The 115206-nt window shown below is 40.4% G+C and carries 108 protein-coding genes, 3 rRNA genes and 1 pseudogene; 26 read left to right on the top strand and 86 right to left on the bottom strand.

The window, feature by feature from the left end:
• Positions 1-264: 264 nt before the first annotated feature.
• From FO447_RS15910 to FO447_RS15890, 5 genes are all read right to left on the bottom strand, one after another.
• Entirely contained in the window at positions 265-504 is a 240-nt protein-coding gene (locus FO447_RS15910; protein ID WP_118066944.1) for a hypothetical protein, read from the bottom strand.
• A 102-nt stretch (positions 505-606) separates the two neighbouring features.
• Positions 607-1278 carry a transcription termination/antitermination NusG family protein gene (locus tag FO447_RS15905; RefSeq protein ID WP_200758656.1) on the bottom strand — a complete coding sequence of 224 codons (672 nt, stop codon included), beginning with the start codon at positions 1276-1278 and terminating at the stop codon, positions 607-609.
• A 316-nt stretch (positions 1279-1594) separates the two neighbouring features.
• Positions 1595-1707 (bottom strand): 5S ribosomal RNA (gene rrf / locus FO447_RS15900).
• Between the two features lie 127 nt (positions 1708-1834).
• Positions 1835-4732: ribosomal RNA gene (locus FO447_RS15895) — 23S ribosomal RNA — on the bottom strand.
• Between the two features lie 407 nt (positions 4733-5139).
• A 16S ribosomal RNA gene (locus tag FO447_RS15890) occupies positions 5140-6671 on the bottom strand.
• The 16S, 23S and 5S rRNA genes sit together here, the layout of an rRNA operon.
• Before the next feature lie 650 nt (positions 6672-7321).
• Between FO447_RS15890 and FO447_RS15885 the strand changes: the two genes are divergently transcribed.
• Together FO447_RS15885 and FO447_RS15880 are read left to right on the top strand one after the other, a co-directional pair.
• On the top strand, positions 7322-8002 hold the full coding sequence (locus FO447_RS15885; RefSeq protein WP_006848162.1) for an SGNH/GDSL hydrolase family protein: 681 nt from the start codon (positions 7322-7324) through the stop codon (positions 8000-8002).
• Positions 8003-8029: 27 nt separating this feature from the next.
• On the top strand, positions 8030-9472 hold the full coding sequence (locus FO447_RS15880; protein WP_200758655.1) for an alanine/glycine:cation symporter family protein: 1443 nt from the start codon (positions 8030-8032) through the stop codon (positions 9470-9472).
• Between the two features lie 129 nt (positions 9473-9601).
• Here FO447_RS15880 and FO447_RS15875 read toward each other — a convergent pair whose 3' ends face one another.
• The 3 genes from FO447_RS15875 to FO447_RS15865 are packed head-to-tail and all read right to left on the bottom strand — an operon-like array spanning position 9602 to position 13031.
• Complete coding sequence (locus FO447_RS15875) at positions 9602-10771, bottom strand: TlpA disulfide reductase family protein (RefSeq protein WP_200758653.1); 1170 nt, start codon at positions 10769-10771, stop codon at positions 9602-9604.
• A gap of 30 nt (positions 10772-10801) precedes the next feature.
• On the bottom strand, positions 10802-12385 hold the full coding sequence (locus tag FO447_RS15870; protein ID WP_200758652.1) for a RagB/SusD family nutrient uptake outer membrane protein: 1584 nt from the start codon (positions 12383-12385) through the stop codon (positions 10802-10804).
• 22 nt (positions 12386-12407) lie between these two features.
• On the bottom strand, positions 12408-13031 hold the full coding sequence (locus tag FO447_RS15865; RefSeq protein WP_200758650.1) for a hypothetical protein: 624 nt from the start codon (positions 13029-13031) through the stop codon (positions 12408-12410).
• Between the two features lie 144 nt (positions 13032-13175).
• Here FO447_RS15865 and FO447_RS15860 point away from each other — a divergent pair, with 144 nt between their 5' ends.
• Positions 13176-14318 carry an ISAs1 family transposase gene (locus FO447_RS15860; protein WP_118139234.1) on the top strand — a complete coding sequence of 381 codons (1143 nt, stop codon included), beginning with the start codon at positions 13176-13178 and terminating at the stop codon, positions 14316-14318.
• On the opposite strand, the gene FO447_RS15855 is transcribed toward FO447_RS15860, so the two are convergent.
• A complete protein-coding gene (locus FO447_RS15855; RefSeq protein WP_200758648.1) occupies positions 14245-16947 on the bottom strand; it encodes a SusC/RagA family TonB-linked outer membrane protein in 2703 nt (900 codons plus the stop codon). The two genes, FO447_RS15860 and FO447_RS15855, sit on opposite strands and share 74 nt — an antisense overlap.
• 275 nt (positions 16948-17222) lie before the next feature.
• Complete coding sequence (gene ald / locus FO447_RS15850) at positions 17223-18329, bottom strand: alanine dehydrogenase (RefSeq protein ID WP_200758647.1); 1107 nt, start codon at positions 18327-18329, stop codon at positions 17223-17225.
• Positions 18330-19138: 809 nt separating this feature from the next.
• Here ald and FO447_RS15845 point away from each other — a divergent pair.
• The 3 genes from FO447_RS15845 (at position 19139) to FO447_RS15835 (ending at position 22005) form a co-directional block, all read left to right on the top strand.
• The gene (locus tag FO447_RS15845) at positions 19139-19969 is read left to right on the top strand and encodes a ParA family protein (protein ID WP_006848166.1); all 831 of its coding nucleotides are present in this window, start codon (positions 19139-19141) and stop codon (positions 19967-19969) included.
• A gap of 69 nt (positions 19970-20038) precedes the next feature.
• Positions 20039-20338: a hypothetical protein gene (locus FO447_RS15840; RefSeq protein WP_006848167.1), complete on the top strand. Its 300-nt coding sequence runs from the start codon at positions 20039-20041 to the stop codon at positions 20336-20338.
• A 371-nt stretch (positions 20339-20709) separates the two neighbouring features.
• The gene (locus FO447_RS15835) at positions 20710-22005 is read left to right on the top strand and encodes a RepB family plasmid replication initiator protein (RefSeq protein WP_117695614.1); all 1296 of its coding nucleotides are present in this window, start codon (positions 20710-20712) and stop codon (positions 22003-22005) included.
• 1057 nt (positions 22006-23062) lie between these two features.
• Here FO447_RS15835 and FO447_RS15830 read toward each other — a convergent pair.
• Both FO447_RS15830 and FO447_RS15825 read right to left on the bottom strand, forming a co-directional pair.
• Positions 23063-24184: a hypothetical protein gene (locus FO447_RS15830; RefSeq protein ID WP_118141844.1), complete on the bottom strand. Its 1122-nt coding sequence runs from the start codon at positions 24182-24184 to the stop codon at positions 23063-23065.
• Positions 24185-24977: 793 nt separating this feature from the next.
• A complete protein-coding gene (locus tag FO447_RS15825) occupies positions 24978-26033 on the bottom strand; it encodes a CNNM domain-containing protein (protein WP_200758645.1) in 1056 nt (351 codons plus the stop codon).
• Positions 26034-26374: 341 nt separating this feature from the next.
• Here FO447_RS15825 and FO447_RS15820 point away from each other — a divergent pair, with 341 nt between their 5' ends.
• Positions 26375-27139, top strand: a complete 765-nt coding sequence (locus tag FO447_RS15820; protein WP_118066522.1) for an arginase family protein — start codon at positions 26375-26377, stop codon at positions 27137-27139.
• Positions 27140-27144: 5 nt separating this feature from the next.
• Here FO447_RS15820 and FO447_RS15815 read toward each other — a convergent pair whose 3' ends face one another.
• Positions 27145-28182 carry a threonine aldolase family protein gene (locus FO447_RS15815; protein WP_200758643.1) on the bottom strand — a complete coding sequence of 346 codons (1038 nt, stop codon included), beginning with the start codon at positions 28180-28182 and terminating at the stop codon, positions 27145-27147.
• A 777-nt stretch (positions 28183-28959) separates the two neighbouring features.
• Between FO447_RS15815 and FO447_RS15810 the strand changes: the two genes are divergently transcribed.
• The 5 genes from FO447_RS15810 (at position 28960) to FO447_RS15790 (ending at position 33383) form a co-directional block, all read left to right on the top strand.
• Positions 28960-29160, top strand: a complete 201-nt coding sequence (locus FO447_RS15810; RefSeq protein WP_144153492.1) for a helix-turn-helix domain-containing protein — start codon at positions 28960-28962, stop codon at positions 29158-29160.
• Between the two features lie 12 nt (positions 29161-29172).
• Positions 29173-29502 carry a HipA N-terminal domain-containing protein gene (locus FO447_RS15805; RefSeq protein WP_118066526.1) on the top strand — a complete coding sequence of 110 codons (330 nt, stop codon included), beginning with the start codon at positions 29173-29175 and terminating at the stop codon, positions 29500-29502.
• Complete coding sequence (locus FO447_RS15800; RefSeq protein WP_200758641.1) at positions 29499-30503, top strand: type II toxin-antitoxin system HipA family toxin; 1005 nt, start codon at positions 29499-29501, stop codon at positions 30501-30503. Before FO447_RS15805 ends, FO447_RS15800 begins: the two co-directional genes overlap by 4 nt.
• Positions 30504-30568: 65 nt before the next feature.
• Positions 30569-31816 (top strand): MFS transporter, encoded by a 1248-nt coding sequence (locus FO447_RS15795; RefSeq protein WP_200758639.1) that lies wholly within the window; start codon positions 30569-30571, stop codon positions 31814-31816.
• 34 nt (positions 31817-31850) lie between these two features.
• Entirely contained in the window at positions 31851-33383 is a 1533-nt protein-coding gene (locus FO447_RS15790) for a Na+/H+ antiporter NhaC family protein (protein WP_234699134.1), read from the top strand.
• Positions 33384-33449: 66 nt separating this feature from the next.
• On the opposite strand, the gene FO447_RS15785 is transcribed toward FO447_RS15790, so the two are convergent.
• The 6 genes from FO447_RS15785 to FO447_RS15760 form a co-directional block, all read right to left on the bottom strand.
• A complete protein-coding gene (locus tag FO447_RS15785; RefSeq protein WP_117729020.1) occupies positions 33450-33782 on the bottom strand; it encodes a type II toxin-antitoxin system RelE/ParE family toxin in 333 nt (110 codons plus the stop codon).
• A 1-nt stretch (position 33783) separates the two neighbouring features.
• Positions 33784-34035: a hypothetical protein gene (locus FO447_RS15780; protein ID WP_117729022.1), complete on the bottom strand. Its 252-nt coding sequence runs from the start codon at positions 34033-34035 to the stop codon at positions 33784-33786.
• Positions 34036-34520: 485 nt separating this feature from the next.
• Entirely contained in the window at positions 34521-35870 is a 1350-nt protein-coding gene (locus FO447_RS15775; RefSeq protein ID WP_117695622.1) for an ATP-binding protein, read from the bottom strand.
• Positions 35871-36306: 436 nt separating this feature from the next.
• The gene (locus tag FO447_RS15770; RefSeq protein ID WP_118192652.1) at positions 36307-36612 is read right to left on the bottom strand and encodes a type II toxin-antitoxin system RelE family toxin; all 306 of its coding nucleotides are present in this window, start codon (positions 36610-36612) and stop codon (positions 36307-36309) included.
• A complete protein-coding gene (locus tag FO447_RS15765; protein WP_089542550.1) occupies positions 36609-36863 on the bottom strand; it encodes a hypothetical protein in 255 nt (84 codons plus the stop codon). The genes FO447_RS15770 and FO447_RS15765 overlap by 4 nt, the downstream gene beginning before the upstream one ends.
• Positions 36864-37076: 213 nt before the next feature.
• Positions 37077-37232, bottom strand: a complete 156-nt coding sequence (locus FO447_RS15760; RefSeq protein WP_117729810.1) for a protein tyrosine phosphatase — start codon at positions 37230-37232, stop codon at positions 37077-37079.
• Between the two features lie 600 nt (positions 37233-37832).
• Between FO447_RS15760 and FO447_RS15755 the strand changes: the two genes are divergently transcribed.
• From FO447_RS15755 to FO447_RS15730, 6 genes are all read left to right on the top strand, one after another.
• On the top strand, positions 37833-38408 hold the full coding sequence (locus tag FO447_RS15755; RefSeq protein WP_367397182.1) for a DUF3575 domain-containing protein: 576 nt from the start codon (positions 37833-37835) through the stop codon (positions 38406-38408).
• Between the two features lie 86 nt (positions 38409-38494).
• Entirely contained in the window at positions 38495-39832 is a 1338-nt protein-coding gene (locus tag FO447_RS15750) for a DUF3868 domain-containing protein (RefSeq protein ID WP_200758637.1), read from the top strand.
• 49 nt (positions 39833-39881) lie between these two features.
• Positions 39882-41579 (top strand): Mfa1 family fimbria major subunit, encoded by a 1698-nt coding sequence (locus tag FO447_RS15745; RefSeq protein WP_200758635.1) that lies wholly within the window; start codon positions 39882-39884, stop codon positions 41577-41579.
• Between the two features lie 116 nt (positions 41580-41695).
• Complete coding sequence (locus FO447_RS15740) at positions 41696-42778, top strand: FimB/Mfa2 family fimbrial subunit (protein ID WP_200758633.1); 1083 nt, start codon at positions 41696-41698, stop codon at positions 42776-42778.
• A 71-nt stretch (positions 42779-42849) separates the two neighbouring features.
• A complete protein-coding gene (locus FO447_RS15735) occupies positions 42850-45582 on the top strand; it encodes a fimbrial protein (protein WP_200758632.1) in 2733 nt (910 codons plus the stop codon).
• Between the two features lie 16 nt (positions 45583-45598).
• The gene (locus FO447_RS15730) at positions 45599-47986 is read left to right on the top strand and encodes a BACON domain-containing protein (RefSeq protein WP_200758631.1); all 2388 of its coding nucleotides are present in this window, start codon (positions 45599-45601) and stop codon (positions 47984-47986) included.
• 297 nt (positions 47987-48283) lie between these two features.
• Here FO447_RS15730 and FO447_RS15725 read toward each other — a convergent pair whose 3' ends face one another.
• Positions 48284-49114 carry a hypothetical protein gene (locus tag FO447_RS15725; RefSeq protein ID WP_234699133.1) on the bottom strand — a complete coding sequence of 277 codons (831 nt, stop codon included), beginning with the start codon at positions 49112-49114 and terminating at the stop codon, positions 48284-48286.
• A gap of 24 nt (positions 49115-49138) precedes the next feature.
• Complete coding sequence (locus FO447_RS15720; RefSeq protein WP_117729573.1) at positions 49139-49615, bottom strand: Panacea domain-containing protein; 477 nt, start codon at positions 49613-49615, stop codon at positions 49139-49141.
• 598 nt (positions 49616-50213) lie between these two features.
• Here FO447_RS15720 and FO447_RS15715 point away from each other — a divergent pair.
• A complete protein-coding gene (locus FO447_RS15715) occupies positions 50214-51785 on the top strand; it encodes an ATP-binding protein (RefSeq protein ID WP_200758630.1) in 1572 nt (523 codons plus the stop codon).
• 89 nt (positions 51786-51874) lie between these two features.
• Here the strand turns inward: FO447_RS15715 and FO447_RS15710 are convergent, their stop codons facing one another.
• The 4 genes from FO447_RS15710 to FO447_RS15695 all read right to left on the bottom strand — a co-directional run bounded on the left by FO447_RS15710 (position 51875) and on the right by FO447_RS15695 (position 53956).
• Positions 51875-52480, bottom strand: coding sequence for a GNAT family N-acetyltransferase (locus tag FO447_RS15710; RefSeq protein ID WP_117729566.1), 606 nt, complete (start codon positions 52478-52480; stop codon positions 51875-51877).
• Complete coding sequence (locus tag FO447_RS15705; RefSeq protein ID WP_118066820.1) at positions 52452-52646, bottom strand: hypothetical protein; 195 nt, start codon at positions 52644-52646, stop codon at positions 52452-52454. The genes FO447_RS15710 and FO447_RS15705 overlap by 29 nt, the downstream gene beginning before the upstream one ends.
• Before the next feature lie 670 nt (positions 52647-53316).
• Complete coding sequence (locus tag FO447_RS15700) at positions 53317-53730, bottom strand: putative toxin-antitoxin system toxin component, PIN family (RefSeq protein ID WP_117729569.1); 414 nt, start codon at positions 53728-53730, stop codon at positions 53317-53319.
• A 10-nt stretch (positions 53731-53740) separates the two neighbouring features.
• A complete protein-coding gene (locus tag FO447_RS15695; RefSeq protein WP_117729575.1) occupies positions 53741-53956 on the bottom strand; it encodes a dephospho-CoA kinase in 216 nt (71 codons plus the stop codon).
• Positions 53957-54397: 441 nt separating this feature from the next.
• Between FO447_RS15695 and FO447_RS15690 the strand changes: the two genes are divergently transcribed.
• Positions 54398-54877: a DUF4186 domain-containing protein gene (locus tag FO447_RS15690; RefSeq protein ID WP_437181508.1), complete on the top strand. Its 480-nt coding sequence runs from the start codon at positions 54398-54400 to the stop codon at positions 54875-54877.
• 336 nt (positions 54878-55213) lie between these two features.
• Positions 55214-55654 carry an Hsp20/alpha crystallin family protein gene (locus FO447_RS15685; RefSeq protein WP_117729553.1) on the top strand — a complete coding sequence of 147 codons (441 nt, stop codon included), beginning with the start codon at positions 55214-55216 and terminating at the stop codon, positions 55652-55654.
• A 378-nt stretch (positions 55655-56032) separates the two neighbouring features.
• Here the strand turns inward: FO447_RS15685 and FO447_RS15680 are convergent, their stop codons facing one another.
• The 10 genes from FO447_RS15680 to FO447_RS15640 form a co-directional block, all read right to left on the bottom strand.
• Positions 56033-57133: an AAA family ATPase gene (locus FO447_RS15680; RefSeq protein WP_118191825.1), complete on the bottom strand. Its 1101-nt coding sequence runs from the start codon at positions 57131-57133 to the stop codon at positions 56033-56035.
• Between the two features lie 220 nt (positions 57134-57353).
• Positions 57354-57584: a hypothetical protein gene (locus FO447_RS15675; RefSeq protein ID WP_117729526.1), complete on the bottom strand. Its 231-nt coding sequence runs from the start codon at positions 57582-57584 to the stop codon at positions 57354-57356.
• Positions 57581-58288 carry a nitroreductase family protein gene (locus FO447_RS15670; RefSeq protein WP_117729528.1) on the bottom strand — a complete coding sequence of 236 codons (708 nt, stop codon included), beginning with the start codon at positions 58286-58288 and terminating at the stop codon, positions 57581-57583. The genes FO447_RS15675 and FO447_RS15670 overlap by 4 nt, the downstream gene beginning before the upstream one ends.
• Before the next feature lie 158 nt (positions 58289-58446).
• Positions 58447-58740 carry a hypothetical protein gene (locus FO447_RS16150; protein WP_117729529.1) on the bottom strand — a complete coding sequence of 98 codons (294 nt, stop codon included), beginning with the start codon at positions 58738-58740 and terminating at the stop codon, positions 58447-58449.
• A 116-nt stretch (positions 58741-58856) separates the two neighbouring features.
• Complete coding sequence (locus tag FO447_RS15665) at positions 58857-59867, bottom strand: nucleotidyl transferase AbiEii/AbiGii toxin family protein (RefSeq protein ID WP_117729531.1); 1011 nt, start codon at positions 59865-59867, stop codon at positions 58857-58859.
• A complete protein-coding gene (locus FO447_RS15660) occupies positions 59864-60583 on the bottom strand; it encodes a DUF6088 family protein (RefSeq protein WP_117729532.1) in 720 nt (239 codons plus the stop codon). The genes FO447_RS15665 and FO447_RS15660 overlap by 4 nt, the downstream gene beginning before the upstream one ends.
• Positions 60584-60878: 295 nt before the next feature.
• Positions 60879-61199, bottom strand: a complete 321-nt coding sequence (locus FO447_RS15655; protein WP_200758724.1) for a helix-turn-helix domain-containing protein — start codon at positions 61197-61199, stop codon at positions 60879-60881.
• A 169-nt stretch (positions 61200-61368) separates the two neighbouring features.
• A complete protein-coding gene (locus tag FO447_RS15650; RefSeq protein ID WP_117729534.1) occupies positions 61369-61701 on the bottom strand; it encodes a hypothetical protein in 333 nt (110 codons plus the stop codon).
• Positions 61702-62251: 550 nt separating this feature from the next.
• Positions 62252-63007, bottom strand: a complete 756-nt coding sequence (gene thiM, locus FO447_RS15645) for a hydroxyethylthiazole kinase (RefSeq protein WP_234699138.1) — start codon at positions 63005-63007, stop codon at positions 62252-62254.
• Between the two features lie 62 nt (positions 63008-63069).
• Complete coding sequence (locus FO447_RS15640; RefSeq protein ID WP_117695161.1) at positions 63070-63477, bottom strand: tetratricopeptide repeat protein; 408 nt, start codon at positions 63475-63477, stop codon at positions 63070-63072.
• A gap of 366 nt (positions 63478-63843) precedes the next feature.
• Between FO447_RS15640 and FO447_RS15635 the strand changes: the two genes are divergently transcribed.
• Entirely contained in the window at positions 63844-65283 is a 1440-nt protein-coding gene (locus tag FO447_RS15635; protein ID WP_437182710.1) for an IS4 family transposase, read from the top strand.
• A gap of 293 nt (positions 65284-65576) precedes the next feature.
• On the opposite strand, the pseudogene FO447_RS15630 reads toward FO447_RS15635, so the two are convergent.
• The 23 genes and pseudogenes from FO447_RS15630 to FO447_RS15520 all read right to left on the bottom strand — a co-directional run.
• Positions 65577-65822, bottom strand: a pseudogene (locus FO447_RS15630) (GDP-mannose 4,6-dehydratase); the annotation flags it as partial.
• Between the two features lie 32 nt (positions 65823-65854).
• On the bottom strand, positions 65855-66871 hold the full coding sequence (locus FO447_RS15625; RefSeq protein ID WP_200758720.1) for an NAD-dependent epimerase/dehydratase family protein: 1017 nt from the start codon (positions 66869-66871) through the stop codon (positions 65855-65857).
• 10 nt (positions 66872-66881) lie between these two features.
• Positions 66882-69206 carry a toll/interleukin-1 receptor domain-containing protein gene (locus tag FO447_RS15620; protein ID WP_200758718.1) on the bottom strand — a complete coding sequence of 775 codons (2325 nt, stop codon included), beginning with the start codon at positions 69204-69206 and terminating at the stop codon, positions 66882-66884.
• Between the two features lie 31 nt (positions 69207-69237).
• Positions 69238-69882 (bottom strand): haloacid dehalogenase-like hydrolase, encoded by a 645-nt coding sequence (locus FO447_RS15615; protein WP_200758716.1) that lies wholly within the window; start codon positions 69880-69882, stop codon positions 69238-69240.
• A complete protein-coding gene (locus FO447_RS15610) occupies positions 69879-70463 on the bottom strand; it encodes a phosphoribosyltransferase (protein WP_200758714.1) in 585 nt (194 codons plus the stop codon). The genes FO447_RS15615 and FO447_RS15610 overlap by 4 nt, the downstream gene beginning before the upstream one ends.
• Positions 70460-71242 (bottom strand): glycosyltransferase family 2 protein, encoded by a 783-nt coding sequence (locus FO447_RS15605; protein WP_200758712.1) that lies wholly within the window; start codon positions 71240-71242, stop codon positions 70460-70462. The genes FO447_RS15610 and FO447_RS15605 overlap by 4 nt, the downstream gene beginning before the upstream one ends.
• The gene (locus FO447_RS15600; protein ID WP_200758711.1) at positions 71205-72461 is read right to left on the bottom strand and encodes a glycosyltransferase; all 1257 of its coding nucleotides are present in this window, start codon (positions 72459-72461) and stop codon (positions 71205-71207) included. The genes FO447_RS15605 and FO447_RS15600 overlap by 38 nt, the downstream gene beginning before the upstream one ends.
• Complete coding sequence (locus tag FO447_RS15595) at positions 72442-73050, bottom strand: serine O-acetyltransferase (protein WP_200758709.1); 609 nt, start codon at positions 73048-73050, stop codon at positions 72442-72444. Before FO447_RS15595 ends, FO447_RS15600 begins: the two co-directional genes overlap by 20 nt.
• A gap of 12 nt (positions 73051-73062) precedes the next feature.
• Positions 73063-74253 carry a hypothetical protein gene (locus FO447_RS15590; RefSeq protein ID WP_200758707.1) on the bottom strand — a complete coding sequence of 397 codons (1191 nt, stop codon included), beginning with the start codon at positions 74251-74253 and terminating at the stop codon, positions 73063-73065.
• Positions 74250-74981 (bottom strand): glycosyltransferase family 32 protein, encoded by a 732-nt coding sequence (locus FO447_RS15585; RefSeq protein ID WP_200758705.1) that lies wholly within the window; start codon positions 74979-74981, stop codon positions 74250-74252. Before FO447_RS15585 ends, FO447_RS15590 begins: the two co-directional genes overlap by 4 nt.
• Entirely contained in the window at positions 74981-76189 is a 1209-nt protein-coding gene (locus FO447_RS15580) for a hypothetical protein (protein ID WP_200758703.1), read from the bottom strand. Before FO447_RS15580 ends, FO447_RS15585 begins: the two co-directional genes overlap by 1 nt.
• Positions 76182-76892 carry a hypothetical protein gene (locus FO447_RS15575; RefSeq protein ID WP_200758701.1) on the bottom strand — a complete coding sequence of 237 codons (711 nt, stop codon included), beginning with the start codon at positions 76890-76892 and terminating at the stop codon, positions 76182-76184. The genes FO447_RS15580 and FO447_RS15575 overlap by 8 nt, the downstream gene beginning before the upstream one ends.
• Positions 76889-77746 (bottom strand): phosphotransferase, encoded by an 858-nt coding sequence (locus FO447_RS15570; RefSeq protein WP_200758699.1) that lies wholly within the window; start codon positions 77744-77746, stop codon positions 76889-76891. Before FO447_RS15570 ends, FO447_RS15575 begins: the two co-directional genes overlap by 4 nt.
• The gene (locus FO447_RS15565; protein ID WP_200758697.1) at positions 77721-78311 is read right to left on the bottom strand and encodes an HAD family hydrolase; all 591 of its coding nucleotides are present in this window, start codon (positions 78309-78311) and stop codon (positions 77721-77723) included. Before FO447_RS15565 ends, FO447_RS15570 begins: the two co-directional genes overlap by 26 nt.
• The gene (locus FO447_RS15560) at positions 78311-79042 is read right to left on the bottom strand and encodes a glycosyltransferase family 2 protein (RefSeq protein ID WP_200758695.1); all 732 of its coding nucleotides are present in this window, start codon (positions 79040-79042) and stop codon (positions 78311-78313) included. The genes FO447_RS15565 and FO447_RS15560 overlap by 1 nt, the downstream gene beginning before the upstream one ends.
• A gap of 5 nt (positions 79043-79047) precedes the next feature.
• Entirely contained in the window at positions 79048-79881 is an 834-nt protein-coding gene (locus tag FO447_RS15555; RefSeq protein WP_200758693.1) for an SDR family NAD(P)-dependent oxidoreductase, read from the bottom strand.
• A gap of 2 nt (positions 79882-79883) precedes the next feature.
• The gene (locus tag FO447_RS15550; RefSeq protein WP_200758691.1) at positions 79884-80891 is read right to left on the bottom strand and encodes a glycosyltransferase family 2 protein; all 1008 of its coding nucleotides are present in this window, start codon (positions 80889-80891) and stop codon (positions 79884-79886) included.
• Positions 80888-82303, bottom strand: coding sequence for a lipopolysaccharide biosynthesis protein (locus tag FO447_RS15545; RefSeq protein WP_200758689.1), 1416 nt, complete (start codon positions 82301-82303; stop codon positions 80888-80890). Before FO447_RS15545 ends, FO447_RS15550 begins: the two co-directional genes overlap by 4 nt.
• On the bottom strand, positions 82290-83414 hold the full coding sequence (locus FO447_RS15540) for a polysaccharide pyruvyl transferase family protein (protein ID WP_200758687.1): 1125 nt from the start codon (positions 83412-83414) through the stop codon (positions 82290-82292). The genes FO447_RS15545 and FO447_RS15540 overlap by 14 nt, the downstream gene beginning before the upstream one ends.
• An 8-nt stretch (positions 83415-83422) precedes the next feature.
• A complete protein-coding gene (gene rfbC, locus FO447_RS15535) occupies positions 83423-84013 on the bottom strand; it encodes a dTDP-4-dehydrorhamnose 3,5-epimerase (protein WP_200758686.1) in 591 nt (196 codons plus the stop codon).
• Between the two features lie 5 nt (positions 84014-84018).
• On the bottom strand, positions 84019-84927 hold the full coding sequence (gene rfbA, locus FO447_RS15530) for a glucose-1-phosphate thymidylyltransferase RfbA (RefSeq protein ID WP_200758685.1): 909 nt from the start codon (positions 84925-84927) through the stop codon (positions 84019-84021).
• A gap of 221 nt (positions 84928-85148) precedes the next feature.
• A complete protein-coding gene (locus FO447_RS15525) occupies positions 85149-85421 on the bottom strand; it encodes a hypothetical protein (RefSeq protein WP_200758684.1) in 273 nt (90 codons plus the stop codon).
• 294 nt (positions 85422-85715) lie between these two features.
• On the bottom strand, positions 85716-85928 hold the full coding sequence (locus FO447_RS15520) for a hypothetical protein (protein ID WP_200758683.1): 213 nt from the start codon (positions 85926-85928) through the stop codon (positions 85716-85718).
• Positions 85929-86083: 155 nt separating this feature from the next.
• Here FO447_RS15520 and FO447_RS15515 point away from each other — a divergent pair, with 155 nt between their 5' ends.
• Positions 86084-86347 carry an HNH endonuclease signature motif containing protein gene (locus FO447_RS15515; RefSeq protein ID WP_200758682.1) on the top strand — a complete coding sequence of 88 codons (264 nt, stop codon included), beginning with the start codon at positions 86084-86086 and terminating at the stop codon, positions 86345-86347.
• A 173-nt stretch (positions 86348-86520) separates the two neighbouring features.
• On the opposite strand, the gene FO447_RS15510 is transcribed toward FO447_RS15515, so the two are convergent.
• From FO447_RS15510 to FO447_RS15445, 14 genes are all read right to left on the bottom strand, one after another.
• Positions 86521-86913, bottom strand: a complete 393-nt coding sequence (locus tag FO447_RS15510) for a hypothetical protein (RefSeq protein WP_200758681.1) — start codon at positions 86911-86913, stop codon at positions 86521-86523.
• 365 nt (positions 86914-87278) lie between these two features.
• Positions 87279-87800 (bottom strand): hypothetical protein, encoded by a 522-nt coding sequence (locus FO447_RS15505; RefSeq protein WP_151202076.1) that lies wholly within the window; start codon positions 87798-87800, stop codon positions 87279-87281.
• Between the two features lie 85 nt (positions 87801-87885).
• On the bottom strand, positions 87886-88494 hold the full coding sequence (locus FO447_RS15500; RefSeq protein WP_200758680.1) for a hypothetical protein: 609 nt from the start codon (positions 88492-88494) through the stop codon (positions 87886-87888).
• A 3-nt stretch (positions 88495-88497) separates the two neighbouring features.
• A complete protein-coding gene (locus FO447_RS15495) occupies positions 88498-90600 on the bottom strand; it encodes an ATP-binding protein (protein ID WP_200758679.1) in 2103 nt (700 codons plus the stop codon).
• Positions 90590-91684, bottom strand: coding sequence for a DNA cytosine methyltransferase (locus tag FO447_RS15490; protein ID WP_200758677.1), 1095 nt, complete (start codon positions 91682-91684; stop codon positions 90590-90592). The genes FO447_RS15495 and FO447_RS15490 overlap by 11 nt, the downstream gene beginning before the upstream one ends.
• Before the next feature lie 403 nt (positions 91685-92087).
• Positions 92088-92615, bottom strand: a complete 528-nt coding sequence (locus FO447_RS15485; protein ID WP_200758675.1) for a hypothetical protein — start codon at positions 92613-92615, stop codon at positions 92088-92090.
• Positions 92616-93254: 639 nt separating this feature from the next.
• Positions 93255-93725 (bottom strand): hypothetical protein, encoded by a 471-nt coding sequence (locus FO447_RS15480; protein ID WP_153128395.1) that lies wholly within the window; start codon positions 93723-93725, stop codon positions 93255-93257.
• The gene (locus tag FO447_RS15475) at positions 93716-94309 is read right to left on the bottom strand and encodes a Panacea domain-containing protein (protein WP_153092573.1); all 594 of its coding nucleotides are present in this window, start codon (positions 94307-94309) and stop codon (positions 93716-93718) included. Before FO447_RS15475 ends, FO447_RS15480 begins: the two co-directional genes overlap by 10 nt.
• Positions 94310-94378: 69 nt before the next feature.
• The gene (locus tag FO447_RS15470; RefSeq protein WP_200758673.1) at positions 94379-94924 is read right to left on the bottom strand and encodes a hypothetical protein; all 546 of its coding nucleotides are present in this window, start codon (positions 94922-94924) and stop codon (positions 94379-94381) included.
• A 949-nt stretch (positions 94925-95873) separates the two neighbouring features.
• Entirely contained in the window at positions 95874-96374 is a 501-nt protein-coding gene (gene rhuM, locus FO447_RS15465) for a RhuM family protein (protein WP_200758671.1), read from the bottom strand.
• A gap of 50 nt (positions 96375-96424) precedes the next feature.
• Positions 96425-96712 (bottom strand): type II toxin-antitoxin system YafQ family toxin, encoded by a 288-nt coding sequence (locus FO447_RS15460; RefSeq protein WP_117729061.1) that lies wholly within the window; start codon positions 96710-96712, stop codon positions 96425-96427.
• Between the two features lie 5 nt (positions 96713-96717).
• Complete coding sequence (locus FO447_RS15455; RefSeq protein WP_117695786.1) at positions 96718-96957, bottom strand: hypothetical protein; 240 nt, start codon at positions 96955-96957, stop codon at positions 96718-96720.
• Between the two features lie 565 nt (positions 96958-97522).
• Complete coding sequence (locus FO447_RS15450; RefSeq protein WP_200758669.1) at positions 97523-97792, bottom strand: transcription-repair coupling factor; 270 nt, start codon at positions 97790-97792, stop codon at positions 97523-97525.
• Between the two features lie 374 nt (positions 97793-98166).
• A complete protein-coding gene (locus tag FO447_RS15445; protein ID WP_200758667.1) occupies positions 98167-98589 on the bottom strand; it encodes a hypothetical protein in 423 nt (140 codons plus the stop codon).
• A 191-nt stretch (positions 98590-98780) separates the two neighbouring features.
• Here FO447_RS15445 and FO447_RS15440 point away from each other — a divergent pair, with 191 nt between their 5' ends.
• The 3 genes from FO447_RS15440 (at position 98781) to FO447_RS15430 (ending at position 100125) form a co-directional block, all read left to right on the top strand.
• The gene (locus FO447_RS15440) at positions 98781-99338 is read left to right on the top strand and encodes an HU family DNA-binding protein (protein WP_200758665.1); all 558 of its coding nucleotides are present in this window, start codon (positions 98781-98783) and stop codon (positions 99336-99338) included.
• Between the two features lie 88 nt (positions 99339-99426).
• Complete coding sequence (locus tag FO447_RS15435; RefSeq protein ID WP_153079614.1) at positions 99427-99561, top strand: smalltalk protein; 135 nt, start codon at positions 99427-99429, stop codon at positions 99559-99561.
• A 39-nt stretch (positions 99562-99600) separates the two neighbouring features.
• Entirely contained in the window at positions 99601-100125 is a 525-nt protein-coding gene (locus tag FO447_RS15430; protein WP_200758663.1) for an N-acetylmuramoyl-L-alanine amidase, read from the top strand.
• A 32-nt stretch (positions 100126-100157) separates the two neighbouring features.
• Here FO447_RS15430 and FO447_RS16145 read toward each other — a convergent pair whose 3' ends face one another.
• The 14 genes from FO447_RS16145 to FO447_RS15365 form a co-directional block, all read right to left on the bottom strand.
• The gene (locus FO447_RS16145; RefSeq protein ID WP_234699136.1) at positions 100158-100316 is read right to left on the bottom strand and encodes a hypothetical protein; all 159 of its coding nucleotides are present in this window, start codon (positions 100314-100316) and stop codon (positions 100158-100160) included.
• 892 nt (positions 100317-101208) lie between these two features.
• Positions 101209-101700, bottom strand: coding sequence for a hypothetical protein (locus tag FO447_RS15425; protein WP_200758661.1), 492 nt, complete (start codon positions 101698-101700; stop codon positions 101209-101211).
• A 792-nt stretch (positions 101701-102492) separates the two neighbouring features.
• Positions 102493-103338 carry an AbiH family protein gene (locus FO447_RS15420; protein ID WP_118191145.1) on the bottom strand — a complete coding sequence of 282 codons (846 nt, stop codon included), beginning with the start codon at positions 103336-103338 and terminating at the stop codon, positions 102493-102495.
• 49 nt (positions 103339-103387) lie between these two features.
• Positions 103388-104614, bottom strand: coding sequence for a transposase (locus FO447_RS15415; protein ID WP_117664388.1), 1227 nt, complete (start codon positions 104612-104614; stop codon positions 103388-103390).
• Positions 104615-104803: 189 nt separating this feature from the next.
• Positions 104804-105784, bottom strand: a complete 981-nt coding sequence (locus FO447_RS15410) for a DUF262 domain-containing protein (protein ID WP_118191147.1) — start codon at positions 105782-105784, stop codon at positions 104804-104806.
• A gap of 213 nt (positions 105785-105997) precedes the next feature.
• Complete coding sequence (locus FO447_RS15405) at positions 105998-107287, bottom strand: IS1380-like element IS612 family transposase (RefSeq protein ID WP_005814044.1); 1290 nt, start codon at positions 107285-107287, stop codon at positions 105998-106000.
• A 131-nt stretch (positions 107288-107418) separates the two neighbouring features.
• Positions 107419-107964 (bottom strand): hypothetical protein, encoded by a 546-nt coding sequence (locus FO447_RS15400; protein WP_200758660.1) that lies wholly within the window; start codon positions 107962-107964, stop codon positions 107419-107421.
• Positions 107965-109151: 1187 nt separating this feature from the next.
• Positions 109152-109514, bottom strand: a complete 363-nt coding sequence (locus tag FO447_RS15395; RefSeq protein WP_200758725.1) for a DUF4145 domain-containing protein — start codon at positions 109512-109514, stop codon at positions 109152-109154.
• A 35-nt stretch (positions 109515-109549) separates the two neighbouring features.
• On the bottom strand, positions 109550-111247 hold the full coding sequence (locus FO447_RS15390) for an ISL3 family transposase (protein ID WP_118082171.1): 1698 nt from the start codon (positions 111245-111247) through the stop codon (positions 109550-109552).
• 77 nt (positions 111248-111324) lie between these two features.
• The gene (locus tag FO447_RS15385) at positions 111325-111651 is read right to left on the bottom strand and encodes a hypothetical protein (protein ID WP_200758659.1); all 327 of its coding nucleotides are present in this window, start codon (positions 111649-111651) and stop codon (positions 111325-111327) included.
• A gap of 6 nt (positions 111652-111657) precedes the next feature.
• Positions 111658-112704, bottom strand: coding sequence for a reverse transcriptase family protein (locus FO447_RS15380; protein ID WP_118191155.1), 1047 nt, complete (start codon positions 112702-112704; stop codon positions 111658-111660).
• A gap of 199 nt (positions 112705-112903) precedes the next feature.
• Positions 112904-113275, bottom strand: coding sequence for a hypothetical protein (locus tag FO447_RS15375; RefSeq protein ID WP_118191157.1), 372 nt, complete (start codon positions 113273-113275; stop codon positions 112904-112906).
• 2 nt (positions 113276-113277) lie between these two features.
• Entirely contained in the window at positions 113278-113763 is a 486-nt protein-coding gene (locus FO447_RS15370) for a phosphoribosyltransferase-like protein (RefSeq protein WP_200758658.1), read from the bottom strand.
• Positions 113764-114317: 554 nt separating this feature from the next.
• Positions 114318-114548: a hypothetical protein gene (locus FO447_RS15365; protein ID WP_200758657.1), complete on the bottom strand. Its 231-nt coding sequence runs from the start codon at positions 114546-114548 to the stop codon at positions 114318-114320.
• Positions 114549-115206: the final 658 nt, after the last annotated feature.

Genomic DNA, 115206 nt, shown 5'->3' with positions numbered 1-115206 from the left:
AATCTGCTTTTTTTTCTTCTATGGTCATAACTTAAGTTTTGTTTCGACTCCCCTGTCCCCCTCTGGCGAAGAGGGGGTCCTTACCCTATACCCAAGCCCTAAATCCCTACCATAGGGATTAGGGATGTAACCGCCCTCCGGTGCTCGGAACCGCTACGCTATAAGGTTGGCGGGGCATCAAAGCCCTCGCCATGGTTGTGCGGGATGGGACCGCTTTGCTATAACTTACTATAACATTTTACTCAGATAACTCATATTAGTGGGCTACCAGCCAAAAATGTCACTATGTGTACCTGTATCGGTTAAAGCAAGACTCTTCATTAATTCATCCAAATCATTAGTAGCAAAGAGTTTTTCATTCTTTGCTGCTTCTAATGCCTTGTCTAATCTACAAGCCTTAGGGGCTTTTTGCTTTTTGGCAACCCACCCGAATTTCTTAATCAATGATTTGAAAAGAGAAATATCGGTTGCAGGGACATATAATGTATATGTAGCTGTATTCATAATTGTATCTCCTTTTTTAGGTGCAAAGATAAGGGTTTTCCGTGAAACTTCAAGAATGTATACCAACGGTTCCATTTTTATGCAACAAGAGCATTCTACAACTTAATCTTCTTCTACGACTTCGAGTAAATTTCTACTTATCGTAAGCGTTGCACCACTGATATACTTGATTTCGCTGCCGATGACGGCTTTCTTGCCATTATAGCTCTGTACGTATGCTTCCGCACCTTTCATGCTGCCTGCTACCACTCGCACTTTGATTCCTTTCTTCAAAGGAACAGGGGCAGCAGTGACAGGCTCTTCATCATTCTCTACAAAATATCGATAGTTGGCAACAACCTGGTCGGGAATTTGATATATTTTCCTTTGACCTGGCATCGTCAGCATCTTATACACATCCGAACGGAATCGGATTTTGTCAAGTTGTCTCGGAGAAACATTGCAAAAGATAAAGGTGGAAAGAAATAGCTTTTCTTTCACTTTTCGCTTATTGGACCGTTTGTCTATATAAACTACTTTTACCTTGGGAATCCAGTAATCAAACCAAACATGATTGTGATTAAGATTGATTCGTATAGAATCAGCTATTCTCGTTTCACAATTCACTCTCACTACAGCCACATACCATCCTGCATCAGCAGGTTTTTCAAGCCCTTCATTAGGCTTTTCCGGAACCTTTTTCTTAGCGTTTTGTTCACTTTTTGCCACGGCTTCGCCGTCGTCCCCTGCAATAGTGGACGTTACCTGTGAGTGTATATTTGTCTCTTTCATCATGCGAATCAAGTTCGTTATTTGATGTCGTTCATCTGAATCTCTACATAAGAGACACAGAAACTCTTTGCAAATATAAGATAATTGTTGGAAACTAGCAAATTATGCGTGTTAAAAAATTAATATCATTCTACGAAATTCTACATTATTTCAGCATTCTTTTCGTACACAATCTTCTAAGTCGTTGATTGAAAGAATGTTTTCCGGTTTTCTGTATCTCTCATGTAAAGATTTGGGAAAAATCTGTGAGCATCTGTGAAATCTGTGGGAAAAACAAAAAAGCCTCAGAAATCTTTCGAAATCTGAGGCTCTTGATAAAAGGAGGCGGCTACCTACTCTCCCGCATTGCATTGCAGTACCATCGGCGCAAGTGAGCTTAACTTCTCTGTTCGGAATGGGAAGAGGTGGGACCTCACCGCAATAACCACCTGATAATGGGTTATGACGTATTTGCACACAAGCAAACGTATAAGTAATGTTGAATGTTGATTGTTGAATGTTGAATTACAACTTTCAGCACCATTCAGACTGTACATACAGTTGAAACTATGAACTTATTTAAAGAAAGTGTTCGGGCAATTAGTAATGCTCGGCTTTGACATCGCTGTCTTTACACCTGCATCCTATCAACGTCATCGTCTCTGACGACCCTCAATGGAGTTCTCATCTTGCGGCTGGCTTCGCACTTAGATGCTTTCAGCGCTTATCCAATCCAGACTCAGATACCCAGCGGTGCGCCTGGCGGCACAACTGGTAAACCGGAGGTCTGTCCATCACGGTCCTCTCGTACTAGTGACGGCACCACTCAAAACTCCCACGCCCACGATAGATAGAGACCGAACTGTCTCACGACGTTCTGAACCCAGCTCGCGTGCCACTTTAATGGGCGAACAGCCCAACCCTTGGGACCTTCTCCAGCCCCAGGATGTGACGAGCCGACATCGAGGTGCCAAACCACCCCGTCGATATGAGCTCTTGGGGGGGATCAGCCTGTTATCCCCGGAGTACCTTTTATCCTTTGAGCGACGGAGTTTCCATACACATCCGCCGGATCACTATGCCCCAGTTTCCTGCCTGCTCGGCATGTCTGCCTCCCAGTCAAGCGCCCTTATGCCATTGCACTCTTTGAGGTCGGTTACCAATCGACCCGAGGGCACCTTTGGAAGCCTCCGTTACGCTTTTGGAGGCGACCACCCCAGTCAAACTACCCACCAAGCAGTGTCCTCGCACTAGCGAGTTAGACCTCAGACAGCCAAAGGGCCGTATTTCAAGGATGGCTCCACGAAAGCTGGCGCTCCCGCTTCAAAGCCTCCGGCCTATCCTACACATCGGATGACCAAGGTCAATGCTAAGCTGTAGTAAAGGTTCACGGGGTCTTTTCGTCCCATCGCGGGTAATCGGCATCTTCACCGATACTACAATTTCACTGAGCTCATGGTTGAGACAGCGTCCGGATCATTACACCATTCGTGCAGGTCGGAACTTACCCGACAAGGAATTTCGCTACCTTAGGACCGTTATAGTTACGGCCGCCGTTTACCGGGGCTTCAATTCAATGCTTCCCATTGCTGGTGACATCTCCTCTTAACCTTCCGGCACCGGGCAGGTGTCAGGCTGTATACGTCATCTTTCGAGTTTGCACAGCCCTGTGTTTTTGTTAAACAGTTGCCTGGACCTATTCTCTGCGCCTCGCTCATCACGAGGACCCTTTATCCCGAAGTTACAGGGTCAATTTGCCTAGTTCCTTAACCATGAATCTCTCAACGCCTTAGTATGTTCTACCCGACCACGTGTGTCCGTTTGCGGTACGGGTGCCGCATGGGTTAAGCTTAGCGGATTTTCTCGGGAGTATGATTACCCACACTATCAGATTCCTCCGAGGAGGACTCCGTACTGTCAGGTTCAGCTCGGAGAGTGGATTTGCCTGCTCTCCTCAACACCTACACCCTTCAACGGGGACTTCCGTCGCCCCGCGGTGGTTTCACTGCTCCGTCTCCACATCGCCCCATGCGGCAGTGACGGAATATTAACCGTCTCTGCCATCGCCATCGCCGTTCGGCTTAGACTTAGGACCCGACTGACCCCGGGCTGATTGGCATTGCCCGGGAAACCTTGGTCTTACAGCGGGAGGGAATCTAACCCTCCTTATCGTTACTTATTCCTACATTTGCTTTACTCACCGCTCCAGGATAACTTACGTACACCATTCGACGCTGTGAGTATGCTCCCCTACCGATACTTTTATAATTGCTATCCCGCGCCTTCGGTGTCTGCCTTATACCCGATTATTATCCATGCCCGGACCCTCGACTAGTGAGCTGTTACGCACTCTTTGAATGAATGGCTGCTTCCAAGCCAACATCCTAGCTGTCATAGGGACCAGACTTCGTTAGACTAACTCAGGCAGAACTCCGGGACCTTAGACGGCGGTCTGGATTCTTCTCCTCTCGGGGACGGACCTTAGCACCCGCCCCCTTACTGCCGGACTGCAAACCGTGAGCATTCGGAGTTCGTCAGGACTCGATAGGCGGTGAAGCCCTCTTGTCCTATCGGTCGCTCTACCTCTCACGGTGACCATCCGACGCGGCACCTAAATGCCTTTCGGGGAGTACGAGCTATCTCCAAGTTTGATTGGCCTTTCACTCCTACACTCGGCTCATCCAGAAGCTTTTCAACGCTTATTGGTGCGGACCTCCATCCCGTGTTACCGGGACTTCATCCTGGCCAAGTGTAGATCACTTGGTTTCGCGTCTACCCCCACTGACTGTGCGCCCTGTTCAGGCTCGCTTTCACTGCGGCTACGTGTCTCATGACACTCAACCTCGCCAGTGACGGTAACTCGTAGGATCATTATGCAAAAGGCACGCCGTCACATCTTGCGATGCTCCGACCGCTTGTAGGCGTATGGTTTCAGGAACTATTTCACTCCCCTGCTCGGGGTTCTTTTCACCTTTCCTTCACAGTACTCGTTCGCTATCGGTCTCACGGGAGTATTTAGCCTTACCGGATGGTCCCGGCAGATTCGCGCAGGATTCCTCGTGTCCCGCGTTACTCAGGATACCGCTATGCCTGATCTGGCTTCGTGTACAGGATTATCACCTTCTGTGATGTAACTTTCCAGATACTTCCACTCACCATTTCAGTACAATGTCGCGGTCCTACAACCCCAGCCACGCCTTGCGACGCCACTGGTTTGGGCAGTTCCCCGTTCGCTCGCCACTACTGGGGGAATCATTCATTTATTTTCTCTTCCTGCAGGTACTAAGATGTTTCAGTTCCCTGCGTTAGCTCTAACACTTAAGTGCTAGTAACCGTCCTTCAGACGGCTAGGTTGTCCCATTCGGAAATCTTCGGATCAAGGGTTATTTGCACCTACCCGAAGCTTATCGCAGCTTATCACGTCCTTCATCGCCTCCGTGAGCCTAGGCATCCGCCATACGCCCTTTCTTACTTTCTTTACGACTGTATTTGTTATCTCGTTTATCATTGCTGATTACTCGACAACGAATAAGTAGCTCATACTTTCAGCTGTATTCTAACAAAGTGAAATCTCATCTTGCGATTTGATTTACTTTAGTCTGAACTAAAGTTCATTACTTACAGTTTTGCTTGTGTCAATATGTCAAAGATCTTTTAAAGGTAAAAGGGTAAAAAGGTAAAAAAGTAAAATACTTCATACCGGCCTTTTCCTTTGGAGTGGAGATTGTGGAGTTGAACCATTTTGTTTGAGCCATCCCTATATATTATATAATGTATAAGGAATCCCAGTCTCCTGTATTTGATTAAACAGATGGTGCGTACAAGAAGAGAAGCGAACTTTTAAGTCATGTTCCTAAAATCTTCATAGGAAATTCGTCTCTCCAGAAAGGAGGTGTTCCAGCCGCACCTTCCGGTACGGCTACCTTGTTACGACTTAGCCCCAATTACCAGTTTCGCCCTAGGCCGCTCCTTACGGTCACGGACTTTAGGCGCCCCCGGCTTTCATGGCTTGACGGGCGGTGTGTACAAGGCCCGGGAACGTATTCACCGCGCCATGGCTGATGCGCGATTACTAGCGAATCCAGCTTCGTGGGGTCGGGTTGCAGACCCCAGTCCGAACTGAGACAGGCTTTAGGGATTTGATCCATTTTGCAAGGGACCGTCTCTCTGTACCTGCCATTGTAACACGTGTGTAGCCCCGGACGTAAGGGCCGTGCTGATTTGACGTCATCCCCACCTTCCTCACACCTTACGGTGGCAGTGTCCCCAGAGTGCCCAGCTTGACCTGATGGCAACTAAGGAGAGGGGTTGCGCTCGTTATGGCACTTAAGCCGACACCTCACGGCACGAGCTGACGACAACCATGCAGCACCTTCACAGAGGCCCCGAAGGGCGTCATTGTCTCCAAATCCTTCCTCTGCAATTCAAGCCCGGGTAAGGTTCCTCGCGTATCATCGAATTAAACCACATGTTCCTCCGCTTGTGCGGGCCCCCGTCAATTCCTTTGAGTTTCACCGTTGCCGGCGTACTCCCCAGGTGGGATGCTTAATGCTTTCGCTTGGCCGCTGACCTATTCAGACCAACAGCGGGCATCCATCGTTTACCGTGCGGACTACCAGGGTATCTAATCCTGTTCGATACCCGCACTTTCGAGCTTCAGCGTCAGTTGCGCTCCAGTGAGCTGCCTTCGCAATCGGAGTTCTTCGTGATATCTAAGCATTTCACCGCTACACCACGAATTCCGCCCACTTTGTGCGTACTCAAGGAAACCAGTTCGCGCTGCAGTGCAGACGTTGAGCGTCTACATTTCACAACACGCTTAATCTCCGGCCTACGCTCCCTTTAAACCCAATAAATCCGGATAACGCCCGGACCTTCCGTATTACCGCGGCTGCTGGCACGGAATTAGCCGGTCCTTATTCATAAGGTACATGCAAAAAGCCTCACGAGACTCACTTTATTCCCTTATAAAAGCAGTTTACAACCCATAGGGCCGTCATCCTGCACGCTACTTGGCTGGTTCAGGCTCTCGCCCATTGACCAATATTCCTCACTGCTGCCTCCCGTAGGAGTTTGGACCGTGTCTCAGTTCCAATGTGGGGGACCTTCCTCTCAGAACCCCTACTGATCGTCGCCTTGGTGGGCCGTTACCCCGCCAACAAGCTAATCAGACGCATCCCCATCCATCACCGATAAATCTTTAATCTCTTTCAGATGTCTTCTAGAGATATCATTGGGTATTAGTCTTACTTTCGCAAGGTTATCCCCAAGTGGTGGGCAGGTTGGATACGCGTTACTCACCCGTGCGCCGGTCGACGCCCATCAAAAGCAAGCTTTCGATGTCGTTTCCCCTCGACTTGCATGTGTTAAGCCTGTAGCTAGCGTTCATCCTGAGCCAGGATCAAACTCTCCATTGTAAAGTATCCTCTACATTTTTGTCACGACTCGGAAATAAAAGCAAGCTTTCATTTCTCTCGCTGCTCCAAAAATTGTAAAATATCATTTTTACCCAACCTTGCGGCTTGGTTTGTTTGTTGTCTGTACTTAGGACGAATATCCTTTTCGTTTATTGAAGCTTAGTAAACCTGACTTGTCAATTTCTTGACGGTTCGTTTCTTTTACCCAGTCAACTTTCTTATTTCTAAGAAGTTAACCGCTTCTTGTACTACTTGTCTGTTTGTGTAAAATCTTTCAAAGAACTCTTTCTTTAATCGCTAAGAGAAACCGTATTTCTCAAAAGCGAGTGCAAAAGTACTAACTATTTTCGAAACAGCCAAATCTTTTCGCAAAAAAGTTGAGATTTCAGTGCGTTTTTAACACTTATAAAGATTTTAGCATGGCGATTTATTGTGTATACCTTATTATATATATGCATGCGTGCGCTCTCGTGCATATACGCTTGAGCGCGCACATGATTTAATTATGGTATAACTCAAATCATGCTTAGTTTTAGACAAAAATAGAAACAGAAAGATGAATTTTCCTCCGATATTTTTTGTCTATTCACATATTTATATTACTTTTGCAGCAGAATTACATAAGAAGCATTAAAACAAGAACAAGCATCATGAAAAGATTTACGATTATCATTTCTTTCATTATGCTCACCTTCATGCCGCTCATGGCACAGGTGAAGCAGACCGTTGCCGTTCTCGGTGACTCGTATTCCACTTTCGAGGGGTTCATTCCTAAGGGTTATGCCACCTGGTACTCACCTACTACTCCACCAGAAACTACAGATGTAAACAAGGTTGAGCAAACCTGGTGGTGGCAAGTTATCAAGGAAGGAGGCTATAAAATGGGAAATATCAATTCTTATTCTGGTGCTACCATCTGCAACACTGGCTATCGTGACGAAGATTATACCGACCGTTCTTTCATCACCCGCAGTTCTCTTCTTGGCAATCCGGATATCATCCTGATTTGCGGTGCTACGAATGACAACTGGGCTGATGCCCCGCTCGGCAACTATCAGTATAGCGACTGGAAGCGCGCAGATTTGTATTGTTTCCGCCCAGCCATGGCCAAGCTGCTTTCTGATATACGACAGCATTATCCTAATGTAGAGGTATATTTCATCTTAAATTCTGAACTCAAAGATGTAATCAATGAGTCAGTTAAAAAGATCTGCAACAAATATCAGGTTCCTGTCATTGCTCTTCATGATATTGACAAGAAAAATGGTCACCCTACAATCAAGGGAATGAAAAGTATTGCAGACCAGGTTCTGAAGGTTATAAAAAAGTAAAGAAAATAAGAAGTTTTAAATAGATAAATGATAGATTCAATACAAAACATTTTAGTTCAGGTTAGCGATTTCCTTTGGTCGTATATCATCATCACCGTCTTGATATGCTGTGCCCTGTTTTTCACTTGGCGTACCCGTTTCGTCCAGTTCCGCCTAATCAGAGAGATGATCAGGCTGCTGATTCATCCCGACAAGGTACAACCGGAAGAAATAGGACACGATGAACTGTCGATGGAGGTGAAAGTGGATGGCGAAATGAAACACATTTCTTCCTTCCAGGCATTCGTGGTAGCATTGGCTAGCCGTATTGGCACCGGTAATCTTGCCGGTGTGGCTACTGCTGTCAGCATCGGTGGACCGGGAGCAGTATTCTGGATGTGGATGCTGGCTTTGCTGGGTTCTGCATCCGCTTTCATAGAATCAACTCTCGCCCAACTTTACAAGCGGAAAGGCAAAACATCTTTCTATGGCGGACCGGCCTATTATATGAAGTATGGTTTGGGAAAGGGATGGATGGGTATTCTTTTTGCCGTGCTGATGATCATTACCTTCGGCTTTGCCTATAATTCAGTGCAGAGCAATACTATCTGTCTGGCATGGCAGAAGGCTTTTGGCATAGAACCTGCCACCATGGGAATTGCCCTCACTGTACTCACCCTGCTCATCATCTTCGGTGGTATCCATAGAGTGGCTAAGTTCTCTTCTACCGTGGTTCCTGTGATGGCTGTCATTTATCTTCTGATAGCTGTAGGTGTTGTTGTTTGGAATATCACCAGTCTTCCAAAGGTTCTGCTTACCATTATTGAGAATGCCTTCGGATTCAATCAGGCTGCTGGCGGAGTTCTTGGCGTTACTGTGATACAGGGTATCAAGCGAGGTCTGTTCAGTAATGAGGCAGGTGAAGGTAGTGCACCGAATGCAGCTGCGGTAGCTACAGTCAGTCATCCTGTAAAACAGGGATTGATACAGGCTCTGGGTGTTTTTACAGATACGCTGGTCGTATGTTCCTGCACCGCATTCATTATCCTGGTGAGCGGTGTGGATCTTACTGCTTCAAATGGTATTCAACTCACCCAGGATGCCCTGACCCACGAAATCGGAAGCATCGGCAATCCGTTTGTTGCGGTAATGATATGGCTGTTTGCCTTTAGCAGCATCATCGGCAATTATTATTATGGAGAAACCAATGTGAGATATATCAGGGACTCCAAGCTGGGTGTATTTGTCTATCGTCTTGCTGTAGCAGCAATGGTGATGGTCGGAGCGGTAGTATCTCTGGATTTTGCATGGAGTTTTGCAGATATCACGATGGCTCTTCTCACCCTCTGCAATCTCGTAGCCATCGTCCTGCTTTCCCGTCAGGCCGTCTTCCTGTTGAAAGACTATCGCCAACAGAAGAAGGAAGGTAAGAATCCTGTATTCACCAAGGATAAGATGCCAGAGATTGCTGATAAACTGGAGGCATGGTAAAGTTACAATGATGGATTTTCATTTCGCGAAAATCTATCCTTCATACAAGTCATCAACAAAATTCCCCGATACGAATCCTGCAAGAATACAGAGGATTCATATCGGGGATTTTTTATGCACTAAACTATTTTATTTCTTATAGTAATCGTATAAGAAAGCATCAAGATAAGCACCACGCATGTTGGTCTTATAGAAATTGCCATCCTTATCTAAGATGAGACAGGCTGGAATACCATTGATGCCATACTCGCCCATCACCATACCGCCAAAACCTTCAGGATTGCGAACCTGTGTCCAGGTCATTCCTTCCTTGGCCATTGCCTTTTTCCAGTCGGCATCTCTCTCATCTACGGAAATACTGATGATGTTGAAATCCTTGTATTTCTCGTGTACCTTCTTGAGATGTGGAATCTCCTGACGGCATGGACGACACCAGGAAGCCCAGAACTCCAACATGGTGTATTCACCCTTCTTGATAAGTGAAGAAAGCTTCACCTGCTTGCCTTCAGGAGTAACAACGGTACCATCGATATAATGGTTGCCGATAGCAGTATGCTTTGCCATCTCTGCCTGCATCTGCAGCATCGGATATTGTGCAGAAGAACTCCAGTCATTCTTCAACCAGCCCATCATCTCGTCAATCTGCTGAGAGGTATATGGGGTTGGTAAAGAAGAGAAACTCTCGAGAAGCAAGTCGAAGGCTACCAGAGAAGTGGTATGCTGCTGAATAAACAGACTGGTCTGATGGCGCATTTTCTCCTGCAACTTGATGGCTTCCTTGGCAAGGGCTACACGCTGTGCCAAATCGGTAGTCTGGTTGATACTATCATCCATCTTGTGCATTTTGTCCTGAATAGGTGACATCAGTTCAAGATAAGCCTGATAAATATCCTGAGTGGTAGAACCCTTTACAACAGGCTCTATCATACTCATATCACGCTCTGCAGGAAAACCGGTAAGGTCTACATCGTAGGTCATCGGCTTATTCTCTACATAGACTCTTGTTGAGAATATTTTCTGATAGTCAGGCTCAGCTGTACCAGGCTTGTTCATATCAATAACCATCTGATACTGCTCAGGCTGGTTAACTACCCCCTTGAGGGTGAACTCACCATTCTTGATTGTAACGCTATCCAGATTGGTAACACCTTCCAATCCATACTTCTGCAACATGACAGAACAGCCGTCCACGTTACCTTTAACCTTACCTTTCATCTCAAAATTCTGCGCACTGGCAGCCATTGCAAGTACAAGACCGGCAAGTGTCATCATGCAAGTTTTCATTTTCATCTTATTCATTTTTTCTCGATATTATTTATTATATAATGTTTATTGATTCACATATTCCGGATTCTGAACCAGAAGATTATTGGCTCCCATAGATGCCTTTGGTATAGGAAGAAGATATCGGCGGAAGCTAGGAAGTTCTGCTTTCTCATCTTCTGTCCAACTCTCGAAACCACCCTGACGGTTATAACGGCAAAGATCGAACCATTCTTCCAGATTTTCGTTACTCATATCACACAACTTATGCTTGAGAATTTCACCCAGAAGATCACTGTCGGCAATAGCGTTCACATCGTCCTCAGTATATCCGGCACGTTCGATGACAGTAGCCAAGAGCGTACGAGCCTTAGCATACTGACCCTGACGAGCCTCTGCTTCGGCAGCGATATAATAGACTTCTGCAAGGCGCATGAAATAATAGGAATCTTCGAACATAAACTCAGGAGTCAACTTGCTGTACTTGGCAATTCCAGTCATGCCTTCACCCTTGTATGCCCAAGTATAAAGAGGATCGTAGGAAGCTGCATCATCTTCACCTGGAGGGAATGGGAAATCGCCACCATCACCACCAGGGATAACGATACCGCAATCATCTCCATCACCAGGCAATACAACATCACCGCCTTCACCTGGATCAGGAACTACTACATCCCCACCCTCTCCCGGATCTGGAACAACGATATCACCACCTGTTTCATCATCAGGAACCAAATCATCAGCCACCTTTTTAAGGAGTGATCCTGGAGAGAAGGCAAACCAAGAAGCATCCATCAATTCATTCGGATTAGCAGTATAAGGGGCGAAAAGCATCTCCTTGGAATTGAACTGTTCTGTAAAGATATTAGCATAGTCTCTCTCCAGTTCATATCCTGCTGCTTCAGCCTCATTAATCACTTCTTCAGATAATCTTGCTGCCTCCGGATAGTTATCCTGAGCAAAATACATCTTTGCCTTCAAAGCCTTGGCAAAAAGACTGCTCATGTGATAATGGTCTGCCGGATGCTGTTCGCAATGGGCGATGGCATAATCGAGATCTTCAGAAATCAGCTTGTAAGTTTCAGCTACAGAAGAACGCTGACGAACCTGGTTATCTCTTACCAACTCATCCTTGAAGAGACAGACTCCGTATTGGGAATCCTGCTTCCAGTATTCTCCGAAACATTTCAGGAGAGTGAGATAAGCCAAAGCACGCTGGCAACGAGCCTCTGCAATCATCTCCGTACGTTTCTCCTCGCTCAGTCCTGGTATATTCTTGTTGATATGTACCAGGAAGGTATTGGCCGCATTGATTACATTGTAATAGGCGGTATAAGCCGTCTCCACATTACTGTTATTGGTCTCGATATTCTCGGCAACAAACTCATCCGCCCCCATCACCATCGCCTGAGTCTGGGTATGCGCCATAGAGGCAATACCATATCTCAAGTAAGATACACCTGTACTGCGCCAGGAAGCGTAAACACCATTGAGAGCAGTCTGAGCAGATGCGGCATCGGTAATATAATTCAAATCGGTTACCACATGGTCTGGTTCCATATCATCGATACTGCCTATCAAGTCGCACGATGTGAATGTGAGCGCTGATACAGATAGTAACGCCAGAAATTGATATCTTATATGTTTCATAATCTTCGTTTCTTTGAATGAGTTAGAATTGCAATTTGAGACCGAATGAGAACGAACGGCTCATTGGATATACATCCTTGGTCTCGGTTGTCTTGGTAAAAGCATTTGTGGCTGCCATATCTGGATCCAAACCTGGCCAATCGGTAATGGTAAAGAGGTTGGTAGCGGTAAAGAACACCGATGCACCACTCACATGCAAGCGCTCTAACCATGCTGGCTCAAAGGTATAAGAGAGCGTGATGTTGCGCAAACGGAAGTATGAGTTGGAATATACATAGCGGTCGTTGGCCTGTGTGTTGGTATCGGCACTAGGCATCCACATCAACTTAGCATACTTGGCATCGGTGCGATCCGGTGTCCAGGTGTTGCCATACATCTCGCGCAAGATACTCATACCGAGGGCTCCACTAGCAGATTCATGCATCGTGCTGTAGTAGGCATCACCACCTAACTGATACTGGAAGAGCATAGAGAGCGTGAAGTTCTTATATGACAAGGTATTTGACCATCCACCGAATACCTTTGGCTCTGGGTTAGCAATCGCCGTACGGTCGGCCTCTGAAATATAGCCATCACCATTGGTATCTGCAAACATGTAGTCACCTACAGCAGCTCTATTCTGATAGAAACCATATCCCTTGGCCATACAGGGCAGACGCATTAAATATTTTATTCGTTAACATCTGCGTTGTGCAGTTGTAACTTACTGAATATTAACATTATATATTTGTATATATGAAATATTTTTTGTACCTTTGTAAAGAAATAATTAACAAATAAAAGGTACAAAATGAGCATTATTAAGTTATCTAAACAAATAGCCGACCCACGAGTTGCGGGTCGAACTGTCCATAAAATGGAACATATCATTTACATTACAATCGCTGCGGTAATTGCAGGAGCTCAATCTTGGAACGAAATTGCAGAGTTTGGAAAAAGTAAGTTAGACTTCTTCAAAAAGCGTTTGCAGGGGTTGGAGACTATTCCAAGCCATGACACCTTCAATCGTTTCTTTTCTATCTTTGATCCAAAAGGATTTGAAGAGATCTTCAGAAACTGGGTTAGAGAAATTGTAGGGGAAGTCAAAGGTGTTGTTGCCATTGATGGCAAGCTTATGCGTGGATCAAGCAAGTGTGATGCCGAGCACACTATTGGTCAAGCTGACTTCCGCACATGGATCGTATCTGCTTGGTCAGCAGACAACAGCATATCACTTGGGCAAGAGAAAGTCGGTGAAAAAACAAATGAAATCACGGTCGTTCCCAAGTTGCTTAGTGCTATAGACGTGTCAAATGCCATTGTGACAATAGATGCTATGGGATGCCAAACTTCTATAACAGAGAAAATCATAGAAGGCAAGGGGGACTATATTATCGCCTTGAAGGAAAATCAGAAGAAAAGTTACGAATTTGCTAAGGACATGATTTACGAGCATGAGTATAGAGGCAATTGTAATGTAGTGACAAAACATTATTCCTTTAATGAGGGACATGGTCGTCAGGAAGAAAGAACCTGCATTGTTGTAAGCTATGGGGACATAATGCAGAGAATGTTTAAGAACAGGTTTGTTGGGTTAAGGTCTGTTGTCGGGATTACCTCAAGAAGATCTGTTGCGACATCTGGTGAAACATCTGAGGAAACAAGATACTATATAACTTCCTTAAGTAATGAAGACCCCGAAAAGATAGCAAGCGCCATTAGGCAACATTGGTCCATAGAAAACAACTTGCATTGGCAATTGGACATTACTTTCAGAGAAGACGAAAGTAAGAAAGTCAAAAATGCAGCGAGGAACTTCTCTACCATAAGCAAAATGGTCCTCTCCATCTTGAAAAATGACAAGACGACCAAGGGAAGTCTCAACCTGAAAAGATTGAAGGCAGGCTGGGATGAAGAGTACCTGTCAAAACTTTTGGAGGGCAGCGCAATTTAATGCGTTTGCCCTGCTTGGCCATAGCCTGTTCATTCAACTTACTAATCTGATCCTGACTCTGATAGATGCCTGCCACTTTATATCCCTTCACGGTTCCCATAGCATGACCTTCCATATAGAGATCCTGGTGCATCATATCGAGGGTTGAACCATTGAGCTTGGTTATCTTATTCCTGTTGGATGAGATACTGAGCATAGTATTATAGGTGAAATCCTTGGTACGAACTACATCACCACCGATAGAGAATTCAAAACCATTGTTGGTAAGATCAAGAATATTGCTGTAATAGGTGCCGATACCAAACTCCAGGGCGATAGGAGCAGGAGCAAGCGCACCATCAGTCTTACGGTGATAGATATCAAAGCTACCTGTCAGGCGACCATTGAATAAAGTAAAGTCGACACCAGCATTATACTCGGTTGTCATCTCCCACTTGATGTTCTTGTTTGGATAAGTAGAAGCAAGGGTGAGTCCGCTCTGTCCGCCATACTGATTACCATTGAAATACTGGATGTAAGAGAAGTCGGATACATTGGTAGAACCTGTCTTACCCCAGCTCAGACGGAGTTTCAGATCATCAATATCTCTTACAGATTCCAGGAAAGGCTCTTGATTGATGCGCCAGGCCAGAGAAACTGCAGGGAAAGTACCGCGCTTGTTACCCGGTCCAAATTTTGATGACTCATCGGAACGAAGACTGAAATCAAGCAGATAACGTGAGATGAAATCATAGCTCAAACGGCCATAGAGGGAATTGAGTCCACTCTTGGAATAAGTCTCGGTTGGCTTATTGACGGTGGTTGCAGAACTGGCATTGTTCAATACATCATCGTTAGGGAAACCACTATAAGCCTGGTCGTGTTCCTTACTCCAATACCTGTCGGCACTATAACCAGCCATCACGTCAAAACGATGAGCTTCGGTAAGCGTGAACTTGTAGTCGGCACGGAAATTGATAGAAGTATTGGTGTTGCGATAGTTGCTCTCAGCCAAGGTTGATGTTGGCTCCATACCAAACTGCTCCGGGAGCGTAATCTTTGGCGAGAAATAACTGTTGCTGAAGATGAATCTGGATATATTGGCATCAGCATGAAGGGTCAATCCCTTAACAGGCTTAATATCAATGTAAGCATTGCCAGAGAACTGATCATTTTCATACTTCGTCTTGCGCTGGAGTTTAGCTACCGCATTGGCATCATTATAGGTATCAGTATAAAGACCGAACTTATCTACACGCTGGAAATTGCCATCCGCATCGCGTACAGCCAAATCCGGACGGGTCATCCATCCATCATTATCATATCCCAAGGCAGGATCGTTGCTTCCACTCTTGCGTGAAGAATAGGTATAATCGAGCACACCTCCCACGGTGATGTATTTGTTGATTTCAGAATCTATAGAGAGTCTTGCACCATATCGCTCCATACGGTCATTAAGTAACAGACCTTCCTGGTTCATTCCGTTGAAAGAGAAAGAATAGTTGGTTTTGTTGCTTCCACCTCTGACAGCCACATTATACTGATGTGTAGGTGCATTCTTGTTGATTACCTCATCTGCCCAGTTGACATTATCCTTGCCATAAAGACTCTCATTAAGACCATTATAGGTATAAAGACCCGTTTCTTCATTGAGCGAAACATTTCCATACTGGTTAAGAATATAATCAAAACCATACATACCTACTATCGAACTGCCGTCATTCATGCCGTCTACCGTATTACGCAGAATCTCGTCCTGCACATTCTTGTATTCAGAAATATTCAATGGCTTATAGTTCTTGATAGGATTACTGAACGAGAATGTGTAGCCGAAATCTACCTTGGTCTTCTCATTGCGCTTTCCGTTCTTGGTCTTGACAATAACGACACCATTGGCACCACGAGAACCATAGATGGCAGTAGCTGCGGCATCTTTCAGCACATCGATACTCTCAATATCGTTTGGTGAGATATTGATGAGCGGATTGATGCCGGTATCCTCCATAAAGGTAGGAACGCCATCAATGACATAAAGAGGCTGGTTGTTGTTACCTTTACCCGATTTAGGATAAGGAGATGTAATACCGCGGATGTTTAACTTGAGAGATGAACCAGGCTCACCATTTGCGGTAGTAGCCAATACGCCCTTTACAGTACCCTGAAGAAGACCATCGAGGGTTGGTGTGGTAGCAGCCAACTTGCTTATCTGTTCCTGACTCACGGTAGAAATAGCGGTAGTTACATTCCTACGGCTCTTGCTGCCGTAACCGATGACAACGAGATCATCCAGCGCAACATGATCCAACTCCAGCATCATGTTTTGCTCTTTTACGCCACGAAATTCAATACTCTTCGATTTGTAACCAATGCTGGAAAATACAATTTTAGGATGCGCCATAGATGGAAATTCCAGTATGTAGTTACCATCAGCATCTGTGATAACGCCATAGCTTGTGCCTTCGATCTGCACCGTGACACCTACCAGAGGATTTCCCTCGGAATCAATCACTCTTCCTTTTATAAAGGTATGACCTTTTTCTTGCACATTTTCAATACCAGCCGCAAAACTGGTATGAACTGGAAGGGCTGCCTGCACAAAGCTGGCTGAAGTTGCTGCCAAGAAAAGCAACAAGCTTTTTTTCTTCTTCATAATAACTGAATGTTAGTTAAACTTCATGTTCATGGCGCAAAAGTATAAAAAATATCTAAAACTGTAGCATCATGTTACAAAATTAACTTATTTTATACACATATTCCTGCATTTTCTCCTATTTTCCTTACATTTTCCCGGTTTTTAAGTCTTTATCTCTAAAAAAATGCTATCAGTAAGCGTTCAAATCAAACAAAGTGTATTCTGTTCTCCGTAATACATTATTTAAAGAGGATCCCATAGCCTTTGTGTTATGGAACCCTCCCCTACTCTACTTAGAGTATCATTTCTTCATATTCCAGTCCGAAGACATCCGCTACGGCCTTGAATACCACCTTTCCATTTACGATATTCAACCCCCTATACAGGGCTTTATCCTCCTTGCAGGCCTTTCGCCAACCCTTATCAGCAAGCGCCAATGCATATTTCAGCGTAGCATTGGTCAAGGCTGTAGTAGAGGTATTCGGCACAGCACCAGGAATATTAGCTACTGCATAATGAACGATTCCATCGACCAAATATGTCGGATCAGAATGTGTGGTTGGATGCGATGTCTCGAAACAGCCACCCTGATCGATTGCTACATCAACAAGTACTGTTCCCGGCTCCATCAATTTCAACATATCTTTCGTGATAAGATGCGGCGCCTTATCGCCTGGTACGAGCACACTACCCACAACGATATCCACATCTCTCAATTCTCTACGAATATTATGCTCGTTGGAATAGAGCGTGTGTACATTGATAGGCAGCTCCATCTCTAACTGACGAAGACGAGGCAAACTGATATCTGTAATCCATACATCAGCTCCCATTCCTGCAGCCATTCTTGCTGCAGCTTCTCCTACGGTTCCGCCGCCCAATACCAAAACCTTGACGCGGTTCACACCAGGTACACCACTCATCAGTTTTCCTTTTCCTCCCTTTGTCTTCTGCAGATAAAAAGCACCATTAATAATGGCCATTCTTCCAGCTACTTCACTCATCGGAATGAGTAAAGGCAAATGGTGATTATCTGTCTCCACAGTCTCATAAGCCAGACAGACAGCACCACTCTTGATCATGGCATCGGTAAGTTCCTTGTCACAGGCAAAATGGAAATAAGTGAATACAAGCTGGTCTTGATGGATAAGTGGATATTCCTCAGCGATAGGCTCTTTCACCTTTACTATCATTTCCGCCTCACGATATACACTCTGAATGTCGGGTAAGATTATGGCTCCTACCTTTTCATACGCTTCATCAGCAAATCCGCTGTTCTCTCCAGCCGTATGCTGAACCATCACTTCGTGACCATGTCGAATGAATTCAGCTACTCCTGCTGGTGTCATTCCAACACGGTTCTCATTATTCTTAATCTCTTTTGGAATACCAATTTTCATGATGTTATAGTTTTAAAGGTTCGACATCCGTTTAACTCTGTAAAGATACTGAAAATATCAATAGGTTGTACGCACTTAGAGGAAAAATTAACATATCTTATATAAACTATTCCTGTTGAATATACGTATTTTAGTTTATTAGGCAATTAGACTAAACTAAAGTTCTAACTTTATATATGATAGATATTCTACAAAAAGAATAATCAAAATGCTGAATTATAAAGTGTTAACATGTTAGGTTTGTAATATACATGTTTATCTCGCCAATCATTAGATTATTATAATTGCTGGCAGTTAGTATATTTGTTTAAACGTAGTTTTGTATTTTCGTTTATCATAACATACGGCTTTACGTATATTAGTTTATTGGTTCTTTTGTTTATATAGCTATACATAAATAAGTTTATTCATATATCAGTATAATCATTTAAAAGTATAATAGTCTATACAAATATATGTTTAATAGATAGTTCATATATAAGTTTAATTAATTTGTCCGTCTATTAGGATATTCATATTTTCGTTTAGTAATACATTCGAAGTGATGCTTATTCTTCATGAAGATTGTTAGAAAAGTATAAAAAAGAGGATATTTACAAAGAAATAAGAAGATAAATTCTTTTATATCAACTATTTTGGCTATTTTTGCAACCAATATTAGAACTAAAGAACATTAGATAATCCAGAAATAAGACTTTTAGTCTTTCAGAACGAAAGAATATAAGTCAATCCGTTTATTCTAATTGCCAGCAATTCTAATATATGTAAATTGTATTAAACAATAACGTGAAAATAAGGAAAAAAGAAATATGAAACATGAACTACAGGAAATTGTTGCAGTCGTGAACAACAAGGGTGGAGTAGGCAAGACGGCTACTGTGCAGTCTCTGGCTTCTGGCATAGTCCGGTTGAATCACAATCTCAGGGTTCTGGTAATAGACTTAGACCCACAATGCAACCTCTCTTCGCTTTTCGGAGTGAGAGATAACGAATATGATAACATATACAACGCCATGTGCAAACAGAGTGGTGTGCCAGTCTACAAATGTAAAAATGGAGTATATGCAGTTCCAGGATCTGCTCAGATGGAAAATATAGAACAACACCTTCCAGGAGGCCCATCACTGAGAGAACAGATGAAGAGCTACACGGTATTACTGGGATGTTTGCAAGACAACGATTGCCATGACATGACAGGAGAAGGACTGAAAAACGTATTTGATGATTTCGACTACATTTTCATCGACTGTCCTCCAGCACTTTCCAAGAACACTTATAATGCTTTGGTTGCAGCGAGCAAGATTTTGATTCCAGTACAGATGGAAGCATTGTCTGTCAAGGGAGTAAGTGAAGTACTCAGCGTAATGGATGAAGTGAAGGAGTTCCACATGAACGATAATTTGGAATTACTTGGACTCCTGCCAGTTATGGTAGATGAACGAACCAAGATTACCAAGCAGTTGAGCAAACTTTTAGGCGAAAAACATGGCGACTTAATTCTGCCTTGCCGTATCCGACGCTCTGTAAAGTTCCTGGAAGCTCAGGCACACGGACAAAGCATATTCGAATATGCACCTTACTCAAGTACAGGTATCGATTACGAAATTGCTATCAAGCGCATGTTCAACATCAAAATCTAATCTTGATAGGGTAGGTTGAAACATGTAATAATAAAACAAAAGAAGATAAACTTATAAAATATAAGAATTATGGCTGTAGCAAAAAGAAATTTAGAAGAAATTGGCGAGTCTCTTGAAAATATGGGTATGAACGACCGACCAAGTTTATTAAACACAGAAATGGCAAAAAGCGAAGAGGATAAAAATATATCTAAAGGTGGTCGCAAGAGAAAAAGTTACTGGACTGCTGAGGAAAGACGCACTAGAACGAGTGTGGCTACATATCTTAACAAGGAAGAACTCCTTCTCCTGAAGATGAAATGCCTCTCAGATGATATCCCACAGGAAAATCTGCTCTACAATATCCTGATGGATTACTTGAAAAAGTAAGCAAACAAAAAGTAGTTATTAAAAGGGTGAAAACCACAAAACTGTTTACCTAAAAAAGCGCTAAGCTTAAAAATAAGGTATAAGTTCCTACAAAAACCACATTTTTGTTTACCAAAAGAATGATAATTATAGATTATTCTTTATAATAAATTATATATTTCTTATTTATTACAGAAAGCATAATAGCTTGATTAATAATGAGTTATGTTTGAAATGGTAAATAGAAAAGTGGTTTTAGGTAAATAGGAATATGGTTTATGGTAAATAGCTTGGTGGTTTCGGGTAAATATTTATGTGGTTTTAAGTAAATAAAAAAGTGGTTTTAGGTAAACAACTTTGTGGTTTATGGTAAACAGAAATGTGGTTTTTATATGAGTGAACCAAAAGGAAACAAGAATCTGGTGTGGATTAACACACCTTTTTCGCTGACAAAATTGGATAAGCAATATACATTATTGCAACAAAACATATTGATGGTTGCAAGTACCCATCTGCAGAAGTATGTTGAAGAGTATTTTACCGAGAAGAGAGTGCTTGGAGATGCACGCTCCGACTATCTTTTCGAGAAAGGAATAGAGCATGCTGTTATGGAGATTCCGCCCATCAAAATAGACATCAAGGATTTTCAGGTATCAACGGAGTTTCATAATTATAAGAATCTGCGTGATACGCTGAAGAACGATATCCTCAACCTGTCGGTGCGTGTAAAGACGGATAGCAAGACAGAGAAGATACAGCACGTATTTTCAAACATCGAGATTCCGACAACGCAGAAAGGCTATACAAAGAGCGATGGTGAGAAAGTAGAACGCATCAAGGGTGAAGTAATACTTGAGATAGATCCAAAACTCACCATGAGCCTTTTTGACATGCGTCAGGGATATATTCATCATATCTCCATGATTGCTAAATATTCCAAGAAGGTGAATACACCTCGACTCTATATATATCTGCTTCGTCAGATGGGACTAGACAAGAGCTTGGATGTTAAGGTTGAGTTTTTGCCGATGAAACAGTATTTGGGTCTGGTAGAACTTGATGAACATGGCAATATTCTGCTTGACGACAAGGGGGAGCCTGTGATGAATAAATATCCTAAATTCTCGCAATTCAGAAAACAGGTACTCGATGTGGTAAGGGAAGATCTCAACAGAATGGCTAGTCGCAGTGAGACAGATATCGTATTTGATGAATTTTCTGAAGAAGACTTTATTTATCGGAACGGAAAGCATAAGGGAGATCCTGAATATGTTATCTTCCATATCAAGCGGACGGATGTAGGTATCAATCATATCGGAGATAAAGATGCAGATATTGCTCGTCGTCTGAATGAAAAAATAAACCGTAATAGGGGAAAGAAAACATCTGATGATGCCACGCAGCAGGGAGATCTTTTTGCGCATGTATATCAGAATCCTGACAAGAAGATAGAAGTAGACACGACTCAAGGTTTTGAGCAATGGAATCAGTTTATTTCGATGGTACAGGATACCAGTCAGCAAGCCCTGTTGGGCAGATGCAAATTCATAGGAATCAAGAATGACAGATTCTGTATTGCTGCTAGTGATGATGATTTTGCTGCTTTGAAAACATCGGGTCTTGAAAGGCTGGCACAAGAATTTTTTGACTGTGTCGGTTCATTCATGCCTGTATTCTATAGAGGCTAAGCAGAACAAGAAAGCAGAAGAGGAAGTAGGGGAGTACCGTACTTCCTCTTTTTGATAGTATGCAAAACCACATTTCTGTTTACCTACTTTTAAGAATGGCTTATCATCAAAACCACAAAACTGTTTACCTGAAATGTCATGTATATAATTCATTCCATTTTGAGGTTATATTAATTATTTACCAAATCCCGTGTTATAATTTGATATGTAATAAGTTATATCATTTTTATATCAGTCTTTTATTCTTAGGTAAACAGTTTTGTGGTTTCTGGTAAACAAAATAGTGGTTTCAGGTAAACAGTTTTGTGGTTTTTATCTTGATAGGATACTGTTTTTTATCTTATTCTATTTGAAATCCGGCACCTGAATACAAATTGAGTATATACATAACTATCAGTATATTAGTATGTTATGTAAAACGCCTAAAGAAGTTGTCTAGACATTTTGATTCTTTCTTTAGTAGCAACTGAATAAGAATTTAAAAACCACAAAACTGTTTACCTGGCAGAACGTTCATCGATTTTTCTCATAAACCACATTTCTGTTTACCTGTTTTTCTCATGAATTTAACTAGGTAAAAACCACATTTCTATTTACCTAAAGAGGAGCAACTGCTTTTTACTAGGATAGGTAAACAGTTTTGTGGTTTATGGTAAACAAAATAGTGGTTTCAGGTAAACAGTTTAGTGGTTTAGGTAAATAGAATGGTGGTTTAGGTAAACAAAAATGTGGTTTGTGCTACAAAATGCAGTGATTTTTGGTAAACAACTTTGTGGTTTATGCGTAGTTTTTTGGTTTTAGGTAAACAGTTTTGTGGTTTTCTCCTTATAGAGAATCAAATTCATAATTGTCTAATTGTAGAATTGACTAATTGCCGGAAAAACTACAAGTAAGTTTCTTTTTAGGTTATAATTTTGTCATTGAACTGCTTTCAAGTAAGAAACATTTTAGTAAGAGACTGACTCAAACGTTAGTTGTTGCTACAGTATATTATAATAGTGCCAAGAAAACCCAATGGTCTTTTAGCCTTTGGATTTTCTTGGCACAAAATTTAGCCTTAATCTGTTTCCTTATGTTTATGTAAACGGCTGATTATCTTGTAGCCTCTTCCGTATCTTTTGCCTTTTATTCCAATCAGTCCACCATTATAATAATTCAGAACTTCATTTTTATGGAGTCTTGATAGGGTGGTGTTGAAACAGTTTATCTTGAGAGTAGGATAGAGTTGCATAGTCTTATCAATAAGACTCTCTTTGGTTTGCGGGAGGGACTCCTCTGTTAAGACTTTTACCATCGTAGATGCCAAAGAAGGTTTGGAATTATCTTTCAGGATAGTCTTTTCTTTTTTCTTTTCCTTCTTCTCCTTCTTCTTATGGTTATCTACAGTTGGAGTGGCAGTCTTTTTCTCTTCCTTCTTTGCCTGTTTGGCAAAGGATTCCGCATTGATGTCAAGCTTCAGTCCCAGAATTTCCGAAATGATGTTCTTGAGGACATAGATGAACAACTCGCTGTCTTTACTCTTGAGTGAGGTCTCTTGTTTCCAGTAGCGACTCTTGAAAGCAAGTTGGGTCAACTCTTCAATCTCCTGTTCAGAAATATCTTCTTTGTTAGCGAGACGTGCATTGGCCACATTGAGGAATGAAGCAAAGGAGAAGGTGGAGAATTGACTTGGAATTACGTATGTGAAAATATGATTGTTTTCTCCCTTTGCTGAAGGATGTTTGAGATTAATCATACTCATCCCTTTTACCAGAGCAATTAAAAAAGCCATGCTGGCGTATGAGAGATTTGTATTTTCAACCTCACAGATTCCTTTATAGTCGAGGTTCTTATCCGAGATAAAGTTCATGGTAAAAATACCATAGTTAGTCCATTCTGTAGAATGGAGCAACTGCTGGAGTGTGGGATCTTCCGGTGCCCCCAAGCCTCTGTTAACGCTATCTATATAGCGACGCATTGTTTCTACTTCTTCCCATTGGAGGAGTGAATCATCTCCCGGCTCATGGTTTCTGATGCAGCCGATGGTTCCCAGTCTGATAACATCAGCAGAAGTTGAAGTTCGCAGGTGATTTGCGAGCTTGGCAAATAAATTAGGCATCCAGTCGAAATCATCAACCGGTGAATCTATATAATCTTCCTGATAGTGATTGTTATCAGTAAAATCTAAATCTTGATACATGCTATATTTTGTAAAAAATTGAATTCAAATCTTTCATTTGCAAAGGTAAGAAAAAATATTCTATTCTCCTAATTTTTGGCTAACTATTTGAACATCAGAGTATATTTTATGGTTTTGTTTGCTGAAAAATCACAAAAAATGGTCTTATTTGTAAAAAAAGACAGACTTTTTAATAGTTTACAGGTCAAAAGGTGAGAAAGAATCTGTATTGATGTTTTCGAGAACCGCAGGGATGGAGTCATCAAGGTGGCGATATTTCCTGGTTAAACTAGAGAGAGGGTGTGCAATTAAGTCTGGATAATTGTTGGCGCATAACAGTTGACCAACGCATGCACAACAGGTGTTGTGCATGTGCATATCAGCTGTGATGCAAGCGCACAACAGCTGTTGTGCGACCGGAGATACTAACTGTCTCAACAACATATCCTATCTTTTCCAACAACATATCTTATCTCTTCCAACAACAAGAAGAGGGTGAGTCATAAGTCCATGACACACCCTCTTTTTCGTTTCTTTATCGATTTTCTTCATCAGATTACGCGGAGTTAACGGAACATTCTTGCTTCACGGATTACGCACGGAATTTAAACGGATTTGGCCTTACGGCCATTGGGCTAGCGCCGTATAGGCTGGCTTTTTCCAGCTTTAGGGGGTATCGCCACGACCGTCAGGTCGAGTTTCCGTTTAAAATCCGTGAGTAATCCGAGGAAGGCGGTTAAGGTTCCGTTTATTCCGCGTAATCCGATGAATAATGACCCACCCTCTCTTGTTAAAATGCAATGTTCTGTAAATATTAAGCTTTACTGCCGGGAATGGCAGAAGCAACACCTTGGTGCATCATGCGCGATTTTTCCTTAGCCAAGGCTTGCATGTCTACAGCCACATCGTCTTCATCTACGATTTCTACGCCAGTCATCGTTTCGATTACGTCTTCCATGGAAACCACTCCTCTCAGACATCCGTATTCATCTACGATGATAGAGATGTGTTCTCGTTTTTCCAACATCTTTTCCCATATCTGGTATAGAGATTCATCCTCGTTGAAGGAAAGAATCGGACGCATCAGCTCGGATAATCTGGTTTGGAACTCATCGTCTGAAACCAATTTGAGAACCATATCTTTCAATACGTATCCCACAATGATATCCTTGTTGTTGTCATAAACGGGAATGCGTGAGAATTTCCATTCTTTCTGTTCGTAAAACTCCTTGGTAGTCAGATTCATGTTGGCTGATTCTACTACGATGGATGGAGTCATCACCTCCTTGGCCTTTACTCCTGCCAGGCGAATGCAGCTTTTGATGATCTTGCTTTCCGATTCGCGGAAGATGCCTTCAGTAGTACCTACGTCTACCATGGCCGATACCTCTTCGCGACTCACGGAAATCTGGTGGTTCTTCGGAGTAAATACCTTAGTGATAAGTTCCGAAAGCAGTACCAAAGGATAGGTGATAAAGATGAGCACACGGATGATCTTGGTAGATGTCATGGCAAGAGAGCGCCAATATGAAGCTCCGATGGTTTTGGGGATGATTTCTGAAAGTACCAGAATCAACAGAGTGAGAATGGCGGAAATGATACCGAAGTATTCTTCGCCAAAGAGTTTCATTGACTCGGCTCCTACACCGGCAGAACCGATGGTGTGGGCGATGGTGTTGAGTGAAAGAATGGCACCCACCGGACGGTCTACGTTATTCTTATACTGTTTCATCAGTGAGGCAGTCTTGCTGCCTTGATTCTCCTTCATCGAGATAAACGACATCGGAGTAGAAAGTAATACCGCCTCCAGGACGGAGCATAAAAAGGATAGTGACAGAGCACCTAAAAAATATAAAATGATTAAACCCATGTAATTTTAAATTCGTTAATAATATGTTATCTCAAGCAAGATAGATATTATTTCCGAAGACTACAGTTGAGGATGTAATGGGGAACATTACATCTATGTTTATCCAATATAAGTGCATTTTTTAATACCATTACTATATGTTTCAATTTTCTGCAAAGATATAGATAAAAATACGAATTTACTATGTTTTTGTTGAAAATTAAATTGTTTTAATATGATTTTGGTAAATCTGTGTAGAAGTATAAAAAAATCTAATTTTAACAATAATATAATGTATAATTCATCAAGTATTTATGAATATTAGGTATTTTTGCAATCAGCATTTATAAAACAGATTCAATATGAAAAAGAAAATACCTATCATTCTCCTTAACTTTACCGGCGTATACGAATTGGAGGCATTTGCCTCAAATAAGAATATTATCCATGTAGATTGCCGGGACATGAAAGGGGTAGACTGTTATTGTGACGAAGAGGGTAGCGAGGAACTGCATCGCCGATTGGCTCCTTTTCCTGCCAAAGCCGTTCATTTCATAGATTCCGGAGATTTCCATTATCTTACGGAATATTGGGTGTCAAGAATTCATGAACCTTTCTCGCTCATAGTTTTCGACCATCATCCGGATATGCAGCAACCGGAATGGGAGGGTGTTGTGTCATGTGGTGGTTGGGTGAGAGATGTTTTGGAGGAGAACCCGTTTGTCAAACACATTATCATTGTGGGGGCATCGGACGAGTTGATAGCCCAGGTGCCTGTTCACTTAAGAGAGAGGGTGTTGTTCTACAGTCAGGAAGAGATAGACCATCACCAGGCTTGGCCGTCGAAGGCTGGTAAACTTATACATGAGCCGGTTTACATATCCATAGATAAGGATGTATTGAGAAAGCAGGATGCTATCACCGACTGGAGCAATGGAGATATGACACTTATGCAGCTCCAAGCCGTGCTTCGCATCATCTATGCCCATGAGAAAGTGATAGGGATAGATATTACAGGCGAATGTTCAGCTACGCTTGACTATTTCTCCGAGTTGGAGGATGCAGAGATTAACAACGAGGCAAATGAAGAATTGCTAAGGATGATTCTGGAGGAGAACCATCCTTAGCCTTCTTAAGCGTAAGCTTGAAGAATACGGTCTAGCTCGTCGAGTTCTTCCTCCTTTGTTGCCCAGCTTGTCACGAATCGGCAGATGATTTCATGTTCGCTCTTTCTTTCCCATATCTCGAATGCTACTTTTTGGGAAATGGCTTCGTAGAGGGCAGGTGAGAGTACTACAAACTGCTGATTGGTTGGAGAATCGTAGGCAATGGTGATACCATGCTTTTCGAAGATGCTGCGGATGCGGGTAGCCATAGCGATGGCATGGCGCGATATCTTGAAATAGAGCTCATCCGTAAACAGTGTGTCAAACTGGATGCCGAGCATTCTGCCCTTGGCAAGCAAGGCTCCATGACGCTTCACGTTGGTGAAGAAGTATTTCGGTGCCTTCATGCCCGAGAATACCACAGCTTCTCCCATCATGGCACCCACCTTGGTTCCACCGATATAGAATACATCACAATGTTTTGCAAGGAATGGCAAGTCATAGTCGCATGCCGCTGAAACCAGACCGTATCCCAGTCGTGCACCATCGATGAAGAGACGGAGGCCATATTTCTGGCAGGTTGCATACAGCGCAGCCAGTTCTTCTCTGGTGTAGACCATTCCGAACTCAGTCGGCATAGAGATATAAACCATGCCTGGCTGTACCATGTGAGGATGCGATTCGTCGGCTAGGAAGGTATCCATATAGGCTGACAGGGTGCCGGTTGTCAGCTTGCTGTTTTTTCCTGGCAGGGTAATGACCTTATGCCCGAAAGCTTCTACTGCTCCTGATTCATGTACCTCGATATGACCGGTTTCCACACAGATTACTCCTTCGCATCCCATGAGGACGGAATCAATGACCGTGGTGTTGGTCTGCGTACCGCCTATCAGGAAGAACACTTCTGCATTCTCATTGTCCACAGCCTTGCGGATTTTCTCTTTTGCAGATTCTGAGTATGGATCAAAACCATAACCAGATGTTTTATCACCGTTTGTCTTGCCAAGAGCTTCTAGAATCTCTGGCAGCATACCATTGTTGTAATCACTTTCAAATGAAATCATATTCTTAATATTACGTGTTTTAATTTAAACAGATTGCAAAGGTAATGATATTTGCTAAAATGTGAGTAAAATAACTATTAATTAATCAAAAATAGCCCTATTTCAGGTATAAGTGGGCATTATACAGATGTCATGTTCCGTCAGTTGACCAGGCTTATTTTTTTTTACGAAATCATGATTTAAATCCTCTGAAAATCACGAATTTCCGCTCGGAAAATCTTTCTTGAAGAATATTGGAAATATGGCGAAATTCGTAATCGTCAGATATTCAACGTGTTATAAATCTCACTAATTTCTTCGGAAATCCGGAATTCTGTAGTCGTACAACTATAACCCCTATAGTTGTACGACTATAACTCCAGAGTTGTACAACTATAGCCTATATAGTCGTACAACTGTAGCCTTACGGTCGTACAACTATAGGTGATTCGTCTTGCAGAGAGCAAGTAATACGCTATCAAACCAAAAGATTTTTATCATCATGACCTTCTAGATTGAAAATACGGAAATTGCGATAATTAAGAAACAATATTTGACACCCGCATATTTCCGTAGTACAAATTCCAAACTGATATCGTTGTAAGCAGGGTATGATTTATATATACGTACCGTCTATTTATCATAATCACCCTTAGAAAATGGGAAGGTACTAACCAAGAAAAATCTCAGGAACTTATAATTTTTTATAAAAAGAACAATATATTATACCTTTTTTTGCGTAATCTAGATTTTTTTGTTAACTTTGCAGGAAAAGTACAATATAATACACTACTTGGTATGAAAATTCAAGAAGTAATGAAATTGCAGCGTATGGCCTTGGGGATTACCCAGCAAGACCTCGCTGACATGTCTGAGATAGCCATTTCAACCATCAAGAAAATAGAGAGTGGTAAAGGAAACCCCTCTCTATCGACGGTTGAAAAAATCATGGATATCCTTGGCATGGAGGTTAAATATGAGATTCGTCAAACAGTTTAAATAAAGTAAGTCATGAGAAAAGCTATCGTTTATTGTCACGACACAGAAGCAGGATTCTTAGAGGAGTCAACTCCTGGCAGAGGTTATACCTTCACATACGACAAGCAGTATATGATGGATAGGACCCACGATCCAGTCTCACTTACCATGCCTTTCAGGGAAGAGCCTTATCAGTCTGATTATCTATTCCCTGTTTTTACCAATATGCTTCCAGAAGGAGCAAACAGAAAGATAGTCTGCAGAAGTTGGCGATTGGATGAGAAGGATTTCTTTGGACTTCTTCTGAAGATAGCAACCCATGATACGATAGGAGCAATAACCGTAAAAGAAGTAGAATCATGAAAGAATTAAATCATTGCCCATCCACCCTTGCAGATGGTTTTTCCACTTACTCTCCTACAGCTTGCAAAAAACTGTTTGATGGTCAGAAAGTGTCGCATTTGCTTGATTTTGAAATAGATGAAATCAGTAAGACATCAGAGACTATGATAGCCATGAGACGTATCTCTGTTTCTGGAGCTCAGGAGAAATTTCCTGCAGTGATAGAGAATGGAATCATCAGAATCTCGCAGACGGATGAACGTTCTCGCTATATTCTGAAGCCAGCACCTTGGGACAATACTCTTTATACAAGGAAGCAGATTCCTGCTAACGAGCATCTTACCATGCAGATAGCTTCACAGGTATATGGTATCATTACAGCAGAAAATGGTCTTTGCTTTACCCCTCATGGAGATATGGTATATATTACCAAGAGATTTGACATAGCCAAGGATGGAAGCAAATATCTCATGGAGGATTTCGCTTCTCTGGTTGGTAAGAATGAAGCCGAGCAAGGTACGTATTTTAAATATGATGGATGCTTCGAGGATATTGCCTGTGCAATAAAACGATTTATTCCTGCCTGGATGATAGCCATGGAACGTTTCTTTAAGTTGGTTGTATTCAATTACATCTATGGCAACGGCGACGACCATCTGAAAAACTTCTCCATCATGAGAATTGGCGACCATTACCAGCTTGCTCCCGCCTATGACCTGATGAACACCTGTCTCCATATCGAGGGCGATGATTTGGGGTTGAATGGGGGGCTTTCTCTGACTCTGGAGAAAAGTGATGTGTATGAGCGAACAGGGCATCCATGCCGTCTGGACTTTGAGAGATTCGGAGAGCTTATCGGTCTGAAGAAGAAGCGTATAGAAATGATTCTTGACTCTTTTCCAGTCTTGCCTGACGAAGTAGAGCATTTGGTCAACAATTCTTTTTTGACAGACAAGATGAAACGCACCTATTTACGAATAGTCAAAGAAAGAATTCAAAGATTCAATCGTAAATCAGAATGAGAATCATGAACGGGAAATCTTTTCATGGCGCCAGTGCTTGAAAAATAATAATTTAAATTAATACAATGAACATCAAGTCAATAGGTAGTAAAATCAAGGGAAATCCTAAGATGGTAGAGGGTACGGTATATTCCATGCTCATCATCTGTAGCATTTCCCATTTCTTGAATGATATGATTCAGTCGATTATCCCTTCCATCTATCCGATTGTGAAGGATAAGTTCGACTTCTCGTTTGCACAGATAGGTATCATCACGCTGGTCTTCCAGATGACGTCTTCCATCCTGCAACCTTTTACGGGGCTTTATGCTGACAAGCATCCCCGTCCCTATGCTCTTTCCCTCGGCATGTGCTTCACCTTGGTGGGCTTGCTCCTGCTGGCTTTTGCCGAGAATTATTTTCTGATTCTCCTGGCTGTGAGCGTCGTAGGTCTGGGCTCATCCGTGTTTCATCCCACAGCTTCAAGAGTGGCACAGATGGCATCGGGAGGCAAGAAGAGTCTGGCACAATCTATCTTTCAGGTGGGCGGCAATGGCGGATCGGCAGTAGGTCCGCTGCTGGCTGCCATCATCATCCTGCCTTTCGGACAGCATGCCATCTCCTGTTTTGCCCTTGCAGCCCTCCTCGCTGCCCTCATCATGGTAAGATTGGGAGTCTGGTACAAGGCACGACTGGCTTACGTGGTGAACCATCCGCAGAAACAACCGCTTCTCAATACCCATATTTCTAAAAGGGTGAAGTATTGGGCACTGTTCATCCTCATCATGCTCGTGTTCTCCAAGTATTTCTATACGGCGTGCATCACGAGCTACTTCACCTTCTTCCTGATGGATAAGTTCGGAGTTTCGGTACAGACTTCACAGCTGTGTCTCTTCGTGTTCCTTGCAGCCTTTGCCATAGGAACTGTGGCAGGAGGAATGCTGGGTGACAAGTTCGGCAGAAAGTATGTCATCTGGTTTTCCATTCTGGGAGCAGCACCTTTCGCCATCGCCATGCCTTTCGTCAACTTCACGTGGACCATCATCTTTACCTTCCTGTCAGGATTGATCATTGCCTCGGCTTTCTCTTCCATCGTGGTATATGCCACCGACCTGATGCCAGATAAAGTAGGACTGATAGCCGGCATTTTCTTCGGACTGATGTTTGGTTTGGGAGGTTTGGGCTCTGCTTTCTTCGGCTGGTTAGCAGACAAGACGAGCATCGAGTTTATCTTCCAGGTGAGTGCCTTCCTGCCATTGCTCGGCATCATAGCAGGATTCTTGCCGAATACACAGAAGAAAAGCGTTGAAGGAACGGATGAAAACGCAAAGTAAATGAAAAACTAAAATGATAAGAGAATATTAACAAATGGAACAAGAAGAAAAGAAACAGAAATCTCAAGCTGCAGAGAATCAGGCATCCTGCTCGTCTCTGCAGCCAGTTGAACCACATCCTTTTATTTCTGTCATACCGCTGGCAGTACTTATCACCCTCATCGTCCTGGTTGTCAAAATCTTCCCTGATGATGCCCTGGCTGGTGCCTCTCAGGTGGCCCTCATGATAGCCACAGCCGTTTGTGTAGCACTCGGTATGGGCATCTATAGGATGAAATGGAATATCTTTGAAGAGATGATCAAAAAGACCGTGGGCGATGCCGGAGTATCTATCCTGATCCTGCTGCTCATCGGAATGATGTCAGCTACCTGGATGATCAGTGGTGTGGTACCCACATTGATATATTATGGTGTACAGATCATGTCGCCAACCTTTTTCCTTCCCTGCGCATGCATCATCTCCAGTATCATTTCTGTGATGACGGGAACCTCATGGACCACTATTGCCACCATCGGTATTGCTCTGATGGGAATCGGTGATGCCCTGGGTATACCAGCCCCCTACACCGCTGGAGCTATTATCTCCGGTGCCTATTTCGGGGATAAACTCTCGCCAATGAGCGATACCACCGTCCTTGCTTCGAGTATAGCCGGAGCGGATCTCTTCTCACATATCCGCTATATGCTCTATACTACCATACCAAGCATCCTGCTCTCGCTGGTACTCTATCTCATCATCGGACTCTGTTATGATTCCAAGCCAGTGGATATCAGCCAGTATCTTACCGGTCTGAGTCATGGTTTCAATATCTCTCTGTTTACCATGCTCGTTCCGGCTTTTACAGGATGGCTCATCTACCGTAAGACGCCATCCCTCATCACCCTTCTTCTTTCAGCCCTTTCAGCATGCATCTGTGCCCTCATTCTCCAGCCGGAAGTACTTGTAGGGATAGCAGGTGAAGACAGCATCTCTGCCAAAAGCCTCTTTGAAGGAATCATGACCACCTGCTATACCCATACCCAGGTAGATTGCGGCATGGCTAACATCAATGATCTCGTAGCCACCCGAGGTATGGCTGGCATGCTCAATACCATCTGGCTCATCCTCTGTGCCATGTGTTTCGGTTCATGTATGGTAGCCAGCGGCATGCTCCACGCCATTACCCACATGCTCCTGAAAAGCATCCACAGCACCGTATCACTTGTCTGCAGCACCGTGACATCAGGTGTCTTGCTCAATCTCGTTATGGGTGACCAGTTCCTGAGCATTATTATGAATGCATCTATCTACAAGGATGAGTATGCCGAACGAGGCTACCGTCCGGAACTCTTGAGCCGTAGTACAGAGGATAGCGCTACCGTAACGAGCGTATTGGTTCCATGGACAGCCTGCGGTATGACGCAGAGTACGGTTCTTGGTATCCCGACACTTGTCTATCTCCCTTTCTGCTTCTTCAACATCATCAGTCCTTTGATGAGTTGTCTGGTTGTCATCCTTGGCTTCGTACCCAACCCACAACCCAAGGAAAACAAAGCATCTGCAGCGGAAGAGTCTGATATCCATTAATATGAATAGGAGATTCCTAGATTCCCAATCCGTAAGCCAATCAACTTACAGATTGGGAATTATTGCTTATAAGTTTTTTATCAAGAATTTTATAAATTCATCCTTGACATTAGAGATTTCTCCCTTGTCATAGATTGTAAGAAGAGTTACATTCATACCATCCTCACTAACTTTTACATTAAGAGTTAGGATTCTTGCACCACCACTTTTGCCTTTACCCTTGTCAGCAATGGTCATTCTTATCTTACGAACGCCACCACCAAGGTCATCTCCAACAAGAGGATTCTTGTAAATTTCATCTAACCAAGCATCATAGTCAGATTTCAATGAATGATATTTTTTAGCCAAACGTTTAAACTGTCTTTTAAACTCAGAGCCATATTCAACATGTATTTTCATGTCAATCTTCCATTTCTAAATCTTTTAATAAATCCCTTGCATCTGGTAGTTTTCTTCCTTCCAACTTAGCAAGTTTCACTTCCTGCAAAGCTCTTGTCAAACTTTCCTTCACAAAAGCTTGCTGCTTCTGTGTCTTTGTCAAGACAGGCTCTTTTACAACTGTAGTTGACACAACACCACGAAGCATATTAATAGCCTTACGAATGTTTTGCAGAGGCTGGTTAGTATCTACCGTAACTAATATCTGTTTCATAATCTTCTCCTTTTAAACGTTTTACTGAATTAGGTTGCAAAAATACTTTTTTCCCCTCACACCGCCAAACTTCTTGCATTATTTTAACGTTAAAGGTCTATATTCCAGTCCATTCTTGTCATTATCATCAAACCATTTCTGAAAATCCTAGACAACGAACTATAAGATGTCTATATATTTATTTCACTTGCTTTCTTCGTCTTTCTGTCCCCAAAAATATGATTTTATGTCCAGAACTCTTCTTCGCCAGTGGGTTGCATCTTGCCACCGCACTTTGGGCAAGTATGCATATCCCACCTGTGAATCCTGTCAGAACCACATCTTAGACATAGCCTTCCTACAAGAGAACAATTTAATACCCAACTTGCGTTGGATATCTTGCCAATCTATACCATTATCGACATGATAGAGACTGTAGAATAACCCATAATATAATGAAAGAGAGTCCTTTAAAAAACCGGACTCTCTTTTAATACTGAGCTCCTTTAAACCAGTCCGTTTAAATCAATGGAATATTTGGTAGGCAGCTTCTGCTCCTTCTTGATAAACATCAGCATGTAAATAGGGAGATAAGTGATTTTTCCCACCTTCTTCACATTATCATTACACAGCACATAGGCTTTAGAAATCTGATAAGTTGTTGAGTTCACCACATTCGTAAGCGCTTTGTGACGCTCATAATCCTTGCCCGATTTAACCTCTATCGGCAACACCTCACCATTTTGCTCTATCACAAAATCCAGTTCACCCTGGCGCTTGTTGTTATAATAATACAACTGGAAACCGTGCGCCCAGAGCTCTTGTGCTACGGCATTCTCATATACCGAACCAAAGTTGATGGACGGTTCGTTATCCAAAATCTTCAGTTGAATGCCATCCGCATAAAGACTTGCCAAAAGACCAATATCTGCCATAAACAGCTTGAATAAGTTTCTGCTGCTCGACAAAATCAACGGCACAGTAGGCTCCTCAACATTATATACCGGCAAAGCTACACCGGCATCCTTCAACCACAAGAAACTGTTCTGATAACGTGCAAACTTGATGTTTTCATTCAGGTTCTTCAATATGAAACGCTTGTTCTTGGCATCAAGCTCAGCAGGGATCCTGTCAAAGATTTCCTGAATATACAATTTATGGTCAGGGTCATATTTCGCTATATCCTGCTTATAGAGACGTATGATAGCCTGCTGCTCTGCCATTACATCTTGCAGATTATTGGTAGCCAGATATTTATCAACAGCTGCAGGCATTCCACCTACTATAAGATAAAGGCGGAATACCTCCATCATCTTTTCATGGATGAATTCATCTACAGCAGTCCCTTCCGTAAAATGCTTCCTCAAAGCATCTATAATTCTATCGTTGATACCAACTGCTGTAGCAAACTCCTCCAAATCAAGAGGATACATATCTTTCACATCCATATATCCCACTGGTGCAGAACGGAGATTCTTGATCTCCACACCCAATAGGCTACCGCTTAAAACATAGCGATAGCTCCCCTCTTCCACCAGAAATTTGATGGCAGTTACGATTTCCGGGCATTCCTGCACTTCATCAAAGAACACAAGGGTACTGCCCTTGATCAAATCCTGGCTGGTCACAGTGGAGAGACGCAACAAGATGTCCTGACTATTCTTCGCCTTGCTGAAGACCTTTACCAAGCCTGGATTTTCGATGAAGTTGATTTCTATGAATCTTTCAAAATGTTCATGACCGAAACGACGGATAGAATATGTTTTTCCAATCTGTCTTGCTCCTGTCAACATCAAAGCTTTCTTATTCGTTTCGAAGAAATCAGCTAAATATCTGTCTATCTTACGTTTAATCATATCCTTGTCCCCTTTTCTATTATTAAACGGACGTATTTTGTCCGCTTTTCCATGGCAAATATACGATAATTTGTCCGTTTTTCCAAGGTATTTACGCATCTTTTTGTCCGTTTTTCCAAATTTTAACAGTTTAGATGTAGCAGTTCCCCAAAGTGGACACAAAAAATGATTATTAATTATTTATATTTTTAAAAGTACACATATCTATCAAATTTCGTTCCTTTTCATTTGCAAAAGTAGACAATCTCATCCATATTTGCAAGTTTTTCTTTATAAAAGTGAACAAAAGAAGCATTATTACGAGACAAGATCTAAACATAAAACGGGGCATCAAAGCCCTGCGCCATGTTTTTGCGGGATGGGACCGCCGGGGGGCAACTTGCTGATGGGACCGCCATGCTAATGGTGGAGATACATTGGAGACTGAATAATATAATTATTCTTTGTCTATTCGTTTAAGTTCTGTTTTCATCTTTTTACCATAGGCTTCGCCTCGTGGAGCAAGATATTGAAAGAATATAGTATCGCCAGAAAACTCAATTTCTAGAGTAAATAGTGCTCTATAGTCACCTAAACGAATTCTATATATATTACGATACCCAACAAGTTTCTTGCAGTCAGAGATATCTTGAATACCTTTGGCTGCTTTAACTTCTACTACCGTACGTCTTAAAGAATCGAGCATCTTGCCTGAAAGACGTTTGGAAGCTTTGACAAAGGCTTTGGAAAATTCGACATTCATACGCCTAACCACTTTTCAAAATCTTCTTGTTCTTCTTTGTTGGCACGGATGAGACCCTCTGGCTGCTCTTTTCTTAATTTAGCATAGAGCTTTGCGTCTTCGTAATCTTCGGCTATGCCATTGAGTATATCCTCAATATAGTTTTTGAGGTTGGTTCCCTTCTGAATAGCCATAATGGATAGAGTCTTAAAAGTATCATCTTTTAAGTCAATGATCTTTCTTTTAGAAGGTGTTACTGAAACTGTACTCATAAGTGTATTTATTTAAATGGTTCTACTTTGGTGCAAAGATACATAATATATTTCATATATATGGTATATCTCTATGTGTAATTAACAAAGATTAATAGTTAGATGGATGATAAAACTGCTTTTCAACACATTAAGTATTTACCTTTGCATCCGAATTCTTAAAAATCAGAATTATGGAATTGGCATTAATCACAGCCAGAGACATTTTTTCTACTACCATACTTCTACCCCTATAGGTTCTTTACCAGTACGTTCCAGACAGCTTTTGCGAACCATGTTCTCCAGTTTCTCCACCATTTTACGTTTGTTTTCCTTAGAAGCATTCCAACGGCGTAGAGCCTCTTCTCTTGTTAACTTTGTAGTATCCAAATATTCTTCCTCCTATTTATTCTAGTTCAACATCCAGCCACCAAAATTACACATATTCTTCGAAACCACCAAGAAAATCACAAGAAATCTGCAAGTTATCAGCAAATAACCACGAAATTAACCGTAAACTATAAACTATTAACTGTAAACTATAAACTGCTATTCCCTACCTCAGCAAGCTATAATAAGGCGGTCCCATCCCGCAAAATATGGCGAGGGCTTTGATGCCCCGCCAACCTTAGAGCGTAGCGGTTCCGAGCGACGAGGAGGAGCGGTTTCCCTCTTCTTCCCTGAGGGGAGAAGACCGAGATGAGAGGTGGAGCCCTCTTTAATGGTAAAGAGGGACGGGGTGATTTTAGAAAAAACTATTGCCCTTACGCATATTTGTGCAAATTACACTTATAATCATGTGCTTTATGATGTGTGTGCGCAAACAGATTGCATGAATGTGCAAACGTTTGCACAAGTAAATATAGTCTTTTTGAGAAATTTTCTTGCTTACTATAGAAAATCCTCATATATTTGCAGCCGAAAAAAGATACCAACTAGCGAACGAAGGCTAAGTTTAATATAAACGGAACCAAATATAAAAGTAAAGATATGATGAAGCAAACATTCATTAAATCAGCTATGTTGCTGCTGCTGATCCTTTCAACGGCAACGACGCGAGCGCAGGAGGTCGCTCTGAAGACCAACTTACTGGGATGGGCTTCCACATCTGCCAACGCCGGCATTGAATTCGGCACGGGCAAGAAAACAACCTTCCAACTCTTCGGCACCCTGAACCCCTGGAAGTTCTCGGGCGACAAGAAGATGAGATTCTGGAATGTTATGCCAGAATACAGATGGTACACCTGCCAGAAGTTTGGAGGCCATTTCTTCGGAATCCATGCCCTAGGCGGTGAATACAACATTAAAAACATTGACATGCCCTTCGGCATCCTGCCGAAAACTCTGGAGGGCAGGCACTATGAAGGCTGGTATGTAGGAGGAGGCCTCACCTACGGCTATCAGTGGTTACTCAATAAGCACCTCAATTTCGAAGGCTCTATCGGTTTGGGATATGCCTACAGTCCTTACAAACTTTACGGACGATGCGAAAAATGTCTCGACAAAGACCACCGCAACTATGTGGGCCCTACAAAAGCCGCACTATCTCTCATATACGTGTTCTAAGAATATAACTTAACTGTAGTTTTAAACAGACAATATAAACACGTAATAACTAGACAGAATACAAAAAAATTTAGGGAAATCATAATATGGATAAAATGAAGCTTTATGCGGTCATTTCGCCTCTCTGCATACTCTTTTCTCAGAGCATCATGCCTGCTCAGGCTCAACAGCTGGCAGGGGGTAAGATTCAGGTAGACAGCGTCTTGGCACGCAAGAACGGCAACCGGATGGACGTTGCCTTCCGTATGAATCTGAACGATTTGAAGATGAAATCAGAGCAGCAGATGGTTTTCACACCGGTAATGGTAGGAACTGATTCTATCGCTCTCAACCCTATCATCATCCAGGGTAGAAACCAGGCTGTAAGATACCGCCGACTTGCCGACAGCAAGAAGAATCCGCAGGCACAGGTTCTTACCCGCAAGAACAAGACCAGTCAGCAGGTTTACTTCGCCCAGTCTGTTCCTTATCAGAAATGGATGAAGAAGTTCAAACTCTCGGTGAAAGAAGATCTCTGCGGATGCGGCAACCTGATAGAACAGGACAATACGCCGATTGCGGATATCGACCGTACACCTAAGATTACGAAGGATTTCTTCGTGCAGCCGAAGGCGGAAGCCAAGAAGGTGAGAGCCGAAAAGGGTGAAGCTTATCTCAGCTTCAAGCTCAACAAGAGTAATATTCTTGCCAACTTCCGTGAGAATGCTACTGAGCTGAAGAAGATTACTTCCACCATCGACCTGGTGAAGAACGATAAGAACGTTGAAATCACAGATATTGATATCCACGGTTTTGCTTCGCCTGATGGTTCGTATGCCAACAACAAGCGCCTTGCCAACGAGCGTGCAGCTGCTCTCCGCAACTATGTGAGCAGCCTCTACACCTTAAACAGCAAGCTCTTTACCTATCAGGCTACACCGGAAGACTGGGAAGGATTCAAGAAGAAGATTCAGGCTAGTCATCTGGCTGATAAGGAAGCGATACTCGAGATAGCTAACTCCTCGCTGGCTCCCGACGATAAGGACCTGAAGATCAGAAAGCTCCATCCGGCTAGCTACCGCTACATTCTGGATAATATCTATCCTCGTCTCCGTCATAGCGACTATACGGTAACCTACACGGTTCGTCCGTTCAGCATCGAAGAGGCAAAGGAGATATTGAAGACCAAACCACAGCAGCTTTCTCTGCAGGAGATGTTCCTGGTGGCACAGACTTACGAGCCGGGTTCGCCAGAGTTTAACGAGGTATTCGACATTGCCGTCCGCCTCTTCCCAGATAATGAGACAGCGAATCTCAATGCCGCCTGCACCGATTTGCAGAAAGGTGATCTTACTTCTGCCGAAAAGCATCTTGCCAAGGCAGGCAACTCGAAAGAGGCAGAGCGTGTAAGAGATGTCTTCAAGCAGATAAAGGAATTGGAATAACAGAAAATTAGAGAATAACGATTATATACAAGCTTAACTTTCAAAAATTATGAAGATTAAACATTTATTTGGCTTGGCTGTCATCGCAGCTATGACGGCAAGCTGTTCAAGCAACAACGATTTAGTAAATGGTGGTAATGGCTCTAGTGAGGTTGAGAATGGTACTGCGTATGCTTCATTCAAGATTAATCTGCCTACAACAAGCGGTACACGTGCTGTTCCTGATGGTACACCTGATTTTAATGAAGGTACTGCTGCTGAGTATGAGGTTAAGAATGGTACCATCCTTATCTTCGATGCTAAGACAGATCAGTTTGTTACAAGTGCCGATCTTGGAACCATGAACCCTTGGACCGACGTTAATGAAAATGGTGTTACAACTGCGGCCATTGCTACTGTACAGCTTACAAATGTATCGGTAAAAGGCACCTATAAGGCACTGGTGCTCCTCAACAATAATACTAAAGATGATGAAACCAAGAAGGTAACATTGCCTACTACTGCCGATACTTATGCAACTTGGAGTAAGGATGCTTCAAAGGCTAATGCTGACAATTACGTCTCTTTAAACGGCATCTTTATGGCAAATGCTCCGATGTATAAGGATGAAACAACCGAGCCTACAACTCTTGTTGATATTAAAGGTGTTTACGCTTCAAAAGAGGAAGCACAGGCTAATCCTGCTACTACAATTTACGTAGAGCGTGGTTTGGCTAAGGTTACAATGAAAGACTTTGAAACAAAAGGTTACTCTATTGGTGACGGTACTACATACGCTGGTGCCACAGTGAAAATAGAGAAATGGCAGCTCGACGTAACCAATAAGTCTACCTTCCCGGTTCATCAGATTGGTGGTTTGTCTTCGACTACTACGGGTTTTGCCAAAATATGGAGTACACCTCGTTTCTATGACGGTGATAACAAAACTTTCAAGCGTGTATATTGGGGCGTAGATCCTAACTATAATAATGCTGATTATCATGATTTGGCAAACTGCAAGACAGCCTTCAAAATGATTGAAAATAAAGACGTTACGGGCGCCGCAGGTGAAGCCAATCCTCAGTATTGCCTTGAGAACACCTTCGATCTTAACAACATGAAGCAGGGTCAGACTACACGTGTTGTGTTTAAGGCTGTCTTCACTCCTAATGGCTTTAAAACAGTTCAGACATTCTATAAGATTGGTAACAATACCGATATTTGGAAAGAAGCTGATCTTAAACAACAGATTAAGACTGTTGCTCTCAATGTTATGGGTATTACAACTCCTGAAGAGCAGGCAAAGTATGATGTAGACCTTTCTAAGGGTACAAACATCAGCGGCAAGGCTGGTCAGCATCTTATTGAGGCAGCTAACATTACCTACTCAGGCGAAGCTGCTTCATCACAGGTTACAGATGACAATGTTGATAAGATCAACAAAAAGCTTGGTTTGTCAGCTGAAACCGGTATCTCTACATACCTCAATGGCGAAGCTTACTACATTGCCCGTATCAAGCACTTCAACGAGATGACTCCTTGGACACCTGGTAAGGCTTATGGTACAGACAACGCAACATACCTCGGTCGTTACGGTGTGCTCCGCAACAACTGGTACGAGCTTTCTGTAAACAAGGTAAGCGGTCTTGGATATCCTGACGTTCCAGAGGTTAAGCCTACTCTTCCAGACGATGAGAACGATCAGTACATCAGCGTCAGCGTAAAGATCCTTTCTTGGGCTAAGCGCTCTCAGAAGATCGATTTGTAATCCATTACACATTATTATATATAGCTCAGCCGCTCTAGCGCTAAAGAGCGGCTGGCTATATCGGAAGAATAAGAATCAATTTATACACTTTACTTTTCACAAAACAGATAAGCATCATGGCAAACAAGAAGTTTAACAGTTGGATCAAGAATATATGCATGGGATGGGGATTCATCATGGCGGGCAGTATGCTCTGCAGCTGCAACGACTTGATGCACGACGACCTGCCTCCTTGTGACATGGGTGTTGACTTGCAGTTCAAGTACGACTACAACGTGCAGCGTGCCGATATGTTCAATGATCATGTGGGCGGACTCAGCGTATTCGTATACGACGAGCAGGGCAACTTCATTGCTCGCCATGATGCCTATAACGATGCGACATCACAGCTGCTCAAGGACCCCAACTATGCCATGAGAATCAATCTGGAACCGGGCAAATACCGATTCGCAACCTTCGCCTTCCAAAAGAAATACGAAGATGCACTCGCGCAGCCAGGTGCCAAATTCCAGATAGCTCTGCCACAGCAGGGTGACAACATCACCGCCCTCCATGCACGACTCGACCGCGAACAGGGCAAGGTGAACAACCAGAGCCAACCGCTCGATACACTCTGGCAAGGACTCAGCAACGAACTGGTTGAAGTAAAAGACCTGCAGGTTACACGCCATACCATCGGTCTGGTTCGTGATACCAAGCAGCTCACCATCAGCCTGCATCAGACCGACGAGCCTGCCAACATCAATGCCGATGACTTCAGTTATCAGATAACCAATGCCAACGGCGATATCAGTTACGACAACTCTCTCCTCCCCGACGAGGAGTTGACATATACCCCATACTACACCTGGACCACTGAGTTTAAGGATACCGAGGGCAATGTAAAGGAGCGCACCGCTCATGCCGCCCTCATGTTCTCCCGACTCATCTGGCATCCGGCAGAAGAAAACGACAAGAACGCCATCCTCACCATCACGAACAAGACTACAGGCGAAGAGGTGGCACGCATCAATCTTGCTGACTTTCTGGCTCAAGGCCGTGGCGCCTTCGAAGCCCGCCATTATTCAGAGCAGGAATTCCTGGACCGAGAGTACGACTATAAGCTCGACTTCTTCCTCCAGGGCAACCAGTGGAAGTATGTGCAGCTCAGCATTTCCATCCTGGATTGGGTCAAGCGCATCCAGCGTGTCGATTTCTAACCGTTTCAGGTGTCAGAGCCCCTTCCGGGCATTTAACTCATAAGAGTATTTGACTTTAAAAATTGGAAACAATGAAAATACGAGATTTCATTTTAAGTTTAGTTAGTTGGTTTATATTGTTGGTTACAGTAAGTTGCTCTGACGAACTTGGAGGCGAGCGCGCTCCCATTTCGTCAGAAAGCAACTTGCATGTACTCGTGCCAACCGTGCTCAGCAGCCGTGGCACCCGTGCCGACGATGCTTCCGGCCTTCCTACCTATAATGCTACGGTAGATGAATGCCAGATCAACGACCTGACCCTCTATGCTTTCCCTACAGGAAATGAAGGCAAGCTCCTGAAAGAGACGCTCCCTGCCCCACTGGCTACGATGATGGCAGATGAGGGAATAGCAACCTATCAGTTGAATATTACTCCGGGAAAGTATCATATCTATGTGGTTGCCAATATGAACAAGGTGTTGAGCGGTCAAACTATCCAAACTGAAGATTCTCTCAAAAATATAGTACTCGATTACAGACCTACAAGTAGAACAGGTATGCCTGTATGCACCAATATCCCGATGATTTACGAACCAGAGAAGGATGCCGTAGGCAAACTCGCTGTAACCGAGATTAAAGCTGCGGGTGATAAATATACAGAGGTAGCAGCTAACCTGAAATTTACATGCGTAAAGGTTAAGCTGAATCTTATCTTCGATCCAAGTAACGCAGACGTTGCTTTCGGAGGCAAGACCTTTAGCATCAACAGTATTTCAGCTGAGAAACTCTCTCCTTTTACCCATCTTTACTGGGGCGGTAAATTTGAGACTCCAACTTGGACAAAAAATGAAGATAAAGAAGCATACAAGGAGGGTATTCCAAGTACTCAGTATGAGGCATCATCTAGAGCTGCCGTATACTATACCGATTGGACAGACAACAGCCGTCTGCCGGCAACAAATAATAGAGACGATATTAAAGGAACAGGAACAGCAACACCGAATCCGGTAAATGCTGCGGACAAATGGCTTTTCCAGCAGACCTATTATCTCCCAGAGCGATATATCTCATCAGAATCCGACCGCAGTTATCTTACCATTAATGGTAATGTAGGAGGTTCTGTAGACAACAATTATCGCATCGATTTGGGTCATAAGAAGGATGAAACCAGCACCGTACCCGTATTCCCTCGCGGTACCTTCTATGAGATTACCGGTGCTATCAAGACCCTCGGTAATATGGAGCTGGATTGCAAGGTAAGTGTAAAGCCATGGGAGACAGTACCAATAGATGCCGACTTCAACCATACCACTTTGTGGGTAAGCAAGACGGAGGCTAGTGTTACGTCAACGACAAACGATTATATTTCATATAAATCGAATGCTGCTATTGTAGAATTTGGTTGCAAAAATACCATTTTAGTCAATGGTAAAGAAGAACCCATCATCATTAAGTATGATTGCGGCAAAGATGCTAATGGCAATGACAGCATAGAATTTCGTGTGAATCCGGAAATCCCAGTCAGTGACTATCCTACATCTGGGCGAAGTGGCACCGCTAAGTTTTACCTCAAGGCAAATAACCTCTATAAATATATAGATGTACATTATGATGTTACACCTTATCTGGATGTTACAAAAGAACTGGTCATCTATTATAATAATGATATATCTCAGAATAGTAGAAATATAGAATGGGATACTAATCTTGGGGGTATCAGGTTGGAAAAGACCGAACTTACAAAAGGTAAATCCACCATCGAAATGGATTTAAATTCATCGGATGCAGCCACAGGTGTCTTCACAGTAAGAGCAACAACAGATCCTGTAACGACCACCATTCATGAATTTAATGTAATACCCCAAAATGAGACTACGGATGTCAAATATAAAACTGTTCGTGTAATTGTGCGTCCTCCTATCGATGACTATCGTATCTATTTCAGAGCTATCAATGACCGAAGTAAATATAAAGGAGATAACGGTTCCGATAATTTCCAGGGAATCTTACCTGAAGGAGATACAAACAACTGGAGCGATGGATGGAATGAGGATGCAAATGATAAAAGTGCCAAACCAGACAACCACCGCATCTATGTATATACCCAGATTGGTGAAACAGAAGATGCCGTTACAGGAAAAGGTTGGATTTTTACGAAAGGACCGGCCGATAAAAATGGATGGCCTGGAGAAGAAATGGTGGCCGACGATACTAACACCGGATGGTATTACAAAGACTTCACTCAAAATGCGCAGTCTGTATCAAATACAAATGGATCAGAAGGTAAAAGAACTATTACGCCAGGTGAGACATTGATTATGTTCAGTAATAATACATATCTAGATCAAGGATTTAGTTTACACCGTTGTCCTCATCATCTAGAGCCGGGTATTCCTCTCTTCGATTATGAAGATCGTGAAGGATGGATCGTCTATGATCCTACATCCGACCCTATATGGCGTGTACATGATGATATGCCTGAAATTGAAGACATAGAGTACAAGGTATATACCCAGTTTGCGCTTTTTGGATGGTATAAGGTATATGGTATCGCATCAGAAAAAAAACAGTTCACCATTTGGGATACTAAAGCCAAAAAAAGCTGGAAATGCGAGAAGGTGGGAAAAGATTGGTATAAAACAACCATCAAGTTGAAAGCAGTAAAAGGGGAACACGAAAAAAACATCCTCCTGAAAAAGGAAGACAACGATAAATCTCCTACTATTACACTCTTCGATGGCAATAGCTACGAGAAGTATGGCGACACTGGTTATTACCAAGGAGACAAATGGCATCAAGGTACGCCTGATGGCGTAAATGAATAAATAATATTGAAAAAAAATGAAGAAGATAAAGCATTTAATGATATGGATGGGATTGCTCCTTTGCCTTGTTTCTTGCAAGGATGCAATGGAGACTATCGGACTCGGCGGGGATGAAATCCCTGCCGAGGGGGTAACCTTGAACATTGAGTTGCCCAACTTCTCCGAAAAGAAAATTAATACTAGAGCGGGCGCTGATGAAAGCATTAGTAAAGTTACTGCTGTGTTTTATGGCGAAAGCAATACTTACAAAGGTATGGCGAATGTCAACATTGGAAGCAAGAATGCAGACGGAACGTATCAGGCAACAATCAGTAATGTCCCATCTGGAACTAAAACGGTTCATCTGGTAACAAATATAAATGACCTCACAGAAGAAGAAGCAAAAGACCTGCAAGCTGCATATAGAAAAATAGATACAAACAACCCTATATGTTGGGGTAGCGTATCTTTAGAGACTCTCTTGAATGGTACACCAACTGTCGATTTGTTCAGACCATATGCCAAGGTTACCTTGAAAGTAGATGCTACGGTGACTGATTTCCCTGAAAAAGATGCTGGTCTTATCATCAATCATGCAGCAGCAAAGAGTGCTATCGCACCTGCTGGTTATACAGAACCAACCGATGCCTTAGCAGAGACAACAGAGTTTAGTGGCACAGATTTCGGCGATGGAACAAGCCGTGAAGTAGTGGTAACAGAAACATCTGCAGGTGTAGCTAACGTTATCATCAGGGCTAAATACAAGGGTAAAGAAGGTTACAAAGTAGGTTACTATAAAGTGGGGCTTTACAAGGATGCAAAAACCAAGAAGGACCAGTATGCCTTCTTGAGAAACCATAACTATACCATCACCGTAACCAAGGTGAATGACTATGGTTTCGAAAAACTGGATGATGCTGTCAAATCTGACCCGGAAAACAGACTGGAAGTAAATGTTGTAGATGACAATCCTGCCATTACCAATATGATAGCTTGCAAAGATTATGAACTGGGTGTTAGCGATAATTTGTCCCTCAAGGCAACAGATACTGAAGCAAGAATCACTTTGGTCACTACGCTCAAATCTGGAACATATAATGTAAAGATCAAGGATAGTGATACCTGGATCAAAAGATATGACCAGGAGGGTGAAGGAATTACAACTCCTGAAAGTGGTAGACTGTCATCTTCTGGCAAAAAATATCTTTTGAAGTTTACGCTGGTTCCAAACCCTGATGAAACCCCAAGAACAGGAACGGTTACGATATCTTCTGGGGATCTCAAGCTTGATGTGAAGATAACCCAGGATGGTTTCGATTTCATGAGAGACCCTTCTCGACAAGTCAAAATGTTAAAAAATGGCTGTGAGATTCAACCGGACTATTTTGCCTGGTTGGATAAGGACGTTAAAGGAATCAAACCAGAGCAAATGCAAAACGTAAAAAGAAATGATGGACTTCATTTTACTGTAGGTAAGAATGCCTACAGTTATAAGATTCCTAAAAAGACAGGGGATAAACTGACAGTGGATAATCTGACTGGGGATGTTCTGACAGATAAAGATGCCCATTTCACTGTTAGCGCTGACGGAGATTACTGGAAAGTGACGTTGGCAGATAATCGCGATAATAATTATGATCTTTGGAAAGGCACCTTTACGATAAAAAACAAGGATAATATCAACATCACCTACACTGTTTATCATACTGGTATCTTCCATGCGATAACAGATGATATGGCAAAAAGATATGAATTAGCAGAGGGTGGTGATGACGAGCTAAAGGTAAAAGGTATGTTCTATTATGGTGTAGTGAAGGTGCAGGGACAAACTCAAACCTACATCATGCTTGACCGTAATCTGGGTGCTACCGACAATAGTCCTTATGTACCAGACATCAATGAGTTCCAAAAAAACAAAGGTGCCATCGGTGGATACTTCAAGATTTCAGAGGATAAGAATAAATCAGATGTCAAGCAGGGGAATCTATCCTCTACTCTATCTCCTGAAGGCTTTGAAATACCAGATAAATCTGTCTTTGAGGACTTGGTTAATGCCGGTACACTTAAAACAGAAACGCGTAAAACAGCTCTTGGAGAATCGTATTATTGTACATTTATGAATACAACAAGCTCTGAGTTGAAAACCATCTATCTGCCATACGGAGGATATCTGGAAGGTGAAAGTCATAAATATCCAATGCACGTGGTCTTTTGGACCAAAACACTAGTCTCTGGAACACAAGGATTCAGTGTAAAAAGTCCGGAATATGGTTTCTGGTATAACTATTTCGATATATACAACTCGAAGAAGGGTATATCAAACGTACGTTTCGTGAGTGGTAGTAATGGAAATAACACCGGCCGCTACAAGGCGATGCCATTACGATTAATCAGTAAGACAGTATTATCGAATCCTACACTTTAATATAAACAAGAGAAATCCACAGCAGGCACTCAAGCCAGCTGTGGATTTCTTGTTTCTTAGCTTCACTCAAATCTGCACTAGTGTCCCGTTTTGTCTGGACGATTATTATATAAGTTATTAATATCCAATATTTTATGCTCTAGAAGTTGTGTATTCGATTTGATTTTGTACCTTTGCACTCATATGGTATCCTAGCCTATTTTAACCGATGATTTCTAAACGGGACAGCAGTGATCTGGTTTAAAAAACAATATGATTTTGCCCCAGTTCTTTATGACCTGATGCAGTCAGAAAAGTTTAGACAGCATCTTCATCATGATTAAAGTTCTCATAGAACTTCATTCGCTTCTTTTCTAATTCCGCAATTTCTTGATACATGAACTTACATGTAAAATCATAAATCGGCATTGCAGCACTATGCTCGTCTGCTTTCTTAAATTTCAACTTTTGGCTATAATAGTTCACAAGATGCTCATCAGGGTCACAATCAGCAGCAAATAAGAAAAGATATTCACAACCAACAATCTTTCTCAACTCAAAAATCAAAGGAACGATAAAATGCCAAAAGACGATTGCTCCCAGACTTTGGTCAAGATTATATTTATCCCAAACTTCACGACAATCATCATTGGCACAGAAATGCACAATCTCCACACCAGCAAAGGTTTTGCCCACATTCTTGATGTTTTTGTCGAAAATAGAATTGATTTCCTGAGAATCTGTTGTAGTATGAAGGATACGAGCCACTTCATCTTTCTTCAATCCTTTTTTTGCCCTAACAGATTCCAAAATGGCTTTCAATCCATCCCTATCTTCTTCTGGCACGTTTCCCCCATTCAGCTTTTCAGACAAAGTAGAACAAAGTTCCTTGAGCCTAGTCAATTTTTCTCCTTCTATGAATTCATCAAACAACAATCCACACTTCAAAGAAAAGAAGAACAACACATTAGCATCGCTATCTTTCACCACATAATAGGCAACAACACCAGACTCATCTTCTTGATAGGCCTCATTCAGCAAAGCATCCGCAACATTGTTGTTTCGAGTGCTATAGAAAGAATCGATCAATCGCAAATTCTCTTCATTAGAAGCCAGCCGTTCACAACGAAGAGAATGTATCAAAGCCATTTGTTCCTCAGTTATTCTCATGGTTTATGCAGTATAAAGATTTAATTGACGCAAAACTGCTCGTCTTTCACGAACCCTGTTGGCATCAACCATAATGTCTTCTGTTTTCATCTCTACCTCACATGAATCCTGTTCATCATAGCCTTCTCTTGCGTGTTTCCAAGAAAACTCTCCATGCGTTAAAGTACTCAAACTCCAAGACTTCTGTGGAGCATAAGTTTTAAACACCATATCAAACACTGGCTCATATTGTACAACCTGCTCTTTATCCATCAATTCTGGGAGAGAATCATTTTTATAATGCTGGCGAATCTGAACCATGACAGGACCATATTTCCAAGCCTCAAATTGTGCATCAAACATGGGTTCGCCCTTTTGAATCAAGCACTCACGCTGCGTGAAATAAAGTAGCTTATGCAACTTCATTTCATCAATACGAACGCCAAAATCATCCATATAGCGCTTGTATATATAAGAGGCAACTTGTAATATTCCCATCATAGTCATTATTCATTTTATAGTTTATTGCCGCAAAGTTACGCTTTTTTATTGAAACCGCCAAAGAAAATCAAAAGAAATCTGCGAAAATCCGTGTAATCCGTGCCTTATCTATATCCTAAGAAGCTTATGACACACCCTCACAAAACGGGTGAATGAGAGTAAGAAAACGAATGAATGAGAGCAAGAAGAGGGGTAAAAGAAGGATTTTAACCTACTAAGACAGTTCTTTCAACTAAGAAAAGAAACATTTATACTTAGATAAAATCTCCGTTCATAGACGTTGAATGTCCGTTCAACGTCGATGAACCGCCATTCATAGACGCTGAACCGCGGTTCAACGTCGATGAACGGAGATTTCAATAGGGTTAAAGAACATTTTATCCTATAATCAACCAAGACTTTTCCCGAGATTAACCCATTATTAATACAGCAAGAAGGAAGAAAGGAGATAAGAGGAAGCCTGAAAAGAAATAAAAGGTATAAGGAAATGAGATAAGGGGCATAAATGAAGAAAAGATGTTTTTAATTTGGTGGTTTCACCATTTATTCGTATCTTTGCCAACAAAGAGAATATCACTTAAAAGAAAGGCGAGCAATTATGGCAAGAAAACTATATCCGATAGGATTACAAACTTTCGAACGAATCAGAGTGGAGGATAAGTTCTACATTGACAAGACGGAATATGTATATCGTATGGCACATACTGATGGTACTTATTTCTTCCTGAGCCGTCCACGCCGTTTCGGAAAGTCGCTGTTGCTGACTACCATGAAGAGCTATTTTGAAGGAAAGAAGGAGCTTTTCAAAGGACTCGCCATCGAAAAGCTGGAAAAGGATTGGATAAGCTATCCGGTGCTGCATTTCGATATGAGCATGGGCAAACACATGGAGATAGCCCAGCTGGAAAGATATTTCGACCAGCAACTTGCAGAACAAGAGCAGAAATGGGGTATTACGAATCCGGCTGTTGATGCCAACGTCCGCCTCATCTCACTTATCCAGACTGCCTATAGGGAAACGGGCAAGCAAGTGGTAATACTGATTGACGAATATGATGCCCCTTTGCTTGATGTGGTGCACGAGGATGAAAAACAGGAAGAACTTCGCAACGCCATGCGCAATTTCTACAGTCCGCTAAAAGGATGCGAGAAATTGCTCCGCTTCGTATTCCTCACAGGCATCACCAAATTCTCCCAGCTCAGCATCTTCAGCGAATTGAACAACATCACCAATATCAGTATGGACGAGCCGTATGCCGGCATTTGCGGAATTACGGAAGATGAACTGGTGAACGGAATGCGGAATGACATAGATGCACTTGCTGAAAAATTAAACTTATCGTATGAGCAGACGTTAGCTAAGTTAAAGGATAATTATGACGGCTATCATTTTACATGGCCTTCTCCAGACGTTTATAATCCGTTCAGCTTATTAACCTGCTTTGCCAAGCAGAAGATTGATTCCTACTGGTTTGGATCAGGCACTCCTACTTATCTGATCAATATGATGCGCAATTTCAACTTTCTGCCAGCGAACCTGGGCGAGAGTATGGAAGCCGGAAAGGATGACTTTGATGCTGCCACGGAAACCATGACCACCATCATGCCGCTGCTCTATCAGAGTGGCTACATCACCATCAAGGATTATGATGAAGAAACGGAGCTCTATACCCTAGCCATTCCTAACAAGGAAATAAGAGTTGGATTGTACAGAAGTTTGTTGCCTCATTATCTGACCTCAAAGACTGCAATGTGCAATACCACCATCGCCAAGATGTCGGTGCTTATTAAACAGCGCAAGATAGACGAAGCATTACAGTTGCTGAAATCGTTTTGGGAGACTGTGCCTTATTGCAACAACACCCATTACGAAGGGCATTACCAGCAAACGATGTATATCAACTTTGCCTTGCTCACGAATTTCAGGATTATAGTGGAGCAACATACGTCAAAGGGGAGAATTGATATAACCATGGAGACGGACGATACTATCTATGTAATGGAGCTGATGTTTGGAAAGACTGCCCAGGAGGCTCTTGAGCAGATAGAAAGCAAGCATTATGCCGAGGCCTTTGCCATGAGCGGCAAGGAAATTATCAAGGTAGGTATGAGCTTCAATATCAAAGAAGACAACACCATCGTGTTCGATTGGAAATCATCAGAAATTTAGATGACAAAAACAAAAAGCGTGCAGGCGACTATGATGTGGCTTGCACGCTTTTTCCTCGAAGATAGAGTTCTCACTTACATTAGGATTTATTATCTTATATATCCCAACAAATCAAGATACATCATCCTTGACTCTAAGTGTTCATCTTCAGGAATATGATTTGCCTCTTTCTCCAAACTCTCAGTAGAGTACAAGAATTTGAAGCCATTCTTTTCATAAAAATGAAGCACATTTTCCTTATTATAAGCATCAACAACAATGAAACGGCAACCAGTCTTATTGTCTGGTAACAAAAACCAAGATATGATATAGTCTATCGCTTGTGATCCAATACCATCATGAGTACTTTGAAAATCCTTGGCTACTCCAAGTCTTCCAATCAATACTGCAGGATAACTCCTTGTTCTTTTAGAATTAGGAATTTTCCTCTGTATTCGATTTCTTGAAGCATTTGGAATTAAAGCTGCCTTGATACTGTCGTTAGCTAATGTAAAGGCACAGACTATTTCATCCTTACCACTTCTTTCAGTTGCAAAGAAATATGTCTTCCCTAATAATTGCCCATCATAGAGACAAGCCTCTCGATGAAAGAAGTCATCAAGGTCTTTATCGCCACAGCTAAAAGTATCAAGCTCCTCTTTTGTCGTAACTCGATAAAGAGAGCAATTACTTTGCAAAAGGACTCTTTCCTCCATGCGCTTTCAAATTAGCAGTTGAACGAATCAAAATCTTCTCAACGTCATCAAATGACATTCGCAATGCCTTTCTTTGTGGATTGCGCTCATTCTCCTCTGCCTCACGAACAAATCGTTCAGCGGTCTCACCTGTCAAAACAGGAATGCTTCTTATCTCTAATGCCATAATCTTCTCCTTTTAAACGTTTAATAATGTCGCAAAATTACACATATTCTTCGAAACCACCAAGAAAATCACAAGAAATCTGCAACTTATCATCAAATAACCACGAAATCAATCGTAAACTATAAACTATTAACTGTAAACTATAAACTGCTATTCCCAGGCGGTCCCATCCCGCACAACATGGCGCAGACCAGAAGCAAGTTGTAATAAGGCGGTCCCATCCCGCACAACATGGCGAAGACCTTTGATGGTCCGCCAACCTTAGAGCGTAGCGGTTCTGAGCACCGAGTAGGGCGGTTTCCCTCTTCTTCCCTGAGGTTTCTGTCCCCCGCTAACGGGGGAACCGAAGGGGGTGTAAAGACCATTGAAGAAGACCGAGATGAGAGGTGGAGCCTTCCTTAAGGGTAAGGAAGGACGGGTAGGTTTTCGAAAAAACTACTTCTTTGCCAAAGAAGAGCCAGAGCAATTCGAAAGTGCATACGTTCCAATCACCCCATAAATTAAATTCATTTTTATTGTTCCTCATCTTCCCAGAACTCAGGAAGAAGAGTATAATACTTATCCTCAGGCGTAGAATCTATGTGCTTCAACACATAACAAAGCCAACGCTCAGGATTTTTATCTAGCACCTTACGCTGTAATGGTGATATACCAAAACCAGTACATAAACCTATATCCACTTATCCAAATAACATTTAAAATCCTCTATACCTATAACCTCCACTTTAGGAAAAGGAATATTTTCCAGGACCTTAAAGTGCTTGTCTTCTGTAACAATACACTTTGCATTTGCAGCAATGGCACAATCTACAAACTTATTGTCATCTTTATCTGCCTCAATTAAAGCAAAAGTATAATGAGGATCTTTGCGAATTACATTGGGTCTAGTCAATATAGCATAAACGATGGCCTCAGAAACTTGAGGAGATATATTACGAGATAAAACCTCTGAATACTCCTCTATTATTTCATTGGACACACAAAGGTTATAATCGCCACTAAGAAAAGCATTCCACACCTTACGATACGGACTTCTAGGGGCGATTGACATAATCAAACTATTTGTATCCAATACAATATTCATAACCTAAAGATTATAATATTGGTTTATTGTACGGAGTACGTTCATGGAGATGCCGGAAACTCTCGATACGTTCTTCATTCAGGGTTCCTTCATTCCACATCCTATCTAATTCAGCATCAGCCATCTGAACAAAATAATCGGAGATTACCTTATTCAAATCTCGCAAAGCCTCAGGAGTCTTGATAAATGACAGCATATCGAGGATTTGCAATTGAGCTTGATTCATTGTTGCTATCTGTGCCATAATAATTCATTTTATTAATATCTAACCGCAAAGTTACGCTTTTTTCTCGAAACCACCAAGCAATTAACAAGAAATCTGCAAGTTATCAGCAAATAACCACGAAATCAACCGTAAACTATAAACTATTAACTGTAAACTATAAACTGCTATTCTATAATGAATTGTGCATGCAAAGTTAAGAAAAAAACAATATTCAAAGGCAAAAAACCAAGAAAAATCTCAGAAACTTATAATCTTTTATAAAAAGAACAATATATTACACCTTTTCTTACGTAATCTAGATTTTTTTGTTAACTTTGCAGGAAAAGTACAATATAATACACTACTTGGTATGAAAATTCAAGAAGTAATGAAATTGCAGCGTAAGAGTCTGATATCCATTAATATTAATAGGAGATTCATAGATATAGGAGGCTAATAGAAATGAAAAAAGAATCAAAAGTTAACCAAGCAAAATATGTAGAACTCAATTTGTTTCCTGAGGAGGAAGAGGATCATCAGAAAGACTCTATCTCTTCAGAAGACATGGAAAGCGATACTTCTCCAGACAAAGAGTATGACTTGACTGATTTGTTTGAAAGACTTTCCCAATCAGCTTTTCGCAGCCGATTCCATCTCTCGAAGAAGGATAAGGAATATATTGCAGAAAAGGGTTTGGCTACCATCCGTAAGCATGCGGAGGATTTCGTTGCCAAACGCCTTGCTCCTGCCGTGATTCCCAATGACGGCAAGCAGACACCGATGAGAGGGCATCCTGTATTCATTGCCCAGCATGCTACAGGCTGCTGTTGCCGTGGTTGTTTCTTCAAATGGCATCATATACCTGCCGGAAGACAGCTGACAGGAGAAGAACAGCAGTATGCTGTAGCAGTACTGATGGCATGGATTGAAAAACAGGTTTAAAAAGCATGAAGTTTTAGCAGCAAAGTTTAAATTAATTATCCATTGTTGTCAATTTTGCAGAATATTTAGTCAAAATTGGCAAAAACTGTTTACTCCAAATCTACAAACCGGGTTGGCACGTAACTTGCTCCTACATAGAGTGAAAGCCGAAGCCGAAAGGGCAAGGGGAACGACAAGAACCCTAAGTAATGACAGTTGAGGGTTTCTAGAAATCCTTGAGTCTCGTAAGCCGAAGCAATCGTTATTAAAAAGGATAAATTAAAAACAATGAGAAATCCCGACTGAGCCGGAAGGCGAAGAGAGGACGAGAAAAATAGAATTAGGAGGTTTTACATGATGTTGTTAGCTCGTAGAAATAACAGTGTTTCAAATTGGTTGAACAGTTGGTTTAATGACAACTTCTTTGATACAGGCTTGATGCCACACATGAACGCAACAGCTCCTGCAGTCAACGTCAAGGAAAGTGCTACAGCTTATACGATGGAGGTTGCAGCTCCTGGTTTGAAGAAAGATATGGTCAAGATGAACATCGATAAGGATGGCTATCTGAATGTATCCATCGAGAACAAGGATGAGAAGAAGGAGGAGAAGAAGGAAGAGCATTACTTGCGTCGTGAGTTCTCTTACAGCAGCTACTCTCAGAGTTATGCTTTGCCAGAGGATGCTGATCAGGAGAAGATTTCCGCTGAGGTCAGTGACGGTGTCTTGAAGATTGAGATTCCTAAGATAGCCAAGGAGGAGAAGAAAGACGATGTTAAGCACATTGAGGTTAAGTAATCTTTCTTGAAGTGCTATGCAGCTTTCAAGATACATTCATTGCATCGAGAAAATAATTAAAACTGGGGGCTAGTCCTGATTATGGGGCTAGCCCTTTTTTTAAACGAATAATTAGATGAATTAAAGCAACCTTGCTGTCAGTAATAATGTCAATATGAGCTTAGCCACTCTTAAACCTATTGCCCTTACGCATATTTGTGCAAATATAATTTTAGATAGTCCAAATTTGTTGCTTAATAGAATGTCCTCGTATGATAACCTTCTCTTAAAATATTATTTGAAATAGTCAAACAGAAAAATTGGGAAAGCATTGAGTACAGCTACTTTGCAATCTTCGGTATTCACATACTGTTCTACTTGTGAGTTGAATAAATAGTATCATACTTCGAATGCGTTACCTCTAAACATTTTTTCTATATTATGCCCGAATCTCAACTCTTTTTGAGTGCAGTCGCTCAACGGCTTGATTTTGTTGTCTTGCAAGATGAAATTGCAATCTGGACGAAGCAAGTCGTTGGTCATCAGATAGGTGTTGTGTGATGACGTAAAAGCCTGACATGGAAGGGAAAAGAGGGTTTTGCAAACCTCATAAGAGAGTCTGAAATGATAGAAAGCATCAAATTCATCTATGAAAACGAACGATGCTTTTGTCATCTGTTTCAGCCAGTAATATAGCAGCATCAGAGATTGAGTACCCGTTGATGCAATCTTATCGAAAGGAATGCGACCTAATCCAAATACGCAATACAACTCTTTATCATCATCCTTTGGCTCCTGAAACTCAAAACTTTGTCCGCTTACCCGATGGATGAATTCCTCAAAGTCCCGAGTCAGCTTCTTCTTGATGATATACTCATCGAGATTTGCCGGAGCAGTAGCCAACCCCATAAACTCATTTTTTTCAACACTTCTGAACCATAACATTGAGTTTACGAATTGCTGCAGTTTCAGAAGATAATGTTCCTTGGCAAGAGGATAGGAAGTAAGCAGAAAGTTTACGATGGATACATTATTGGCGTTATTGGCAAGGTTTGCCTTCACCGCAGAATCCATCGGGAATTCAACATCATCCAATGTCAAGACAGAATTCTTGTTGCAGAAAATAAGCTTGTTATTCACAACAAGTTCTTCTTCCTCCAGTTTTCCATCAGGTGATTTGCTATATGTATATAGTAACGTATTATCTCTAAACTTGAATGTATATTCAAATTTTACGGGGAAGTTCAACTTTCCCGTATATGTAAAGTTATCATAATAGTTCACCTTCTTCCACTTCTGTGAAAGATGATTGGTAATGTCGAAGATGGCCATTGCAAAGTTCGACTTGCCAGAACCATTAGGTCCATATACGATGCCATTCTTGATGATACCATCTTTAATGGCAAAAGTATTGAAGGAATAGTTACTTGGTTTCGACAAATCCCATTCTATACGATTGGCAAATCCTCTATAGTTCGTTACGGCAAATTTTACTAGCATGCTTATATATACTTTATTTTTAATTGATAACAATTTTGTTGGTGCAAAGCTAATACACACTTAAACAATGCAAACTATCTTTTATTATAATGTCAAGTGCAGCTAAGCAGTTGCAAAGATATACAAAATATCAATACGCCGTAATTTTTTTACGGATATTTAAGATAATAATCCTTGCAATACAATTTATATGCTTTATTTTATTTTTGAACATCAATAATCAGTAGTTGTACAAACTTAGAACAGAACCATTTGTGCCTTCTCCTTCATAATCTCCAGAAAGCGGAAGTTGACTGCAGATATTGCAGATTTCTGCATCATCCAAATGTTCTGTTAACTCCAGATGAAATCCCCAACTGGTAGCATGCAAATCCCAGACACCATAACCGCATGCGTTGACTGCTGTAATGATGGTATCTTGAAGTTGCCATATTTCCGTGAAGTCTCTCATCCTTTCTTTACCACCCACTTAAAGTTTTCCTTTCCTGCTCCTATTTCAAAGTGAAGCTTGGCAATACCGAGGTCCATCTTGGTATATCCTACCATTGAGAAGCCTCTCTTGGCAAGAACTTTGGGTTTACAACCAGCTTTTGTACCTTCCTGGTCTTGCAGGAAGAATGAGAACTTTTGCTGATTGATGGCAGTGGGAGCAAGAAGAGCTGCTTCCACGCCCTTTCGGAACCATGAAGGAGAATTGCTGGTTGCATTGCTCACCTGTTTCATGGTCTTGATTTTGTGACTAATCCCTTGTGACTCTCCGTATCCCAAGGCAATCATGCATGTCAACTTCTCCCCTTTTTCTATCTTGTAGGCTTCATTCACCTTGCGATAGCTTAATCCTGCCCAGCAGGTGTTGAGTCCTAGGGCTTGGGCAAGCAGCACAAGCTGTTCGCCATAATAGCCAATACGCTCATCAAGATCGTCGTCTTTTTGCCCTGCCATTACGAGATAGTTCTCCACGCCATGGAATTTTCCATATGACATAATGCCGGAGAATGCCTTGGTTTCTTGGGTAACCAGTTGTATGTGAAGGCCACCCTCTTTGTTGCACTCCAAGATTTTTTCTTCAAGTGCTCTAACTACCTCAGTTGAAAGAGGTTTGTGTATGTACTTTCGTACACTATGTCTTTGTTTGATAGCTTCTTCTATAGTCATGATTTCTATAATGAATTGTGCATGCCTTCCCTATCGACGGTTGAAAAAATCATGGATATCCTTGGCATGGAGGTTAAATATGAGATTCGTCAAACCGTTCAGACGAGGAGAAGTAATTTTCAGCAAAATATCAAAGAGGTAAATATAGGCTAGAATTTTCATGTCCAAAACTCTTCTTCGCCAGTGGGTTGCATCTTGCTCCCGCACTTTGGGCAAGTATGCATATCCCACCTGTGAATCCTGTCAGAACCACATCTTAGACATAGCCTTCCTACAAGAGAATTAAAACTAGGTGCAGCATCACCAATTACTCCACCCACCACAAGAGGTACTATGTTTCTGCAGTCAGGACAAGACATGGCTTCGATATGCTGTCCCATGAAGCCACGTCCCTCATATACTTCGGTCTCGTACCCACAATCCTGGCATCTGAATATCTTCTTTAGTGACATAAATAATCTCCTTTCTTACCATTTTAACACCCAACTTGCATCGGAGTATTTTCCTATAATCTCTGCGTCCTTGATGACATGAAGCTGGTGGACATACTTGTTTCTCTTGCTGGTATCTATAGCTTTACCTTCCTTGTCATGGCTATTGAATATTTTGGCAAATACGAAATCAACTGCTCCATGCTATTTTCGATACTCTCAATAGTCGGTATATCTTTGTAGGCAAGGTCAGGAAGTTCTTTTGCATAGACGTTGCTTAACACTGACCATACATTATGCAGGTCACTGATGATAGGAGAATCCATAATGTCTTTGTTTTGCCATCCTTCGGGCTTGTCAAATCTTTGTTGGTCTTGTGCAAACAAGTTGCTGAAGTCCAATTTGAAAGCGTCACTTTTCAAATAGTCCTGTGTCTCAGCATCATTCAAGAGGAAATGCAAATCATAGAAATGACGTATCTTGGCTGTCAACTCCGACATGTAGTTGTCGGCCAAGGAACACCGAAGTAATGACACCAATTTTTCTGTCAATGTCCTACGCCTGTCGAGAACATTCACCTCGAAAGGTTGCATATCATATTCCTCTATCAAGTTCTCGTTGCCTGTCTTTTGCAAGAACTCGGTCAAGAAGCTTTGCAGTTTACATTTCTGAAAAGGATATGGATTGGCAAATGAATTGATTTCGACAAGCAACTGTCCTGCTTTGATAGCACCTACTTGTAATGTATCAATGGCTCGTGGATAAGAATAGTATGCCTTGTGATAGTGAGACCCCTTGCTCGTAAAACCAGGCATATCCATTTCCTGCAGACCTTTCGTCATGCTTTTGGCTGTTCTCTTGATCAGCATCTTCAATTGGTTGCCGCTGAGCGTCCATGCCTCAGAGATAGCAATATCTATGTCTTCTGAGAATCTACTACCGATACCATATGCTTTTGTAAGACTTGTTCCTCCTTTGAAAATGGCACGGTTATCCTTGTCGTTCGCAGCCATCAAAGACAACGATCGACAAATCCAATAGTCTTTCTCTATAAAGATACTCATAATGCCGAGTCCTCCATCTTCTACAGGTTGCGATGCTGCTTGCAATGCATCAGAGAACAAATCCCTGTTTTCATGTAATCTCATATGATGTTCCAGTTTTTTTTGTTTGATAATACTTTGTCGGAGACTGGCAACTTGTAGCTGGTCACTCCATTCAATGTTTTACTGATGGTTTCCGTTTCAAGCCCCATGTTCTCGTAGATGGCTCCAAGCAAAGCTCTTACATAAGGTGTGTATGCCAAGGATAGTTCTGCCAATTCTTGCTTCTGTTCCATTGAAAGAGTATTGATTGCTTTGCAAATATTCGTCACACATTCATCTGGTGAAGTGGCAGGAATGTCCTTTATAAGGCGCAGAGCATCCAATATTCTAAGTAGTGGAATATTGCTTGATGTTATGGCGTTCTCTTGTAACAAGAAAGATATTTTCACGCCATTCCTTGTGATAGGTCTCCGATATTTATTTGTGCCGACAAGGATGGATGAGCTTATCTGTGTAGTCAACCCTAGGGATGCAAATGCGGCAGTTCCGGTAATGTAGCCTACAATCTTGCCATTTTGCTCCAGAAAGTCTTTTACAAGTTCAGAATCTGCAGGTTTCAGATTTCCAAAAATGGTCTTCTTCGGAATATAGTATTTTCCCTTTGCTATCTTTTGCAGTTCGCCTTGGTGCACAAGACGGTTGAGAGCTTTGGCAAGTGCCGGCTGATACCGCATCTCCACCCCAAAATCTCTTGTTGTCAATACGACCCCTGCAGGGGTCAATGACAATTTTTCCTTTATCAGACTTGCTATAACCATGTTTATCTCCTATTTTCGAGTGCAAAGTTAATAAAAGTCTTGTTTTTTACGCAATAAACTTGACTTTTATATATTTCTTTAACTATTTTCATGCTATAATCCATTCAATATCCTTTCATCCTCCCTTGTTTTTCCATAGCAAATTTAGCCCACATTGCAGCAGCCTTTGGTGAAAAACTTAAAGATTCCTAACGAAATCCTAGATTTTGGCAGTTTTTTTCATAGCACAACTCCCCTACCAGCTCCGCTTTGCCGAGCCAGTTAAAATCAGCGAAAACAAACAGTCGTTCCATTCCTACTCCTTTTTAGATGCTCGTTGACGATTCTTCAGTCCCATATCCTGCAATGCCCTTCCGAGTTTGTCATCCTTTGCCAGGAGCAAGATGTCATCATCCAGCTGAAGAGCATAGAGTACACGAAGGTAAATTCCGATGGAAACCGTTGGTAATCCCTTTTCTACCTTGCAAAGTGTAACTTCCGAGCATGTTGCCCTTTCTGCAACTTGCGCCATGCTCAGGTTGCGCCGTAATCTGGCAAGCTTAATCTGCTCACCCACGATTTCCGTCTTTTGAATCAACTTCCTTGGAAGTTTGTTTGCCATTGTATTCTTTGTCATAGCTTTAATCTTAATTATAATATGCAAAAATACATAATTTACTTTATTATAAGATGGGTTATCAAGTTTTTTAAAGAATAATTAGATGTATTAAATTAAACGCAGAAATCTGCCGGCATTACTGCCAGCAGACCTCTGCGTTTTAATTATATTGAAAATCAGATATTTGTTACTCTGAAACAGCAGCCTGTTCTATCTCTGTTGACTCCTGCTGGGCGTTCTTCTGTGGAGTCTCCTGAACCTCAGCTGGCTGCTCAGATTGGGTTGTTTCTACAGACTCTGCTGTTGTCTCTGCAGGAGTCGCCTGCTCTGTTGAATCTTCTGTACCAGCCTGAGGCAAAACAGGTGTGCTGATCTCTGCTGAATCCTTTGGAGTTTCAGGTGCTACTGTATCAACTGGAACTACTTCAGAATTATCTATCATCATTTTGCTTGATGCAAATACGTTGCTTACTGAAACCATTACCATAGCTGCGATAGCTGCAAAAACGAACTTCTTCATAATCTTATCTGTTTTAAATTGTTACTATTTATTGTTATTTACTCTGTTTTGTGGATTCATTATCGAACCCGCTATTCATAGTTGCAACCTGCATGCCAAAAGATAATAGAAAAGATGATAAGCTTGATATACAGAGACTTATAATTTGTGCGCCATAAATTACCCCTGTGGAATTTGGGGAAAAGGTGTAGAACTATTCCCCAAAAAACTGGGGAATAGCAAGATTATGGCACCACGTAACATCATCTATAGCAATAATGCTTCCTTCGATTTAAATATTCCAGGTCTTCTTGGTGAGCATAGGCTTCCTTTTCAAACCTGATGTTGTAATATGCCCGCATCCAATCCCGATATCTGAGATATAAGAAAAACCATTCTATAGATGTACCAGAGGTAGAATGGGATATACAACAACTCCCTTGCTTGGGCCGTATGTATGAGCTCATGGTTGAGTTCCACTTTAGAAAGCTCTTCGCAAGTAACAATCATGCCAAAGAGATTGATTGCAATGAAGCTTTTCATGAAGGAACGTCTCTTGATTCTGACAATCCTAGACATCAGCCACAAGATTGCAGAGTTCATCGAGGAAGTTAATCATCATGCTACCATTGCCTCTAGACTGGGAAGCTGCCCTTTTTCCGGCAATTCCCATAGCTTTCATGGCATGAAAAGATGCTTCCAGAGGATCGGAGTTCACAGCAAGAAATGCCCCAACGATACCAGTGGCAGTACATCCCATTGCAGTAACCTTGCTCATCATGGAATGTCCTTCATGAACATAAGCCATTCTTTCGCCATCCGTGATGAAGTCTATGGCTCCAGTTACAACTATGATACAGGAAAGTTGCTGAGCCAGTTTCTTAGCCTGTTTCTCAACCTCATAGGTTTCCTGGTGACTGTCCACTCCCTGCATGCCTATCTGGTGAGAGTACAATGCCTGAATCTCACTGGCATTTCCCTTGATGACTGTAGGGTGACACCTGAGGATAATCTGTGATGCTATATCCATACGAAAGCGGGTGGCTCCTACTCCAACCACATCAAATACGATAGGAATTCTTTTTTTCATGGCAGTTTCCCCTGCCAGTATCATCGAGTGAGCAGTGGTGCTTTCCGGAACACCCAGGTTGAGAGCCAAGGCATTGCTCTTGCTACTGATTTCCTCCACTTCTTCCTCGGCACGCGCCATGATAGGTGATGCTCCAATAGCCAATAGGCTGTTGGCAACAAAGTTCATAGCCACATAATTGGTTATGTTGTGTATGAGAGGCTGCTGCTCTTGTATCAATCGTAAATCTGTCTTCATTTGTTTCACTACATTATTAATATATACTGTACCCATTGTCCCTGCACCATTGTTTGGCATGCTCAAATCCTTGGGCTGTGGCTCTGAAGATGTCCCCCTTGAGCAGCTTTCAGCCACCATTGGTGAGCCTTTACGTGGTCTTCTTTAGTTCCCTGCCCCAGGTAAAATGCATTGGCAGCGTTAACCTGTGATTGTACATCTCCTTTCTCTGCAGCAATCAGATACCAATGAAGAGCTCTTTCGAAGTCCTGTTCCACTCCATCTCCCTGGTAGTAGCATTCTGCCACATTGTAGCATGCGTAAATATCACCCAGTTCAGCAGCCTTCATGTACCACTGAAATGCCATCACATGATCCTCCACAACACCGATGCCTTGCGCATAGCAGACACCCATGTTGTTCATCGCCATTAAATCTCCTTCAAGAGCTTGCTGACGATATTTGTTTGCCGTTTCACGTTCCTTTTTCATTTCTGTAATCTCAACTTGGGTGCAAAGGTACAACTTTAATTTTGAATTTCGACACCCTAAAGATACAAAAAGAAAAGGCAGCTGCAAGCATCTTCACAAACGCCTACAACTGCCATCTCTATAATATAATATGAAAACTTCTTTCTACAATTCTCTCAAATTTTCATGAAACCAAGCACATGATAGAAATTGCCAAGGAAAAGGGCATACCAGTATGGATATATAAATATCTAAAGTTTCGCAAGTGAAAATTCACAAGCGTGATTTAACGTAATTTTGGAATAAAAAAGGCTCTGAAGTTTGTATAACTCACAGAAAATGAGTATCTTTATAATCGCTAAACAATAAAGATAAAACTTCAAAGCCGTGAGCAAAGATACAAAAATTATTTCAGATCTGCGAAGCTTTTTCGCAAAAAATGACGATAATCGTGCAATTAAGTGCATTATGGGTGTGATGGAACATATAAATATACGCTCCAGCCAGATTGGAGTAGAGAAGAAAGAGAACTGCAAGTTCACCACTTTGCAGGTACTCAACCTCCTCATGCTCTTCCCGTTCTTCGTAGTCAAGAATGCGAGTCGATACTCCAACTCGTCCTTGAGTAAATTGTTCAATTGTGATAAAGACATGTTCTATCGTTTTATGAATGATGGCAACGTCAAGTGGCGCAAGTTACTATATGCAATGAATCTTCAGCTGATAAAGAAGATATCAAGCAGCACAACTGTTCATCATGACAAGCCGGTTTGTTTGATTATTGATGATACTGATGCACCTAAGACTGGTATGACGACCGAACTCATAGGAAGAATCTGGTCTCATGTTCATCAAAAGAGCATCCTTGGTTATAAGTGTCTGACCATGATGTTGTCCGATGGCGTTAGCCAGCTCTTTCTCGATTTCTCTCTTCATGGTGAGGAGGGAAAGGACAAGCAAAAGGTTCAGGGACTTACTGCTAAGCAACGCAAAGCTCGCTATACCGAGGACCACGAAGGGCAAGCGGTAAAAGATCGTGTGGATGAATATCTGATGAAGAAGACAGACAAGGCCATAGATATGGTCAAGTATGCCATCAAGCGAGGTGTTCGCTTTGATTACTTGCTCGTAGATAGCTGGTTTTCAAACACTAAGCTTGTGCGTTTCATTTCCAGCAGACATATCAAGTGTCACCTGTTGGGCATGATTAAACTGGGCAAAACCAACTATGCAACGAAGCATGGCAAGATGAATGCCAAGCAAATCATCAAGCACCTGCAAAAGGAGAAGGCATGCAAACACAACAAAATACTTCGCTGTACCTATTGTACAAGGGACGTTAAGTTGGATGGTGTGCCAGTCCGTTTGTTCTTTTGCAAGCGAGGACGCAAGGGAAACTGGAATGGGTTGTTGACCACAGACCTTTCTCTTAGCTTCCTTGAGGCGTATCGTATTTATGCCAGACGATGGGCTACCGAAGTTGCATACAAGGATTGCAAGACCTTGCTGAACTTTGGTAAATGCCAGTCTGTACATTTTGCCGCTCAAATTGCTAGCTTCACTTTGACAATGATGCAGTATAACATCTTGTGTACAGTGAAGAGATTTGAAGCGTATGAAACCATCGGTGGTCTCTTTACAGAGGTTACCAATGACACTCTCGAGTTGTCCGTAACGGACAAGATATGGGCTATCATTTTGGACTTCGTTCTGGAAGCAGCAGAGCGTTACTCTATAGATGCTACAGAGTTGCTGGCAGATTTCATCGAAAGTAATCCTGTTGCCCATACGCTGCGTAATATGTATATTTATAAACAAGCAAGTTGATATTTATTCACTTGCGAAACTTCAGTAAATAATCCTATTCAATAAAGTTAATAAACATTGTTTAATTCGATCCATAACTGTATTTACTTATATTTAATATCTCCATTACTAATGTCTCTTATCCCCAGGCGGTCCCATCCCGCACAACCATGGCGAAGACCTTTGATGGTCCGCCAACCTTAGAGCGTAGCGGTTCTGAGCACCGGAGGGCGGTTACATCCCTTGCCCTTTTGGAAAGGGCGAGGGCTTGGGAGTGGGTTAAGGACCCTCCCTCAAGGGAGGGACAGGAGGGTCTATTTACAATACATCCCCTCATAATACTTCTGATACTCCCCAGAAGTAACATGATCCATCCATTCCTGGTTCTCGAGATACCATTTTACGGTCTCCTCGATACCCTCCTCAAACTGGAGAGATGGCTCCCAACCGAGTTCATTCTGAAACTTGCGAGAGTCGATGGCATAACGCATATCGTGACCCTTTCTGTCTGTTACATAAGTAATGAGGTCCGTATCCTCGCCTTCCCTTCTGCCGAGCAGAAGGAAAAGGTAAGATATGGTTTTCAATATCCTTATTTCAGATATTTTCTGTCATTATCCTCAAACCAGTCAGCGAGAGCTTCCTCAAAACTCCACTTAAACTGATAGCCACAGTTCTTCAACTTCTCACCACAGATATTAGTAGAAATCTGGAGTTTCTTCACTCTGGCAGGACAGATACCCATTGGCGAACCAAGAAGCATGGCAGTTCTAGCCATAGGCATGATAACCCAGTTAGGAATATCAGGTACAAACTGAGTTAAACCTGTTACCTTTTTCATAGCCTCAACAATATGCTGGATAGTATAAGCAGGCTCGAAGCAACAGTTATACAACTCAACACCATGTTCATGATGTTCCAAGCGATACAACATGAAGCGAACCAACTCCTTTACATAGATACAAGCCTTGATGGTATCCTTTCTGCCAGGATACGCAAACTTATGACCACGGATAGCCCAATACAATCTGGTGAAGTTACCATTCTCACCCTTTCCGAATACCACACCAGGACGAACGATAGTGAGCTGGCGATGAGCCGCATCACCATTCTGCCACTTCTCATGAATCTTCTCAGCCACCAATTTAGAGATACCGTATGCAGTATTAGGAGTAGGCAAAGTAGTCTCCTTCTTCAATTCCTCAGCAGCTCCGTATGGTGCAATACTAGAAGTAAACACAATCTTCTTGATATTCCACTTCTCTGCAAAAGCCACCACATTCTCAGCACCACGGATATTCGTCTCAAAATACTCATGATCCTCATGTCCAGGAGTACGATGCACAGCAGCAAAGTTGAAGATGACATCATCCTCTGTAGGAGTAAATGGCAAGTTCTCGATAGGCTTACGGATGTCATACTCGATGAAAGTTGACTGCAACTTCTGACCATCACGCAAAGCAGGCTTGTAATCCTTCACTACTGGATTAGGAGTACCAGGCTTAACGATGTCGAGGTTATATACTTGGGCGTTAGGATAACGCTCCTTAATCAAATTTGTAAGATGGGTACCAATGAAACCAGTACCGCCAGTGATAATATAGTTCATGATGAATGATTTAGTTTATTAGCATATTTCTTTGCTCCTTCTCGAAAGTATCCTTAGTGATAATACCTTGGCGCAATTTATATTCATTAGCAGCTCTTTTTATATCCATAGAATCAGGATAAGCCTTAATCGACTCAGAAATAAACTGCAACATCTTTACCACGTTCATTTTCTTCACATAAGCCTTGTACTCTATTTCCATAGCTACATACAATTCTTCCTTTTTCAAAGAATAGCTATTCTGAACCGCATCCATCAGTTCAGAAATTACTTTTATGTCATCCCTTCCCAAATTGTGTTTTTTGACCAAGCATCTAAAATAAGCATGGATATGATACGTATTATCAGGATCATTCTCATAATTTTCCCTAGCCATGCTAAATGCATCATCAAATCGATTTCTACACAAAAGAACAGTGACCAACTCCCGCTTTGCCTTTTGCATCTTCGATTTTTTCAGCGTCTTTAGATAATATTTTTCAGCCTGCTCATAATCACCTTGATTACGAAAGAAAAAGCCCTTCAAAAAATCAGCATCAGCTCCATCAATATTCTTGACTTCTGACCAAAAACGCTCACAACTTCTTTGGTTATTCTTTGCCATTCTACATAAGGCAAGGCATGCCCAATAAGAGATTTCACGATGTATATCTTTATAATAACTATGAAGATCATTGGCAATACTATCACAAATTTTTATTACTAAAGGATAATTATGTTTATTATACACATCCATTAGCGACTTTATAACGACAGAAGGAACCAAGAAGGCATTGCTATTTACTTTTACATTACCTGAAATAATGTTTCTCTTTATATTATAGAGATAAAGGGAAACATCTTCGGTTATATCTGCTGTTGTAACACTATTTTCAACCACTTCTTTTACATGACATTCCAAATCTTTTGGCAATGGTATGCGATTTCTCTTAATATAGTCGCAAATAAAATGATCTAAACGAACAAAAGAATCCGAAGGCCCAAAAGTCGACAAAATTCCATAAACCATCATTTTGGAAATGACCATTTGGACAGCTTCATATTGATTTTCAAAAATTTGTTCTAAAATGTCAAACGAGATAAATTCAAAAGTAGCCAAGATAATCAAAATATCCTTTGACAATTCATCCCCCATAAACATATCAAGCAAAGGACGCATCTTAGTAGTTCCAGAATTTATTAGATGAGAAATATCGCCCTTGGCAGCAAGAACGCCCTTGTTCGCACATACTTCTACCGCATTTAGGATTTGTGAAGGTGACTGTAACAATCGATTTACAAAGAAATCAACATCAGCATCCGCTACATTATTCAAATCATAAAAATTAGCATATTGATAGAATAGCTTACGTCGATCACTACTTTTCAAAGGTAACAACTGGATATGGACTAGCTTTGGAACCTCTGACTCCACATATGAATGAGGTGAAATACCTGACTTTATAAATAAACCTATCTGCTTATTCAAATTGGGGCTATTCACAACATCTATCAGCCATTCTGGTAATTCCATATTTGGTAACACACAAGCCATATTATCCTCTACAAACACAACGGTTTGCGAATCATATATTTCATTCAACAACTCAACAGCTATTTCTGCTTTCTCATGAGGCGAAGAATCCAGCTTATTTTCTAGTTCATCCTTATTATACAATCTACAGTAAAGATTGAGATAAACTATAAAATTCTCGATACTCTCCTTTACATCCATTGTAATGCGATATGGCTCAATTTCCAAGCTCTTACCCAATTTATATAGACATTGACGAGCGAAAGCATCCTTTCCAACACCATTTCTACCAGAAATAATAACACCTCTAAGATTTCTACCTCGATTAGAGAATATCTTAGTCTCAAAAGTATCTATTTCTGCGCTTCGGCCAATAATAGTTGTCTCCAAAGCTTTTATCTTAGGGTTTTCTCTCCATATCAATCGGCGTATTTTTTGCTCAATATCTTTTCGAAGCATTTCTGGACTAACAAAATACTTCAAATTATAGCATTCATCTTTAGCCATCCATGCAGGAACATCATCCAAGGCCAAAGACTTATCGATAATATAAGGCCAAAATTGCTCTAACTGCCCGGCTGTCAGCTTATCTTTAGCTTTAGCTATCTCTTTTTGAACCCAATCTGAAGCCAGTGCTTCTTTTGAAATAAGAAGTACGAAGATTGTACACGAATCTATTGCTCTGAAAATTTCATCTATAGATTTATATGCGGGCTCGAAATCAAAACAGTCTATTTTGCAATAGTCTCGCCCTATTTTATTAACGAGCTCTTGCGCAAAAGTTTTTTGCGCACTACTATGTGATATAAACGCTTTTATCATAATTTTATACTTTTAAGTTTCAGAACAGACTCTACAAAACGTAGTCATTTTTTATAATTTCATATTTGATACAATTTTTATTAAGACATGAAATAGTCCTAGCTGATGGATTAACTATTAAATTTTGTTTTTTCGCCACTTTTAATAAAGGTAAATCATCATAATGATCTGTGAGGAGAACCTCTAAAGTCAAGTTATTTTCCCCTAAAAACAACAGAGTATTTTCACATTTAATTCTTCTCACATTTTCTTTCCAATTTATACCTCTTTTGGGCATAGGAGTAGCGCTACATCCATTCAATGCTAATCGTTTTGCAATAATTAGCGCATAAGATTCTGGTGCAGCCGTAGACAGCAACACGAACTCATTGGAATCTTGCCATTGAGAAATTATGTCTTGCACTTTTACATTTATCTTAGGCCACAAAGTATCAACAAAGTCTGATAAGTATTTCTCATTCATTAGTGATTTCGATGCCAATAATATAAGTCTTTTCATTAATTCGTGAGACACCAGCCTAGTTTTTCTTAGAAATACTAAGAAACATAACAAAAATACCAAATCCAATCTTACCTTTTTTAAAGCAAGCATACAAACATAAATGATGTAGTCTTTGAATGTATTGGTATCCATCAAAGTTCCATCCAAATCTACTACTAGTGCTTTCTGATTCATCTTTTAATATCATTAGACCAAGGGAAACGTATAAGAGTACGGTTGTTATATCTATAATAATCAGCCATTACAAGTGGATGCCTGGTTGTAACGGTTATAACCGCTATCTTAACATCAATATCAGGGAATTCATTCAACAAATATTGTTTGATAAGTAAAAGTGTTGCTCCGCTATCAATTGCATCATCAACTAACAACACTTTTCTCTTTCTTTCTGACAATATGGATATAATATCCTTAGGCAAACATATAGTACCTTCTCGCTTTGGATTGTTTTTCTTAGATTTATACTCTAATAATACCGACTCTAGCATACGCAGAACATTCAAGACACTATAAGGTAAGCATTGAAGTATCTTATGCAAAAGTCCCTTTTCTTTTTTTGATGTACCGCCACGCTGTATTTTAATTTCGGTGTAGATTGGCTTTGAGGGCGATACTTTAGCTACCTGTCTTCCTACAAATCCGCCACCAGTCAAAACACCGATAATGACATCAGGGTGGAACTGAGCAAATATTTCATGCCCCAGAGCGGTGCATTCTTTATTAAATTCTTCTGTATATAATGTTTTTACCTTCATTGTATTTTCTTTTGGGTTAGTTTCAATCTAAAATCAGGATTTACGAGCATGACTAATTTCTTTGCCAAAAATCTCATCTTCAAGTAAACACAAAACACAAGTTTTTGAGCGATGGTTCCTCCATTACCAGAAATAACTCTCATATATTCATCCCATTTTTGTTTGTTATGAGACTGACTGACACCTCCTAGTCTGAAGTTTACAACATCTAGGTCTATATAGAAAAACTTTGCTCCTTGTTTGTATGCACGTACAAAAAAGTCTAAGTCCATTATATACTTAAAGAAAAGTTTGTAAACTCCATATTTTTCATATGCCTCCTTAGTCACAAATGTCGCATTATGACAAATATGTAATGATAGCGGAGGAATTGGGAATTTCATTGTCGGCACATCTCTTGTCTTTGTGTCAGTCTTGTCGTTCCAAAACACTTGATTACATCTATAAATATCATATCCAGGTATGTATTTACTTGCAAACTGATTTAGCGCATTTTCAATCAATACATCATCGCTATTTACAATGCAAATTAAATCACCAGTTGCAACCTTGATACCTTTATTAAAAGCATCACTGATGCCATTATCGGGTTCTGATATTAAAACATCTACATATTTCTCATACTTTTTAATTATATCAAGAGTGCCGTCTGTAGAACCTCCATCTACAATAACATATTCCAAATTGTCATAGCATTGAACGATAACACTTTGGATAGTTTCCTCAATGTGAGCAGCACCATTATAACAAGCTGTGAGAATCGTAATTTTTGGGTTCATTTTTAATTATTTCATTATAAAGTTTTACATATTCTAAATTCTGCTTATAACTATCATAAAGTTTCTGGGCTCTGCTTATGCATCTATTTGCATAATATGCCTTACCTTTTTCTATTACAGATTGTATCGAAGAAAGCAAATTTTCAAAATCTCCTTTCTTTACAACAACGCCTGTTTCAGCATCAATAGACTCCGCACTGCCACCAGTATCAAAGGTAACAACTGGAGTACCACAAGCGAGAGCCTCCAAATTTGTTGTCGGAAAATTATCTTCCAATGTTGGGTTTATAAAAACAGAAGCTTCATTATAAAGACCAGCAAGATCTGACACTGAATCTGTTCGCTTTATCCCCAAACAACGTTCACTTGGCAAAACCTTCAACTGTTTATCTGTTAATCCAACAATAACTAATATTTGATCAGACTTTAAGTGCGTAGGTAATTCTAACAAAAAAGAAATACCCTTTCTTTTTTCCCAGTTATTCATGACAGCAAGGACTATTTTTACATTCTTCGTAATGCCATATTTGTCTCTGACATTTGAGGAATTCTGCTTGAAAACACTCAAATCTACACCATTATTTATAACTCTTATAGGATAAGATTTCAAGAAAGAATTCTTTACGTGATTTGCCAACCATTTTGAAGGCGTAACTATCGTTAGATTATCGCACCCTGCAAAAACTTGCCTTTTATCATTCCAATTTTGCTGACCTAGATTAAAGAACCATGTCTTTGGATAATCATGCTTACATGGACATATTCCGTGGCATCCTTCCATCCATTTAAAACAATTCGCCATATCAAAGTAAGCGCACCATCCTGTAAAGCTCCAACAATCATGCAAAGTCCAAACAACTGGAATATGATGCTGCTTAATATAACTGAATAGCATTTTTACATTAATATACGAATTATGTATATTATGCAGATGAATGATATCTGGTCTGAAATTATCTAAAAATTTCATCAACCGTTTTGTTTCATGCATATTATAAAAACCATGATGTGGCCATACCCTTGTTTTTAGGATGTTCCACTTTCTTCTTATACGACCTTGCAATCTTAAAGAATTGTCTGCTGGCATTTCAGAAGTTTCATAGCCATATATTGCATAAGTTTCATTTCCTAACTCGGCTGCAATTTGATTAATTTCATAAGCTATTCTACCAGTACTCCCACCTGTTTTATATACAGTGTTAATTTGAACTATCCTCATTTTCTTTAAATTTTAGTATTCGAGCAGGTATACCTACAACTATCGCATTGTCGGGTATATCCTTTACTACTACCGCATTAGGGGCTATTGTCACATGATTACCAATATGTACCCCCCCAAGAATCTTTGCACCAGCACCAATCATAACGTGATTGCCTATAACCGGGCAACCATTTGATTTGGCTCCGATTACAACTCCAGGGAATATGGTTGCATAATCTCCTATCTTTGCATCGCCGTTAACTATGATGCTACCATAATGATAAATCAAGAGACCTTTTCCGAAAGAACCAGGATCTATCTGGAATCCTGTTTTTCGTGACAATACTCTTAATCGCCAATAACGATAAATCATACATAACGTATGATAAAGGCTATTTATACCTTTGGGCTTGGCAAGTATAGAATTATTCTTATTGTATTCTGCATAACGCAGATTCTTGACATAAAGCCATATTCTATAAGTTGAAGATTGAGGAGTTGTCGCCAAACGGTTCTTTAGACACTTAAAATAACTTGATGAAACCTTGGGATACAACTTAGCATCCTCTATCAGAAATTCTAACAATCGTGAACGATTCTTAAGCATAATTTACTATAATTAGTCATTACTTTTACTGTTACTTTTATTGATAATTTTAAAAGCATATATAATAGTCATTAATAAAACTATTGATGTATCACATGAAGCTGAAAATCCATTATTAGAAGACTGGACTATTAACCATATTCCTGAGACAACACAAATATCATAAAGAGGGAAACCTTTAAAGAGATTTTTGAAAAGAATAAAATAGTATAAGCACAATAAAAGTAAAAACACTAAACCATATCGCAGTATATAATTTAACCATGGATTCTCTATAATAGATGTAGCACCACCAAATCTTAAAGTCATATATTCAACATCCTTAGCACTCATTCCCCATAAAAGCTCCTTTACTTCCAAAAAAGGAAGCAACGCTAAATTATCAGCTCTCACATCAGAGCTTTCATCTTTTCCGAAATCAAACATTCGATCTCCAAAGCCTGCATCAAACAATAAACGAAGACAAAAAAATGCTACCAAAGATAAGAGTATAATATATATCTTACTCTTAAAATTATTTTTTTTAAAGAATATCTTCATAAAAAACATAATAGTACCTAGTCCTAACCCAGCAATTGCAGCACGAGAATTAAAACATAAAAGACTTAATAAGCCCAATGTGAATAATATTATTTTCTCTTTTGATTGCAATCTTGAAAATAAAATAAATAATGACATCGTCATTGAAAAGAAAGCACCACCTAAAGGATAGCCTGTTAAAGCAACACTACGGAAACCTTCTTTTTGTGAGAAATCTTGTAGATTGCCTCCACAATCAGGTAAAAAATTATGCAAAAAAAGTCTTTCAAAGATAGCAATACAAGAGTTTGCAACAAAAAAGACAATAAGCATTGTCACCAAGAAATTTATATTTTTCTTTTTCTTAATATTCTCACGTAAAATTACTGAATAAAGAATGGGGAATACACATACGCTATAATAGTTAATTGTATATAACCCCCTTCCTGCTGTAGCTAAGAATATAGCACAAATAAGAAACAAATACAATCCAATCTTTTCTATTCTATTAGTTTCTTTAAATATTGGGAAATTCATATAACACATAGTTATTGTACCTAATATTAAAACAGGGTAAACTATACTGTTTAGATAGACAATTGGATAATTTAAGGCTAAAAGAACATTTGAACCCGAAAACCACAATAGAGAAACAAATGTTGCTTTACATAAAAAATCTCTCATTTTCGAACAAAACTAAATATATTTTTCACTCTACACATCAAAAGGAATACTTTTTCACCAAAGTGCATTCTAATATACTGCCCCACCTTATCCTTTCTAGAAAGCCAAGTACCATCATACCAATGTATACCACAAGTATTATTGGTTATTCTCATTTTACCAGTTGATTTTGACAATGGGCAAAAATATTCCGTTGGGTATATGATAAAATCATACACCTTTTGTAATTCGTTATTTTGCAACAAACCCTTTTCGATAAATATATTTGTAGTCAAGGTCACCACATTATCCATACCTCGGCCAAAACCAAAGTCCTTCCGTCTATATACGTCTATAATATGGGATAAAAAATCCATTTTAGGTAAAGCACCCATAACAAGACCAGGAGCTATTGGGTATTTTCCATCACTTACATCCTCAAAAGCCATAAACGGACCTTTTGCAATGATATCATCCATATTCTTGATGACCTCTACATCCGTATCAAAATAAAGGCCACCATACTTATAGAGAATCCAGAAACGGGCATAATCACTCACAAAGGCATACTTCTTCGCCTTGTATGCCTCAGCTGTATAAGGAATGATATTCACGTCAAAGTTACTCTCGTTCCATTCCTTTATCTCATAATCAGGGAGATATTTTCTCCATGACGCAATACACTTCTGTGCACTCGCTGGCAATGGATTACCACCAAACCAGCAATAATGAATTTTTTTTTGTATCATTATTTTACATTAATTATTGTATTTAATATATACTGAGCTACTTTTGCTGGTGCCCAATACTTTTCGTATTGTTCTATAACATATTCCTTGCTAACTGGCTTTAAATGTTTCAGCTTATCAGTAACTTCAGAAAAATTAACCTCATCATACGGTAGATAACCCATTTCTCCGATTTCCGTCACTTCATCACCAAATGGATGATACCATTTCACCTGAAGATTATCTGTAGCTATGGCTGTACCGCATACGAAGCTATCAATGAAACGAGCAGGAATACTCATTCGATAACCAGAAACATTGACATTATACTGGAACTTTGCCACATGCTTAGAAAAATCTTTCAGCGGTATAACTAATTCCTCATTAGTATTGATACCTATGTCAGAGTTACCTCTATTGATGACTCTAGCATCATAACCTTCACCAAGACCATCCATAATATCGGCAATCTTAGCTCGCTTCTCATTAGGATGGTTTATCTTATTACCAAAGTATCCCAAGATATCTGACTCCCAATCCCAATCAGGTTCTGTTACATGTTCTGTTGGCACAGGACCAGCAGCATTACCAAAATAACACATTGCCTTACCTGTTTGCTTTACAGAACGTGCAGAAAGTAAATTGTTATAAGCTGCATCCAATTCTTTGAACGAACAGGTACGTCCCATAGAGCGAGGTCCAATCATCAAAGGTTTAATCTTTTTCTCGCAGGTATAAACTTCAGGACATAGTTTGCGCTTTGCCTTCACCTTTCCTTCATCTGCTGGATTTTCAAATTCAGAATCAAAAAATGGTATATATTGATTACCTATTAAGAAACCTTTTTCAGAAATCTCTTTAGGACATTGTAACTTAAAATAAATATCAACATCCTTAAGTAATTTACCATTAAACATATTGGGACTATCAGCAGAGTCTATGCAAAATGAATGAGTTTGCGTACCAAACCTAACATAACCACGGAAATATGCTTTCGTCTTTTGTTCAGCATGCCCCCCTACAATTCTCTTAATTTTATTTTGGCAACGAACCACAAATGTTGTATGATTTGACAACAATAAACGCTGAGAAAAAGGAACAGCAAACTCTAGTTTAATTTTCCCTTCGTTTGCAAGTGACTGCAAGCCATAAACGAACCATTGATAATATTGAATCCTATTAGACAAATCAGTAATTACAACCAATGGTAAGGATTTTCTGTTACTCATATGCTTTTCTCAAAAAATAGTAATACATTTTTTCATTTCCCCAATCCTGATAATCCTCAACATTAAAAGGACGGAACGAGATATTGTCAAGCAACATGGCATAAACGATATGAGACATATATAGTTTATCAAAATGAGCCAATCGCTCATAATATGAACAGAATTGACTGGCATTCTCAAAAAGATAACCACCTGCATTGAAATATCTACTAATAATCTTCTTCTCTATAATATTAGTGATATAAAATTGGTCATCCAAATCCACATAGCTCTTATTGTGAGGATTTACCATATCCAACTTGTCCAGAGGATAAATGGCAATACCATTTGTCTCGGTAAAGTCACAGGTGAAATAGCCATCTGCATCCTTAATAAAGATACCACCCTCTATCTGCTCTTGCTTTACACATTCGTATATCGTTTCTGCCTGTGAATTTGTAGGATTTTTCAAGGATAAGACTTTAGCCTTTTTCGACAATTCTAAATTATACAACTGCATATTGAGCAATTCTGACAGATGGTATTTCTGGTCAAGTTTGTCTAAAATCACAAAATAAATATGCTCAAACTTTGTCAAATCCAAGCCTTGAATAGACTTGATACAAAGCAAAACACCATCTTCTGCAAAATTGAAAACATAAGGCATCGTATGCTCATATTCTGGTCGGTCTGCCGCTATAGGCACTATTAAACTCAAACTCATAACATTGAATTGATTACATTCTTAAGATAACTTGTTACTTTCTCCTCCCTGGAATACTGCAAGATACGTAGGAAGTTCATCAGTTGGAAGACATGATAATATTCACGATACCAAACATACTGCGAATAATAAGAATCAATCTCATGGTCAATTTTCTGAGATATGATGCTCAATCTTACCAAGTCTACATCTCCTTCATACATCAAGCGGGACCATTCATACTGAGAATCCTGGCGAATCTTTACAAGGTCGAGCAAAGGAGACTCGATGAAAGAATCCAAAAAATCGATAAGATAATAATTGTTACCATTGAAGAGGATATTTGAGAAAGTCAAATCACCATGACACTTCCCAATCGGGATTTCAATCTCAATCGGTAGTTGCTCAAACACCTTGCTACATTTCTCCAGTAAAGCCTCAACCTCTTTATCCCCTTTCAAAAATTCATTCACATGGCATTTATTACAAACATCCAAGAATTTATCTTTAACAATCTGGGTATTGACCTTTCGAAGAGGAGAATCTTCTATCTCGGCATTCATGAAGATTTTCAAGGCCTTGACAAAATAACTGATATTGTCGAACCCTGCATCCTCAAAATAATCGATATAGTTCTTGCTATACACATACTCCATCTTGATGATGAGATGTTCATCCGTTTTGTCTATCTCAAAGATTTCAGGAATACGTATATGCTGATAAGCTCTTCTACATGCCTCTTGCTGTTTTTTAGCCTGCAAGAAGAGGCGATTGATATATTTAGGGTCATGTGTACTCTTATAGATATAAAGATTATTGCCGTCATTGACAATATCTATCTGGCATCCACTATGACCTTTTACTTGTATTTCCATAAAAATAGTCTTTTGTTATTTGAACATAAGAAAGATTAGCAGCAACAGCTGCGCCTATGCCTACAGGAGAATCCTCGAAGACCAAAGCTTCGCCAGGCTGGATATTTAACTTCTCTAAAACTTTATTATATATCTCAGGATTGGGTTTCCCATGCTCAACATCCTCGCCAGCTATAATCAGCGTAAAAGCTTCCAAGGCTTCTATATGCTCCAAGGCATTCATTAAGTTTTTCTTTCGTGCCGTAGATGCCACAGCGGTCAATCCCCCTGCTTGCTTGAAGGACTTCAACATAGAAAGGAGAGAATGGTTAACTTTCAACTTGTCAAAGAAGAGAGGATAACAATCCCCCTTTGCCTTTCTGATACCTTGCTTGATGATTGTATCAGAGATTCCCATATGCTCCATAAAGTCATCGAATCGGAAACCGAAACAATCTTTATATTGCTGCTCTGTTAAATTTAAACCGTACTGGGAGAAAGCCTTTTGGTAAGCTAAGAAATTTGCCTCAAAGGTATCAACCAAAGTTCCATCAAAGTCTGTTACCAGTAGTTTTATCAGTGACATTACATATATCGTTTTAGTTCTTCAGGAGTGCCGTATGAGTAATACTCCTCCATTTTAGCTAGCTTTACATGCTCACCATTCTGCAAAAGTGTATTGAAGAGCAAAGAAACATAGAACTCAGGCTTTGCGAAGTGAGTATCAGCCAACATAGCATCAGCAGCATTCAGGAAGCTCTGAGCTTTTGAAAAGAAATAAGCGCCGCATAAAGCATGGTGAGAAATCACCTCTTTCTCAGCGGTTCTTATAACATTCATATCCTCATCCACCTCAGCATAACTATACTTTGGAAGGTCTGAGTCAAAAGATACCAGCATTCCACCATCTACATCTTCTATTGGCTTAGACAGAATGGACTCGATATTTTCTACATAATCCTTGCTTTTAAACTCCAAGTCGCAATCCATCACAACAATGGAATCTTCTGGAGCAATTGCAGAACGAGCCATCAAGCAAGTCTCGACAGCACCTCTAGTTGTCTTTTGAACTGAGAAGATATTTGCATCTGGAAGAATCTGCTTTATCTTCTCGTCTATTTGATACTTGTCTATATGTTCCTGTCGAACAATAAACGAATACTTCATAGGAGCATCTTCTACTTTGACACTCCCGATAGCACGAAGAAACAATTCCTTGTCGTGCAACTTAATCAATGGTTTAGGAGTAGTCCATCCCTCCTTCAGGAATCGGCTTCCCTCACCAGCCATTGGCATTATAATATGTAATGGTCTCATATTATTTATCTTATATCATACACACCTCTTCCACCAGACATATAAATCATCTGCCCAGTTATCATATTTCCCATATCACTTACCAAAAATAAAGCTAAATTAGCAACCTCTTCTGGCATTGCCATTCTACCAAAATGATTATGCTCAGTATCGATACTATCGCCCTCATTCCAATTGATTAGCCCGGTTGCTACTTCTCCTGGAGCAATTCCATTCACAACAATACCAAACGGTTGCATAATTTGAGCCATACCTAAAGTCATTCCTTCTAATGCTCTCTTAGATATTCTATAAGGCGACCATGATGGTTCCCCACCAGTAGAAGAACTAACATTAAGAATATGTCCTTTGATACCATTTTCTTTCATCCAGGAGGCAACTCTTTGACTGACAAAATAACAGCCTTTCAAATTAATATCCAACACCCTATCATATTCTGTTTCTGAAACAGTCCAAAAATCAACATTTTCGGTATGTGTACCTGCAGTATTCACTAAAATATCAATCTTGCCCCAAATAGATATAGCCTGAAGAACCATTTCGCTTATGTTAGAGAGTTTCTGTAAATCAAAACTAATGAATGCTAGATTCTCATGCAAAGGGAAAGAAGACTTTGCCTTTTCTACATTACGGGAAACAACTATAACTTTACATCCACTATCAACAAAAGAATTGACAATAGCTTTTCCTATTCCACCATGCCCCCCCATAACTAATGCGACTTTATCTCGCAAGAGATTTGGAATAGTAATCTGTGGAATGATTGGATGTATTTCTTTACGTTTAGTTTCTTTAATATACCAACGTAATAAATTCTTTACTTTATTAGCTATACTCATAATTATAGATTTTTTAAATCTTTTTCTAAAGCTTTTCTATTTTTCTTGATAATGTATTTTGCATAAGTTATAGGAAACATTGTAATAAGTATCATCTTAATTTTATGTTTCCAAGTCACTTCACTACGTAAAAGGACGGAAGGAAGCATCGCCTTTGTTTGTACAAGACACTCCTCGTATTCCTTTGCATATTCTTGTTTAGAATTTGTTGCAGTAATCAGCATCAGTATAAAATGATAGCAACTCCAAATATGATAATTGACAGCAGCTTTAAGACGCTTTGTTGGATGAACCAACTTATTACCAATATTCTTGGTGTTCCACAAAGCGTTTGTACCCATAACTACTTTAAAATTGGTAAGTCCGCTTCCAGCATTATTCAATCTATAATTATAAACTTTACGGGAGCCTACCCCAACATGGTTAGCACATTGGGCAGCCATACAGGAGAACCAATGACCTTCTCCAGACCAAGGCACATTAAAATCAATATGATTATCTTTAATCAAACTCGTTTTATAAAGTTTGTTCCATGGTCCAATAGGTATTTTAGGATAAATTATCTGAACTGCAGCTTCCTCTGCATTCCAAGTTTCAATATTATCCGCAGTAACTTGCTCCCTATCTCGTGTAGTAAAAATATACTTACTCATAGACATATCTGAACCTGTATCTACAGCAAGTTTTAAAAGATATTCAACATAATCTGGTTCCAGCCAATCATCGCCATCTATGATAGAGAGATATTCACCAGTAACCATTTCCAAACCTTTATTGCGTGCATCACAAGCTCCACCATTTTTCTTATGAAGAACTTTTATTCTAGAATCTAGTGCAGCATATTTATCACAAATTTCACCACTATTATCAGGCGATCCATCATCAACAAGGATAACTTCAATATTCTTGTAAGTCTGGTCAATAATTGAGGTAATCAACTTATCTAAAAACTTAGCAGAATTGTAAATGGCTACAATTATAGATACTTTTATCGATTGATTTTCTTTCATCGTTTTATAAATTTATTCGTTATTTTATTCATTACTATTGATAACAGCTCTTTATTAAGTAACAGCAATACTACAATTGCTAATAGTTGCAAAATAAAAAATAATATGTTATCAGGAAATATGAAAAGAAGAACTGTCTGGATACAAAGAATAAGATATCCAAAAACATCCTTGAAAAGATTAATCTTCATGTTCATGTATTTACTAACACTCTTGATTCGCAAATACCAGATGAATCCATATGAGACAGGAGAAGCTATAGCAGCACCCATAACTCCAACTTTCCAAACCAGCACAAAGGTTAGCATAAGATTAGCCACAGCTCCCATTATACTTGTTTTGGCAAATATCTTAGTATCTTTAGTCGCTGCAAAAATTCCTCCAACATAACCGCTTAATGCTCCAAATACTGAAGCTATAAGCAAAAACGGCACATATTTCCATGCATTATAAAAGTCATTTGCATACAAAAACTTAGCCATGACCCTTGAAAGCATAATCAACACTGAACATACCAGAACCATACACAAATTATACGATTGGTACATCCGGGTAAAGAATCCATTTTTATCATCTTTATCATACCCTTGAACTGCCGACATTGTCCAAGCTTGGCTAAATATACCTTGAAACATCACCAAAATAGATGGTATTTTATAACTAACCGAATAAATACCATTGGCTGCAATGCCACAAAACCAAGTGATAATATAACGATTAGAAACACCATTAACCCACCATGATATATTATTCAAAATAAGTGGCTGACTATAGTTTACCATATCTCGGTGAAGCTGCTTATCACGTGATGTTATCTGAAAATATTTCCATCCCTTTATTGCCATAAACAAATAGATAGACTGACTAAAGCTTCCTATTATAGTTGCCAAGAAAAATCCTAGCAATCCCATATGAAGAGGTAAGAGAAATAACAAATTAAGAGCTATCATGACAGCAGAACTCAACACCCCAGATATTGCAACTTCCTTAACTTTATCAATTCCTCGTACGAAATAATTTAAGAATCCACTAATAGCATTACTTGCAAATAATAAGAGAAAAAGTACTGGATAGTCGTTAACTATTGATATAACATCAAAGTAATAATTCAATCCAATTAATATGCCACCAAACAACACACTTGCAAACATGTGTAAACAGCAGATGGAAAAGATCTGCTTTCTATCCACATCCTTGTCTAAAGGAAAGCGCAATGCAGAATCACATATATTCAAAGAAAGAATGGGAACAAGCAACGATACAGTGGTATTCATCAAATCATAAGTACCATAATCGGCTGTAGAAAGAACATACGTATATAATGGGACTAAGAAGAAACTTAATAACTTCGTACCAAACTGTCCTATGGCCAACAGACCCGTATTTTTAGCCAGTTCCTTAACTTCTTTCATTCTGAACAATTTTTAATGCATTAATAAGATATTGCTGAGAATTTTGAATTTCTCTTTTTATGAGATGGTCAACCTGCCCGAAATCAATATCAGTAAGAGCATCAATAAATTCTAAGTGATTTTCATCAATTAGTCTCTCCTTTAGCCCTACCTTACCTAATAGGTTTTCTACTCTAGAATTCTGACTGGCAACATCATTATCTTTAAATCGCTTGAATACAACAAATGCCTTATTATATATCATTGAGAAAATTGCAGCATGAAAAGAGTCTGTCATTACATATGAAGCACTAGCTATCATATTAAGAAATTCTAGTGGACCAGCCGGCTCTGCTTCATCTATATGTAAATTAACCCCACATGCTTTAACTACTCTGACCTTTAAATTATGCAATTGAGCATAATTATATGCAGCCGATATATATTCTTGATTGTATGTCAGAAGATACAAAAACAAATATTTGTCTTGTTGTTTATTTAAATCATTATCAATTAATTGAAACCAGTCTTTACTATCTATAAGCAAAGTCGGGTCTACAACAACCTCTACTGGCTTTTCTGTAACTTCTTTCATGGCATTTACTGCTGTTTTTTCCCTCACCGAAATAAACGAAAAATCAGAAATTAATTCAGAAAAACGCTCCTTGCATTCAGAAGGAATGGATTTTACGCCTATACTTGGAGCATAAGCTATTTTCGGTTTTGAAGCAAAACTTGCAAAATAGAATTCATTTCCATTTCTTTTAAAACCACCAGGATTCCATATCTGATCGCTACCACACACAAAAGCATCATATCTTTGATTAACATCATACAAAGAAGCGACCTGATAATCTACATGTAAATATTTTTTTTTAAAAGCCTCATATAAAATACCAGATTCTCTATCTTTCTTAACTGATTTAAAAAGCTTCGGAAAGAAAAAGTGCTTGATATATTCTTTAATCGCTATTCTTATTTTCAAACTTAATGGTTGTTTAACAGAATATTGGTAATCATTTAATAATTCCACATCATAACCATTTCTGCGAAGAAAGCTCTGCAAAGCATATGCTTGAAGAAACGTACCAAAATTATGATAACAACACCATGTTATAATTCCTACCCTCATACAAACCTTTATATTTTGTATAAATCTACATTGATATCGAATGGTGAATCGAAGTCCTTCAACATCGCATGCTTCGTATCTTTCTCTGAGAGATTAGCATGCTCTGTTGGGATTTTCCAATCAATACCGAGGGTTTCATCGAGAATCGAGATACCTCCATCTGCCTCTGGATGATAGAAGTTATCACACTTGTACTGGAAGACGGCTGTTTCTGAGAGAACAGCGAAACCATGAGCAAAGCCCTTTGGGATAAAGAACTGGCGATGATTGTCTTCTGTCAGTTCTACAGCCACATGCTTACCATAAGTAGGGGAGCCCTTGCGAATATCTACTGCTACATCAAGCACTCTACCTTTTACGCAACGTACCAACTTGCTTTGGGTATAAGGTGGGCGCTGGAAGTGCAGACCTCGCATCACACCATAGCTGCTCATTGACTCATTGTCCTGGCAGAAGTGAACACTGTGTCCCAAGATTGAGGCAACCTTTTCTTCAAACTCTCGCTCGCTGAAACTCTCGAAGAAGTAGCCACGAGAGTCACGGAAGAGGCGTGGCTCTATAATGAGTACGCCTTCAATATCAGTTTTGATTATATTCATTGTTTCTAATATTCTAAATTCTTTTTTAATGTTTGTTCTTTCTCATCAAGTATTGAAAGGAGATACTTGCCATAGTCATTCTTCAGCATTGGCTGAGCATTCTCTCTTAATCTTTCTGCGGTAATCCAACCTTGACGGTATGCAATACCTTCCAAGCAAGCCACCTTCAAGCCCTGGCGCTTCTCCAGGACCTCAATAAAGGTGGAGGCTTCAGAAAGAGAATCATGAGTTCCTGTATCGAGCCAGGCGAATCCTCTTGCCATGGTCTGTACCTTCAGCTGCTTATCCTTCAGGAACTCCTGGTTGACAGTTGTGATTTCCAACTCACCACGAGCGGATGGCTTAATATGCTTGGCTACTTCCACTACCTTATTAGGGTAGAAGTATAAGCCTACCACAGCATAGTTGCTCTTTGGATGCTGAGGCTTCTCTTCAATGCTCAGGCAATTGCCTTGCTCATCAAACTCTGCCACGCCATATCGCTCAGGATCGCTGACACGATAACCGAAGACGGTTGCCTTGTCGTTCTGCTCAGCATCTGCCACTGCCTGATGCAGCATCAGGTTCAATCCTGCACCATAGAAGATATTATCACCTAATACGAGGCAAGCAGCCTCATCGCCAATGAATTTCTCTCCGATAATGAAGGCTTGGGCTAAGCCATCAGGTGATGGCTGCTCTGCATATTCGAACTTGACACCTAACTGGCTTCCATCGCCTAAAAGGCGTTTGAAACCTGGTAAATCAAATGGTGTTGAAATAATGAGTATCTCGCGGATACCTGCCAACATCAATACTGATATTGGGTAATATATCATCGGCTTATCAAAGATAGGTATCAGCTGCTTGCTGATACCCTTTGTGATGGGGTACAAGCGTGTTCCGCTTCCTCCTGCTAATACTATTCCTTTCATAATAATATGGTGTTTATTTTTCGAATCACCCCGTCCCTCTTTAGCCAAAGAGGGCTCCACTTTTCTCACCAAGCCTCTCTTCCCTCAGGGACGAGAGGATGTAACTGGCTACGCTATAGCCTCCGCCAGAGTTTTGGTAACACCAGCGGAGTCTTTACCCGCAAGGGGCTGGTGTTGGGTGTTTGACGCAACATAATTGCGAGTGTTTATCGGCTGGCGCATCATAGTAATCTACCACTATCACGTAATCGTTTCTTCATTCCTTGCAATGCACATTCTGCCCAAAGCTTATAGTCTTTCTTCATCGCTTCCTTCTCCTCTTCAGAGAAATCAGAATGCTCGATTTGAAACTCTACATACTTCTCAGCTGAATGCTTTGCATTATCAAGTTCTGCCTCTGAAACCTTTGCAGTTGTCATCCGCTCACCTATAATGGCACAGATATACCCCTCAACAAAGGCTGTAATGTAATCTTGGTTATTTCGATGAATCATAATAAACAAAATAGAATTAACTCTTAGATTGCTTAATCACTGAGCCCACTTTAAAAAGGGGTATATTTTGAATCCAGCATAACCAGTGTGGTCATTCAGAGTGAAACATAGCAATCGGCTCCGCTGGTGAACATCTTTCGAGAATTAGCCATGAAAGAGCCGAAAGTTTCTCTGATAGGCCCGAAAAGGGCAAATATCGATCTTTGAAATGTTGAAATCTGGAATATTACCATCCTTCTGAGGTTCATCCACATACATCTGCTATATGCATGCATACGATGTTTGAGCAAGCCCCTATCTTTGGTAGGCACCATCTGCATAAAGGTCTTCAATGGCAGAATTCGTGACGCGTTCGCTGTTTTCCACCGCCTCTTGAAGAAAATGGCAGTCTGCAAATACAGCTGTTTCCACCAGAACGGAAGTGATGATGCTAGGCTTGCCTTCCTCTACTGTCTCTGTGATGTTGGTCACATAGCCTTGCACCTTCTGGTCGATCTTGGTTGTCACGAGGCTATAGAACTGGTTCGGTAATTTACCAGCTATTTTTTACAATAATGTGACAATTTGTCTGCACTACGAATTTTGGCGGCATTTTTGCAGAATGAACAATATGCTTGGTATCTATCGTACCAAATCTTAGCATAGGAAGGAGGTGTAAAGCATTGACATACTCAAAAGAACAATTAGACCAGATTTTTGCCAAAGGCAAAGAGATTCCAGGGAAAGACCCTGCTCGCTATCGCAAGGACGCATGCGGTAATGAGATTTATCGACAGAGCTACGGTAAGGAGTCGCCCATGGGTTGGGAGGTTGACCACAAAAACCCAAAAGACAATGGTGGTACCAATAGTATGAGGAATCTACAGCCACTTCAGAGCAGTGAAAACTCAAGCAAAGGCGCCAAGTACCCTTACAAGAAGAAGTAAGACTATTCTTTTATTTTGCCAGCCATCCTGCCGAATGGCTGGCTTTTTTTGCTTTGAATCATGTAATATCCTTTTGGTTACACAAACAGGCGTGACCCATTACTTACCACCTCTCGATGTTTGTTATTATCACTTCCATAAGTCGGGTTCCTTTTTCTTATGTTGTTAATCTATCATACCCACTTTTTCAAGATATTCTCAGCCATACCCTTACAATCCTCCTTCGATGATCTCCATTTGCGAATCCATTCGATTGGTGCATGCGGTTCAAACTCCTTGGCATATTCCTCTACAGCCTCAACTGTCTTTCCCCATGTCCTTGTGGCAGTCACGGCAATATCAGGCTGCATCTTGTGGAAATATGCAATATTCCTATCAAGTTCAGCTCGGTTGTCACCCCATGTGCAGATGCACACTTTTTTGCCGTTCACCATGAAAGTGGCGCGGTAGTCGCTCTTGTTCCAGTGTAGGGTGTCTATCGGTTCTGGCAGCATCGTTGCCAGTTCCATAAACGTGGTGCTCTTCCCTACATTTGCACCACCGTATAGTGCTATAATCTTATCCATAAATGTTAAAATGTTAATTTGTTAACGCGTAACTCATCAAATCCCTGAAACCAGAAACTTAATGGTTCACTTGCGTTCAGCTCCTTGACACATACCTTGCCAACCTTACAGAAGGCTTTCAATTGTCGTTCACTACCCATCTGTTTCCATCAGAGCAGCACAAAGCGGTTTGCAATCAGCACCTGCATGCCGAATGCGGTGGGTCTGCCACCATCTCTTTAGAAGTTATAACAGAAATCTATCAAATATAGCCAATATCAGATTTCATTCTGTCTCAGGACACACTTTCACCTGCAAAGGTGCAAAATATTTATAAGACTACCAACTTTTTTATGAACAAAATCTTATCCCGAACTGGGGTATTTTTACGCTAAATCAGAAAACAATAAATCATCTTCTCCTTCAAAAACAAGAGACTCCAAATTGTTTATCATTAGCATCTTTTGAAAGTTATCCTCAAAAGAATTAGATGGCATATCTTTAATCGTATTTTTATATGTGGATATCATACATTCCTTTGCATCCTTCTTAGATTTTCCAGAAAGAAAATCTTTCAAGCCCTGAAGAGCACATTTCAAGAATAACTCTTCGTCAGTTCCTATCATCCATGAGTCTGAGTAACCTACGAAGAATTTAATTCCAATTCTTATTAACTCATCTTTTAAATCTAGACCTGAATAACAAGCTAAAGCGTAAAGTCCTTTGTTGGCAAAATTATAGTTTGTTGTATGGATAGAGATGACTTCTTCGTTATTTTCGTTGATAATCTCACCATTTATGCCATGAGAGACAATAACACAAAGAGAGTTACTCTCCATCTTTCCACAAACTTTATCTGCATTTAAGTTAGGTGGACATACGCTCTCAAATGTTATCTTGTTATCCAAACAAGCTTGTTTCGCTTCATCTGAGCAAGACTCGAAAAAATGATGTAATTCCGTATTACAATCATTGTTGTATGCAATCAAAACACTACTCATTAGCCTCCGAGTTTTCAGTAAATTGATAGATATAGAACTGATTCACCATCTTTTCAAATGATTTCCCAATCGTGGATTGTTTGCGAAGTTCTTCCAATATTTTTTGCCATGTAATCGTTTGGTCAAAAGTCCTAAAAGCAATCTTGTCAGAACATTCGGGATGATTAATGAGCCATTGCTCTAAGATACAATCAAATCTAGTAACCCAATTTTTCTGTATCTTGTCAATCAGCCCAAACGTCACGTCAATGTCTTGGCTGCGATCTAAAAAAAAGAAATTCTCTTCGTTCATCATATCAATAACCGACTGAGCTGGAAATGAGGTTACAGGATTAGCTGACATCATTATCACATATAGTAAAGATGTTTTTTTTCGTATTTCTTTCAGAATGTCTATCCCTTTGGTAGGTAAACCACTAAAGTTCCAGTCAAGAAATACAATCATCCTACTATTTATGTTTTCTAGAACAAAATCTAAGCCCTCTTGCGGATTCTTAAAGACATGACTATAATCAGCATTTTTATAATGCTTTCTGATATTCTGAACGATAGGTTCATTTACGTCTAGATTATCATCAATAAATACTACTTTGAAATCCATACTTTAATGTTTAAAGGGTATAACAATTTTTACCGTAGTCCCAATCTCACCAAATTCACTGTCCTCAATAGACACAGTTCCCTTCAAAGATTCTACTCTGGTCTTAACAATGTATAAGCCAACACCAGCCCCGCCTTTATCTTGAGTGGTAGTATAGTATAGGGCAAATACTTGCTCTCTGCGTTCTACAGGGATTCCAACCCCAGTATCCGAAACCTTAATGACAAGATTATTGGAGAGTGCTTCATAGGACACCTTTAGGATCTTGGTTTTGGCATTTGCCATTGCCTTAATCGAATTGTCAATCAGATTTTGAAGGATGTCTCTAAAGAACTGCTTATTAATTGTCAACTTGAGTTGAACAGGGAAAGAACTATCAACCTTGATGTTTTCTTGATCAAATATATGGCTGTAGTCATTCAAAATTTCTTCGAAAATCTCCTTTAAAACAATTTCTTCAGGATTCAGATTGGACTGCGAGTAACTCAGCATAAAGTCAATCACCCGGTTCAGCACCTTGTATTTTTGGAACATTTCTTTTGCGTATAATTTGAAAAGTTCTTCTTCTTCTGGATCAGGGTAATAACGATAGAAAAATTCAATTCTATCCTTCATCTGATTTAAAGTGGTACGAACGGCATGTGCAATCTGTATGGCATAGTCTTGCAGTGACATGATGCTCATATAGATATTCTCTTTACGCGTAAAGTCCTCTTCTACCTTCTTCTGTTCCTTGATTGCATTTTTTACTGACTGCCCAGTCTTTTTTGCTTGTTTGATAAGAATATCAACCGTGGGCTTTAAACTGGAGTTCTGCTGTGCAAAGTCGGAAATCGTAGTGATGAATTGGTTTATATTTTCAGATGCAGAATTTAGCTCAGTAGAAACTTCTTCTTTCTGTTTCTTACGCATGGTCTCTTTATAGGCTTGTAATGCATTTAGCTGAAGTACGATAAAGTCCTTGAATTTACGATAAGCCTCATTATCAACAAAATCTTGTCTGTTGGTAGCATCAATAATATTTGGGTTTCCATCACGAGTCAATTCGATGGAGCCAAGAAATTCACGCGTACTTATTCTGTTGAAAATATCTTGCCACACACGCTTGTCAATTCCTAAGATATCTCTTTTTTTATCTTGATCCTTGTTTGCCTCGGCAAATGGTGTGGTGATGATGCCATCTCTATAGACTTTGAAACCATCTATCGAATCGTTGGGGTATGCTTTGCGATATTTGGCACGAGCAGGTCCATCAAAGAAATATACTCTCATTTTGATTCCACCAAAGTCTTTATCTATGGGTATATTTCGAGATTTAAAAGAACTACTTTTTTTATCAAAAAATATACTTTCCTGAGTGTTGTTCTTTTCGTTAAAATCGATTGTAAATGAAGCTGTCGCTATATCTGTCTCCTCAATTGTATGAATTGCATTTTGATTGATTCCGAATTCATCGGCTACCACACGAACTTGAAATTCATCATTTTTATTAACAAAAGGAGATCTGATCTTCGATATCTGACGAATGAGTTGTTCTATTTCGCTTTTGGTCCAATACTCTCTGATAGCCGAGATAACCAACTTTGTACCCGATTCTGAGAGTTTGTCTGCGGGAGAATATTGGTAATCGTTTTCAATATCAGTAAACAGCAGTATGTCATTGGTATCATTATGTTCGTAGAAAGACCAATCAATTACAACATTCAGCCATTCCTTTTCACCCGCTGTTTTGGTAATAATGCGAGTCTTGTCACCTAGCTTATCAACAGCAAACCGTCCAATTCCTTTTTCGCCTACGCATCTTCGGCGAAAAGGTTCTGGAGAATAGGGATTTTTACGTTTAGATGACGTTCCAATAACCATCCATTTGTCCCTGATATCTTCAAAAGACATGCCACAGCCATCGTCGATAATTTCTATGACAGCATTTTGTTTGTCAGCCCCCACATTTGTGAATCGAACAGTAACCTGACATGCATTGGCATCATAGCAATTTTTCACCAATTCGAATAGAGCCGTGACTCTATCTGTAATGAGCTCACGACCTATCAAGCGAAAAGTCGAAACATCAAATCGCCATTTTAAGGTTTGATTTTTATCTTTCATTTGGCGTATTTCTAATATGTTGAATAATACTTTCTGCAATTACTTCCCCAAGTCTGGGAGGTACAGCATTCCCGATGTATCTAGAGGCTACACCAATAGATATTGAATCCTCGTTGTCAAAGAAGGCATAAGAACGAGGGAAGGTTTGCAACAGTGCCGCTTCTCTAACAGAAATAGCCCTATCTTGGTCGGGATGACCGAATCTTCCATTTCCCAAACCCGTACATTGCGTGGTCATGGTAGGACTAGGCTTGTCCCATCGCATTCTTCCATATACACTACCAAAACTTTTTCCACCCTTTCTTTTATGACATTCCAAAACCAGCTCTGATGGCCAGTCTTTCCAACTACCTCCTGCTGGAGTCGCCTTGATGCGCTGCAAATTCTTTTCTGATAGGAAACAACATCTGTGTAGGGAGTCAGTGGAGCTAGCCTCGCCAGCTTTTAAAGGAGGCAAGTTTCCAATAGTATCTCGTACTGTTTTATAATTATCGGGGGTACAAGTTTCCTTAATCAAATCTATAGGACCTAGCCGAGATGCCAATAAAACCAACCTCTTTCGCGTCTGAGGAATACCATAATCTGGGCAATATACTACATGATACGAAACGTTATATTTTGCTTCTTTTAGCGTATGTACAAAATCGCCAAAAACATCTTTCTCATTAAAAGTAAGAAGGGATGGTACATTTTCCATTGTTATAATATCTGGCTGAACTTCCTTCACCAATCTACCGAATTCGTATAGTAAATCATACTTATTCGGATCTTTCTCTTTGTTTTTGAATGCATAAGAAGAAAACGGCTGACATGGTGCACAACCAGCCAACACCTTGATGGATTTCTTTGAATAGTATTTGTTTATATCTATTCCATGAACCTCCTTGATATCCTTATAATTGAATTTGGCTTCGTTGTTAGTTTCATATGCATATTTACAAGTTGCATCTAAATCAAATCCAGCAAGAATGGAAAAGCCCTTAGATTTCATTCCAAAACTCAACCCACCAATACCACAAAACAAATCAACCACCTCTATTTTAGGCAGTTTTCCTCTTCGTTTATGTGATTTAATTTCTTTCATTGTTCGTAATTAAATTAATGACTCCACTTTAAAAAGTGTGTTAAATTTGAATTAAATATATGCCTTGGAAAGTTTTTACGCTATCCTTGGCGTTAACTAACTTTGGCGGCAAGTTGGCAAACGACCAGTTTATACAGCGTCAAAAATGCCTCTTATTGCCTAAATATAGTCCCAAAGTTGGGCGATTCGGTCTTTGAACTATTTTGTTGCCATCTGGAGTAAATCACCGTTAGAACGTAACTACTGATTTTCAGTAGTTAGCACATCCAATAATTTTTCAAAAAAAGCATATTATTAATTGGTATTGCCAAAGCTGCCATTTAGGCAGCCTTGACATTCTCCGTATATCACCATTACATCGTACCCACTATATTATAGCGTCAGAAGCATTCCTCAATGCAAGCTAAAGTAACTTTTGCTCTTCTATTACCAACTTACTCAATACCGGCATGAGCTTTTCTATCTTGCGGCACTTCACCTTATTATAATAGAAGTCTATATCATCGAGGAGGTCATAAGCCTGGTCTTCTGGCATATCACCACCATAACCGCCAGCGACTATCGTTATGGCGGCAAGCTTACGAGCATCTAAGTGGATACGGAAATCGTACATGCTTCGAAGGATTACAGGAAGGGTATTGTATATGACGTTACAATAGTGAAGCAGGTCTTTGAAATCTTCTGATTCAGTTAAGTATGCTTCGAGCATCTCTTCCTGATATTGGCGGAGAAGCAATAAGTACTTTTCCTTGCCTACCTTACCTTTGATATTTTGGGTCATAACCCAGAACAGGGCATGGGATAGAACGATTTTATCTTCTGAAGGGTGATAATAGAAGAGGTCGTCTTCTGGGCTATTCGACTTAGCCCATTGTTCTTCTAACTTACCAATCATTTCCTTTCGAAAGGAATTTCTTTCTTCTTTGTTCATTGTATTATATTGTTTTTTCGACTCCCCTGTCCCCCTCTTGCGAAGAGGGGGTCCTTACCCTATACCCAAGCCCTAAATCCCTACCATAGGGATTAGGGATGTAACCGCCCTACAGTGCTATCTGTTCGAAAACCTACCCGTCCTTCCTTACCGTTAAGGAAGGCTCCACCTCTCACCCCGACCCTCTCTCCTCAGGAGCGAGGGAGGAAACCGCCCTACTCGGTGCTCGGAACCGCTACGCTCTAAGGTTGGCGGACCATCAAAGGTCTTCGTCATATTGTGCGGGATGGGACCGCCAGGGGACATCTTGATGATGGGGACCGCCTTACTATAGCTTGCTGATTGGGAACGCATGGGGACGGCTTGCTGGTTGGAATCACCATATTTGTTCCTCATTGCAGTATCGCTCTGCACTGGTCGTCGCTCGAATGAGGAGTTTATTCTTTTTAAGTCCCACAGATTGCACAGATAAACACAGATTTCTTAGACCTGTGCGGTCTGGGGGGATTAAGGGCACGCGGATCTCGCTGATGACGCAGATCTTTTGAGTTGTGCGGAATACGATGGTGTTTAATTTTATTTTGTTCCTCATTGCAGTATCGCTCTGCACTTGTCGCCATTCGAATGGGGAAGAATACTTTATAAAATTCCAAATCTCTTCTTTTCTTTATTAGTAAGAGTTTCGGTTGTTTTAAGAACCTCAAAGATTCCTTGGAGATCTTGGGAGGTCAAAGTTCCAAAATACTCTCCTTCCATCAATTTCTTTAATGGGATAGAAAAGAGCATGCCACAATCAACAAAACTATCATACTTCAAGAATTCAGGATAATCTGTTTGATGAAGAAGATATTGGGCTGAAAGAAAAGAATCGGAATAAGCTGCCTTAGGACTCATTTTTGTATTAACCAATACTGAACCATAACATACTTTTTTCACTTTATCTACTCCGATAATTACTAACTTCTTTGGTTTCTGCTTTCTTCCATCCTTGAAAACCAAACCTTCTTCTATAGAAATAACTGTTCGTACCAACGAACCTATTTCTAATTTATCTTCGGTAACCTTACGAAGATTATCAAGATAGGATTTCTGCAACTCCCTTAAATCCATGACAATGCTTTTTGAACTGATTGACGGTCGCGAATTACACATAGCATGTCTTTGCTTGCTCCTGCCGCAGCTGCCATATCATACATGGTTATCTTGGAGTCCTCACCTGTCTTGTCAGCCTGACGTTTTGCACGTTTCCAAGCTCTGTCTTCATGTGACTTATCGGATAGGTCAAAGGATTCTACATCCTTGCACTTTTCAATCCATTTATCCAACATCTTCACATCAGCTACAGACAGTTCATCCATATCGCATTCCGCATTCTTGGAAGCTAGAACAAGTTGATGACCATCCTGAGAGATGGCTATATTCAAAGAATCTGCAAAATCCTTTAATTCTGGCGTAGAAAGGTCTGCCTTGCCTTCAATACCACGCAACACCTTATAGGTTAAAGCAGGTACTGGACCATGCTTTCTTGCAACAAAGGTATCGTAAATGATTGGCAATCCGTATTCCTTTAACTGATCTTGCTGCGCAAAATACATAACCTTAAAGAGATGAATATAATCAACTCCTTCTGGGAATGCTTTCAGAATGTAAAGCACTACTGCCTTTATTTTCAAAATCTGATCTATTGTCTTCATTATTGTATCTCCTTTTTGCCTGCAAATATAAGGGTTTTCTTTGAAACTACCAAATTTTTGGAGGAGTTTTTAATTTTCTACAATTTCCAACAAATTTCTACTTATCGTAAGCGTTGCACCACTGATGTACTTGATTTCGCTGCCGATGACGGCTTTCTTGCCATTATAGCTCTGCACGTATGCTTCCACACCTTTCATGCTTTTCCTTTGACCTGGCATCGTCAGCATCTTATACACATCCGAACGGAAGCGGATCTTATCAAGTTGTGACGGAGAGACGTTACAAAAGATGAAAGTGGAAAGAAATAGCTTTTCTTTCACTCTTCGCTTATTGGAACGCTTGTCTATATAAACTACTTTTACCTTAGGAATCCAGTAATCAAACCAAACATGATTGCGATTGAGATTTATTCGTATAGAATCAGCGATTCTCGTTTCACAATTCACTCTCACTACAGCCACGTACCATCCTGCATCATCAGGTTTTATAAGCCCTTCATTAGGCTTTTTGGGAGCCATTTCCTTAGCGTTTTCTTCACTTTTTGCCATGGCTTCGCCGTCGTCCCCTGCAATAGTGGACGTAACCTGTGATTGTATATTTGTCTCTTTCATCATACGAATCAAGTTCGTTTTTTGATGTCGTTCATCTGAATCTCGATTTAAGAGACACAGAATCTCCTTGCAAAAATACGAAAATTGTTGGAAACTAGCAAATTATGCGTGTTAAAAAATTAATATCATTCTACGAAAATCAACATTATTTTACTATTCTTTTCGTACATAATTTCCTAAGTCGTTGATTGAACGAAAGTTTTCGGTTTTTCTGTGTCTCTCATGTAAAGATTCTGGAAAAATGGTTCATTTTGGTTCATTTTATAAAATCCCTCTTTTTATTCTTTTTTGTGGCTTATAGGGCTGCCACTATTTTGGCGTTGGCATCATCTACTTCTGAGCTTTTGATGGAATTGAGATAGATTTGCGTAGTGCCTTCTCCATCTTTCGTTTGGTTGCAACCTTTGTGATGATGACAGATACACCTGATACATCCTAACCAAGCCTTCCCTTCTCAGAAAGGAAGGATGTAACCGCCCTACTCGGTACTGTTTATGCCCCACCTGTCCCTCCCCAGCGGGAGGGTCCTTACCCTATACCCAAGCCCTAAATCCCTACCATAGGGATTAGGGATGTAACCGCCCTCCGGTGCTCGGAACCGCTACGCTATAAGGTTGGCGGGGCATCAAAGCCCTCGCCAAATTGTGCGGGATGGGACCGCCTGGGTATAACTTGCTATAATTTGCTATAAACTTGTTATAATTTGCTATAGCTTGCTGATTGGGGGTGCATAGGAACAGCTTGCAGATTGAGACCACCATTTTTGTTCCTCATTGCAGTATCGCTCTGCACTTGTCGTCGCTCGAATGAGGAATATTATTTTTATTCTACTTTTGAGAGGATTACCTCAGGAGAGGTACCCATCAGGGTTATGGCGGAAATCTTATGACCGCCATTGGCATTTAATGAATGACCACAATGATAGAGGCTGTCATCTATGATAAGCCAGCGGTCATGGGACTCGTTTTTCCATTTTCGGATGTCTATATGATTGTTGGGGAAGGGTTAGCGATGAAACATAGCCATCTATGATGATTACTCGATGATTGGCTGAACTAACCAGGTTCTCCAAAGCAACTCTTGCTGTATAGAAATCACCTTCGAAGAAGACCATCTCTGCAGGAGGGGTCGAAGTCCGAATAAAGAAATCAAGCTGCTGTTGCTGCTTAGCCTGGGTATCCTCAATATGGGTCATACGCTTGTCCATATTCTCCTGTAAGGCTCTCAAGTGACGATTCACGGAATAACCTTGGAGAAGATATTGGCGTAAAACAGATGTAGCCCAAATACGGAATTTTGTACCTTGTACGGACTTTACCCTATAACCTACAGATATTATAACATCTAAATTATAATAATCAACTTGATATGTTTTGCCGTCTGAGGCAGTGTAGGCAAATTTTGCCCAAACTGATTCTGCTTCCTTATCTACTTTTTTCTCTTCTATGGTCATAACGTAAGTTTTTTTCGACTCCCCTGTCCCCCTCTTGGCTGTTATGGAGATCAGCGCTTACGCCCTTTACCAAATAATTCAGAATGCGAACCTAAACGAACTAATTCTATTGCATTATTGTTCTTATCAAACCAAATCAAAAGTGTATCATTTTCTATATGGCATTCCATATAGTTCTTCCAGTTGCCTTTCAAAGAATGAGGATTATATTCTTCCGGTATCTGATTGCCTTCTGCCAAAAGCTTAACTATCCCCATAAGCGTTTCTACAAATTCTTTATCATTCTTAAAACGCTTATAATCTTTCTTGAACTGCGAGGTCTTTCGAATTTCTTTCATAAACCCTATTCCTCCATTGATGCCATGAAACTTTCTAAGCTATCTACTCGAACTACTCCCGCATCATGACCACTCTCAGCCTCTTTCATTGCTGCCAAAGTTTCTGCGTTTGGAACATCTTCCAAAGCAGCACTCCTTGAAACTGGGGAGTCTGAAACTATTTTAACGCCTCTCATAAGAGAGAGGACATTCTTTAATTGCTCCAACAAAGATGGACTATCTATCTGTAATGTTAACTGTGCCATAACTTCTATATTTAATTCGCAGCAAAGATAAGGGTTTTCTGTGAAACCACCAAATTTTGGGGGAGTTTTTTCAACTCTGACCAATTACTTGTAGAGATCTACGGTGATATCGAATGGTGAAGCGAAATCTTTCAGCATTGCATACTTCGTAATAAGCAGCTAAGCACTATAACATTTTTCGACTCCCCTGTCCCCCTCTTGCGAAGAGGGGGTCCTTAACCTATACCCAAGCCCTAAATCCCTACCATAGGGATTAGGGATGTAACCGCCCTACTCGGTGCTGTTTTTCTAAAATCATCCCGTCCTTCTTTACCATTAAAGAAGGCTCCACCTCTCATCTCGGTCTTCTCTCCTCAGGCGAGAAGAAGGAAACCGCCCTACTCGGTGCTCAGAACCGCTACGCTATAAGGTTGGCGGGGCATCAAAGCCCTCGCCATGGTTGTGCGGGATGGGACCGCTGGGCTGTTATGGGGATCAGCTTGCAATTATATTGCTGAAAGTGGGTGCATGGAGAGGGTATCCTCATTGTTGCCATAAAACTTTCTATCTCGGTTTTCTTTCTTGATTATTCCTTATTTTTTTTTAACTCGTCAGCAGGTTTCTCCACCAATTTTTGCTCTGCCTGGCTGGCAGTGGGCGCAATGAGATTGTTTCCGCCATGAATATTGAAGATAGCATGGGGATCCTGACACTCCTTGATTTGATCGATGAGGCCATGATACTCCTTGGACATCATCTTGCGTAGCAGACATTGCACTCGGGAGACGTCGGCAAAGTGATTCTCATTCATGAACTCCTGTGCCTTCTGTATCATGTACAAATTTTTATCCTCCATACTAAATTAACCATCTAGAATCAATAAAAGCCAATTTTCAGCAGCAATTGACCATAATCCGCAAGTTTTGCGAGTTGAAAATCCTATAGTTGTACGACTGTAAAGCTACAGTTGTACGACTATACATGCTATAGTTGTACAACTCTGGAGTTATAGTCGTACAACTATAGGGGTCATAGTCGTACGACTATAGATTTTCAAGAGACCAAGTATATTTTCCAATTTTTATACACTGCTGATTATCAACAACTTACCAAGCCTCAACATATTTTCAATTCTACAAAACGAATTTGGATTCATTGAAAATTCTGAAATTATGGAGTGCGTAAAAGTGCCTTTTGTCAGTATTTTTCCTCACGCTACTTCATTAGTGATCATTTCCACTTATACCAGGCTTCATTGATATACTTGCGGATATTACTGATGCCCGTAGTAACCTGTGGTGCCAAGGGCTGTAAGACTTCGATGAACTCCTGCTTCACCATAATATCTTGGTCAACCTTTACATCTGTATCATTCACCATATCCATCACCACCTGAGCCAATTCCTTGGCATTGGTACATGCGGAGAGCTTGGCTACATATTCTGCTAATGCTTCCACATTATTAATATATAAGGAGAGACGGGTTGTTTCGGGTGAGAGAACAGGCTCTTGACTTGTGGTCTTCGCCTTCATCATCTCCTCTATGTACTTGTCGCCATAAAAGTTTTGCTCAGCCTTGATAGCATTGGGCAGAATCTGGTTGTTACCGCCAGAGATATTAAAGACGATATTTGCCTTATTATTATCTTCCATTGCTATGATTTTTATAAAAAGTGAACGTATCGTGAATGAGCAGTAAACAGATGGTGAACGTCAGTGAAGGCATTTGTTTTCGCCTCCGAAATGTTGTATCTTCGCAACGTCAATCAGAACAAACGGGATTGCTAATCTCTTTGAACTGACGATGACTGAACTTTAGTATTAATCTTTTAAATGTTTTAATTATGAGTAAAAGCTACAAAGTTGCAAAGAAGACCATTAACATGGGTGAGAAGAAGGGTCAGACTCTCTTTTCTGTTAGACCTTACAGTTACGGTACCTTGACCACCGAGGAGGTTGCTAACCAAATCGCAGTGGAGTCTACAGCTACTCCTGCAGACGTAAAGGCGGTACTCGACCGCTATGCTTACTACGTGAAGGAGAACCTGAAGAAGGGTTACGACATCGAGTTGCTTGGATTCGGTAAGCTCTTCATCCGCTTCATTACCGGCAAAGCTGTAGAAGATGAGAGTAAGGCGAACGCTAAACTCGTCAAGAGTCTCGTTCCTGCCTTCCGTCCTTCTTTCACCAAGTTGCAGAATGGTACTCGTCTCTACAACCTGATTCCTGATTCCATCGAACTCGTCAAGTACGGTGAAGAGAAGAAGGATAAGACCACAGGCGGCGAGACCACTGACGGAAAGAACACTGGCGGTGAGACTACTGGTGGTGAGACCACTGGCGGCGGTTCTGGCACCGAGGCTGGCGGAACTGGTTCCGACAATGGTGACGGATTGGAATAGTCTCCAACTCTGGCAGTGCCTTACCTCTCTGAAAGGGAGGCACTGCTAAACTCTGATAACTTATTGTTTTATTTAAATTTTATTGATTATGAAAATGTTTCGTTCTAACTCTGAATCAAATCCAAACAAGATTTCCTGGACTCAAATCGTGAATGCCATCGTACAGGCGCTGATTGCTGCTCTCACGGCACTGGGAGTAAGCTCGTGCGCGAATGCCTTATAGCAATGTTAAGTGTTGAATGTTAAATGTTGAATTATTCCTATGGCGAAAGATACATTTCCAATGAACATTGGCGGGGGGAAGGTACGCTCTGAGCGCATGCTCCGCGCCAAAGTGGAGAACGGCAAGAACATGATGTCTGCCGACTCTGTGAGATTTCTGGTACTGCATTGCTCGGCTAGCCGATGCAATCAGGACTATAGTGTGGAACAGCTGCGCCGTGACCATAAGGCGCGTGGGTTTTATGACATCGGCTACCACTTCTACATCCGTAAGGATGGAACGATGACGCAGCACCGTAAGCTGCTGGAGGTGGGGGCTCATGCCAGACCTTATAATGGATGCTCTATCGGCATCTGCTATGAGGGAGGGCTCGATGAGCAAGGCAAGCCTTGCAACACCATGACAACTGAGCAGGAAACGAGACTCATTGATCTTTTCAGGAATCTGAAGATTCTCTTTCCGAAAGCGAAGATTGTGGGCCATCGGGACTTGCCTGGGACTACTCCAAAGGAGTGTCCGTGTCTGGATGCTGGAAGCTGGGCTGCCCGACACCGCCTTGATTAACTCTTATAACTCCTTTTGGCTGGCATTGCTAGCTAAAGGAGTTTATCATGATACGTCTTTCTAAAGTGCGTCGGATCTGTTGCTACGAAACCATTTTCAGCTACATATCCTTCACTTTTTGCCATGGCTTCGCCGTCGTCCCCTGCAATAGTGGACGTAACCTGTGATTGTATATTTGTCTCTTTCATCATACGAATCAAGTTCGTTTTTTGATGCCGTTCAACTGAATCTCGATATAAGAGACACAGAATCTCCTTGCAAAAATACGAAAATTGTTGGAAACTAGCAAATTATGCGTGTTAAAAAATTAATATCATTCTACGAAAATCAACATTATTTTACTATTCTTTTCGTACATAATATCCTAAGTCGTTGATTGAACGAAAGTTTTCGGTTTTTCTGTATCTCTCATGTAAAGATTCAGGAAAAATGGTTCATTTTGGTTCATTTTACAAAATCCCTCTTTTTATTCTTTTTTGCAGCTTATAGGGCTGCCAGTATTTTGGCGTTGGCATCATCTACTTTATTATATATGTCATTTGCGGTGGCTTTGTCTGTCCATCAGGAACTCTCCGAGCACTTAAAGCTCAGTCGCCGCACCTTGCAGGAATACCGCAAGCCGATAATTGATGGGAAAATCAGAGATGCCAGATACACCTGAGACAATTGCCTCTAAACGAACAAAGGGGAACAACCAGTCTTTGGTCGTTCCCCTTTGTTCGTTGTATTCATTCTGATTACATCACATGATTGTCAAAATGGCTTTGCATGCAAATCATCCCGTCCTTCCTTGTTGATAAAGCGAGCTGCACTCGGCATTTTTGAAAGCGAGCTTTCATTGCACTCACTGGCATCGCTTTTTCCCATTAAAAAAGGTATTTTTTCGAATCCCTCCGTCTCCCTTTCCAAAGGGAGCTCCACCTCCTAACCAAGCCTTCCCTTCTCAGAAAGGAAGGATGTAACCGCCCTCCGGTGCTCGGAACCGCTACGCTCTAAGGTTGGCGGGGCATCAAAGCCCTCGCCATGGTTGTGCGGGATGGGACCGCCTTCCTATTATCTTGCTAAAGGTGCTGGGTACTACCCCTATTTTAAAACAACATTAGCTTGCTTCTTTAAGACTTCCAAAAATTTAGGGAGTTCTGAAAGAGGGAGGATACCTTCTTTCTCTATCTCTCCATAATTGACATCATACACTATCCTATCACTAAGAATAGATAAACAGGCATCTCCTTTGGAGGTCTTCCATTGCATTAATATATAGCCATTGGTATTTGGGAATATTGCTAATCCTTGAAGTAACGATTCGCTACAGGATGCAACAACCTTCCGAGAATAATCACATGCTTCTGATGATATAGAAGGTGAACCGGCGTAATCCCAATTCGCTGGCAAATCTCGAAGTTCAAGAATTCGCTTCTCAAGTCGTTGCCTTAACGAAAGGCTTGGCTTCTTTTTCAAGTGTTGCTTCAATAATCGCAAAGCTTCTGCCATAGCATCAGTCACACTGATGTTATTCTGCTCTGCTATCGTTGCATAGCCTTGATATAATGTATTATCGAGTACCAATGTTGCCATAATCGTTATATTCTAATTATTGGCTGCAAATATAAGGGTTTTCTGTGAAACTACCAAATTTTTGGAGGAGTTTTTGATTCTTGCTCTAATCTCCCACAGATTTGGCTTTACTTCCCACTGGTCAGTGGGTCCGGTGGACAAATCTCCCTTCGGTCGCCGATTTTCAATTCACGGATTTGCACAGATACTCTCGTTGCAGCAACGGTTCTCACTAAACTTCGCAGCAATAGATATTTCTCTGCACGCGAATTACGCATTGATTTTACTGAACACGAATTGCACGAATTACACGAATAAGGTATATCACCTATACAGCGTCCCCACTATATTCCAAGTAGTTACACCTATCAGTTTTTTGAAAAAAGTTATTTTATTATCGTTTTGCATAAGATAAGCTGCTCTCGGCAATTTGAAAGCAGCTTTCATTGCGCTCACTGGCATCGCTTTTTCCCATTAAAGAAGGAATTTTTCTACCTCTCCGTCTCTCCTGCAAGGAGAGCTCCACATCCTAACCAAGCCACAATAGGCTTTACGACCCTTTCGGTTCCCCTCACAGGGGACAGAAACCCTTCTCAGAAAGGAAGGATGTAACCGCCCTACTCGGTGCTGTTTATGCCCCACCTGTCCCTCCCCTGCGGGAGGGTCCTTACCCTATACCCAAGCCCTAAATCCCTACCATAGGGATTAGGGATGTAACCGCCCTCCGGTGCTCAGAACCGCTACGCTATAAAGTTGGCGGACCATCAAAGGTCTTCGCCATATTTTGCGGGATGGGACCGCCTCATTAGTTGCTCACATAGAACAGTTTATAAATTCTATTTTATTTAATATCTGCAGTTGTGTCAACTTATGATTAGTTAGCATTTGCAACTGCCATATCAAGTTATCATAAGATGATTGATCATAATAGTAGAATACCAATTCGGTATATGTCCTATCATCAGAACATAGCTTTCTAAAAAACTTCTCAAAATACTGATGGTCTGTATCTCCTAAAGAGTATCCATAGAAGATAATACGCTCTGCAGAATTCAGCCAATCAGAAAATTCTTGTACCTTTAGATGTCGGCTATGGGCTTTATATAAGAAAACATGTTCTTTAGACAATTTTGCTGAATCCTCTACACCAAATACGATATCATCACTAGGAGCTAAAGAACCATGAATATGCAAAAGATTGCCTTTTGAATCTTTAAACTTATCCCATGTTAATCTTTCTATTATACTCGTATAATTAAAAGATATAATCTTACTACCAGCTGGTAATTGATCAATAACCCTCTTTGCAGGGTTCTCTGGACTTGGGCCAAATGCTCTTTTGGTTTCTTCTTGAAGATAAAATTTTAGAGACGTCTTTAATTCTTCATATTCTTCCCTAAAAGATTCCGCCCCCAATTCTATTTTACCTGTTTTTGGCGTTAACTCAAACCTAGAAAGTAGTTGACTATACTTAGAAAGTTCATTTTCGATATCTATCCATCCCATATTCTCTTCATATTGATTATGAAGATAGGAGCATAGGCTGGAAGTCTCCTCATGTGGAAAGTATGAACTCTTCATAAAGTCGCCATAAGATGTTTTAAATCCCATAGATAAGTCAAATCCATTACCTACTATCAATAATGTTTCTTCTCCCATTGATTGATGATTTTATTATTCAATAGTTCGTTAAAATTTGAGATAATGGCTAAGCAGCTTTACGTTGCCAGCCAAAGAGTTCTTTGATAGTATGACTAATTAACTTTCGGTTCGGTATTCTCCGACACTTGTTGAAAATTAATTTAGCGATGTATGTGCTTGCCATAATCTCCTTGAAAGAAGCCATGGAATACGGCAATTCATTTTCCTTCATCATCACTTTCGCAACATTCTGTGATGCGAATGATGCATTATAGGAAAAGTCCAACTGGTTCTTGTGTCTTGCTTGGCAATGCGTAAGACCAGTATATTGCTTTGCATCGCGAAAACAAAACTCTATTTGGAATCTTGAGCGGTATGTGCGCAACACTTCCTCACCCGACATGGATGTCTTTGTTGAGAAGAAAAGCTTGTGTTTTCCGTTCGGCATAACCCAAATGACAAGGCGCACTTTCTGCTTCAATGCCTTTGAATAGGCTATGAGTGTGTAGGCTGTGCCTTCAAGTCCTTCAATATGCAACTCTGCCATACGTGTGAGGTCAAGTTTCTTGTAGTTGATTTTTCCGTCAAGTGTCTTGGGACGTCCAGGCTTATTGGAACGAGGTCCCGTATACACATAATATAGGCTCGCAGTATCCCTGAAGCGGCTGACAAGATGGAAACCGCACTCTTTGATTCCGTCCACAAACGGACGGATAGAGAAGAAAGCGTCAGCGACAACAATATCGGTGACCTTCAACAAATCCTTCTTATAACGCTTGATGACCGCTATGTAATGTTGCACGAGAGTCATGTTACGCATTTTCAATTCTCCAGTAGATGGAGTCTGATGGGCGCGCAGCATCATGCAACTGTTGGCATGGACATCGACAAGTGCAAGCCCCATGATTTCAAGCCCATGCTTCATGGAACTTGCACAACCGGACCAGAAAGTACCGATATGCGGAGTCTTCTTACCCGACTTGCTGATGTAGCTCGGATCGATGGCTATAGCCAATAGACCATCCATATTCAAGTAACGTCGGCATAGGGCAAGGTTGAACTTCACCCAGTCTATGCATTTAGCACGACCACGGTTGAAGTTCGTTCTGTAGGTCTGCTCACAATGGGTGCCGTAACGCTCCATTTGAGTGAAATTTATCTTTCTTTGTATCGTCATGTACAATAAAAGTATTTCCAAGAGTAGACTCTCGAAAGTTTTGCTTAACTTTGCAGATGAACTTTTGATAGCATCTCTGCATATTTCCGTATATTGGTTGAGTGGTTCTGATGTCATATAACTTTGAGCTTAGAGAACTATAAAGTTACTGATAATCAGCCACTTAACCAAATTTTATTAGTTATATTACGTTAATTAACTCTCTCATTTTCAATCGATTACATAAGAATTAACAGAGTATTGATTATTACCATCTAGAAAAAACGCTTGTAATGGTCATTACAAAACCTATACATGAATCTGCCTTTATTTAGCTAAGCAGTATTTGTAAAAAATATCTGCACGTTTTATTCTTGCACTTCTACTATTAGTACCTGTGTACATAACAGAATAATACTTACCAAAATCGTTTTCTTCGTTTCCCTTATTGGCTAAAACTTCATCCTCAAAAGAATGGATTTTAGCAACAATATCATCCGGGATTTGACTAACTTTTGATAATTCTACGAACATTGTAAAAAAGTTAGACTTGCGATACCACATGCTATCTGTATCCAAATTAAATGTCTCTATAACATGAAACAAATTAAGGATTTTATCCTTCATCGTTTCTGCATTTTCATAGGAATCATCATATTTTACGATATATTCTCCAGTCATCGTATTACCAGCGAAATAGCCACCTTCTTCTAAGGTAGCCATAATCATTAGTATATAATTCAAATCACCCATTCGATTTAGTTCATTATCACTAAATAAAGGGAAAGAACCGTTATCTAAATGATTCAAAATATCTTTTGCGGTACTAATAAACTCACCCTCATAAATGGCATTATTGATTTCTATGTCATTTAGCCTGTACTGAGTGAGATTAATTCTTCGAAAGACCTCTTTAATCGTATCAGAAGAGGCATCTTTCAAATCACGAACAACAACATCATAATTAAGGAAAGCAGCCTTTTGTTGATTATCCAAAGCAGAATAACGTAGGATCTTCTTACAAGGAAGTTCACCATTAATATAGCTTATTATTGTTGACAGGCGTTGCTGCCCATCTACGACAACTTGCTGTGCTTGAAAAGTCTCCAAATCAATTCCCGACTGAGCTATATAAATCTCTGGAAAAGGAAAACCTTTTAATATAGTATCAATAAAAGACTCCTTGTGTCTTATCGACCAAACTAACTTTCTCTGAAAGTCAGGTTGTAATATCAAATCTCCACGTTTAATCATTCCAATAAGATCTGATATTTTCTTTGTGCTTGGAGAAGATGGTATTTGTGCCATAACTATATCTATTTTAATTTCTTTATTGAGTTTGTATAATAGTCCTAAAATCCGCAACTATCATCCAATACACGATTAAGGGTAGATTTATGAGTCGTTAGTAGCAGCTTTCAGTAAAAAGCAACAGCACAACATCAATATGTAGCCACCATCCCCTTACCCCACGATGCGACTTGAGGTAATACGCAGATTCAAACCGGAAAGAAAGGATTCTTATCCGAATTCTGTTTTGAAGGGTTTTGCATAAGCTCGGTTCTCTGTGTAGATATTCAGCACGTATTGCCTTGCAGTCATGATCCACTTGGCAGGTACGGAGATGAATCTGAAGACAAAAGCCTTTATGCGACTCGTTTTCTTGAGCCCAAAAGCCTTGGTGTCAAGCCTGCTCATGATGGTCTTGTAGAAATTGTGTATCAATGCAGTAAGCAGAAGAAAGACAGTATTCTCCGCCATGAATGACTTGGGGAGCCTGCTCCAACCGAATCCGTTGTTCATGTCGTCAAAGATACGTTCCTTGCCGCCACGCAGATTGTAGAATTCAACAATGTCCCTTGTCGATGACTTGTAATCGTTGGTCAGAATACAACGGTAAGTGTATTCGCCTTCCCACAGGTCAAGGTCGCCACTGTTGCGTCTTTGTCTCTGGATGACAAGACGATAGCACTTGCCTTCCCATTTCTCAACGAGAATGGAATTGAGTTCGAACTGGATGCCGTTAATCTCCTCCGTCTTCCATCCTCTCAGAGCAAAGATGTCATTGTAGAGCGAACTGCATCGGTTGGCACGGATGTAGAAATGTTTGCAATGCTTCTCTATCTCACTGACGATTTCCTTCGAGCAGGAACCGCAGTCTGCCCTGAAGCGATTTACACGGATGTTCTGGGATTCCAGAAGAGCGAAGAATCTCTTATGGGTGTCTGCCTGATGAAAACGCACATTCGTGTTACCATCGCTGTTCTCGATATAGACTATCTTGTCACCGATAACATATACGCCAGGCCTGTAGCCGAGGAACTTTTTGTAGGTCGGTTTTGCATCATACTTCTCCGTTTCAAGGAACTGATGGTCAAAGTCAACATCGTATTCCTCAATTTCCTTCAACTCGCCTGTAGAAACCAAAGCGTTTATAAGCAATGTGTTGAGTTTGTCTGCAGTATTGAAATCATAGGTCTTGCCTTGGTCGGAAGTATAGGAGATGTTTTCCTGTGTCAGTTCCTTGATGGCTCTGAGGATGGTATCAGAGCTGCATGTACGAAGGGTAGGATGATACGAGAGATGGCGCATCAGTTGTGACGTTACATCTTCCACGCATGAGCCGCCACAGAAATAAACGCTCATCAGCGAACGGACTATCTCGCTGAACTGATATCCGAAGATACTGCTGCATCTCTGACCCAGTGTTGAGTCGATAACGGGTGAAAGCATGGAGTCAAATTTCTCCATGATTGAAAAAATTCCTCCAAAAGGTGTGAGTTTCTCAGATTTAATTTGTATTTTTGCCATGTCATATTAGAGTTTTGCTTGTTTTCTTTTTGCAACACTAAGATAAGTGAAAATTCTGACATGGCAAAATCCTGGGCAACTTTTTGTTGCTCAGGAACTTATAAATAAAGTTAAATTATAGTGTTGCGGAATTAAGGATAGTATTCCATATAGTCAAAGTTCTTAAACAACCCTGCAGAAACTTTATAGTTACCTGCAAGATTATTATTATAAGATATTGACTTAAAATAGGAGAACCATTCATCTTTAGATAACTTACCCGTAATTTTTGCAGGAAGTATATCGGGTCTCATCCAACCTTTTATCATGTACGATAGGAAACGGTTATATTCGCATTTTTCATGAGAAGTTAAAGTTTCCAAACCAGATTCCAACCGATATTGAAAATTTCTAATTTCTAAATAAAAACTTTCAAACAAGCTTTGATTTACAATAGCTACATCTATATCAGACTCATCAGAGAAAACAGAATTCTTATGATAACTATATCCCAATTTTCCTGAGCCCAATATCAAGACTTCTTGAAATCCAACATGCCAATGGTTTGCAATCTGCTCGCGAAAATCATAATAGCGGTTTGCATTATCCTTAAAAACATAAGGAATTCCATGTATTATGTATTTTCTCACGATTCGCAAATATTCATCATTAGAATTAGCTTGCTCTATCTTATCCAATAATTCTTGTTTCGTTATCATAATAACCAATTTAGGGATTCGACTCTAATCCTTCGCCAATATCTGAATAAAAGCTATATTGCATACACACTATACAACTAGTAGTGTAAGCGGTCACTTTAGGTACGTTAAGCCCTAAAATGAATGCTTTTTTATTATCTCTTAAGAAAAAATCATTTGAATTTATGCCCAAGAAGTAACTGTTGCCAGTTGCCATCTATGAGCGAGTAAGTCTACCAATTTGTCTTTTGCCGTTTTCTTGATCTTACGGAACACATCACAAACTCACTGCCTTGGCACTTGGCTTACGATAAGAATCATTACGCAAACAATGAAGCATCTTGGTATAGCTTACATTTTGTTCTTTACAGACCCCATGAAGGTTCTTGCTCTTGTACTCGGTTCGAAACTAACGAACCATTGAGGCATAGTACTTGCCTTCTTCGTTTATATTCATTTTGTCCCAAATTTAAAATTCGGGGCAAAGGTATACATTTTTATTAACGTACGCAAGATGGCCCTAAGTGACTGCTTGCCGTCTGCGGCAGTATGTAAGGATTCCTTACATACTGATTTTTCGTCTAACTCTTTCTCCTTAAAGATGTTACGAATATGCATAGTTATATTGTTACGAGTTGTACGAAACAACTCCGTCATCTGTGCTTGAGTAGTAAATCACCGTTAGAACGTAACTACTGATTTTCAGCAGTTAGCACATCCAACATTTTTCAAAAAAAGCATATTATTAATTGGTATTGCCAGAGCTGCCAATTAGGCAACCTTGACATTCACCTTTTTGTTCGAGTTATAATTACATGGGATTAGGGACATGATAAAATTTTCGAAAACCTACCCGTCCTTCCTTACCATTAAGGAAGGCTCCACCTCTCATCTCGGTCTTCTCTCCTCAGGCGAGAAGAAGGAAACCGCCCTCCGGTGCTCGGAACCGCTACGCTATAAGGTTGGCGGACCATCAAAGGTCTTCGCCAGTTTTTGCGGGATGGGACCGCCTGGGGTGGGCAGTTTACAACTCCCTATTCTTATAAAATCAACATTGATATAGAATGGAGTATTACAGTATTGTACCGGTACTAGCGCCTAATACAAGACCTTTCGCATTTGCAAAAGTCTCCTTTGTGTTGGCTTTCATCAATTCGTTGTATTGGTCCTCACTCATAGTTGTTTTACTACTCTAATGAGTCTCGTTTAGAAATTGACTTTTTTACACTATCTGGCAACTGATTAAACATTTCATTTATCTGCTTTGGTTGACTAATCATATATTCAACTATCATATTTATAAGATTCATCAACATTATAGCAGTATGCTCATCATCCACGTCGAAAGCAATGGTACCAGGGTGAACTGCTTTATTACCAACAACTCGTACAACATCCAAAGCTTGTTGGATTTTCAAAGGTAGCCCTTTAGAAACCAACTCACCTATATTTTTATTTATATCTCTGTCATTTGCACCTAATTCATTACAAAGCTTATCTATAGCCAAACGCAATAATGCGCATGCAGCCCTAGGAGAAAGGGCATATATATTTCGGCTCTTCGCAAATTTTGGTGCACATAGTGCTAAAGCTTAAGCGCAACCTTTTTCTCCAACAAGGTGATGGAGGCTCGTCCTGCCATAATTCGTTTTACTGTTTTTATCTTGCATACCGTTCCTTCAAGAATTCCATTGTTCCATTTGCTGGTAATGGAATTCTTGATGGCCTGGTAGTCGTCAAGCAAACCCATGGCAAACTTTTCTATTCCATCCACCCCACATCCAATGGCCATATTTATCCATTTGTATAGTCCCATTTTGTTCTCTCCACTCAATATCCCTTGAAATGTGGAGACAAAGTATTTCAAATCATACATGTTTTTTTGTTGCATGAAAATCTTGACAGATTCCGTCTTTGGTCTTGAATTAAAGTGTACAATTGCGTTCCAAAGATCATGCTCTTCCATTCGTATGCTTTCTTTTGATAGAAATTTCCTCATTCTTTCTTTGTACTCCCCATATTCATTTTTCCATTTCTCCCTCAGAATGGACAGCAACATTTTCATTGCATACTTTTTCCCCGAACCATGAACGCCCTTGACCACACCTGAGTATTCCAAAGTCTTTTTCTCTAAGATTCTATCTGATATGTACTTCACATTTTTATATACCCATAGTTGGCTAGGGTTGAGAAAACTCTCATAAGTTGCATCTAGCAGTTTCTTAATCTCGCAACTGCTATAGCCTGTTTTGTCATGGATATCCTTTATAGAGAGCTCTTGATTTACATGCATTTGAAGACACAACTTCCGCTTAGCCAATGTTTTAGCTTTTTCCACGTCTTTACTCATTGAGTCCAAAGATGCATAAATACCTTGTAGCACCCAGGATTGATCTAAGACTGGAGGTTTGGGACCAATTTCACTTTTGTCCAACAAACGTTTTCTTTCATGCAAGAAGCGGCTTTGGACTTGTGGGAAAAGTGCTTTCGTCAAATTTTCCATAATATGGAATTTGTCTGCGACAACAGTTGCTGCAGGAAGAGCCTTCTTTATAGCCTTGATGTAACACTTGCCCCTATCGCGAGTGATGGTGGACACATGATGATAGAGGCTCAGGACTTCAGCGACCTTTTCGGAGTCTCTAGAATCAATCAATTCCAACACTTGACCAGTGTCATGATTGACGATGGCACTACCATACGAATAGCCTTTCCTTTTAGCAAAATCGTCTATACCAATGTTGGTTGCCGTCCTATCTGAAGCTAGTTTTATATTCTTGAGATGATTGATACATGTGTTGGGGCAGCAATGTATTCCCATATCCGACAATATTCTGGAAGCTGAGACTGATGACATCTGTAAGTGCACTTGGTTCATTAGTCTTGTACAGTCAATGGAAAATCTAGCATACTTGTTGAGCCAATCGGGCTGTTGCTCTGTAAAGAAATGACCATCGGCCTTACAGTGAAATTTACGCATATACAAAATCAGTGTAAAACGTTTTCCACCGAGCGGAGGCATGGTTACTTTCCTTTTTTGCCAGCCACGGGTATGATGTGTCTCGATATGGCAACGATCACAGCAAGCGCAAGTAGACTTGCTTTTTAGCGTCAGTGCCACTTCATCCTCTGTGATGGTATAGTTGATTATAACGAAATTAGCAAAGTGGGGGATGAGGAAAGCAACGAGGTTTTCTCCCACTTCAAAAGCATTTAATTTTAAATCCGTTTGGTTGTTTCCTAAATTTTCTGTACCTTTGCAAATGTTAGCGATTGTCTCCATTGTAAGTCTTATTTTTTGAACACTAATAAACTTACATTTTTTGTCGGACAATCGCTAACATTTTATGTAAAACTTTCTTAAAGAATTCTGCAGTTGGGCATTATGTGCACCAAAATTTGCGAAGAGCCTATTATATTTCCAGCTTCTTCAAATAATGACTTTACAGAAGACGGCATATCTTCATTAGGCTCTATCGCCTGTTTTTGAGGATAAATATATTCATCATCTATCCACAGTATCTTCTTACCACAATTAATACACCTTGCTATCGTCAGAATATTCATAAATTTTTTCAGTGCAAAATCTGATTGAAAATGATGTTTAGCATACTCCATATAGGAAACTATATTGCAATGTGGACATGTGAAAAAAGACTTATCTTTTTGTGGTTCTATATAATTCATTACTATCTATTGATTATATTTTTGATTATACAATGCTCTTAAATATTCTAATGATTGCTTTGCAAATTCATTTTCGGGTTCAAGCATTAGCCAGAACTCCGTCTTGCCTATAACAGACTCTAAATAATGGGGATTTTTGATACGTCTTCTACGAATATGTTCCCCCAGCCCATAGTTACTAATATAATACAATTCTTGCTCTAACTTTCGACGATATTCCCTTGGAACTCGTATTTGTCCATTTGCCAAGCTCACACCTGTCAATATTTTGGCACCATTTCCCTTATACAACTTTACCTTAGATGCATTTACTATGAAATGGCACTCAGATATAATCCTGACAACATATTGCACAAAAACAGGTTTTATCAAATCCCCAGAAAAAGCTAAGTCATCAGCATAACGCGTATATTTATATCCCATTTTCTTAGCAACTCCCAATAAGCGATTATCTAAATGATGAGCAATAATATTACTCAATGCTGGACTTGTTGGAGCTCCTTGTGGCAAATGCCCATCTACACAACAGATGGAACCTAAGTAAAATGCCACATGGTTGCTATAGCCTAAACTACGAAAAACATTAATCACTTGATTTTGCGTAATCGAAGGAAAGAAATCCTTCAAATCCAACTTCAACAAGTATTTGTTTGAAACATGTACCCTGGCATTAGTCACTATAGATTTCTTCGGACAAAATCCATGAGCACAATAGTTAACCTTAACTTTGCTCAATATATTTTCATATATCCATGTTTGGACATACTTTAGGGTATAATGCGGTGCAGACAACTCTCTAACACCACCACTTTTCTTTCGTATAAAAAAATTACGGTAATGCTTATCTGCACCATACACTATACTATGCAAGTATGATACATCTAGTCCTAAAAGCAAGCAAAGATGTGGTAAATCAAATATGACAGGCATATCTTGCTTTAGCAAAGAACGAGCATAAGCCAAACACTGATTGGCAAACTCAGGAGCTATACCTCTAGAACGATAGTAAGCCTTCCAAAGTTCCATCATCTTTTGTAACTGCAAGTCTGTCATAATCTTATATTGTTAAAAGGGGAGAGAATTATTACTGGAACTACTTTCCTAACAACGCCTGCAACAGATTCGTTAAAAATGCATCGCATTTTTGATGAATCTGTTGCTGTCAAAGTCGATAGACTTTGACTTCGAACACCGTGGTGTTCGATGGGTAAAGCAAAGCCTAACCCTGCCGGAGCGACTACACTCCTATTTTCTAGTTTCCAACATTCTCTCCACCTTTATTTTTCTTTCCAGTATTCAAAAAATCTTTTGTCGGAAGGTATGGTTCGTTTATCTTCAATCTATTTTCCATACGCATCCCTTCAAAATATTTTGATCCATGAGTATACTCCGTTACTACACCATTCTCATATAATGAATCTATCGCTGCACGACCTGCCTCAGTAATCTTGATACGATATTCATCATCGCAGGTTATGAGACCCTTCTTTTGATATTCCATGATAAATGCAATAACGTCAGAAGGGGTCAAATCAAACCTATTAGAAATGGTATATCCTAATAACCCATTTCTGCAGTTTCCCAAGGAGAGAAACAAATCTATATATCTACGTTTGATTTCCATTATCAATAACCACTCTGTGACCTAATAAACAAAGTTTTTCTATCCGAATTATCTGCGTACCTCTTCCACCAAAATATAGGAAACACATTGTTCGGAACATTTTTGGACTTTCGACAAAACAAAGCCTCAGACTGTTTGTACCCTAAATGATAATCAGAAAGCTCTGTTTCATTTATTATAGTAGCTAGTTTACTTTCTAAATACGACATAAGTTGAATTTTATGTTCGACCTCGCTGGGAAGAAAGCTTTCAGATATAGCTCTATTCATCTTATAAGCACAAAAGACATCAATACCTAACTCACGAAGTTGGTCAACGGCAAATCTCATCCCAGAAGCAACTACAAAATGCAGGGAGCACTCTCTCCCATTTTGAGCCATTTTACTTTCAAACTCATCCTTACGATTCAGCAATGTACTACCACTACCAACAAAATCATCAAGAATAAAAAATGTCGTATTGACTGAAAGTCTCTTTTTTTTAAGCAACGATCAAACCTATTACAATAATTATCAGATGGAAAGCCTGCTAATTCCATATAAAATTTTATATCTTGCAAAACACTCTGTGAACTATCAGGTAAATGGTCGTGAGCCGTAGCTACCAACAAGCATTCATCTAAAGAATAACCTCGATTTACAATATTATTACTCATATCCTTCAGGCAAAGATTATAAACATCTTCATCCATCAAGGAAAAGTTAATCAATAATTGCTTTACAAGGTTACGTTGTTCTTCATCATCACACAAGTCATAAAGTTCACTAAAATATCATCTTTTTCCAACAAAAACTCTTTTTGACTTTTAATCAAATCTGAGATAAACAGAATTTTTCCTTGTCCATCGTATATCGTCAACACTGCGTCCCATCTTATTACAAGAGTTACACATGTCAGTATTTTAATAGTTATTCTTGTATCGTTTACAGGGTGAAGGATTACTTTGCACATTCCTTCACCTCATCTGTTCTTTCAACATAGTAACACGGAAGAATAGAGTAAAATTCCTTATCTTCATCTTTCATGCGGGTAAGAAAGTGCCCTATTTGCTAAAACCATCAAGCACGTCTTGCTTGATTCTCTTAGCAACATCCAATTGTTCTTCGCGAACCATTATATGAATATACATATCGTTACCACAAGCATCAATGCAAATTGGTAAATCAACAACATTCATATCTAATAACCCTTGAAGCTTTTGAAACAAACTTGTAAAAAGTCTGTTACGATAATACTGTACCGAAAAACCTTCTGCCTTTTTACGAGCATTCATCGGAACATCGGCTATATCATCGCATACATAATACAATATCGCATTGTCATGAGACCTGAAGAAGCTATAAATTTGATTAGAGATAAGTGATAATCCCGAATCCCTGTCACATGTTTATAACTACCTATTCTGTTGAGATATATTCCCCATACCTCAACATCAGACTTTTCTAAGGCGGAATTTATTTCGGATGACAAAAATCTCGCTCCATCATTCAGAATTCGCACGATATATATCACCCGTTTTGCTTGCTTGTAAATCTATATTCAAATGCATCCATTACATAGCTATATCACAAACCTCGCATCCTCGTTTTGCCATATCTTGCAGCTGAGCTGCCTTATATGCCTTCATACGCTTCACCCACTCTGCTACCTTTGGGGAATCGCTTTTAATAACTAATGTTTCTTTTTTCTATCATTGTATAACCTCCTATAATAAAGACTGCTGCAAAGATACTACTTTCTGACGTAAACACCAAGGAATTAAGAGAAAAATGCATTTATTAACCTATACTTGGCTTATGGCTAAACATCACAATACACAAAATGATTCTGCTTCCTTACCGGTTCTGCGGCGATAGTCATCACGCATTCGCTTTCCATTTGTGCTATGTATTCTGCCTTTCGCTCCCTAGAAGCCTTGAAGCGACGCATAA

Source organism: Segatella copri (genome assembly GCF_015074785.1).
In the GTDB taxonomy this organism is placed as follows: domain Bacteria; phylum Bacteroidota; class Bacteroidia; order Bacteroidales; family Bacteroidaceae; genus Prevotella.
This window is presented reverse-complemented; position numbering and strand designations above follow the sequence as displayed.

Excerpts from the sequence above, each read along its gene's own strand:
- FO447_RS15460 (WP_117729061.1), bottom strand. The coding sequence starts at position 96,712 with ATGAAAGAAATTCGAAAGACCTCGCAGTTCAAGAAAGATTATAAGCGT.
- FO447_RS15680 (WP_118191825.1), bottom strand. The coding sequence starts at position 57,133 with ATGCTAGTAAAATTTGCCGTAACGAACTATAGAGGATTTGCCAATCGT.
- FO447_RS15500 (WP_200758680.1), bottom strand. The coding sequence starts at position 88,494 with ATGGATTTCAAAGTAGTATTTATTGATGATAATCTAGACGTAAATGAA.
- FO447_RS15675 (WP_117729526.1), bottom strand. The coding sequence starts at position 57,584 with ATGAGAGACTTCACGGAAATATGGCAACTTCAAGATACCATCATTACA.
- FO447_RS15685 (WP_117729553.1), top strand. The coding sequence starts at position 55,214 with ATGTTGTTAGCTCGTAGAAATAACAGTGTTTCAAATTGGTTGAACAGT.
- FO447_RS15785 (WP_117729020.1), bottom strand. The coding sequence starts at position 33,782 with ATGAAAATACATGTTGAATATGGCTCTGAGTTTAAAAGACAGTTTAAA.
- FO447_RS15580 (WP_200758703.1), bottom strand. The coding sequence starts at position 76,189 with ATGAGTAACAGAAAATCCTTACCATTGGTTGTAATTACTGATTTGTCT.
- FO447_RS15485 (WP_200758675.1), bottom strand. The coding sequence starts at position 92,615 with ATGAACAAAGAAGAAAGAAATTCCTTTCGAAAGGAAATGATTGGTAAG.
- FO447_RS15550 (WP_200758691.1), bottom strand. The coding sequence starts at position 80,891 with ATGAAAGAAAATCAATCGATAAAAGTATCTATAATTGTAGCCATTTAC.
- FO447_RS15555 (WP_200758693.1), bottom strand. The coding sequence starts at position 79,881 with ATGAGTATAGCTAATAAAGTAAAGAATTTATTACGTTGGTATATTAAA.
- FO447_RS15795 (WP_200758639.1), top strand. The coding sequence starts at position 30,569 with ATGAACATCAAGTCAATAGGTAGTAAAATCAAGGGAAATCCTAAGATG.
- FO447_RS15380 (WP_118191155.1), bottom strand. The coding sequence starts at position 112,704 with ATGACAGACTTGCAGTTACAAAAGATGATGGAACTTTGGAAGGCTTAC.
- FO447_RS15390 (WP_118082171.1), bottom strand. The coding sequence starts at position 111,247 with ATGGAGACAATCGCTAACATTTGCAAAGGTACAGAAAATTTAGGAAAC.
- FO447_RS15575 (WP_200758701.1), bottom strand. The coding sequence starts at position 76,892 with ATGAGTTTGAGTTTAATAGTGCCTATAGCGGCAGACCGACCAGAATAT.
- FO447_RS15620 (WP_200758718.1), bottom strand. The coding sequence starts at position 69,206 with ATGATAAAAGCGTTTATATCACATAGTAGTGCGCAAAAAACTTTTGCG.
- FO447_RS15495 (WP_200758679.1), bottom strand. The coding sequence starts at position 90,600 with ATGAAAGATAAAAATCAAACCTTAAAATGGCGATTTGATGTTTCGACT.
- FO447_RS15765 (WP_089542550.1), bottom strand. The coding sequence starts at position 36,863 with ATGAGTACAGTTTCAGTAACACCTTCTAAAAGAAAGATCATTGACTTA.
- FO447_RS15755 (WP_367397182.1), top strand. The coding sequence starts at position 37,833 with ATGATGAAGCAAACATTCATTAAATCAGCTATGTTGCTGCTGCTGATC.
- FO447_RS15435 (WP_153079614.1), top strand. The coding sequence starts at position 99,427 with ATGAAAATGTTTCGTTCTAACTCTGAATCAAATCCAAACAAGATTTCC.
- FO447_RS15540 (WP_200758687.1), bottom strand. The coding sequence starts at position 83,414 with ATGAGGGTAGGAATTATAACATGGTGTTGTTATCATAATTTTGGTACG.
- FO447_RS15475 (WP_153092573.1), bottom strand. The coding sequence starts at position 94,309 with ATGAAGACAATAGATCAGATTTTGAAAATAAAGGCAGTAGTGCTTTAC.
- FO447_RS15815 (WP_200758643.1), bottom strand. The coding sequence starts at position 28,182 with ATGATTTCATTTGAAAGTGATTACAACAATGGTATGCTGCCAGAGATT.
- FO447_RS15570 (WP_200758699.1), bottom strand. The coding sequence starts at position 77,746 with ATGGAAATACAAGTAAAAGGTCATAGTGGATGCCAGATAGATATTGTC.
- FO447_RS16145 (WP_234699136.1), bottom strand. The coding sequence starts at position 100,316 with ATGATGAAAGAGACAAATATACAATCACAGGTTACGTCCACTATTGCA.
- FO447_RS15410 (WP_118191147.1), bottom strand. The coding sequence starts at position 105,784 with ATGGCACAAATACCATCTTCTCCAAGCACAAAGAAAATATCAGATCTT.
- FO447_RS15640 (WP_117695161.1), bottom strand. The coding sequence starts at position 63,477 with ATGAAAAAGGAACGTGAAACGGCAAACAAATATCGTCAGCAAGCTCTT.
- FO447_RS15385 (WP_200758659.1), bottom strand. The coding sequence starts at position 111,651 with ATGAATTATATAGAACCACAAAAAGATAAGTCTTTTTTCACATGTCCA.
- FO447_RS15825 (WP_200758645.1), bottom strand. The coding sequence starts at position 26,033 with ATGGGTTTAATCATTTTATATTTTTTAGGTGCTCTGTCACTATCCTTT.
- FO447_RS15745 (WP_200758635.1), top strand. The coding sequence starts at position 39,882 with ATGAAGATTAAACATTTATTTGGCTTGGCTGTCATCGCAGCTATGACG.
- FO447_RS15730 (WP_200758631.1), top strand. The coding sequence starts at position 45,599 with ATGAAGAAGATAAAGCATTTAATGATATGGATGGGATTGCTCCTTTGC.
- FO447_RS15840 (WP_006848167.1), top strand. The coding sequence starts at position 20,039 with ATGGCTGTAGCAAAAAGAAATTTAGAAGAAATTGGCGAGTCTCTTGAA.
- FO447_RS15655 (WP_200758724.1), bottom strand. The coding sequence starts at position 61,199 with ATGACAAAGAATACAATGGCAAACAAACTTCCAAGGAAGTTGATTCAA.
- FO447_RS15605 (WP_200758712.1), bottom strand. The coding sequence starts at position 71,242 with ATGAACCCAAAAATTACGATTCTCACAGCTTGTTATAATGGTGCTGCT.
- FO447_RS15910 (WP_118066944.1), bottom strand. The coding sequence starts at position 504 with ATGAATACAGCTACATATACATTATATGTCCCTGCAACCGATATTTCT.
- FO447_RS15820 (WP_118066522.1), top strand. The coding sequence starts at position 26,375 with ATGAAAAAGAAAATACCTATCATTCTCCTTAACTTTACCGGCGTATAC.
- rfbC (WP_200758686.1), bottom strand. The coding sequence starts at position 84,013 with ATGAATATAATCAAAACTGATATTGAAGGCGTACTCATTATAGAGCCA.
- FO447_RS15690 (WP_437181508.1), top strand. The coding sequence starts at position 54,398 with ATGAAAAAAGAATCAAAAGTTAACCAAGCAAAATATGTAGAACTCAAT.
- FO447_RS15800 (WP_200758641.1), top strand. The coding sequence starts at position 29,499 with ATGAAAGAATTAAATCATTGCCCATCCACCCTTGCAGATGGTTTTTCC.
- FO447_RS15590 (WP_200758707.1), bottom strand. The coding sequence starts at position 74,253 with ATGAGAGATTTTTTATGTAAAGCAACATTTGTTTCTCTATTGTGGTTT.
- FO447_RS15545 (WP_200758689.1), bottom strand. The coding sequence starts at position 82,303 with ATGAAAGAAGTTAAGGAACTGGCTAAAAATACGGGTCTGTTGGCCATA.
- FO447_RS15625 (WP_200758720.1), bottom strand. The coding sequence starts at position 66,871 with ATGAACTATATTATCACTGGCGGTACTGGTTTCATTGGTACCCATCTT.
- FO447_RS15440 (WP_200758665.1), top strand. The coding sequence starts at position 98,781 with ATGAGTAAAAGCTACAAAGTTGCAAAGAAGACCATTAACATGGGTGAG.
- FO447_RS15375 (WP_118191157.1), bottom strand. The coding sequence starts at position 113,275 with ATGGAAATCAAACGTAGATATATAGATTTGTTTCTCTCCTTGGGAAAC.
- FO447_RS15415 (WP_117664388.1), bottom strand. The coding sequence starts at position 104,614 with ATGACATCAGAACCACTCAACCAATATACGGAAATATGCAGAGATGCT.
- FO447_RS15660 (WP_117729532.1), bottom strand. The coding sequence starts at position 60,583 with ATGGTTATAGCAAGTCTGATAAAGGAAAAATTGTCATTGACCCCTGCA.
- FO447_RS15855 (WP_200758648.1), bottom strand. The coding sequence starts at position 16,947 with ATGAAGAAGAAAAAAAGCTTGTTGCTTTTCTTGGCAGCAACTTCAGCC.
- FO447_RS15905 (WP_200758656.1), bottom strand. The coding sequence starts at position 1,278 with ATGATGAAAGAGACAAATATACACTCACAGGTAACGTCCACTATTGCA.
- FO447_RS15830 (WP_118141844.1), bottom strand. The coding sequence starts at position 24,184 with ATGTATCAAGATTTAGATTTTACTGATAACAATCACTATCAGGAAGAT.
- FO447_RS15490 (WP_200758677.1), bottom strand. The coding sequence starts at position 91,684 with ATGAAAGAAATTAAATCACATAAACGAAGAGGAAAACTGCCTAAAATA.
- FO447_RS15405 (WP_005814044.1), bottom strand. The coding sequence starts at position 107,287 with ATGGCAAAAATACAAATTAAATCTGAGAAACTCACACCTTTTGGAGGA.
- FO447_RS15870 (WP_200758652.1), bottom strand. The coding sequence starts at position 12,385 with ATGAAACATATAAGATATCAATTTCTGGCGTTACTATCTGTATCAGCG.
- FO447_RS15780 (WP_117729022.1), bottom strand. The coding sequence starts at position 34,035 with ATGAAACAGATATTAGTTACGGTAGATACTAACCAGCCTCTGCAAAAC.
- FO447_RS15875 (WP_200758653.1), bottom strand. The coding sequence starts at position 10,771 with ATGAATAAGATGAAAATGAAAACTTGCATGATGACACTTGCCGGTCTT.
- FO447_RS15615 (WP_200758716.1), bottom strand. The coding sequence starts at position 69,882 with ATGAATCAGAAAGCACTAGTAGTAGATTTGGATGGAACTTTGATGGAT.
- FO447_RS15420 (WP_118191145.1), bottom strand. The coding sequence starts at position 103,338 with ATGGGAGAAGAAACATTATTGATAGTAGGTAATGGATTTGACTTATCT.
- FO447_RS15740 (WP_200758633.1), top strand. The coding sequence starts at position 41,696 with ATGGCAAACAAGAAGTTTAACAGTTGGATCAAGAATATATGCATGGGA.
- FO447_RS15845 (WP_006848166.1), top strand. The coding sequence starts at position 19,139 with ATGAAACATGAACTACAGGAAATTGTTGCAGTCGTGAACAACAAGGGT.
- FO447_RS15810 (WP_144153492.1), top strand. The coding sequence starts at position 28,960 with ATGAAAATTCAAGAAGTAATGAAATTGCAGCGTATGGCCTTGGGGATT.
- rhuM (WP_200758671.1), bottom strand. The coding sequence starts at position 96,374 with ATGACCATAGAAGAGAAAAAAGTAGATAAGGAAGCAGAATCAGTTTGG.
- FO447_RS15770 (WP_118192652.1), bottom strand. The coding sequence starts at position 36,612 with ATGAATGTCGAATTTTCCAAAGCCTTTGTCAAAGCTTCCAAACGTCTT.
- FO447_RS15610 (WP_200758714.1), bottom strand. The coding sequence starts at position 70,463 with ATGAAGGTAAAAACATTATATACAGAAGAATTTAATAAAGAATGCACC.
- FO447_RS15705 (WP_118066820.1), bottom strand. The coding sequence starts at position 52,646 with ATGGCATTAGAGATAAGAAGCATTCCTGTTTTGACAGGTGAGACCGCT.
- FO447_RS15560 (WP_200758695.1), bottom strand. The coding sequence starts at position 79,042 with ATGAGACCATTACATATTATAATGCCAATGGCTGGTGAGGGAAGCCGA.
- FO447_RS15480 (WP_153128395.1), bottom strand. The coding sequence starts at position 93,725 with ATGGATTTAAGGGAGTTGCAGAAATCCTATCTTGATAATCTTCGTAAG.
- FO447_RS15750 (WP_200758637.1), top strand. The coding sequence starts at position 38,495 with ATGGATAAAATGAAGCTTTATGCGGTCATTTCGCCTCTCTGCATACTC.
- FO447_RS15715 (WP_200758630.1), top strand. The coding sequence starts at position 50,214 with ATGGCAAGAAAACTATATCCGATAGGATTACAAACTTTCGAACGAATC.
- FO447_RS15885 (WP_006848162.1), top strand. The coding sequence starts at position 7,322 with ATGAAAAGATTTACGATTATCATTTCTTTCATTATGCTCACCTTCATG.
- FO447_RS15865 (WP_200758650.1), bottom strand. The coding sequence starts at position 13,031 with ATGGCCAAGGGATATGGTTTCTATCAGAATAGAGCTGCTGTAGGTGAC.
- FO447_RS15525 (WP_200758684.1), bottom strand. The coding sequence starts at position 85,421 with ATGATTCATCGAAATAACCAAGATTACATTACAGCCTTTGTTGAGGGG.
- FO447_RS15455 (WP_117695786.1), bottom strand. The coding sequence starts at position 96,957 with ATGGCACAGTTAACATTACAGATAGATAGTCCATCTTTGTTGGAGCAA.
- FO447_RS15650 (WP_117729534.1), bottom strand. The coding sequence starts at position 61,701 with ATGAAGAAGTTCGTTTTTGCAGCTATCGCAGCTATGGTAATGGTTTCA.
- FO447_RS15720 (WP_117729573.1), bottom strand. The coding sequence starts at position 49,615 with ATGATGGGAATATTACAAGTTGCCTCTTATATATACAAGCGCTATATG.
- FO447_RS15425 (WP_200758661.1), bottom strand. The coding sequence starts at position 101,700 with ATGGCAACATTGGTACTCGATAATACATTATATCAAGGCTATGCAACG.
- FO447_RS15670 (WP_117729528.1), bottom strand. The coding sequence starts at position 58,288 with ATGACTATAGAAGAAGCTATCAAACAAAGACATAGTGTACGAAAGTAC.
- FO447_RS15445 (WP_200758667.1), bottom strand. The coding sequence starts at position 98,589 with ATGGAAGATAATAATAAGGCAAATATCGTCTTTAATATCTCTGGCGGT.
- FO447_RS15835 (WP_117695614.1), top strand. The coding sequence starts at position 20,710 with ATGAGTGAACCAAAAGGAAACAAGAATCTGGTGTGGATTAACACACCT.
- FO447_RS15585 (WP_200758705.1), bottom strand. The coding sequence starts at position 74,981 with ATGATACAAAAAAAAATTCATTATTGCTGGTTTGGTGGTAATCCATTG.
- thiM (WP_234699138.1), bottom strand. The coding sequence starts at position 63,007 with ATGAAGACAGATTTACGATTGATACAAGAGCAGCAGCCTCTCATACAC.
- FO447_RS15775 (WP_117695622.1), bottom strand. The coding sequence starts at position 35,870 with ATGATTAAACGTAAGATAGACAGATATTTAGCTGATTTCTTCGAAACG.
- FO447_RS16150 (WP_117729529.1), bottom strand. The coding sequence starts at position 58,740 with ATGTCACTAAAGAAGATATTCAGATGCCAGGATTGTGGGTACGAGACC.
- FO447_RS15470 (WP_200758673.1), bottom strand. The coding sequence starts at position 94,924 with ATGATGAAAGAGACAAATATACAATCACAGGTTACGTCCACTATTGCA.
- FO447_RS15880 (WP_200758655.1), top strand. The coding sequence starts at position 8,030 with ATGATAGATTCAATACAAAACATTTTAGTTCAGGTTAGCGATTTCCTT.
- FO447_RS15565 (WP_200758697.1), bottom strand. The coding sequence starts at position 78,311 with ATGTCACTGATAAAACTACTGGTAACAGACTTTGATGGAACTTTGGTT.
- FO447_RS15805 (WP_118066526.1), top strand. The coding sequence starts at position 29,173 with ATGAGAAAAGCTATCGTTTATTGTCACGACACAGAAGCAGGATTCTTA.
- FO447_RS15790 (WP_234699134.1), top strand. The coding sequence starts at position 31,851 with ATGGAACAAGAAGAAAAGAAACAGAAATCTCAAGCTGCAGAGAATCAG.
- FO447_RS15700 (WP_117729569.1), bottom strand. The coding sequence starts at position 53,730 with ATGAATATTGTATTGGATACAAATAGTTTGATTATGTCAATCGCCCCT.
- FO447_RS15595 (WP_200758709.1), bottom strand. The coding sequence starts at position 73,050 with ATGCTTAAGAATCGTTCACGATTGTTAGAATTTCTGATAGAGGATGCT.
- FO447_RS15710 (WP_117729566.1), bottom strand. The coding sequence starts at position 52,480 with ATGGAGGAAAGAGTCCTTTTGCAAAGTAATTGCTCTCTTTATCGAGTT.
- FO447_RS15860 (WP_118139234.1), top strand. The coding sequence starts at position 13,176 with ATGAGCATTATTAAGTTATCTAAACAAATAGCCGACCCACGAGTTGCG.
- FO447_RS15735 (WP_200758632.1), top strand. The coding sequence starts at position 42,850 with ATGAAAATACGAGATTTCATTTTAAGTTTAGTTAGTTGGTTTATATTG.
- FO447_RS15725 (WP_234699133.1), bottom strand. The coding sequence starts at position 49,114 with ATGGCTTTGATACATTCTCTTCGTTGTGAACGGCTGGCTTCTAATGAA.
- FO447_RS15430 (WP_200758663.1), top strand. The coding sequence starts at position 99,601 with ATGGCGAAAGATACATTTCCAATGAACATTGGCGGGGGGAAGGTACGC.
- ald (WP_200758647.1), bottom strand. The coding sequence starts at position 18,329 with ATGAAAATTGGTATTCCAAAAGAGATTAAGAATAATGAGAACCGTGTT.
- rfbA (WP_200758685.1), bottom strand. The coding sequence starts at position 84,927 with ATGAAAGGAATAGTATTAGCAGGAGGAAGCGGAACACGCTTGTACCCC.
- FO447_RS15365 (WP_200758657.1), bottom strand. The coding sequence starts at position 114,548 with ATGAATGCTCGTAAAAAGGCAGAAGGTTTTTCGGTACAGTATTATCGT.
- FO447_RS15665 (WP_117729531.1), bottom strand. The coding sequence starts at position 59,867 with ATGAGATTACATGAAAACAGGGATTTGTTCTCTGATGCATTGCAAGCA.
- FO447_RS15695 (WP_117729575.1), bottom strand. The coding sequence starts at position 53,956 with ATGAATCAAGCTCAATTGCAAATCCTCGATATGCTGTCATTTATCAAG.
- FO447_RS15450 (WP_200758669.1), bottom strand. The coding sequence starts at position 97,792 with ATGGAGGATAAAAATTTGTACATGATACAGAAGGCACAGGAGTTCATG.
- FO447_RS15510 (WP_200758681.1), bottom strand. The coding sequence starts at position 86,913 with ATGGATAAGATTATAGCACTATACGGTGGTGCAAATGTAGGGAAGAGC.
- FO447_RS15600 (WP_200758711.1), bottom strand. The coding sequence starts at position 72,461 with ATGAGGATAGTTCAAATTAACACTGTATATAAAACAGGTGGGAGTACT.